Origin of the sequence: Streptohalobacillus salinus (assembly GCF_003201605.1) — a bacterium.
Classification (GTDB): domain Bacteria; phylum Bacillota; class Bacilli; order Bacillales; family Amphibacillaceae; genus Streptohalobacillus; species Streptohalobacillus salinus.
Genome location: NZ_QJJR01000003.1, coordinates 173,014 through 288,356, shown reverse-complemented (window position 1 = coordinate 288,356; position 115,343 = coordinate 173,014). Strand labels below are relative to the sequence as shown.

General features: G+C 40.9%; 96 protein-coding genes, 1 pseudogene and 2 riboswitches (1 of these 99 running past the window's edge). Of the genes and pseudogenes, 67 read left to right on the top strand and 30 right to left on the bottom strand.

Annotated elements, in window-relative coordinates; genetic code table 11:
- From DES38_RS11965 to DES38_RS04235, 6 genes are all read right to left on the bottom strand, one after another.
- On the bottom strand, positions 1-84 hold the 5' portion of the coding sequence (locus DES38_RS11965; RefSeq protein ID WP_170114327.1) for a hypothetical protein. Its footprint begins 81 nt before the window's first position; only the first 84 of its 165 coding nucleotides appear in the window; it begins with the start codon at positions 82-84; its stop codon lies beyond the left edge, outside the window.
- Between the two features lie 16 nt (positions 85-100).
- On the bottom strand, positions 101-403 hold the full coding sequence (locus tag DES38_RS04255) for an SHOCT domain-containing protein (RefSeq protein WP_110250851.1): 303 nt from the start codon (positions 401-403) through the stop codon (positions 101-103).
- Positions 404-449: 46 nt separating this feature from the next.
- The gene (locus DES38_RS04250) at positions 450-632 is read right to left on the bottom strand and encodes an SHOCT domain-containing protein (protein WP_110250850.1); all 183 of its coding nucleotides are present in this window, start codon (positions 630-632) and stop codon (positions 450-452) included.
- 99 nt (positions 633-731) lie between these two features.
- A complete protein-coding gene (locus tag DES38_RS04245; protein ID WP_110250849.1) occupies positions 732-1,043 on the bottom strand; it encodes a hypothetical protein in 312 nt (103 codons plus the stop codon).
- A gap of 143 nt (positions 1,044-1,186) precedes the next feature.
- Positions 1,187-2,143 carry a mannose-6-phosphate isomerase, class I gene (gene manA / locus DES38_RS04240; protein WP_110250848.1) on the bottom strand — a complete coding sequence of 319 codons (957 nt, stop codon included), beginning with the start codon at positions 2,141-2,143 and terminating at the stop codon, positions 1,187-1,189.
- Between the two features lies 1 nt (position 2,144).
- Positions 2,145-3,062 carry an ROK family protein gene (locus DES38_RS04235; RefSeq protein ID WP_110250847.1) on the bottom strand — a complete coding sequence of 306 codons (918 nt, stop codon included), beginning with the start codon at positions 3,060-3,062 and terminating at the stop codon, positions 2,145-2,147.
- Between the two features lie 413 nt (positions 3,063-3,475).
- On the opposite strand from DES38_RS04235, the gene DES38_RS04230 reads away from it, so the two are divergent.
- Complete coding sequence (locus DES38_RS04230) at positions 3,476-7,276, top strand: glycosyl hydrolase (protein ID WP_110250846.1); 3,801 nt, start codon at positions 3,476-3,478, stop codon at positions 7,274-7,276.
- 134 nt (positions 7,277-7,410) lie between these two features.
- Here the strand turns inward: DES38_RS04230 and DES38_RS04225 are convergent, their stop codons facing one another.
- The 5 genes from DES38_RS04225 to DES38_RS04205 all read right to left on the bottom strand — a co-directional run bounded on the left by DES38_RS04225 (position 7,411) and on the right by DES38_RS04205 (position 12,951).
- Positions 7,411-9,348, bottom strand: a complete 1,938-nt coding sequence (locus tag DES38_RS04225) for a BglG family transcription antiterminator (RefSeq protein WP_110250845.1) — start codon at positions 9,346-9,348, stop codon at positions 7,411-7,413.
- A gap of 164 nt (positions 9,349-9,512) precedes the next feature.
- On the bottom strand, positions 9,513-10,895 hold the full coding sequence (locus DES38_RS04220; RefSeq protein WP_110250844.1) for a glycoside hydrolase family 1 protein: 1,383 nt from the start codon (positions 10,893-10,895) through the stop codon (positions 9,513-9,515).
- 14 nt (positions 10,896-10,909) lie between these two features.
- Positions 10,910-11,221: a PTS sugar transporter subunit IIA gene (locus DES38_RS04215; RefSeq protein ID WP_110250843.1), complete on the bottom strand. Its 312-nt coding sequence runs from the start codon at positions 11,219-11,221 to the stop codon at positions 10,910-10,912.
- A 102-nt stretch (positions 11,222-11,323) separates the two neighbouring features.
- Positions 11,324-12,616: a PTS cellobiose transporter subunit IIC gene (celB, locus tag DES38_RS04210; RefSeq protein ID WP_110250842.1), complete on the bottom strand. Its 1,293-nt coding sequence runs from the start codon at positions 12,614-12,616 to the stop codon at positions 11,324-11,326.
- A 26-nt stretch (positions 12,617-12,642) separates the two neighbouring features.
- Positions 12,643-12,951, bottom strand: a complete 309-nt coding sequence (locus DES38_RS04205) for a PTS sugar transporter subunit IIB (protein WP_110250841.1) — start codon at positions 12,949-12,951, stop codon at positions 12,643-12,645.
- Between the two features lie 481 nt (positions 12,952-13,432).
- Between DES38_RS04205 and DES38_RS04200 the strand changes: the two genes are divergently transcribed.
- The 11 genes from DES38_RS04200 to DES38_RS04150 all read left to right on the top strand — a co-directional run bounded on the left by DES38_RS04200 (position 13,433) and on the right by DES38_RS04150 (position 25,196).
- Entirely contained in the window at positions 13,433-14,593 is a 1,161-nt protein-coding gene (locus DES38_RS04200; protein WP_110250840.1) for an AGE family epimerase/isomerase, read from the top strand.
- 1 nt (position 14,594) lies between these two features.
- Positions 14,595-15,770, top strand: coding sequence for a glycoside hydrolase family 130 protein (locus DES38_RS04195; RefSeq protein WP_110250839.1), 1,176 nt, complete (start codon positions 14,595-14,597; stop codon positions 15,768-15,770).
- A gap of 194 nt (positions 15,771-15,964) precedes the next feature.
- On the top strand, positions 15,965-16,981 hold the full coding sequence (locus DES38_RS04190; RefSeq protein ID WP_110250838.1) for a substrate-binding domain-containing protein: 1,017 nt from the start codon (positions 15,965-15,967) through the stop codon (positions 16,979-16,981).
- 47 nt (positions 16,982-17,028) lie between these two features.
- Positions 17,029-17,613 (top strand): DUF624 domain-containing protein, encoded by a 585-nt coding sequence (locus DES38_RS04185; protein ID WP_170114326.1) that lies wholly within the window; start codon positions 17,029-17,031, stop codon positions 17,611-17,613.
- A gap of 348 nt (positions 17,614-17,961) precedes the next feature.
- Positions 17,962-19,323: an ABC transporter substrate-binding protein gene (locus DES38_RS04180; protein WP_110250836.1), complete on the top strand. Its 1,362-nt coding sequence runs from the start codon at positions 17,962-17,964 to the stop codon at positions 19,321-19,323.
- A 131-nt stretch (positions 19,324-19,454) separates the two neighbouring features.
- Positions 19,455-20,342 carry a carbohydrate ABC transporter permease gene (locus tag DES38_RS04175; protein ID WP_110250879.1) on the top strand — a complete coding sequence of 296 codons (888 nt, stop codon included), beginning with the start codon at positions 19,455-19,457 and terminating at the stop codon, positions 20,340-20,342.
- Positions 20,343-20,344: 2 nt separating this feature from the next.
- Positions 20,345-21,175 (top strand): carbohydrate ABC transporter permease, encoded by an 831-nt coding sequence (locus tag DES38_RS04170; protein ID WP_110250835.1) that lies wholly within the window; start codon positions 20,345-20,347, stop codon positions 21,173-21,175.
- Positions 21,176-21,201: 26 nt separating this feature from the next.
- Complete coding sequence (locus tag DES38_RS04165; protein WP_110250834.1) at positions 21,202-22,224, top strand: glycoside hydrolase family 130 protein; 1,023 nt, start codon at positions 21,202-21,204, stop codon at positions 22,222-22,224.
- Between the two features lie 79 nt (positions 22,225-22,303).
- Positions 22,304-23,263 (top strand): glycoside hydrolase family 113, encoded by a 960-nt coding sequence (locus DES38_RS04160; RefSeq protein ID WP_110250833.1) that lies wholly within the window; start codon positions 22,304-22,306, stop codon positions 23,261-23,263.
- Positions 23,250-24,209 carry an aldo/keto reductase gene (locus tag DES38_RS04155; protein WP_110250832.1) on the top strand — a complete coding sequence of 320 codons (960 nt, stop codon included), beginning with the start codon at positions 23,250-23,252 and terminating at the stop codon, positions 24,207-24,209. The genes DES38_RS04160 and DES38_RS04155 overlap by 14 nt, the downstream gene beginning before the upstream one ends.
- 27 nt (positions 24,210-24,236) lie before the next feature.
- Positions 24,237-25,196, top strand: a complete 960-nt coding sequence (locus DES38_RS04150) for an alpha/beta fold hydrolase (protein ID WP_110250831.1) — start codon at positions 24,237-24,239, stop codon at positions 25,194-25,196.
- Between the two features lie 136 nt (positions 25,197-25,332).
- On the opposite strand, the gene DES38_RS04145 is transcribed toward DES38_RS04150, so the two are convergent.
- Complete coding sequence (locus DES38_RS04145) at positions 25,333-27,564, bottom strand: alpha-galactosidase (RefSeq protein ID WP_110250830.1); 2,232 nt, start codon at positions 27,562-27,564, stop codon at positions 25,333-25,335.
- Between the two features lie 245 nt (positions 27,565-27,809).
- Here DES38_RS04145 and DES38_RS04140 point away from each other — a divergent pair, with 245 nt between their 5' ends.
- The 3 genes from DES38_RS04140 (at position 27,810) to DES38_RS04130 (ending at position 32,399) form a co-directional block, all read left to right on the top strand.
- Positions 27,810-30,308: a beta-mannosidase gene (locus DES38_RS04140; protein ID WP_110250829.1), complete on the top strand. Its 2,499-nt coding sequence runs from the start codon at positions 27,810-27,812 to the stop codon at positions 30,306-30,308.
- A gap of 103 nt (positions 30,309-30,411) precedes the next feature.
- A complete protein-coding gene (locus DES38_RS04135; RefSeq protein ID WP_170114325.1) occupies positions 30,412-30,930 on the top strand; it encodes a GNAT family N-acetyltransferase in 519 nt (172 codons plus the stop codon).
- A gap of 65 nt (positions 30,931-30,995) precedes the next feature.
- On the top strand, positions 30,996-32,399 hold the full coding sequence (locus DES38_RS04130; RefSeq protein WP_110250827.1) for a sodium/glutamate symporter: 1,404 nt from the start codon (positions 30,996-30,998) through the stop codon (positions 32,397-32,399).
- Positions 32,400-32,507: 108 nt separating this feature from the next.
- Here DES38_RS04130 and DES38_RS04125 read toward each other — a convergent pair whose 3' ends face one another.
- Complete coding sequence (locus DES38_RS04125) at positions 32,508-33,230, bottom strand: HAD family hydrolase (RefSeq protein WP_110250826.1); 723 nt, start codon at positions 33,228-33,230, stop codon at positions 32,508-32,510.
- 280 nt (positions 33,231-33,510) lie between these two features.
- Between DES38_RS04125 and serC the strand changes: the two genes are divergently transcribed.
- Positions 33,511-34,602, top strand: a complete 1,092-nt coding sequence (gene serC / locus DES38_RS04120; protein WP_110250878.1) for a 3-phosphoserine/phosphohydroxythreonine transaminase — start codon at positions 33,511-33,513, stop codon at positions 34,600-34,602.
- A gap of 173 nt (positions 34,603-34,775) precedes the next feature.
- Positions 34,776-37,343: a lipocalin-like domain-containing protein gene (locus DES38_RS04115; RefSeq protein WP_110250825.1), complete on the top strand. Its 2,568-nt coding sequence runs from the start codon at positions 34,776-34,778 to the stop codon at positions 37,341-37,343.
- Between the two features lie 45 nt (positions 37,344-37,388).
- Here the strand turns inward: DES38_RS04115 and DES38_RS04110 are convergent, their stop codons facing one another.
- The gene (locus DES38_RS04110) at positions 37,389-38,420 is read right to left on the bottom strand and encodes a LacI family DNA-binding transcriptional regulator (RefSeq protein WP_110250824.1); all 1,032 of its coding nucleotides are present in this window, start codon (positions 38,418-38,420) and stop codon (positions 37,389-37,391) included.
- Positions 38,421-38,775: 355 nt separating this feature from the next.
- Between DES38_RS04110 and DES38_RS04105 the strand changes: the two genes are divergently transcribed.
- On the top strand, positions 38,776-40,500 hold the full coding sequence (locus DES38_RS04105) for a glycoside hydrolase family 13 protein (protein WP_245881955.1): 1,725 nt from the start codon (positions 38,776-38,778) through the stop codon (positions 40,498-40,500).
- Between the two features lie 331 nt (positions 40,501-40,831).
- Here the strand turns inward: DES38_RS04105 and gdhA are convergent, their stop codons facing one another.
- On the bottom strand, positions 40,832-42,187 hold the full coding sequence (gene gdhA, locus DES38_RS04100; RefSeq protein WP_110250823.1) for an NADP-specific glutamate dehydrogenase: 1,356 nt from the start codon (positions 42,185-42,187) through the stop codon (positions 40,832-40,834).
- Positions 42,188-42,587: 400 nt separating this feature from the next.
- On the opposite strand from gdhA, the gene DES38_RS04095 reads away from it, so the two are divergent.
- From DES38_RS04095 to treR, 12 genes are all read left to right on the top strand, one after another.
- A complete protein-coding gene (locus tag DES38_RS04095) occupies positions 42,588-45,242 on the top strand; it encodes an HAD-IC family P-type ATPase (RefSeq protein WP_110250822.1) in 2,655 nt (884 codons plus the stop codon).
- A 249-nt stretch (positions 45,243-45,491) separates the two neighbouring features.
- Positions 45,492-47,915: a sensor domain-containing protein gene (locus DES38_RS04090; RefSeq protein WP_110250821.1), complete on the top strand. Its 2,424-nt coding sequence runs from the start codon at positions 45,492-45,494 to the stop codon at positions 47,913-47,915.
- A gap of 119 nt (positions 47,916-48,034) precedes the next feature.
- The gene (locus DES38_RS04085) at positions 48,035-49,267 is read left to right on the top strand and encodes a TraB/GumN family protein (protein ID WP_110250820.1); all 1,233 of its coding nucleotides are present in this window, start codon (positions 48,035-48,037) and stop codon (positions 49,265-49,267) included.
- A gap of 447 nt (positions 49,268-49,714) precedes the next feature.
- Positions 49,715-50,731 (top strand): arsenic resistance protein, encoded by a 1,017-nt coding sequence (locus tag DES38_RS04080; RefSeq protein WP_342767348.1) that lies wholly within the window; start codon positions 49,715-49,717, stop codon positions 50,729-50,731.
- Between the two features lie 29 nt (positions 50,732-50,760).
- The gene (locus tag DES38_RS04075) at positions 50,761-51,198 is read left to right on the top strand and encodes an OsmC family protein (RefSeq protein WP_110250819.1); all 438 of its coding nucleotides are present in this window, start codon (positions 50,761-50,763) and stop codon (positions 51,196-51,198) included.
- A 136-nt stretch (positions 51,199-51,334) separates the two neighbouring features.
- The gene (locus DES38_RS04070; protein WP_110250818.1) at positions 51,335-52,759 is read left to right on the top strand and encodes an FAD-binding domain-containing protein; all 1,425 of its coding nucleotides are present in this window, start codon (positions 51,335-51,337) and stop codon (positions 52,757-52,759) included.
- 4 nt (positions 52,760-52,763) lie between these two features.
- On the top strand, positions 52,764-53,501 hold the full coding sequence (locus DES38_RS04065) for a TspO/MBR family protein (RefSeq protein ID WP_110250817.1): 738 nt from the start codon (positions 52,764-52,766) through the stop codon (positions 53,499-53,501).
- Between the two features lie 238 nt (positions 53,502-53,739).
- Entirely contained in the window at positions 53,740-54,330 is a 591-nt protein-coding gene (locus DES38_RS04060) for a YpjP family protein (RefSeq protein ID WP_110250816.1), read from the top strand.
- 206 nt (positions 54,331-54,536) lie between these two features.
- Complete coding sequence (locus tag DES38_RS04055) at positions 54,537-54,887, top strand: hypothetical protein (protein ID WP_110250815.1); 351 nt, start codon at positions 54,537-54,539, stop codon at positions 54,885-54,887.
- Between the two features lie 156 nt (positions 54,888-55,043).
- Complete coding sequence (gene treP, locus DES38_RS04050; RefSeq protein WP_110250814.1) at positions 55,044-56,480, top strand: PTS system trehalose-specific EIIBC component; 1,437 nt, start codon at positions 55,044-55,046, stop codon at positions 56,478-56,480.
- Between the two features lie 167 nt (positions 56,481-56,647).
- Complete coding sequence (treC, locus tag DES38_RS04045; RefSeq protein WP_110250813.1) at positions 56,648-58,327, top strand: alpha,alpha-phosphotrehalase; 1,680 nt, start codon at positions 56,648-56,650, stop codon at positions 58,325-58,327.
- A gap of 37 nt (positions 58,328-58,364) precedes the next feature.
- Complete coding sequence (gene treR, locus DES38_RS04040) at positions 58,365-59,081, top strand: trehalose operon repressor (protein ID WP_110250875.1); 717 nt, start codon at positions 58,365-58,367, stop codon at positions 59,079-59,081.
- Positions 59,082-59,164: 83 nt separating this feature from the next.
- On the opposite strand, the gene DES38_RS04035 is transcribed toward treR, so the two are convergent.
- Together DES38_RS04035 and trhA are read right to left on the bottom strand one after the other, a co-directional pair.
- The gene (locus tag DES38_RS04035) at positions 59,165-60,220 is read right to left on the bottom strand and encodes a mechanosensitive ion channel family protein (RefSeq protein WP_110250812.1); all 1,056 of its coding nucleotides are present in this window, start codon (positions 60,218-60,220) and stop codon (positions 59,165-59,167) included.
- A gap of 109 nt (positions 60,221-60,329) precedes the next feature.
- Positions 60,330-60,980 (bottom strand): PAQR family membrane homeostasis protein TrhA, encoded by a 651-nt coding sequence (gene trhA / locus DES38_RS04030; protein WP_110250811.1) that lies wholly within the window; start codon positions 60,978-60,980, stop codon positions 60,330-60,332.
- A 216-nt stretch (positions 60,981-61,196) separates the two neighbouring features.
- On the opposite strand from trhA, the gene DES38_RS04025 reads away from it, so the two are divergent.
- The 5 genes from DES38_RS04025 (at position 61,197) to DES38_RS04005 (ending at position 66,973) form a co-directional block, all read left to right on the top strand.
- A complete protein-coding gene (locus DES38_RS04025; RefSeq protein WP_110250810.1) occupies positions 61,197-61,769 on the top strand; it encodes a DUF1836 domain-containing protein in 573 nt (190 codons plus the stop codon).
- A gap of 160 nt (positions 61,770-61,929) precedes the next feature.
- A complete protein-coding gene (locus DES38_RS04020; RefSeq protein WP_110250809.1) occupies positions 61,930-62,427 on the top strand; it encodes an Lrp/AsnC family transcriptional regulator in 498 nt (165 codons plus the stop codon).
- Positions 62,424-63,593: an aminotransferase gene (locus tag DES38_RS04015; protein WP_110250808.1), complete on the top strand. Its 1,170-nt coding sequence runs from the start codon at positions 62,424-62,426 to the stop codon at positions 63,591-63,593. The genes DES38_RS04020 and DES38_RS04015 overlap by 4 nt, the downstream gene beginning before the upstream one ends.
- 182 nt (positions 63,594-63,775) lie before the next feature.
- Positions 63,776-65,446, top strand: a complete 1,671-nt coding sequence (locus DES38_RS04010; protein ID WP_110250807.1) for a formate--tetrahydrofolate ligase — start codon at positions 63,776-63,778, stop codon at positions 65,444-65,446.
- Positions 65,447-65,824: 378 nt separating this feature from the next.
- Complete coding sequence (locus tag DES38_RS04005; RefSeq protein WP_110250806.1) at positions 65,825-66,973, top strand: family 43 glycosylhydrolase; 1,149 nt, start codon at positions 65,825-65,827, stop codon at positions 66,971-66,973.
- Between the two features lie 201 nt (positions 66,974-67,174).
- On the opposite strand, the gene DES38_RS04000 is transcribed toward DES38_RS04005, so the two are convergent.
- Complete coding sequence (locus DES38_RS04000; RefSeq protein WP_110250805.1) at positions 67,175-67,462, bottom strand: HesB/YadR/YfhF family protein; 288 nt, start codon at positions 67,460-67,462, stop codon at positions 67,175-67,177.
- A gap of 242 nt (positions 67,463-67,704) precedes the next feature.
- Here DES38_RS04000 and DES38_RS03995 point away from each other — a divergent pair, with 242 nt between their 5' ends.
- Complete coding sequence (locus DES38_RS03995; RefSeq protein ID WP_110250804.1) at positions 67,705-68,325, top strand: helix-turn-helix transcriptional regulator; 621 nt, start codon at positions 67,705-67,707, stop codon at positions 68,323-68,325.
- A gap of 99 nt (positions 68,326-68,424) precedes the next feature.
- On the opposite strand, the gene DES38_RS03990 is transcribed toward DES38_RS03995, so the two are convergent.
- Positions 68,425-69,003 carry a thioredoxin domain-containing protein gene (locus DES38_RS03990; RefSeq protein WP_170114324.1) on the bottom strand — a complete coding sequence of 193 codons (579 nt, stop codon included), beginning with the start codon at positions 69,001-69,003 and terminating at the stop codon, positions 68,425-68,427.
- Positions 69,004-69,193: 190 nt separating this feature from the next.
- Here DES38_RS03990 and DES38_RS03985 point away from each other — a divergent pair, with 190 nt between their 5' ends.
- From DES38_RS03985 to DES38_RS03890, 20 genes are all read left to right on the top strand, one after another.
- Positions 69,194-70,342: an MFS transporter gene (locus DES38_RS03985; protein WP_110250802.1), complete on the top strand. Its 1,149-nt coding sequence runs from the start codon at positions 69,194-69,196 to the stop codon at positions 70,340-70,342.
- A gap of 24 nt (positions 70,343-70,366) precedes the next feature.
- On the top strand, positions 70,367-71,107 hold the full coding sequence (locus DES38_RS03980; protein ID WP_110250801.1) for a threonine/serine exporter family protein: 741 nt from the start codon (positions 70,367-70,369) through the stop codon (positions 71,105-71,107).
- Positions 71,108-71,124: 17 nt separating this feature from the next.
- Complete coding sequence (locus tag DES38_RS03975; RefSeq protein WP_110250800.1) at positions 71,125-71,601, top strand: threonine/serine exporter family protein; 477 nt, start codon at positions 71,125-71,127, stop codon at positions 71,599-71,601.
- Positions 71,602-71,652: 51 nt separating this feature from the next.
- A complete protein-coding gene (locus DES38_RS03970) occupies positions 71,653-72,009 on the top strand; it encodes an OsmC family protein (protein WP_110250799.1) in 357 nt (118 codons plus the stop codon).
- 32 nt (positions 72,010-72,041) lie between these two features.
- Positions 72,042-72,938 (top strand): fumarylacetoacetate hydrolase family protein, encoded by an 897-nt coding sequence (locus tag DES38_RS03965; protein ID WP_110250798.1) that lies wholly within the window; start codon positions 72,042-72,044, stop codon positions 72,936-72,938.
- Between the two features lie 342 nt (positions 72,939-73,280).
- Positions 73,281-74,318, top strand: coding sequence for an N-acetyl-gamma-glutamyl-phosphate reductase (gene argC, locus DES38_RS03960; protein ID WP_342767346.1), 1,038 nt, complete (start codon positions 73,281-73,283; stop codon positions 74,316-74,318).
- Positions 74,319-74,338: 20 nt separating this feature from the next.
- On the top strand, positions 74,339-75,577 hold the full coding sequence (gene argJ, locus DES38_RS03955) for a bifunctional ornithine acetyltransferase/N-acetylglutamate synthase (RefSeq protein WP_245881954.1): 1,239 nt from the start codon (positions 74,339-74,341) through the stop codon (positions 75,575-75,577).
- A 14-nt stretch (positions 75,578-75,591) separates the two neighbouring features.
- Positions 75,592-76,380, top strand: a complete 789-nt coding sequence (gene argB, locus DES38_RS03950; RefSeq protein WP_110250796.1) for an acetylglutamate kinase — start codon at positions 75,592-75,594, stop codon at positions 76,378-76,380.
- Positions 76,373-77,569: an aspartate aminotransferase family protein gene (locus DES38_RS03945; RefSeq protein ID WP_110250795.1), complete on the top strand. Its 1,197-nt coding sequence runs from the start codon at positions 76,373-76,375 to the stop codon at positions 77,567-77,569. The genes argB and DES38_RS03945 overlap by 8 nt, the downstream gene beginning before the upstream one ends.
- A gap of 136 nt (positions 77,570-77,705) precedes the next feature.
- Entirely contained in the window at positions 77,706-78,704 is a 999-nt protein-coding gene (locus tag DES38_RS03940) for an acrylyl-CoA reductase family protein (RefSeq protein WP_110250794.1), read from the top strand.
- A gap of 397 nt (positions 78,705-79,101) precedes the next feature.
- Positions 79,102-79,791: an L-ribulose-5-phosphate 4-epimerase gene (araD, locus tag DES38_RS03935; RefSeq protein ID WP_110250793.1), complete on the top strand. Its 690-nt coding sequence runs from the start codon at positions 79,102-79,104 to the stop codon at positions 79,789-79,791.
- 42 nt (positions 79,792-79,833) lie between these two features.
- Positions 79,834-81,321: an L-arabinose isomerase gene (araA, locus tag DES38_RS03930; RefSeq protein WP_110250792.1), complete on the top strand. Its 1,488-nt coding sequence runs from the start codon at positions 79,834-79,836 to the stop codon at positions 81,319-81,321.
- A gap of 209 nt (positions 81,322-81,530) precedes the next feature.
- Positions 81,531-82,652 carry a GntR family transcriptional regulator gene (locus tag DES38_RS03925; protein WP_110250791.1) on the top strand — a complete coding sequence of 374 codons (1,122 nt, stop codon included), beginning with the start codon at positions 81,531-81,533 and terminating at the stop codon, positions 82,650-82,652.
- 116 nt (positions 82,653-82,768) lie between these two features.
- Complete coding sequence (locus tag DES38_RS03920; protein WP_110250790.1) at positions 82,769-84,073, top strand: arabinan endo-1,5-alpha-L-arabinosidase; 1,305 nt, start codon at positions 82,769-82,771, stop codon at positions 84,071-84,073.
- 472 nt (positions 84,074-84,545) lie between these two features.
- The gene (locus tag DES38_RS03915; protein ID WP_110250789.1) at positions 84,546-85,880 is read left to right on the top strand and encodes an ABC transporter substrate-binding protein; all 1,335 of its coding nucleotides are present in this window, start codon (positions 84,546-84,548) and stop codon (positions 85,878-85,880) included.
- Positions 85,881-85,966: 86 nt separating this feature from the next.
- Entirely contained in the window at positions 85,967-86,899 is a 933-nt protein-coding gene (locus DES38_RS03910) for a carbohydrate ABC transporter permease (protein ID WP_110250788.1), read from the top strand.
- 2 nt (positions 86,900-86,901) lie between these two features.
- Complete coding sequence (locus DES38_RS03905; protein WP_110250787.1) at positions 86,902-87,741, top strand: carbohydrate ABC transporter permease; 840 nt, start codon at positions 86,902-86,904, stop codon at positions 87,739-87,741.
- Between the two features lie 25 nt (positions 87,742-87,766).
- The gene (locus tag DES38_RS03900) at positions 87,767-88,387 is read left to right on the top strand and encodes a YesL family protein (RefSeq protein ID WP_110250786.1); all 621 of its coding nucleotides are present in this window, start codon (positions 87,767-87,769) and stop codon (positions 88,385-88,387) included.
- 26 nt (positions 88,388-88,413) lie between these two features.
- Positions 88,414-89,922: an arabinosylfuranosidase ArfA gene (gene arfA / locus DES38_RS03895; protein WP_110250785.1), complete on the top strand. Its 1,509-nt coding sequence runs from the start codon at positions 88,414-88,416 to the stop codon at positions 89,920-89,922.
- A gap of 110 nt (positions 89,923-90,032) precedes the next feature.
- Positions 90,033-91,517, top strand: a complete 1,485-nt coding sequence (locus DES38_RS03890) for an alpha-N-arabinofuranosidase (protein ID WP_110250784.1) — start codon at positions 90,033-90,035, stop codon at positions 91,515-91,517.
- Positions 91,518-91,609: 92 nt separating this feature from the next.
- On the opposite strand, the gene DES38_RS03885 is transcribed toward DES38_RS03890, so the two are convergent.
- Entirely contained in the window at positions 91,610-92,017 is a 408-nt protein-coding gene (locus tag DES38_RS03885) for a secondary thiamine-phosphate synthase enzyme YjbQ (protein WP_110250783.1), read from the bottom strand.
- A 127-nt stretch (positions 92,018-92,144) separates the two neighbouring features.
- Between DES38_RS03885 and DES38_RS03880 the strand changes: the two genes are divergently transcribed.
- Positions 92,145-92,525 (top strand): RidA family protein, encoded by a 381-nt coding sequence (locus DES38_RS03880; protein ID WP_110250782.1) that lies wholly within the window; start codon positions 92,145-92,147, stop codon positions 92,523-92,525.
- An 87-nt stretch (positions 92,526-92,612) separates the two neighbouring features.
- Here DES38_RS03880 and DES38_RS03875 read toward each other — a convergent pair whose 3' ends face one another.
- A complete protein-coding gene (locus tag DES38_RS03875; RefSeq protein WP_211305831.1) occupies positions 92,613-93,815 on the bottom strand; it encodes an MFS transporter in 1,203 nt (400 codons plus the stop codon).
- A gap of 242 nt (positions 93,816-94,057) precedes the next feature.
- Here DES38_RS03875 and helD point away from each other — a divergent pair, with 242 nt between their 5' ends.
- A complete protein-coding gene (gene helD, locus DES38_RS03870) occupies positions 94,058-96,382 on the top strand; it encodes an RNA polymerase recycling motor HelD (protein WP_110250781.1) in 2,325 nt (774 codons plus the stop codon).
- Positions 96,383-96,470: 88 nt separating this feature from the next.
- Here helD and zupT read toward each other — a convergent pair whose 3' ends face one another.
- On the bottom strand, positions 96,471-97,283 hold the full coding sequence (zupT, locus tag DES38_RS03865; protein WP_110250780.1) for a zinc transporter ZupT: 813 nt from the start codon (positions 97,281-97,283) through the stop codon (positions 96,471-96,473).
- Positions 97,284-97,496: 213 nt separating this feature from the next.
- Here zupT and DES38_RS03860 point away from each other — a divergent pair, with 213 nt between their 5' ends.
- On the top strand, positions 97,497-98,336 hold the full coding sequence (locus DES38_RS03860; RefSeq protein WP_110250779.1) for an aldo/keto reductase: 840 nt from the start codon (positions 97,497-97,499) through the stop codon (positions 98,334-98,336).
- Positions 98,337-98,403: 67 nt separating this feature from the next.
- Here the strand turns inward: DES38_RS03860 and nagB are convergent, their stop codons facing one another.
- The 3 genes from nagB to DES38_RS03845 are packed head-to-tail and all read right to left on the bottom strand — an operon-like array spanning position 98,404 to position 101,169.
- Positions 98,404-99,159 (bottom strand): glucosamine-6-phosphate deaminase, encoded by a 756-nt coding sequence (gene nagB, locus DES38_RS03855; RefSeq protein ID WP_110250778.1) that lies wholly within the window; start codon positions 99,157-99,159, stop codon positions 98,404-98,406.
- Positions 99,156-100,310, bottom strand: coding sequence for an N-acetylglucosamine-6-phosphate deacetylase (nagA, locus tag DES38_RS03850; RefSeq protein ID WP_110250777.1), 1,155 nt, complete (start codon positions 100,308-100,310; stop codon positions 99,156-99,158). The genes nagB and nagA overlap by 4 nt, the downstream gene beginning before the upstream one ends.
- A 28-nt stretch (positions 100,311-100,338) precedes the next feature.
- Positions 100,339-101,169, bottom strand: coding sequence for a MurR/RpiR family transcriptional regulator (locus tag DES38_RS03845; protein WP_110250776.1), 831 nt, complete (start codon positions 101,167-101,169; stop codon positions 100,339-100,341).
- Between the two features lie 201 nt (positions 101,170-101,370).
- On the opposite strand from DES38_RS03845, the gene DES38_RS03840 reads away from it, so the two are divergent.
- Positions 101,371-102,732 (top strand): hemolysin family protein, encoded by a 1,362-nt coding sequence (locus DES38_RS03840; RefSeq protein ID WP_245881953.1) that lies wholly within the window; start codon positions 101,371-101,373, stop codon positions 102,730-102,732.
- A 49-nt stretch (positions 102,733-102,781) separates the two neighbouring features.
- Here DES38_RS03840 and thiW read toward each other — a convergent pair whose 3' ends face one another.
- Positions 102,782-103,267 (bottom strand): energy coupling factor transporter S component ThiW, encoded by a 486-nt coding sequence (gene thiW / locus DES38_RS03835; protein WP_110250775.1) that lies wholly within the window; start codon positions 103,265-103,267, stop codon positions 102,782-102,784.
- Between the two features lie 68 nt (positions 103,268-103,335).
- A riboswitch (TPP riboswitch) is annotated at positions 103,336-103,450 on the bottom strand.
- Positions 103,451-103,583: 133 nt separating this feature from the next.
- Between thiW and DES38_RS03830 the strand changes: the two genes are divergently transcribed.
- From DES38_RS03830 to DES38_RS03810, 6 genes and pseudogenes are all read left to right on the top strand, one after another.
- On the top strand, positions 103,584-104,450 hold the full coding sequence (locus DES38_RS03830; RefSeq protein WP_170114323.1) for an HAD family hydrolase: 867 nt from the start codon (positions 103,584-103,586) through the stop codon (positions 104,448-104,450).
- Positions 104,423-104,522, top strand: a riboswitch (purine riboswitch). (Overlaps the previous gene by 28 nt.)
- A gap of 188 nt (positions 104,523-104,710) precedes the next feature.
- Positions 104,711-106,495, top strand: coding sequence for an adenine deaminase (gene ade, locus DES38_RS03825; protein ID WP_110250774.1), 1,785 nt, complete (start codon positions 104,711-104,713; stop codon positions 106,493-106,495).
- A gap of 90 nt (positions 106,496-106,585) precedes the next feature.
- Positions 106,586-107,785 (top strand): ROK family transcriptional regulator, encoded by a 1,200-nt coding sequence (locus DES38_RS03820; protein WP_110250773.1) that lies wholly within the window; start codon positions 106,586-106,588, stop codon positions 107,783-107,785.
- Positions 107,778-108,407, top strand: coding sequence for a hypothetical protein (locus DES38_RS03815; protein ID WP_110250772.1), 630 nt, complete (start codon positions 107,778-107,780; stop codon positions 108,405-108,407). Before DES38_RS03820 ends, DES38_RS03815 begins: the two co-directional genes overlap by 8 nt.
- A 325-nt stretch (positions 108,408-108,732) precedes the next feature.
- Positions 108,733-108,966: pseudogene (locus tag DES38_RS12225) on the top strand (methyl-accepting chemotaxis protein); the annotation flags it as partial.
- Between the two features lie 18 nt (positions 108,967-108,984).
- Positions 108,985-109,737: a PDC sensor domain-containing protein gene (locus DES38_RS03810; RefSeq protein ID WP_425450528.1), complete on the top strand. Its 753-nt coding sequence runs from the start codon at positions 108,985-108,987 to the stop codon at positions 109,735-109,737.
- Positions 109,738-109,856: 119 nt separating this feature from the next.
- Here the strand turns inward: DES38_RS03810 and DES38_RS03805 are convergent, their stop codons facing one another.
- The 4 genes from DES38_RS03805 to DES38_RS03790 are packed head-to-tail and all read right to left on the bottom strand — an operon-like array spanning position 109,857 to position 114,587.
- Positions 109,857-110,900: an aldose epimerase family protein gene (locus tag DES38_RS03805; protein WP_110250770.1), complete on the bottom strand. Its 1,044-nt coding sequence runs from the start codon at positions 110,898-110,900 to the stop codon at positions 109,857-109,859.
- Positions 110,901-110,926: 26 nt separating this feature from the next.
- Positions 110,927-112,405, bottom strand: a complete 1,479-nt coding sequence (gene galT, locus DES38_RS03800) for a UDP-glucose--hexose-1-phosphate uridylyltransferase (protein ID WP_110250769.1) — start codon at positions 112,403-112,405, stop codon at positions 110,927-110,929.
- Positions 112,402-113,400, bottom strand: coding sequence for a UDP-glucose 4-epimerase GalE (gene galE, locus DES38_RS03795; protein WP_110250768.1), 999 nt, complete (start codon positions 113,398-113,400; stop codon positions 112,402-112,404). The genes galT and galE overlap by 4 nt, the downstream gene beginning before the upstream one ends.
- 2 nt (positions 113,401-113,402) lie before the next feature.
- Positions 113,403-114,587 carry a galactokinase gene (locus tag DES38_RS03790; protein WP_110250767.1) on the bottom strand — a complete coding sequence of 395 codons (1,185 nt, stop codon included), beginning with the start codon at positions 114,585-114,587 and terminating at the stop codon, positions 113,403-113,405.
- A gap of 189 nt (positions 114,588-114,776) precedes the next feature.
- Between DES38_RS03790 and DES38_RS03785 the strand changes: the two genes are divergently transcribed.
- Positions 114,777-115,334: a nitroreductase family protein gene (locus DES38_RS03785; protein ID WP_110250766.1), complete on the top strand. Its 558-nt coding sequence runs from the start codon at positions 114,777-114,779 to the stop codon at positions 115,332-115,334.
- Positions 115,335-115,343 lie beyond the last annotated feature (9 nt).

The window sequence follows — 115,343 nt, the reverse complement described above, 5'->3', positions numbered from 1 at the left end:
ATCTGTTTCCACATAGCTAGCCATTTTTGAGCGCCATAACGCTTGGGTCAGGACATTTTTTAAAGAGCTACTATACGTGCGCAAAAAATGACCTCCTTTATCATGATTTTAATGTTTCGATCAAGCGATGATATTCTTCTTCTGATATTTCACCTTTAGCATAACGTTCTTTTACAATATTAATGGCCGTTGTGTTGGTTTGTTCTGATGATCCTTGATGGTTTTGGTGCGAATCACGCTTCGATTTTGTTAGTTCTTTAAAAATAATGACGCCAATAAGAATAATGACCCCAATAACTAAAAGATTAAACAGAAGACCTAGCCACCCCATATTAAACATGCCAAAATCTGAACCAAAATTACCGTCGTTAAAATAGCCACTCATGTGTCCACGGTTGAACATTTAAAAAACCTCCTTTTATAAGTTGAATTATACAGATCGATCTGTTCTATTGAATGGTTTGTTTGATGGTTTCATATTCTTCGATAGATATGTCTCCACGAGCAAGTCGTTGGTCAAGCACGTCCTGTGGTCGGTCTTTCTTTTGATAGCTTGTCTTGTTGGGTTGTTCTAACTGTGTGTAATGTGTGTACAAAAAATAACCAAGGATTATGAGAATAATAATACCCATGTATTTAAAAGCCTCCTTCTCTATATTTAACCGATTGTTTCTAGGGTGAAACATTAACAACCACCATAAAGCGTTATGATGGTTGTTAATCGTTTTGTTTTACAGTCCGTTTCCCATGCCACGACCATAGCCATTACCTGATTCGGTTTGCGGAGTGTTATTATTTCCGAACCCTTGACCGCGATGCATGCTATTGCCGCGATAGCCTGAGCCATCTGTCGGGCATTCGGTTGACTGGTTTTCTAGCATGTCCTCATGCCAATCGTCGATATCACTGATATCGCGGCTACCCATGTGTGTTTCAAAATGTGGGTGATCACGAAGTGGAAACACGGTTTCTTCAGCCATGACCACAGAGGAGAAGGTTAAGAGCACTAAACCGATTACGAGTAAACTAATTATTTTTTTCATGATTCATGCCTCCTGAAATAGTTGATTTTAAGGATTGTGTACCGCCCTTATGTCTATATCATAGCGTAGAGAAGTGAAGAACTTATGAAGAAGAGGTGAAGAAGAAGTGAAGAAATAAAAAAAGCAGCCGAAGCTGCTTTTCATTAAGTGTGTGAAACGATGAAGGTTGCTTTACCTTCTAATTGGTAGTCCCCAATCTGGTAGGGCAAAATAAAGTGGGTTCCTTTTTCAATCGTATACATGGTGTCTTCAACAGTAAGGGTTGCCCGGCCATCAATGACACTAACTTGTAAGAAATCGTGATCTTGATGTAAGTTAGCAATGCCATCTAATGTCCACTCAGACACAGTGAAGTACTTTTCTTTAACGAGTTGTTTGATTAAGAGGTCGCCTATTTGTGTTTGTACCTCATTAAGTTTTGGGTTCTGATGAGGTGCGGTTGTTACATCAATGGATTTGTCTAAGTGCAACTCACGTGTGTTTCCGGCTGCGTCTTTTCGGTCATAGTCGTAGACACGGTAAGTAACATCAGAACTTTGTTGTGTTTCTAAAATAACAATGCCTGCACCGATCGCATGAATTGAACCACTTGGGACATAAATAAAATCCCCTTTTTTCACTGGGACGTAACGGAGGAGTTGATCCCACTTCCCATTTGTGGCAAGTTCACGAAACGCTTCTTGTGACGCTGCATGGTGGCCAAAGACGATTTCTGCACCTGGATCAGCTTCAAGGACGTACCAACATTCAGTCTTTCCGTACGGAACCCCTTCGACTTCGTTTGCGTAAGTATCATCAGGGTGAACTTGTACCGAAAGGTCTTTATTTGCATCCAAAATCTTCACGAGTAACGGATAAGACTTTTCGTGCGTATGTTCAGTATTGAAGTATTCGGGATGGTTCTCCCAAACCTCAGTTAACGTTTGGCCGGTTAAATCACCTGATTTCACTAGACTTGGTCCATTCTCGTGAGCTGAGATAACCCAAGCCTCACCTGTTTCATTTGATGGAATTGGATAATCAAACATTGTTTTTAACTTGTTACCGCCCCAAATGCGTTCTTGAAAGGCAGGGGTTAAGAATAACGGTTCTTTATGCATGTTATTGTTCCTCCTCGATTAAAATTAATCCAGCTGCACCAATCACACCAGCATTTTGATCAAGCTTAGCTAAAACGACCGGTGTGTCACTTGCATCAGGATTTAACGTGTATTTACTTACATAAGCTTTTACAGCATCAAATAAAGGTTTACCGACTTTTGTGACCCCGCCACCTAGTATAATGCGATCGGGATCGAATGTGTTGATCAAGGTAACCACCGCTGCACCTAACGTTTCAAGTACGCTAATCATATAAGGGGTAATTTCAGGGTCATTTGCTAAATAAAGATCAAAGACTTCTTGCGTCGTGAGTGTTTCACCTTTAATGCGGGAGCCTTCCCGACTAATGGCAGTACCGGAACAAATATGTTCTAAACAGCCGCGTTGTCCACAACTACATACACCAAATGATGGATCGATCACGGTGTGTCCGAAATCGCCAGCATTTCCTTTTGCGCCAGTTAGAAGTTGGTTATTCGCAATAATCCCTGCTCCAATCCCGGTAGAAATCGTTAAATAAACAAAATCAGTTGCACCAACCCCTGCACCGAGCCACTTCTCTGCAATCGCGGCAGCATTTGCATCATTTTCAAGTCGGATAGGAAGATCAAAGGATTGCTTAAACTGTTCAACAATTTTCACATGACGCCAGTTTTTTAAATTAGGTGGCGAAGTAATTTCACCTGTTTTTACGTTCAAGGGACCAGGCGCCCCAATCCCGATACCTTTTAAGTTTACCATATCTACCTGTGCTTGTTGAATTAAATCCTTTGCGGCATGGATGATCTTGTCAATCATCAATGCCGGTGCGAGCGTTGTGTCTGTAGGGATGCGAGTGTCGGCTAAAATTGTGCCATGCGCATCAACAACAGCAAGTGCTACTTTTGTTCCACCAATATCGATACCGAGTGCGTACATCGGGTCACCGTCCTTTTGTTTTTTCAAAACGTATCTGATTAAAGTGTACCAATAAATGAGCAACGATTCAAATGTTAAATCAATAAACACAAGATAATTTTTAAAATAAATTACCTTAACGATAACCCGTTAGTTTAGAGGTGGTTTGATAAACCTATAATTAAATTGAAAAAATCTTTTAAGTCACGTTTAATAGAGCTTAATAAAGATAAATCAGACAGACGCAAACGTTTTATTTCGGCTATTAAACGTTAAATCCACAAATCAATTACTTTTATTTTAGCTAATAAAAAACGAAATTTAAGTTTATTGTTGATTTTTTAACTTAATTATCTATAATAAATAATGATAGCGTTTACATATCTAGAAAGGAGAGTTTGTTAGCTGCATCAAATTATCTTAAGGAGGAAATTATGAAAAACATGATGAAATACCTAGCGAGTATAATGGTTGCGCTCATTATTTTAACTATGGTTCCGACGATGAACATTGCAGTATCAGCACAAGAAGAAACACTTTATATGTCTAATCCGAACGCATCCTTGTATACGAAAGAGTTGTTTGCGTATTTGAAAGGAGTGGGATCTGATCAAATCTTATTCGGTCAGCAACATGCGAGTGATGAAGGCTTAACCTTAACGGAAGCCGGTAACCGTGTTGGCTCAACGACCTCAGAGGTCGAAAATGCAGTTGGCTCACATCCGGCAGTGTTTGGTTGGGATACGAATAGTTTGGATGGGCGAGAGCGTCCAGGGAATGCGATAGATGATGTTAGTTTAACCCAATCAGAACGGATTGAAAATCTAGTGACCTCGATGAAGACAGCTCATGCGTTAGGTGGCATTATTACTTTAAGCATGCACCCGAATAATTTTGTTACGGGTGGGAGTTACGGTGACACTGAAGGAGATGTTGTGAAGGCTATTCTACCTGGCGGTCAAGCGCACACGGCCTTTAATGCATGGCTTGATCAGTTAGTTGCCCTCTCTCACCAAGTTGTTGATCAGAATGGAGAAGCGATACCGATAATTTTCCGGCCATTTCACGAACAAACCGGCTCTTGGTTTTGGTGGGGGGAAAGTTCAACAACCCCGGAAGCATATCAGGCAATTTTTCGTTACACGGTTGAATATCTCCATGCGCATGGTAATAATAATTTCTTAATTGGCTATTCACCAGGTGCAGGACCGAGCGGAGACAAAGCACGTTACTTTAAGACATACCCTGGGGATGACTATGTAGATATCCTAGGGATTGACAGTTACGATAATAAAGAAAATGCAGGCAGTAAAGCTTGGATAGATAGCGTTGCAGAAGATTTAGACATGTTAGCTAAAGGAGCTAAAGGACGAGGAAAGGTATCTGCTTTTACGGAGTTTGGTTACAGTGCAACAGGTATGAATCAATCAGGCAATAATTTGTCATGGTGGACGGATGTTTTAGATGGCATTATGAATCATGAAACCTTTACAGAAGCAAGCGAGACCTCATACATGTTGACGTGGGCAAACTTTGGTTTTCCTAACAATATGTATGTCCCTTATCGTGATATAAATGATGATTTAGGTGGTGACCATGAATTATTGGCAGACTTCCAAGCATTTCATGATGATCAGCGAACCGTTTTTGCTGCTTCGGCCGAAATATTTAATCAAGGCTTGAGTTACCAAACAATCGAGCATGAACCGCTGATGTATGTTGTTAGCCCAACTGAAGGACAAACAATCACTGAAGCGCCTGTTCGACTCCGTGCGCGAGTTGTTAATGGTTCAACGGAGCGAGTCACCTATCAAATTGAGGGTGGGGCTGAACAAGAAATGCTCGCAAAGGAAGGTTATTATCTGGCTGATTGGCAACCGGATGCTAACGACAACGGCGCTGGTGTTGATGTTACTTATCGCTATTATGAACAAGGGGATTTGGTGACAGAGCAAACCCATCGTTATTACCTTGCGCTCGATGAAGTCGCTGTTAAAATGTTTACGTTTGATGAGAATATTCAGGGCATTAAAAACAATGGCACTTATTCTGCACAAGAGACTGAGGTGACGTTAGATTTATCACATCATCCATTTAATGGTGGTGCGCTCGAACTAATCGTAGGTAATATGGATGAAAGTCAATGGTGGCAAGAACTAAAGCTAGAATTAACAGATTTAGAAGCGGCTGACTTAATGGCGGTGAATAGTGTTAGTTATGATGTTTATGTCCCCGTTTCAGCTGGTGAGAAACAATTAAGTAACATTGTTATGTTACCACCAGATTGGGAAACAAAGTATGAACAGACAATTGAATTGGCTGACCAGCCCGTCGTTACAATTGATGCGAAAGCATACTACCATGCTGAGGTTAAGGTGAACCTCCCAACAACAACAGTGCGGGAGGGGTTGGCGATTTCGCTCGTGGGAAAACAAATGCAAATGAATGAGCCTATCTACATTGATAATATTCGTTTATTAAACCAGATGGAAAAAGAAACTGTTGATCCTTGGGTCATTGACACATTTGAAAGCTATCTTGGCGAAGATGCTTTATTAGATCGTGCCTATAGTTCTAACGGAGACCCAATCCAACTAGCGTTAAGTGAATCTGAGAAGGTCGAAGGGAGTTATGGCCTAAAGTATGAGTATATGCTCGGTGCGCAGGGGTATGCGGGACGTCAAAAATCATTAGCTGGAGTAGACTGGACAGGAGCAAATGGCATTGAATTTTACTTGAAGCATCCCCCTCAGGTTGATCGTCACCTAACTGTGCAAATCCAAATTGGAGGCGTGAGCTTTGAGACAAATGTAGACCTTGATGAAACATTTGATGGGACGGTGTCGCTACCCTTTAGTGCCTTTAAACCAGCACATTGGGAGACGAATCAAGCAGCGATTATTGATCAGGACCGGATTCAACGTGTCACGCAATTTGCATTGTATATGGGTGGTGAGCAAGGGGAAGGCAAGCTGCATTTCGATGATTTTCGGGCGGCTGAATTAGAAGGTGAAGCCGATGTTCCGATGGTTGAAGCGCCAAGTGAAGGGCCGGTTAAGCCAATTGTTTATCGTTTTGATGAAAGCGATGAAGGATTTTCGGGAGCTGACTTCACTTTAAATGAGGGAGCATTAGTGGTCAATGTTGATCTAGCGGGAAAGACGGAAGTGAAACGTTCAGGTATGGATTTAACAAAGTACAATTATTTGGTTGGTCGAGTAAAGCTAGTGGCAGACACCACGCTACCACAGAACATTCTGCAGGGGAAATTGTTTGTTAAAACCGGTGATGACTGGACATGGCATGATAGTGGTGCAACGGCATTAGTTCAGGATGGTTACGTCGATGTGGTTTTTGACTTAACGTCAATCAACCAAAAGGATACTGTCAGAGAACTTGGTTTTGAATTCAGTGGCTCAGGTGAAGGTGTTGCTGAAGTCATGATTGATCAAGTAAGTATTGTTGAATCACTGGAGGATTTAGAAGAAGCTGAAGTACCAGAAGAAACCCCGGAACCTGATCAGAATGGTCAAGGCAATGAAAAGGAAGACAATGAGGAGTCGACTGAGGAAGGACCTGAATCAATTATACAGGTTGATGAATCTACAACGTTAATTAATAAAGAGGCTACCACACAAGTGCTAGCTGTTGAGGAGGTAGGTTCCGCTTTTGTTTTTACGGAAGCATTTTTAAATGCGCAGGACAAGGCTCATTGGATCGAAGTAACCGATGGTTCTATTGACGTTAGATTACCTGTGCGTTTACTTACCGGTCATGGTGAGGTGACCTTTATAATCGATGACATCACAGCGCGTGTTAAAGAAAAGTATGACAATTGGTTAAGTCGTTTTTATGATTTTCACTTAACAGATGGCGACGGAGCGGTCATTGATTTTGACGGTGAACGCGTAGGTCTTGTTTTTCGGGCAAATCAGGCTGAAGAAATCGACATTGATGATCTTGTGGTTGCATATTTAGATGATCATTTAGCGATTGCAGAAACCTTAACCGCATTGGACTATGACGAGACAAATGGTCATGTGTATGTTGAAGTTAATCATTTTAGCAGTTATGGGGTGCTCGGAGTTACGGGCGAAGTCGATGAAGAACGTGATCAAGTTACTGGCCAACAGCTCCCGGATACAGCTTCGATGACCTACCAATTGTTATGGGTGGGGATATCATTACTAACTGTAGGTGCGCTTCTTTTTATAATCAGAAAAAGGTTAGAATAATAAATGCCTAACTGATTGTAAGTGAGTGTTTAATCCTTAGGATAGGAAAATGCAAGAAGGTATCTCACTTCCGTAAGCGAGATACCTTCTTGCTGGTTTGATAAGGATGAAAGGGAAATGATAGCTTGCCTGCTTTATTTTGATTGGAATAAGTGATCAATAAATTGTTCGTAATCTGTCGCTTGGGCAACTTGTTGGACGTGGCGTCTATTTTCAACGAGCTTACCAATTAGCTTATAGAGTGCTTGTAAGTCTTCGTTAGATTCTTTTTTTACGTTAAGTAAAATAACAACTTGCACTTTTTCTCCCGCCCAATCGATGGGCTTTTTCAAAGTGACGATTCCGAGTTTAGTTGTTTTGGTTTCCGCGGTAATCGGATGCGGAATGGCGATTAAGTTGCCAAAAGCGGTCGGCGCAATCGCTTCGCGTTCATAGATTTTAGTTAAATAATCGTCAGGTAACGCCAGCTTTTCTTTTAAGGCATCAACTAAAAATGATAAGGTCTCTTCTTTTGAATCAAAACATTGGTTCAAAAAGACGGCATCTTGATCAATAAATTGTAGCAACTCATCATGATCGGTATCAATAAAAGTCTCCACTTTTTGGACATCCTGCTCAGTTAAGATGGTATTTACCTCTACGACCGGAACCGGCAAAGGAACCTTAATTGGAACAGAACTCACGATTAAATCAAGTTGACTAAAAGGGAGCTGATCGAGTTTGTAGTATTCACTTGTGCCAAGGATATTGATTTTAGAACCGAACATACCTTGGAGCTTATATTTAATGAGTTGTGCACTCCCTACACCAGAAGCGCAGACAATGTAACAGGTAATAGGGCGATGCGTCAACTTTTTCCGTTCAATCGCCGCGCCAATATGAAGCGCCAGATAGCCGACTTCGTTCTCATCGATAGCGACATCGAGTTCTTCTTCAAGGACGATACCAGCCAAAATGCCGGCCTCAAAAGCGAGGGGATAGTTTTGTTTAATCTCCTGCAACATCGGATTTCTTACGTTCATGCCATATTTGAATCGATTGATGGCAGGCTTCAAATGAAGACAAAGACCAAAGATTAATTCTTTATCATGCTGAATGCCAAGTGACAGCTTTCGCTCAATGGTTTCGAGGATTTCTTCGGTCACGATTAAGATATCATCAGGCATCCAGCGCTTAATGTCTTCCTCACTCTGATTTTTATCTTCGACCATCTTTGTGCCTAGCAAATGAATGGCGATATAAGCGATTTCTACATCGGGAAATGCAACATGAAGAATGTTCTCGGTTCGTCTGACAATCTCTAATGCAACGGTGTATTCGCGTTGATTGGTGATGTCGTTTAAGTCATGTTTAATTAGTGATACTTGATGTCCGTCTTTAATGCGTTTATAGGCAATCGCAATATGGATAAACAAGTTATTCATTGCGATATCAGAAAGACTGATCTGATGTTGTTGCGTCGCTTGAATCAGTAAGGTCCAAATTGACTGAAGTTGAGATTCGGTCATGTTGCTGATTGTAGCCAACTGTTTTTTCCAAATCATTGTTTCTTTCACTTCACGTTCATTAAATAGAAATTGTGATAAAGCAAACCTAACTTTAACTTCGGTTCCTTGCAATTTAAGACCGTAATTAGGCTTGTGATGCAGAATCAAGTCGTAGGGACGTAGCTGTTCTTTTACTTGGCGTAAATCACTTTGAATGGTCGACCGACTAATGTGCATTTCCTCAATCAAATCATCTAGCTTTAAATACTGTTCCGCTAGAAGGAAGCGGTGAATTAAATACCGCACGCGTTGATCGGGTTGAGTGAAATCATCTTCTTGTTCAGACTGAGTGAACCGTTGTAGGTAAAGTCTAAAGGCGTGTTCATCTTCAATAATTAACGTATAACCAAGACCACGCGTGGATTTTATATAAGCACCTTGATCAGCTAGAGCATAATCGAGTTGCTTGATGTCATCACGGATCGTTCGGGAACTAACATCTAACAGGGCGGCAAGTGCATCGCCAGTCATCGGTTCATCTTTAGCGATAAGTTCTTGTAGGATGGTATTTATCCGGTTTTGCATGATAGACCTCCTTTCTTATCAGTGTATTTATCTATTCATCTAGTTTAAGTATAACGCAAAAACAGCACGCTAAGTGTAAATCCATCTGTCTTTACAAATAAATTACACCTTTAACTGTAATAAGTACAAAGCGTAGTGTTTAATTCCACTACGCCTTGTTCAAATTAGCTATTTAATTCATTGGTTGTTGCTAAATCGTTAAACCAATATGCGCTTTTTTTCGCGGTGCGTTCACCTGTCGCAAGATCAACACTAAAGAAGCCATAACGATTTTTGTAAGCATTTGACCAAGACCAGTTATCCATGAACGTCCATAAGTGATAACCTCGTACGTCACACCCTTCATCAATGGCTTTGTGCAACCATTTCAAGTGACCAGCGATAAAGTCGATGCGGTAATCATCTTCAATTCGGCCATCCTTGAGAAAGCGTTCTTCGTTTTGGACACCCATTCCGTTTTCGGAAATAAATGACGGGATATTATCATAATTATCACGTAGGTTGATCATGATGTCATAGACACCCTTTTCGTAAATCTCCCAACCTCGATAGACATTCATCTTACGCCCAGGCATTTCGTAATTATCGAAGAACCAATCAGGTAAGAAAGGACCGTTCGGATTGGGTTGATGCGCTTTTGCTTTAACGCGGCGAGGTTGGTAATAATTTACCCCTAATAAATCGATAGGATTTCCTTTTATTAATTCAGCATCTTCCGCATGTGTGTCAGGGAGATGATTATGTTCATCTAACAGCTTAATCAAATCCTGAGGAAACGCACCCTTTACAACCGGATCTAAGAAACTGCGATTAAAGAATAAATCACAAATGTGGCTGGCTTCAAGGTCTGCTTTGTGCTGACTTCTTGGATAAGAAGGTGTTAAGTTTAAGACAATGCCAATTTGCCCGTCATAAGTTGCTTTATAGTGTTTTACTACTTTTTTATGAGCAACAATGGTATGGTATGCGACTTGAAATGCGCGACGCGCATCAACCACGTTGGGATAATGAAAATCATAAAGGTAGCCGCCTTCAACAGGGACAATCGGTTCATTGAAGGTAAACCACGTCTTCACTCGATCGGCGAAAAGAGAAAATGCAGTTTTAGCGAAAGCTAAGTAATCTTCAATAACATCGCGTGATTCAAAACCGCCTTTTTCTTGTTCATACATAGGCATATCAAAGTGGAATAAGTTAGCGAAAGGTTCAATATCATGATCGATTAAACAATCAATAACTTGGTTATAAAAGGCGACCGCCTCATCGTTGATTGAACCATCTTTGTTTATTAAGCGCGCCCATGAGATGGACATTCGGAAACTGTTATGCCCGAATGCTTTCATGTTTTTAATGTCTTCTTGGTAGCGGTTATAGAAGTCTGATGTTTTGCCGGGACCTACTTCATCGTAGAATCGATTAGGTTCTAGTTCATACCAATAATCCCAAATTGTTTGTTCTTTTTTGCCGTTCTGGTTACCTTCTGTTTGTTCGGCTGAAGCAGCTGAGCCCCAGTAGAAGTCTTTTGGAAATGTGTATGTCAAATCAATCGCGTCCTTTCTCGTTATTGTCTAGTACGGTAAATTTCAATAATTTCAATGGCTAAATCGCGCACAGTCATTGAAGTCATTAAATGATCTTGCGAGTGAATTAAAATAATATTAATATCTTTACTTTCACCGCTTGCTTCTTGTTGTAAGAGTTCCGTTTGGAAGCGATGTGCGCGACTTAGTTCTTCACTTGCCTCTTTGATTTTATTGTCAGCTTCTTCGAAATTTCCTTCTTTTGCTTCATGGATAGCTTCCATTGCACTCGATTTCCCGTTACCGGCAAACAAAATAATTTGAAAAGCGATTTCTGTCATGGACTGTGCCATATGATTTCCCCCTTTTTGGTGATAGAAAGGCTGTGCCGATATCAAGAAGATATCGACCCAGCCAGATTACTTGTATCTTTTCAAGTGTTGTTAATTGTTTAGTTATTCAGCTGATTGTGCAGCTTTTTGTTCGGACTCGTAATATTGCTTATCCATTACTTTTAGGAATGGTACCCAGATAACAAAGACGATTGCCATATTGATCAGCTGCATCACAGTACCCATAATATTATTCCCGGTAGCGAGATACCCACTTAAAAGTGCAGGTGTTGTCCAAGGAACAATGAGACCGGCAGGCCTTGGTGCAAATCCTGTGTACATGGCAAAGTAAGTCACTGCCGCTACGACAACGGGAGCAAATAACCATGGAATAATAACGAGTGGGTTCATAATGATTGGTAAACCAAAGATAACCGGCTCGTTCACGTTAAAGATCCCAGAAGGTCCCCCGAGTTTCCCGAGTTCACGTAGTTGACGACTTTTAGCGACAACGAAGATTGCGATAAGAACAGCTAACGTCATCCCTGAGCCACCAATACCTACGATGAAGGTATCAATAAATTGTTTCGTTACAATGTTTGGTAAAGCTTCTCCTGCTTGGAAAGCCGTTAAATTCTCTTCATTCAATGCATACCAGATTGGGTCAAAGATTGAGTTGATAATGATTTGACCGTGTAAACCAAAGAACCAGAAGACTTGAATTAACAACACAGCAATCAAGGTTGCTGGCAGGCCGCTACCTAAAGCGGTTAAAGGTTCTTGAATCAAGGTGTAAATAAAGTTTTGAACAGTATCATAAGGTGTGTAACTGAAAATAATCCGAATCCCTAAGAAAATAGTTAGGGTTAGTGAAATTGGTATCAATGCGCTAAACGAACGTGATACAGCGCTTGGGACACCTTGTGGCATTTTGATTGTTAATTTCTTGCTCACAAAGAGTTGGTACAACTCCGCTGCGATAAAGGCAGTGAAAATACCTAAGAACATCCCTTGTGCACCTAAAATATTTGTTGGAATGACGTTGCTCACACCGTCAAGTACTTGCGGTGTCAAAACTAAGAAGGCAGCAACAGCAACAGCGGCACCGTAGACAGCTTCACCGCCACGTTGCTCAACCATCTTATAACCAATCCCCATGATAACGAATAACCCCATAATGCTTAAGGTTGCCGCTGAGGCAGGTCCGAGTGTTGATTGATAGGTCGCGTAAGCTTCTTCACCGATTAATTTATCTAAGAATGGCAAGTTTGCGATAACAACAAAGATAGAACCGAAAATAATCAGTGGTAAGGCAACCATAAACCCGTTACGAAGTGCAGTTAAATAACGGTTGTTGTTTAATTTGTCTGCGATTGGCAGCAAAATATTCTCTAACATCGACATAAATTTATTCATTGTTTTTCCTCCCTTTTATCTAGCAATTAACCTTCGATTAATTTTAATGCGTGATCTAAAACAGCTTTTCCGTCAATCCGGCCGTAGCTCATGGCATCAATAACATCTAATGGAATGTTTTCTTGGTCTGCAATTTCTTGAAACTTGCGTTTCATAAAGCGCATTTGTGGTCCGATCAACAACACATCTGCTTCTTTCATTGCTTCAGGTGCTTTGTCTTGAGCCACTGCCCAAATTTTTGTGTCTAAACCGCGCGATGTTGCTTCCTCTTCCATTTTTGTCACGAGTAAACTTGTTGACATGCCGGCAGAACAAGCGAGTACAATACGTTTCATAGTAACAGCTCCTTTCGAATTAGTATGTGATGAGTACAGTTTCATTCTATTTTACAAGCGCTTTCATTACCACGTGTACTTTTTCCGTTTCGTTACGGAACTTTACTGGTTTGTGCATTTTGCGTGGTATATAACGGTAACCTTCATTAAATGCGGATTTTCCGAATGACTTAGGGAGGAAAAACAATGAATAAATTTGCCGTTAGTAAAAGCTGAACCAGCTTTTGCGCCTTTATCTAGTATATAGTGAAAAATCACGAAGGGAAAGGTGTGGCGGTAAAGTTCGAGAAACGCCTTTGTCGAATGAAAGTGTGTGAAAGTAAATAATGTGTTAAGGGGGACTTAGTGGAGCGTGGGGCAAAGAAGCTCTTGAGGAGGCTGGATTTAATCGTTAAGTATGCGCTTTCTATTGACAAGATTGTTTCAATTCATTACTATTAACTTATTAAGTTATCGATTAGCTAAAAAAGGAGGTAATTGGATGAATAAACAAACAATAACCGAAGAATTAACCGATTCGATTCTTCCGTTTTGGATCAAACTCAAAGACGAACAGTATGGTGGGCTTTATGGTACGGTAGCTTTTGATTTGGCGATTAATCGTGAAGGTGATAAAGGCGGCATTGCGACAGCGCGTCATCTATGGGCGTTCTCAAGTGCTTATCGTGTACTCGGAAACCCGGTGTATTTAACAATGGCTACGCATCTGTTTCGTTTCCTGAAGGAACAATGTATTGACAAGGCGCATCGCGGTCTGTACTGGATGCTTGACTATAAGGGTGTCTGTGTCGATGACCGCAAGCACATCTATGCACAAGCGTTTGCCATCTATGGTCTAAGTGAGTATTACCGCGTGACAAAGGATGAGGAAGCAATACAGCTGGCGCTCGATCTATATGATTTAATTGAAACAAAGGGTTTTGATGAAAAGAATCAAGCGTACAAAGAAGCGTTTAACCGTACTTGGGAAGAAGTGCCGAATGAGATGTTAAGTGAAAACGGTGTGACGGCAGATATTACGATGAATACGCATATTCATATTTTAGAAGCGTACACAAACTTATATAAAGCATATCCATTTGCTGAACTAAGAGCGCGTCTACTCCACGTGTTGTCGCTGCATCTGACGAAAATGTATCAAGAAGATCATTTTTTAGGTGTCTTTTTCAATAAAGATTGGGAGCGTCTGCTAGACTTACAATCATTTGGGCACGACATTGAAGCATCGTGGTTAATTGATGAGGCGTTAAAAGTACTTGATATCGAAGCAGATGAATATCATGCGATGGTGATTGCGATTGCTGAAAATATATTAGGTGTGGCTGTTGAAGCTGACGGATCCCTTGTCAATGAACGAGAAAACGGGCGTATCGACCGCACAAGAATTTGGTGGGTACAAGCAGAAGCTGTTGTTGGTTTTTATAATGCATATGAGAAAACTGGAAATGTTGCTTTTAAAGAAGCGGCTGAAGGTGCTTGGTCATACATTATTCATACGGTGAAAGATAAGCGAGAACGAGGGGAATGGTACTGGGCGATTGATCCAGACGGGGTGCCGGTGGAACGAGATCTAGTCGAACCATGGAAAGTATCGTATCACAATACGCGTTGTTGTTTAGAACTAATAGAGAGGATGTCATAATATGATCCATGATAAATATTACACATTAAAAGAAAAGCAAGAAGCGCTACTCGAACGAAAAAATGAGGTCAATACGGAATTTTATAACGGAATCTATGAGCGTTACATCTTTCCGGCGTTAACGCGGCATCATGTGCCGATCCATTGGCGGTTTGATTTAAACCAAAAAACGAATCCCAATTTCCAAGAAAGACTAGGAGTCAATGCTGCCTTTAATCCTGGCGCCCTCTATTTTGAAGGCAAGTATTATTTGGTTGTGCGTATGGAGGGGTTAGATCGAAAGTCGATTTTCGCTTTAGCTGTCAGTGATAACGGCATTGATACGTTTCGCTTTATAGATGCGCCGCTTGTTTGGGATGACAATGATGCAACTGAAACAAACATGTATGACATGCGTCTTGTTCACCATGAAGATGGTTTTATCTATGGCATTTACTGTTCAGAAAGTAAAGATAAAGATGCACCTGTGATGGATACCTCCAGTGCAACTGCTCAAGCGGGGTTAGTGCGAACAAAAGATTTAAAAACGTGGGAGCGACTTCCTAATGTTGAAACGCCGTCGCCGCAACAACGGAATGTGGTCTTACACCCGGAGTTTATTGATGGGAAGTATGCCTTCTATACCCGTCCGCAGGACGGTTTTATCTCCACAGGTACGGGTGGTGGGATTGCATTTGGCTTAACAGATACAATTGAACAACCGGTTATTCGTGAAGAAAAAGTGATTCATGAGCGCCGCTATCATACAATTTATGAAGTGAAGAACGGTCAAGGACCAGCGCCGATTAAGACGGATAAAGGATGGATTCATATTGCGCACGGTGTGCGTAATACCGCAGCTGGTCTTCGCTATGTGCTTTATACACTAGCGACCGATTTAGATGATCCAACGAAAGTAATCGCAACGCCGGGTGGACACTTTATTGCTCCTTATGATGGCGAACGTGTAGGAGATGTCTCAAATGTTATTTTCTGTAACGGTGCCGTCGTAAATGAGAAGAATGAGGTCTTTATTTACTACGCTTCAAGTGATACACGAATACATGTAGCGACCACAACAATTGATAAATTAGTCGATTACACGTTTAATACACCCGCTGATCCTTTCCGTTCCTTAGATAATGCAAAACAACGGAAAAACTTGATTGAAAGAAATGAAGCGTTACTTAATAAATAATCATCGATAAACAATCGCTGCGTCCTTTGATATTGCTTATTCAACTGAGATTTGATAGTATAAAAGTAGGGGTTAATTTAGTTAATCAATAAAGTAAATTTACTTAACCTAAACCAAACGTATGTACGTTATTGTCTGGTTAAGTGGATTGCTGTGCTGAATATACTGAGTAAGAGAAGATGGGACGTGGAGATATGAAATCGAACATAACAATGAAAGACATTGCAGAAAAACTTGGGGTAAGTAGTGTAACCATCTCTAAAGCGCTAAATGACAAAGATGGTGTCAGTGATGCCTTAAAAGAAAAGATTAAAAAGCTAGCAGATGAAATGGGCTATCGTTACAATACAACAGCAAAATCAATGAAAAATGGCTTAACGTATAACATTGGCGTAGTGATTCCCGAACGTTTTTCAGGTGGGATGAGTCAATCCTTTTACTTTAGAGCGTATCAAGAAGCTGCCAAACAATTTGAGCGCTATGGTTACTACGGGATTATGAACATTTTATCAAGTGAAGACGAAGAAGCATTGCGCCTGCCGCGCTTATACTATGAAAAAAAAGTCGATGGTTTTATTTTCTTAGGCCAATTAAGTCCTGAATTCATTTCGCTTGTCAAAGAGATGGACATGCCAAAAGTCTTCTTAGACTTTTATGATGAACATGATGAAATTGATTCGATTATTACCGACAACTTTTACGGGGCGTACGACATAACCAACTATTTAGTGGGCAAAGGTCATACTTCAATTGGTTATGTTGGTAATTTATATGCAACGAGTAGCATTCAAGATCGCTTTTTAGGTTACTATAAATCGTTACTCGAACACCGGATTGCTTTAAATGAAGACTGGATTATTCGCGACCGTGATGAACGGGGTAAATATATTACTTTTGATTTGCCTGAAGCATTGCCAACTGCGTTCGTCTGTAATTGTGACCAGGTGGCTCATTTATTGGTCAATCGCCTTAAGAAAGAGGGCTACCGTGTACCGGAAGATATTTCAGTGGTTGGGTTTGATAATGATATTTATGCCACGATTACAGAACCTAACTTAACGACAGTAGAAGTCGATATCAATGAAATGGTTACCCAAGCGGTAAAATTGATTACGAGAAAAGTACAAGGAAAAAATAAGAGTTACGGGCGTACGTCAGTTAAAGGGAAGATTGTCACACGTGACTCAGTATTGGACTTAAGACAAGGCTAACTGCCTTGTCTTTTCAATTCATCTCGAGAGAAAGGATGTGTTGCCTGGTGGGTGAAAAAGCGAGGGTATTTATTACTTTAATTTATTATTATGTTGTGTTAGCGCTATATTTTTGGCTAGGGATTTTAAAAGGTTTATTGCTTTACGGGGTCACGCCGAGTTTTGTCGCGTTGTTACATACGCATCAAGCGATGCGTCGTACGGAGGAACTGGATGAAACCTATATCAAAAAAACGTTTTGGTTGTTTTATAAACAATATGATCATGCAAAAGTACAGTCATTTATTTTAAGTGTTAGTTCGTTACTGTTACTTGCTATGTTTACTTATAGTCTGTTTCAAGGCTGGTCAATTGTCTTTGTATTGGTCATCATTTATTTCCTTCTGCTACTTTTCGGGGCAGCGAGTTATATGTTTTATTATTTAACGTCAAAACAAGCGATTGAAAAAAGTGCTTTTGCCATTGGGTTTGTGCAAATGGTTCGCGAAATAAAAATAACCTTACCCCTATTGGTTTCGATTGTTGTGTTATTAGGTATTGCGTATTACAATCTGTTTCTTTTTATTGTAGTTGCACCAACGATTTATGCGGCAGTAGTAAATGGATTAATGAGTAGACGGACAAAGGAATAGAAAGAGGCCACTGAAAACAGCGACCAAAAAGGTCGTTGTTTTTTTGGTTGGTTTAGTTATTCGGCAGTTCATCGGCAAAAAGTTCATTACTTAATTTTTAGTTAATAAGTTAAGTAATGAACTTTTTTGGAATCATGTAAACAGTAAAGAAAAGAGTTTTTTTGCAGGTTTAGAGGGGTTTATCCCATAGTAACAACGATAATAGATAGTGCGTGTACTTAAAAAAAGAAAAAAATCACTGAATTCTATTGACGAGTAAACGTTTTCAATATATGATATATGTATTAGCTTAACGTTAACTTTAATTAAGTTAATAATTGCATTTAAATAAAGAAAGGGTGTTTATTAATGGGTAAAAAATTATTAGTATTATTCGCAAGTATTTTGATGTTTGTCACACTTGTTGCATGTGGATCGGATGATGACAATGCATCAGACAATGATTCATCATCTGATGATAACGGTTCTTCTGAAGAATTGCCACCAAGCGAAGCTTGGAAAGAGATGGATGCAGAAGATATCGAAGGCGATTTAACTGTCATTACACACCGGACTGATATTGTCGACAGTGTGTATCAAGATTATAAAGCAGCGTTTGAAGAAAAGTATCCAAATGTAAATGTTATGTTTGAAGCCTTATCTGATTACGGTGGTGAAATCATGCCACGTATTAACACACAAGATTTTGGTGATGTCCAATACTTGCCCATTCAAGTACCGATTGGTGATATTCCAACATTCTTTGAACCAATGGGTTCATTAGAAGAGATGGAAGCGCAATACTTAGGTGTTGAGGAACGTCAAGTAAATGATACGGTTTACGGGATTCCGATTGCATTAACGTATACAGGTATCATTTACAACAAAGCGGTCTTTGAAGAAGCTGGTGTAGAATCAGTACCTGAAACACAAGAAGACTTTTTAGCGGCAATGCAAATGGTCAAGGACAATACAGACGCGATTCCACTCTATACAAACTATGGTGACGCATGGCCGTTATCACAGTGGGAAGGTGCTGTCACAACAACTGCTGGTACAGAAGATTACTACAATGTTGATATGTTAGAGGACCCACGCCCATTTGATCAAGGTGATCCACATTATGATCACTATAAATTAATGTACGATGTAGCAGAACAAGAATTAATTGAAGAAGACCCACTCACAACGGACTGGGAATCTTCAAAAGTAATGATGAATAACGGAGAAATCGCAACGATGGTATTAGGTTCGTGGGCACTTGAACAAATTCAAACAGCAGGACCAAATGCAGATGATATCGCGATTATGCCATTTCCAAATGACAAAGATCGGACACTTTTCTCTTTAGGTGCAGATATGAATATCTCTGTTAGTAAATTTAGTGAAAACAAACCAGCAGCCTTTGCTTGGGTAGATTGGTTTATCAATGAATCTGGTTATTCAGTGGAGCAAGCAGGGGGAATTAGTGCATCAAAAGATGCGCCGTTACCAGATGCTTTAGCTGATGCTGGAGACGCTGAATTCGTTATGCTTACACCATCTCCAGATGAATTAAAAGGTAAACTTGATGAGATTGATAAAGAATCTGAGGTAGGTCTATGGTTAGAAGACAATAAACAAATTCTTGTTGAAGCGGCGATTGGTAACCGCGATATGTCTTATGACGATATTATGGAAGATTGGAATAACAAGTGGGAAGCAGCTTATGAGCAAGTCATGAATGAATAAGTAAGCAAAGAGATGAAGGGAGAGGAAGTGCGTTCATCGCGCTTCCTCTTCTATCTATCAGATATAGCAAGCGATAAAGTCGGTATGGATTATACCCCAGGGAGGTGCAGATCGTGTCTAGTTTTAAACAAATGATCGGTAAAGTTAAATTTTCGAATGTATCTTATAAAGCGCAACGAAACATTATTATTATCATGTTTTTGGCAGTGCCACTTACTTTACTAGCAACATTTGCTTTTTTGCCGGTCGCAAATATGTTTTGGTATAGCTTCACGGATTGGAACGGTTATAGCGATAAAAACTTTATTGGACTTGAGAATTATCAAACCATTTTCACAAATCCAGAGTATTTCAGTGTATTTAGAGTAAGTCTGTATTACTTCTTTGCAACCTTTATTCAGTTAGGTATTGCGCTCTATTTCGCGACGGTTTTAAGTTTTGAAGTGAAGTTTAAAAACTTTTTTAAAGGCGTTTTATTCTTCCCTTATTTACTTAATGGTGTAGCGATAGGTTTTATGTTTTTGTTCTTCTTTAGAGCAGGAGGAACGTTAGACACAGTGTTAGGTATGTTTGGTCTTGGTGACTTCGTACAAAAGTGGTTAGGGAATCCAGACATTATTAACTATTCACTCGCAGGTGTGTCGGTCTGGCGTTATATGGGCTTTAACTTCATTATTTTCTTAGGGGCAATTTCATCTATTCCTAATGAAATCTATGAAGCATCAGAAATGGATGGTGCAAATCGTTGGCATCAATTCCTCTACATCATTTTGCCAAGCATTAAAATTATCGTATCACTTAACCTGATTTTAGCAGTCAGTGGTGCACTAAGTGCCTTTGAAATTCCGTTTATTATGACGGGTGGGGCAAATGGAAGTGCGACCTTCGTTATTCAAACAGTCAATACCGCCTTTAAATACGGCAAGATTGGCTTAGGATCTGCGATGGCAGTCATTCTATTGTTTATTGTGATCTTAGTAACGGGTATCCAAAGAAAATTCTTTAGTGAGGAGGGGTAAAAGTGAAAAATAAAAAAACGTTAGCGATTGTTTTAAAATACGCATCGCTTTTACTTGGTGCATTTGTTGCCATCGTCCCTATCTTGGCTATTTTCTTTGCATCGTTTAAAACCGGAACAGAGTATACGACGACAGGACCACTTGATTTACCCGCAAGTTTTACTTATTTTGAAAATTACACACGCGCTTTCAATGAAGGGAATATGTTAGTTGGTTTTAGAAACACGATTACCATTCTAATTATTTCGGTCATTGGGACCACCTTGATTGGATCTATGGTAGCGTTCGTGTTGAATAGATTTGAATTCAGAGGCAGCAAGTATATTTTGGGTGCGTTTCTACTAGCGACGTTGATCCCGGCTGTTACCACGCAAGTGGCCACTTTCCAAATTGTTCATGGCTTAGGATTATTTAATACGATTTGGGCCGCTATTGTGCTCTATCTAGGAACGGATATTATTGCTGTATATATTTTCTTGCAGTTTATGGACTCAATCTCTGTGTCGTTGGATGAATCGGCGATGTTAGATGGTGCATCGTATTTTACTATTTACCGTCGCATCATTTTACCGCTACTTAAACCAGCGATCGTTACGGTGTTTATTATTAAAGGTGTAAACGTTTATAACGACTTTTATACACCGTTTCTTTATATGCCAAAAACAGACTTACAAGTGATTTCAACGTCTCTGTTTAAGTTCCAAGGCCCCTTTGGGGCGGAGTGGCAAGTCATTACGGCAGGAGTTATGATTGCGATCATTCCGACCTTAATCGCTTTTATCTTCTTACAGAAATACATTTATAATGGCCTAACCAATGGCTCAGTTAAGTAACAACTACTACAAGGGAGTGTTGAAAGATGTCAAAAGTAAAAATCATTGCTGATGCAATCAAAAATATACCATGGGAAGATAAACCGAGCGGTTATCACGCACCGGTATGGCGTCATAGCCAAAATCCAATCATTGACCGTAATCCGGCGAAAGGTATTTCACGTATTTTTAATAGTGCCGTTGTGAGCTACGGCGAAACATTTATTGGTGTCTTTCGTGCCGAAACAATTGATGGCCGCCCTCATCTCCATTTAGGTTACAGTGATGATGCACTAAGTTGGTCAATTGAAGAAGTGGGAATTGACTTTGTTGATGAAACAGGCAAGGCATTCCAGCCGAACTATGCCTATGATCCGCGATTGTTAAAGATCGAGGATACTTACTACATTATTTGGTGCACAGACTTCTATGGCGCGTCGATTGGTGTGGCAAAAACGACAGACTTTAAGACGTTTGTTCGTTTAGAAAATCCGTTTTTACCGTTTAACCGTAACGGTGTGTTGTTCCCGCGTAAAATTAATGGCAATTATGTTATGCTCTCACGTCCGAGCGATAGTGGCCATACGCCATTTGGTGATATTTTCTTAAGTGAATCACCTGATTTGGTTTACTGGGGTAAACATCGTCATGTGATGAGTAAAGGTGGCTATGGTTGGTGGCAAAACGTTAAAATTGGTGGTGGACCGGCACCGATTGAAACGTCAGAAGGTTGGTTAATGTTTTATCATGGGGTTACCGGCACATGTAATGGGTTTGTTTACTCAATGGGTGCAGTTCTTCTTGATTTAGACAATCCATCAATTGTGAAGTACCGTTCCAAAAACTTTGTCCTCACACCAGAAGAGAGCTACGAAACCACTGGCTTTGTTGACAATGTTATTTTCCCGTGTGCAACACTGCATGATGGCGAGACCGGTAAAATTGCGATTTATTATGGCGCAGCGGATACACGCGTAGGTTTAGCGTATACAACGGTAGATGAAATCGTAAACTATGTTAAAGCGACATCAGAAACAGTCGCAGACGATGCGACGGTTGGTCGGATGTAAGAACAATAGATGAAAAAGCTAAGGTGGGGGCTAATCCTTAACCTTAGCTTTTTAAAATACATTTTAAAGGGGTAAAGCAATGGTTGATTACATTAAAGGATTCACGTTTGGCTGGGATGCTGAACGTGGTGATTTTCTGACAGAAAAAGCTAAATGGAGTTTGGTGCAAATGAAAGAGCGAACCGGGAGCGACACAGTGATTTTCGCTTTGAGTGCACAACAAAAAACGGCGCAAGCAACAGTTGTCGATTACACCGGCCTCCACATGGTAAGCGATGAGGAACTGATTATGATGATTCAGTTTGCGCAATCGTTAGGATTGCGTGTTATTTTAAAGCCGACGGTTAATTGTCAAGATGGTACGTGGCGCGCACATATTAACTTTTTTGATGTTGATGTTGTTTGTGAACCAAAATGGTCAGATTGGTTTCATAGCTACACCGCCTATCAAGTCCACTATGCTAAAATCGCAGAAGAAACACAGTGTGACATGCTTATTGTTGGTTGTGAGATGGTTCAGTCTGAGCGCCGCGCTGATGAATGGCGGGCGGTTATTGCAGCGGTGAAAGAGTATTATCAAGGGCTTGTGTCCTATAATACGGATAAATATCAAGAAGATCATACCCCGTTTTGGGATGCGGTCGACGTTATCTCCTCGAGTGGCTATTATCCAATTGGGGATTGGGAAAGACAATTGGATCGAATTGAAGCGGTTGTGAAGCGTTTTAATAAACCATTCTTTTTTGCAGAAGCGGGTTGTCCCTCGCGGGAGGGGTCTGGTCAGATTCCGAATGACTGGGGCCATATCGGTACGGTTGATTTGGCAGAGCAAAGTGCTTTTTATCAAGAGATGTTCAATGCAGTGAAGTCACGCCCTTTTGTTCGTGGCTTTGGGCTTTGGGATTGGGACGCTTGTTTATATGAAAAAGATTCTGCAGCAACTAATGATGGCTACGGGGTCTACAATAAACCGGCAGAAAAAATAATTCATAACTTTTATCAAACGATGACGTGCGTTGGACCCAATGAATCACTATAGATATTTCGGCCAGTCAGGATTAAAAACATCGCCCTTAACTTTAGGTTTATATCGAAACTTTGAAGCGCATGTTAGCGATGCATTTAAAACACGCATGTTAGAAATGGCTGTGAATCATGGAGTCACGCATTTTGATTTGGCTAATAATTACGGTGAACCGAATGGCAGCGCGGAACTCGCAGTAGGACGCGCGCTAAAACAAGTGTTGAGAGGAAAGCGCGATCAGCTATTAATTGCCACCAAAGCAGGTTACCCAATGGGGCCGGGCCCATATGGGAAAGGTGGGTCAAAGAAACATTTGACTGCAAGTCTCGATCAAAGCCTGAAGCGGCTAGGCACAGATTATGTTGATGTTTATTATCACCATACCCCAGATGCTGAGACGGCGGTTGAGGAAACGGCTCATGCTTTAGATGCCCTTGTCCAACAAGGGAAGACGCTATATATCGGCTTATCTAACTACAATGCATCAGAAGTGCAGACCATCATGCCTTATTTTAAGGCGTTAAAAACGCCGGTTGTTGCCCATCAACTGAACTACTCATTATTACTGAGAGACGCAGAAACGAACCTGTTTGATCAAATTGAAAAAGAGGGTCTAGGGGCGGTTGTTTATCAACCGTTGTACCAAGGGATTTTAACGGAAAAATATTTACATGGCATTCCTGCTGCCTCACGAATGAGTCAGCGGGTAGACTCATTAAAACATGATCAACTGACGGCTGAACGGCTAGATTTAGTAGAAAAGTTGCGAGTGATGGCTGTTGCGCGGTCACAATCTGTGGCTCAATTGGCCTTAGCCTTTGTATTGAGGCTTGACGTTGTCGCAACGGCGGTTATTGGTGTGTCGAGTGAAGCGCAACTGCTGGAAAACATAGCAACCTTAAACAATTTGACTTTTTCTGTAGAAGAGCTATGTGACTTAGAAGCAATATTTAAACCATAGAAAACCTTAGAAAGAGGATGATGACAAATGCATATTGATTTACCTATCGAGGCGTTAAAACAGTATAAAGGAAAAAATCCAAAGCCGGCAGATTTTGATATGTTTTGGGAAGACGCACTCGCGGCATTGGACGCAGTGTCACTCAGCTATCAATTAGAAGCGGTTGACCTTGGTTTAAGACAGGCTGAAGCTTACTATTTATCGTTTACTGGTGTCGGAGGTGCAAAAATCTATGTAAAGTGGGTAAAGCCTTTGAAAGAAACTGCAACCGGTCAAGCGGTCGTTATGTTTCATGGCTATAGTGTGGATAGTGGCGACTGGATCGATAAGCTTGCGTATGCAGCCGAGGGCATTCATGTATTTGCACTTGACTGTCGGGGGCAAGGAGGAAGAAGTGAAGACTTAACAGCAACAACGGGACCAACCTTACGCGGTCATATCATTCGTGGTCTGCACGAAGAAGATCCGCATAAGCTCTATTATCGCTCTGTTTTCTTGGATGCGGTGCAACTGATTCGAATTATTGGCCAAATGGAGGGGATTGATGAGCAACAAATCGGTACCTATGGTCAAAGTCAAGGGGGTGCGCTGGCGCTAGCGGCTGCTGCACTCGTGCCAGAAATTAATCAAACCTTTTGTGTCTATCCCTTTCTCAGTGATTACCAACGTGCTTGGGAAATGGATGTATCAAATTCTGCATACGAGGAGATTGCTTATTACTTTAGAAACTTTGATCCAATGCACAAGCGCGAAAGAGAAATTTTTACGAGATTAGGTTACATTGATCTGCAACATTTGGCACCGCGAATTAAAGCGGAAGTAATCATGTTGACCGGAATGAGAGATGTGATTTGTCCACCTTCTACTCAATATGCGGTCTATAATAAGTTAACCACAAGGAAGACGCACCACTTATATCATGAGTATGGCCATGAATTTCTTCCGCATCATGCCGACGATGCCCTGATGTTTTTCAAAGGGCGATAACATCTCTAACCATCTTTTAATAACTGCGCACAAACAAACAGGTCATGCCCGATTGGCATGACCTGTTTGTTTACACATGTTTTAAGGGGGTTGCCGGAGGAGTTAGACCGGCATATATAAACCAAATAAAAGGGGGTTAAGCATCTTCTGTTATGACAAAGAGTCGTGATTGATAATCGCCAGGCTGCTCGCGCCCCCAAAATTCATGAGCGCGACCGGTGAAGTCTTCTGCTAAAATGATACCGATTTGCATCAGTTCATCGCCGTAATAATGTTTATTAAGTGGGGCGATATGGTAACGCATATCAGGGTCAAGACCAGTCAACTTCAAACGTTTGTAACTATCGTTTGGACGTTGGAGCGTTTTATAATAGCCAACAATGGCTTGGTTCTTCTCTTTGTTTGTGACCATCCAGGCAGTCTCATTGCCTTCGAAAGGACTTAATAAACGATGAAACGTTCCGGTACGGATTAACGACCGATAGGTCTTGAAGAAGCTGGTTTGAGCTTTGATCGTCTGTTTATCTTCGTGATTGATTGTAGTCACATCAAGTTCATAACCGAACGTTCCAAAGTAGGCAACGTCTGCACGTGTATTGAGTGATGTATTTCGACCAACTTGATGGTTAGGGATGGCTGAAATATGGCTACCGATACTAGAGAGTGGGTAGCACATTGATGTGCCGTATTGAATCTTTAAGCGCTCGACAGCGTCTGTGTTATCGCTGGTCCATGTTTGCGGTGCGTAATACAACATGCCAGGGTCAAATCGAGCCCCACCACCAGCACAAGATTCAAATAGAATTTCCGGATATTTCGCGATTAATCGTTCATAGAGCGCATATACACCCAGGATATAGCGGTGATAGACTTCTCCTTGTTCATCGTGGGCAAGTTTTTGTGAAAAAGCTTCAGTAATGTAGCGGTTCATGTCCCATTTAATGTAACTTATTTGACTGTCTTTTAACACGTCGTCCATCAGCATGAATACATGCTCAACCACTTCGGGTTGGGAAAAATCAAGAACAAACTGATTTCTGCCATGTGAAGGTTCACGATCGGGTGTTGCGATAATCCAGTCGGGGTGTTCGTTAAATAGTTGCGTCTGTTTAGAAACCATTTCTGGTTCAAACCATAACCCGAACTGCAAGCCAAGGGCAGTGATTTTTTCTGAGAGACCTTTAATGCCGTTTGGTAATTTGTCCTTGTTTTCAAACCAATCACCGAGAGAACTACTATCGTCATGCCGTTCCCCAAACCAACCATCATCAAGAACAAAAAGTTCAATGCCAAGATCTTTTGCTTCTTCTGCAATTGAGAGGATTTTAGCTTCATTAAAATCAAAATAAGTCGCTTCCCAGTTATTAATCAGTATCGGCCGCGTTCTGTCACGCCAATAGCCCCGAGCTAAACGCTCACGGTATAAATCGTGATACGTTTGACTCATTTTAGATAACCCTTCATCCGTATAGACCATAACAACCTCAGGTGTCGTAAAAGATGCATCGGGTTTTAATTTCCAGCTAAATTGAAATGGATTGATCCCCATGGTGACGCGAGCGACATCGTAGGTATCGACCTCAACTTGGGCAAGGAAATTCCCACTATAAACGAGGCTAAACCCGAAAACCTCTCCACTTTGTTCGGTCGTGTGAGGACGCTTCAAAGCGATAAACGGGTTATGGACGTGGCTGCTCGCACCACGCGTACTTGAAATTGCCTGAATGCCTTTTCTTAAAGGGTTCATGTCAACATGCGCTTCTCGCGCCCAAGCACCATTTAATTGCAAGAGCTGGTAATCATCATCAGGTAAATCGATACTGGCGCTCAGCGCTGTATCAAGGTGAACTGGTGATGCGGAGCGATTTGTAAACGTCACATGACGCGTAATCACAGGACGATCGCGATAAATTGTATAGGATAACGCAAGCTCTATATCAATGGTGTCATCGTGAAGATAAATGACTAACGTTTCAGCTTCTGCCGCTGTTTCAGTGTAAGTATGTGGTAACCCGTCCAAAGCGGGCTTTCCTGGATTTACTTCATAGCCAATGTAACGAAAGTTGGTTACGTGGGAACCATTTGCTTGTTTAATCGAATAGGCAGGGTAACGAAAATCGGTGGTGCCGAAACTAGGATATTCTTGCTTAATGTGTTCAAAGCTTGAGGTGTGATCACCTTCGAAGCGGTTACAAGACGGACGGATTTCTCGTTCGATGAGATGGCTAACATCGTCTCTAGCGGTCACCTTTTTCCCGTAATATAAATGCTCGAGTTGAGCACTTTTCTCTAACACACGGAAGATATAGCTGACATAGTTATTGGATAAATGGAAAGAAAGACTTGCATCATTGATGTTGATTGTCATATAATCACCTCATAAAGTTAATTAAGTTATCGATAAGCTATTATTAATTGGATTTTATCATAGTTTGAATGAAAACGCTATAGATATAGCTGAAATGTTATTAAACGTCAGAAGTTGTCGTTATTTTACTAGAAAAGTGAGCGAATAAATCGCTTGTGAATCAGCATGATTAATCAGCGTGTGATACCAAATATTATCTTTGTTTAATTAACTAACTAAGAAAAATAGAAAAGGGGTTAACTGAAATGATACGAGAAATATTGCAAGATTGGTTGTTTAAGGATAAAGAATCAGAAACGTGGTTAGCAGCAGACGTACCTGGTTCTGTTCAGACGGACTTATATAAACAAGGAAAGATTAAAGATCCATTCTATGGTGACAACGAACGTGACTTACAGTGGATAGACAAGAAAGATTGGCAGTATGAAACGCAATTTCAATTAACTAATCAACAATTAAGGAGTCAGTGTCAATTGGTTTTCCATGGTCTTGATACTTACACGACTATCTATTTGAACAATCAGTTATTACTTGAAACTGACAATATGTTTAGAACGTATACCGTTGACATCAATGCTTTAGCAAAAACGGGGAATAATCATTTGTGTCTTGAATTTCGCTCACCAATTAAAGAAGATTTACCGAAACTAACTGCACTTGGCTATCAATTGCCAGCAGCGAATGACGATTCGGAGATGGGGGAAATCGGCGATAAAAAGCTAAGTGTATTTGCGCGGAAAGCCCCTTATCACTATGGATGGGACTGGGGACCGCGTTTTGTCACTTCTGGTATTTATCAACCGGTTGAGTTACTTATCTTTAATGATGCACGTCTTACCGATGTAGCTGTTGATCAGCGCAAGGTTGAGGCAAGTGAAGCTGTTGTATCAGCCCAGTTCGAAGCAGATATTCGTGTGGCTGGCCAGTACAAATTTACAGTTAAAACAGAAGGTATTGAAGCAACAAAAACCGTTTCTTTACCAGTGGGTAAGCACCGGGTGGCGCTAGCTGTCACAATCAATCAACCGAAGCGCTGGTATTCGCATGACTTAGGGGACCCGCATCGTTATGCCTTTGATTTTTACCTAGAAGAAAATGATCGCATGTTGGACCATGTCACGAAGAAAATTGGCCTGCGTAAGGTGAAACTTATACAAACACCGGATTCATTTGGGAAAAGCTTTTACATTGAGCTAAATGATTTACCTGTTTTTATTAAAGGTGCGAATCACATCCCTAACGATAGCTTTATCAACGAAGTGACAGATGATAAATACCGAAAGGAAATTAAGGATGCCTTGTTTGCAAATATGAATATGTTACGCGTGTGGGGTGGAGGTGTCTATGAAGCGGACATTTTTTACGATTTATGTGACGCGGCCGGTATCATGGTCTGGCAAGATTTTATGTTTGCTTGCAGCATGTACCCCGGCGATGATGCCTTTTTGAATAATGTTGCATCTGAAGCAGAAGATCAGTTAAAGAGGCTGCGGCACCACCCGTCGATTGTTTTATGGTGTGGGAATAATGAAATAGATAGTGCTTGGGCACATTATGATGAAAATGGAGGGTGGGGGTGGAAACAAGCCTTCACAGCGGGACAACGTGAACAAATATGGAACGACTACCTTACGATTTTTCATGGCATCCTAAAAGAAAAAACAGCTGAACTGGTCCCGCGCGAACCTTACTGGCCTTCCTCACCGATGCGTGAAGTGACGAATAATGAAGCACAACACGCTCTTAAAGCAACGGGGGCGGGAGATGTACATTACTGGGACGTGTGGCATGGCAAACAGCCTTTTGAAGCCTATCGTGACCATGTTGGTCGTTTTATGAGTGAGTATGGTTTTCAATCGTTTCCAGAAAAAGCGACGGTCGATCAATTCTTAACAGAAAAAGATTACCAAATTGACAGTGACTATATGCTGCACCATCAGAAAAATGGAGATGGCAACCATTTGATTGAAACCTATCTGTCGATGTATTTACCGAAACCAAAGGATTTTCCGAGTTTTTTATATTTAAGTCAAGTCCTTCAGGCTGATGCAATGAAAATGGCAATTGAAGCGCACCGTGAACGGATGCCGTATTGTATGGGAACCTTGTATTGGCAAATCAATGATTGTTGGCCTGTGGCCTCGTGGTCAAGTGTGGACTATTACGGACGTTATAAAGCACTTCATTATCAAGTGAAGCGGAGTTATCAAGAGCTTTTACTTACCGCGCATGAAGCGGACGGAACCATTGAGGTTCATGGCATCAATGATCGACAAAAAACCGTCCATGCGAATCTAACGTATCAACTTATGTCATTTTCAGGTGAAGTGGTCGTGGGAAAAAGTGAAGACGTCAACCTTTTGCCACAGTCAAGCACATCTTTAATAAAGCTAAAACGGGCGGATCTTTTAAGCAAGCTCGACCCCGAGCGACATGTATTAGCACTGACACTTAAAAGTAACACAGAGACCCTTGCTGAACAGCGCCATTTATTTACTCGAACAAAAGACCTCGCGATCAAACAAGGTGAGGTCACACTTAAACAATCGTCAGAGGGACACTTCTTTATTAAATCGAATGTTTATCAGCGTGCTTTGTACTTAATGACAGATGTCGCAGGGCACTTCTCGGACAACTTTTTTGATTTGCTACCCAATGAAGAGAAGATGATTACGTTCCATGCGGACGATCCTTCGTCAAACCCGACGATAACGATTAAACAAATGGCTGAGATGATCGAATAGTGCACTAAAACAAACATTTAGCCACGCAGGCTAGGTGTTTGTTTGTCGTGAAGAAAGGCGGGGATATGCTAAACTATAGAAAAACAACAAGGGGATGAATGAAATGCTTATTATTGAACGTTTTACGGAAGCGGATATCGATACACTACTTGCTTTTTTAAAAGAACAGTCACGCGAGCAATTGTTCAACTGGGCAGGGACAACATTTACACCGCCGGTAACGCGGCAACAAGTGCTTGCTTATCTTAACGAGGGGAAGTCCAAAAGGTTACCCGTAAATCATTACATCGTTAAAGCGGAGAAAACGGGAGAAGCAGTTGGTCATTTTCAATTGGCAGAAATAGATGCCGTCAATAAATCAGTATTTCTTAACCGTGTTTATATTCACGAGCCTGAGCAGGGAAAAGGCTACGGTGCGGCATTATTAGCAGAGGTGAAACGCTTAGTCTTGCGCGATTGGGGCTATCATCGTTTGGCTCTGTACGTTTTATCGACCAATACGCGTGCGCTGAGCCTCTACCGACAAGCTGGTTTTGTCGAAGAAGGCTGTCTTAGGGATGCGCGTCTATTCAATGGCGAGTATGTCAGTTTAGTACAGCTGAGTCTACTCGATAGTGATTGAGCTGTGTTTACCTAGGTAAGGTTCGTGGTATATTTTTTTAAAAGGTAAGAATAGAGGTGAGCGCTGTGTCGCCAGAAATGATTGGTTTTAGTTTCATTGTGTTAGGTTTCTTTTTAATCATTGGTCGCATTTTACGCCTGAAAATAAAGCGATTACGGGATTTATTTTTGCCTAGTTCGATTATTGCTGGCTTTATTGCGCTTTTAGTAGGTCCAGAAGGGTTAGGAAGAATGCTACGTCTGACGCTAGGAGAAGAAACATTCTTACGTGAGGGCGTACTTACATCTGAGATTGTTGAGGTATGGTCAACGCTCCCTGGCTTGTTTATCAATGTTATTTTTGCCAGTCTCTTTCTCGGTAAAGTTGTCCCGGGGTTAAAGAAAATTTGGCTTATCGCTGGTCCACAGGTGATGATGGGACAAACGGTTTCGTTTGGTCAGTACGTGTTAGGACTGTTATTAAGCATCTTTATTTTAACGCCATTGTTCGGGTTGAGTCCGTTAGCGGGAGGGTTAATCGAGATTAGTTTTGTCGGTGGGCATGGTACGGCAGCCGGTTTATCCGACACATTTGACGCACTTGGATTTAGCGAAGGGCGAGATTTGGCGTTAGGTCTTGCTACAATAGGAATTGTGTCCGGTGTATTGATTGGTATTGCGTTAATCAATTGGGGACAGCGAAAAGGGCATTTGAAGTTTATAGATGAAGCGATAGCTTTAACAGATGATGAAAAAGAGGCATTGTCAAATTTTGATACCCGTGAACAGAAGAAAGTGAGGCACTCTGATTCGCTCGAACCGCTCGCTTATCACTTTGCGATTGTCGGGGTTTCCATTTTGATAGGCTACTTCTTTCAACAACTGTTGATTCGCCTAGAGGCGAATACGTGGGGCGTCTGGTACGATATTCATTTGTTTGAATTTGTGCCGTTATTTCCGCTGGCGATGATGGGTGGAATGGTCGTTCAAGTAGTATTAACGAAGATGAATCGTGATGAATATATTGATCGGCGTTTGATCAATCGTATTTCGGGTTTTAGTTTAGATGTTTTAATCGTTGCAGCACTGGCAACGATTGAACTGACAGTTATCGGTGCCTATTTCTTACCCTTTCTCGCTTTAGCACTAACCGCAATTATTTGGAACGTTTTTGCCTTCTTAGTGATTGCTCCGCGCATGATTCCACATTTTTGGTTTGAACGGGGGATTGGTGATTTAGGCCAAGCGATGGGTATGACAGCGACGGGGCTCTTGTTGATTAAAATCGCAGATCCTAAACAGCAGTCACCAGCGATAGAGGGGTTCGGTTACAAACAATTACTCTTTGAACCGCTGGTCGGCGGGGGTTTATTTACTGCAGCGTCCTTGCCGTTGATTAACCAGTTTGGCGCGGTACCGATGTTGGTTGTGTCAATCCTTTTGTTCGCAGTCTTTCTTCTAACTGGCTTATTTTATTTTGGTAAGAAATAAAGAAAAAAGGTAACGAAGAAATTAAGCATGTCTTCGTTACCTTTAAGCGGTCATTCTTTGTTTAAATATAGACGAGAAAACGCTCACTTCAAACAGCTCGTAGGAGCGTTAAGTGGTGGTTTGTTCAAGGATGAGGGATTGAATGCTTTCGAGTAAGGCTTGTTTTGTATGGACAGTTTTTGTCGCAGCAACATCGATCCGTTCAGGCTCACGCATGCGATGATTGAACCAGATGACGTTCCAATGAGCGCGCGTCGCACCGACAACATCATTAATAAAAGCATCACCAACGTACCATGTTTCACTAGGGTTAAGCTTCATATCCTTTTCGATATAGTCAAAAATCGCTCGATCCGGTTTCTGCATGCCTAGTGCACCTGAAATATAGTGATGCTCTCTTGGGATGTAAGCATCAACACCCAGTTGGTTAATCTTCATTTCTTGATGTTGAGCGTTGCCATTCGTCAAGATAGCTAATGGGATGCCATGCTTAGTTAGTGTTTCCAAAGCGAGACGTACCTCATCAATTAATGTGATACGTTGTTGATAATTTAAATAGGCAGCTTGAAATTTAAGCGCTTGTTGGACTGACAAATCAATTTCAACTTTTTTACACGCCTCAGTAATGCGATAAATGTGCAAGGCTTCAGTTGTGATTTCTCCGGCTTGCTCCTGTTCGAAGACGTCATCACTAAACTTTCTACTCCATAAATAAAGCGTGTAGATCTCCTCATCTGTGAAGTTCGGGTTAATCACCTCGCATATGGCTTTATTAAATGGCTCTAATTGGTCATACAATGTATCGTCCACATCAAAAATAACGGTCAGCATAACTATCTATTCCTTCTTTCATCGTGTAATGTTTTTTGCATTTTTCTCTTATCTATCCTATCATAATAAAGGTATGTGCAAAAGCACACAAAGGTGCGAATAGTACAAATTTTGAGAAAACTCCCTTGATATACCCCGTCATGTTTGGTAAAATGAGTCGAGTAGACTCACAAAAAACTGAAACAGATGTTTTTTAACACAGGTTTAAAATAAGGGGTGCCTTATTTTATATAAAGTAAAGATGGCAGAAAAAAATAAAAAACAAGGTGTGGTTAAAATTATGAATCCAGTTTATAACTTTTCAGCAGGACCATCGACATTACCGAAAAGTGTACTAAAAAAAGCAGAAGCGGAGCTATCTAATTACAAAGGCTCTGGCATGTCAGTCATGGAATTGAGTCACCGAGGCAAATTATTTATGGATATTATTCAAGACGCAGAGAAAACATTACGCGAATTAATGAATATTCCGGATGATTATTCCGTGATGTTTTTACAAGGTGGGGCATCGACGCAATTCGCGATGGTACCTATGAACTTAATGGTGAACAATAAAAAAGCAGATTATGTGGTTACCGGCTCATGGGCTCAAAAAGCATATGAAGAAGCTAAAAAATTCGGTACACCGCGTGTGATTGCCAATTCGCATGGCGCAGATTTATCTCATATTCCTAAAGTTACACGGGACATGATTGACCCTGAAGCGGATTACGTGCATATTACAACAAATAATACAATCGAAGGTACGGCCTTCTATGACTTACCAGACACAGGTGACATTCCGATTGTAGCGGATATGTCTTCAAATATTTTATCTGAACAAATTGATGTAACGAATTATGGTTTGATTTACGCTGGGGCGCAAAAAAATATCGGACCAGCGGGAATGACAGTTGTTATTATTCGTAAAGATTTAATTGGACAAGCGGATAGCTCTGTACCGTCTATGTTAGATTATGCGGTACACCAGAAGGCGAAAGGGATTTACAACACGCCACCAACCTTCTCAATTTATATGGCGAAATTAGTGTTCGATTGGTTGAAAGAAGATATTGGTGGTTTAGAAAATATGGCGAAAATTAATGAAGATAAGGCAAATCTTCTATATGAAACCATTGATCATTCAATTTTGTTTGAAGCATCAATCAAGGACCGTGATCGTTCTTGGATGAACGTTCCTTTCTTATCTAAAACGGGCGACGAAGAACTTGAGAAGAAATTCTTAAAGGAAGCAGAAGCGCGCGGGCTAGTTACCTTAAAAGGTCACCGTTCTGTCGGCGGTATGCGTGCAAGTATTTATAACGCAATGCCAGTTGAAGGTGTACAAGCACTGGTTGACTTTATTAAAGAATTTGATCAAAAAAATAGCTAGTAATGCATTATTCATGGAACCACATGCGCGTTTTGCGCATGTGGTTTTTTTGATTTAGATCACGCTGCTTGGAATCATTCACTTAACTTGTTCGTTTAAGTGTTGACATTTATGAAAACGCTTTATAAAATGTAAGTACAAGTTAATGTGTGTAATGAAAAAGGAGTGGTGAGATGAAGAAGAAAAAACAAGGCATAATTGCGGGTGTTGTACTCGTTGGTATAATTATTGCGGCTGTACTAATTGGAATAAATCGTGATGAACCGGCAGAAAACAAGGAAGGTGATGCAACACGTGGAGCAAATGAAGAAACAGTCGTTTGGTCTTCAGAATTATCTGCCCCCCATTTTGATGAGGTGTCCGTACATGATCCGTCGATTATAAAAACAGATGATCAATTTTACGTTTTTGGCACGCATATTGAAGCGGCAAAATCAGATGATTTGATCAGTTGGGAACGCTTTACAAATGGCTATCAAACGCCTGACAACGTGTTATATGATGACTTATCGAATAACCTTGCGGAGTCTTTTCTGTGGGCAGGTGAAGACGATGCAGATTCCTCGGGTGGATTTTCTGTATGGGCGCCTGATATTTTTTGGAACCCGGATTACCAACATGAAGATGGCACAACCGGCGCATACATGATGCATTATAGTGTTTCTTCAACGTATATTCGTTCTGCAATTGGTTTCGCGGTTGCGAAAGACATTGAAGGCCCTTATCAGTATGTGGATACACTCGTCTATTCCGGCTTCACAGAAGATGAACAGTACGATGAAGCGAGTGATGTTAATAAACAGTGGCGTCAAACCCATATTGATGAGTTGATTGAAGAGGGAACGTTGACGGCAGTAAATGACGATTGGTTTAATGGGGATGGCTCCTATAATAACCGGGATTATCCGAACGCGATTGATGCCAATCTATTCTTTAGTGCGGACGGACGCTTGTATATGAGTTATGGTTCATGGTCAGGAGGAATTTTCCTCTTAGAACTTGATAAAACAACGGGTGCCGTGATCTATCCTAGTTCAGACGGTGAAACTGAAGATGGCCGGATGATTGATTCATATTTTGGGACAAAGCTATCTGGCGGTTACTATGAGTCAGGAGAAGGTCCTTATATTGAATATAACGCAGAGACAGCTTTCTATTATCTCTATGTCACATATGGTTGGCTCGAAGCAGACGGGGCATACCATATGCGTCAATTCCGCTCAGCGTCACCGGAGGGTCCTTATGTTGACGCAGCAGGTAAACCGGCAGTACTACCTGCTAATACATCGAACAGTCAATTTGGCAACAAATTAATGGGGAACTTTATGTTTAAACGCACGTTAGGTGAACCAGGTTTGGGACCAGGGCAAGGTTACATGTCGCCAGGTCATAACTCGGTGTACACTGACCCGGATACAGGTGCACAATTTTTAGCCTTTCATAGTCGTTTTCCCAATCAAGGTGAAGGCCATCAACTCAGGATCCATCAGATGTTTATGAACCAGGATGGCTGGCCGGTTGTTGCCCCGAAACGTTATGCAGGAGAAGCATTGATTGACGATTTTACAGTTGAGGAAATAGCCGGAAGTTATAAGTACATCAATCATGGGAAAGATAATGCCACGGCAATAAAGGAAAGCAAGCCACTAACCCTTCACAGTGATGGCACGCTCTCTGGTGCGGTTGAAGGGACTTGGAAACATGAGGGGGCTGATGCGACGTTAACGATTAATGATATTGACTATCAAGGTGTTTTTGTGGAAGTGTGGGATGAACAAAGTAAGCGAGGTGTTATGTCATTTACTGCGTTGTCAGACCAAGGGGTATCGATTTGGGGGGTGCAATCCCTTTCTTCTGACCTTGCTTCGCATGAGATAGTTGAGGAAATCGTTAAAGGCTTATCGATTGGAAACCCGAATCATGTTACTCGCGACTTAGACCTTGTAACGGAAGCGTTTGACGGTGCGACAATCGATTGGGTAACAAGTGATGAGACCATCATCGATCAAACGGGAAAGGTCGACCGTCCAAATGGAAAGGATGGCGTGGTCACATTAACGGCGACAATTACTCACGACCAAGAAACAATGACAAAACAATTCGAAGTGACTGTACGTGGTCAGGAATCAGCACAATTGGTTAGCTATTTGCCGTTTGATGGTGATTTAATTGATCAAGAGGATGATAGCCACACGGTAACGACCACAGGTGATAAAATTGATCATACCGGTGGAGAAATTACATTTGATCAAGGGCTTAAAAATCAAGCCGCTTATTTTGATGGAACATCTGGCTTAAGATTAAAAGATGGGATTATTGATCAAGCAGCCTATACGGTGTCAATGTTTATCAAACCTGAACAATTCACACAACATACTTCTGCATTTTTCGCTGCAACAACACCAGAACAATGGATCAGTGTGGTCCCTTATGGGCATACAGAACAGACAATGGTCTGGTCTGGAAGTGAAACCTGGTTTGATGCTTCGGCAATGCGCCGAATTAAAGAAAATGAATGGCATCACTTAGGTGTGGTTGTAGAAGGTGAGGGTTTAACCTTCTACATAAATGGTGAGGAGGTATTCCAAGGTGACGGTTTAGCTGTTGACTTATCAAGTGGTGCGAGTTACTTTGGTCTCGGTGTAAATCACTGGGATCCACCGTTTAATGGCTGGATTGATGAAGTGAGATTATATCAAGGCGCGCTTTCAGGGGAAGAGATTGCGCAGCTAGCCGAATGACAAGACAGAAAAAATGCGCAAGGCCCATCAAGGGCGTTGCGCATTTTAGTCATTTGAATGTAATCGTTTTGTTGATGAGCGATGTTTGATAGCGTAAGGTACAATCACGCGCTTGGCAGGTTCATCTTTTGATTGAAGCTGTTCAATTAAACATTTAGCGCCCTGGATGCCAAGTTTGTAGATTTGAATATCGACCGTTGTCAGTGGCGGTCGCGTAATCTCGGACAAGTAAAGGTTATTGAAACTGGTAATCGAAATATCATCGGGACATTCGAGACCAAACTCTTCTAACATATTGATAACCCCCAAGCTCATCATATCATCTGTGAGCACCATCGCTGTCGGTGGATGGTTTAATGTTAAGAGCTGTTCAACTGCTTTTTTACCACTGGAGCGGCTAAATTCATCATGAATGATATAGTCCTCGTTATAAGGGATACCAGCATCTTTTAATGCTTGTTCATACCCAAGCTCGCGGTCTTTAGTTACAACAAGATCGGTCGTTCCACCGATAAAGGCGATAGCGGTGTGGCCGAAGTCGATTAAATGGTTGGTAACGTCTTTAGATGCAGAGACATTATCGTTATCGACATAAGTGATGCTGCTTTCGTTTTCATAGGGCTTACCTACAACCACGAAAGGGAATTTTTCCTCAACGAGAAAGTCCATAATTGCATCGTTCATTCGTGAATAAAGCAGGATAATCCCATCCACCCGGTGGCCATACACCATCCGCTTTACTTCTTCGTATAACTGTTGATCATTGCCCCCGGTGGAGACGTATAACGAATACTCTGTTTCATGCGCCACTGTACCAACCCCGCGAAGAACTTCTGGAAAGAAGGGGTTTTGTAGGGCGGTTTCTGCGGAAGATGGCATAATGACGCCAATCGCTTTAGAGGAACGTACCGCTAAATTACGGGCGTTAACATTAGGATGATAACCAAGCTCTTTCATCGCTTTTCTTACGCGTTTTTTTGTATCCGTACTTATTCTCGGGCTATCAGCGATGACACGCGAGACCGTTGATGGTGCAACATTTGCTTTTTTGGCGACGTCTTTAATTGTAACGGCCATTATTATCGCATCCTTTTCTGTGATGATTGAAGCGCTCACATATTTCTTAACGCTAAATACATCGCTGTATTTTAGTCAATGCAGCGTAACGTGAAACGATTTAGCGGTAAAAAATAGGTTCATGCAACCGTTTGATAAAAAACATGAAAGCGCGTAACCATATTATAAAGCAAGACTAAGCATTTTTAAATACTTTTATAAAGATTTTACAAAAAGCGTGCAAACGCTTGACCATTAAAATGTAAGCGTTTATATTTAAAGATGAACATTTTTACTGTAAATGATTCGATAGGTCGGAAGTTGAGCAACGCAAAATGCAACCGGTTGCTTAAAAATACAAAAAGGATAGGTGAATATGATGCAAAAAGAAATGATTTTCCATCGCCCCATTAATGAATACGCTTATGGATATGATCGTGATACATTACATATCATGCTGCAAGTGAAACACGATGATGTCGAAGCGGTGGAATTAATTTTTGGTGATCCGTATAATTTCACAGAAAAAACGTGGAACTATGAAGTAAAGCCAATGATGAAAACAGGAGAAACAACGACGGTGGATTACTTTAAAGTAGCTGTCGAACCGCCAAATCACCGAATGCGGTACGGTTTCAGAGTGACAGGGGTAAACGGTGAGGTCATCTTTTATCTCGAACGCGGTATCTTCACTGAGCCATCGACAGAAATAGGTGATTACTTCTGCGTCCCTTATTTACATGCAGTTGATAATTTCAATGCACCGGACTGGGTGAAAGATACGGTTTGGTATCAGATCTTTCCCGAACGATTTAGAAATGGCGATGACACCATAACCCCTGCTCAGGCCAAGGATTGGGGTGAAGGTGTCATTACGCCAAGAAGTTTTTATGGTGGGGATTTGCAAGGTGTGCTAGATGGCTTAGATTACTTAGTAGATTTAGGAATTACTGGCCTATACTTCACGCCGATTTTTAAAGCGAAGAGCAATCATAAATATGACACAACCGACTACTTTGAAATCGATCCACACTTTGGTGATAAAGAAACGTTTAAAAAACTTGTTGATACGTGTCATGCCCGGGGGATTCGTGTCATGCTTGATGCGGTCTTTAATCATAGTGGTTATGAGTTTGCGCCGTTTCAAGATGTGCTCACGCATCAACAAGACTCTAAATACAAAGATTGGTTCCATATTCATGCGTTTCCAATTGTCGAAACGCCACGCCCAAATTATGAAACGTTTGGGTTTGTTAGTCGGATGCCAAAATTAAACACGACTAACAAAGAGGTCGAAGATTATTTACTACGTGTGAGTCGTTACTGGATTGAAGCATTTGATATCGATGGTTGGCGATTGGATGTCGCTAACGAAGTAGATCATCGTTTCTGGCGTCGATTTAGAGAAGAAGTTAAAGCGGTCAAACCTGATGTGTATATTTTAGGAGAAATTTGGCACGATTCGATGAAATGGTTACAAGGGGATCAGTTTGATGCGGTGATGAATTATCCACTTGTGGATAGTTTGTTAGATTTCTTAGTCACGCAGGAGATAGATAAACGAGGGTTTATTGACCGATTAACGCAATTGTTGCATATGTATCCACAAAATGTGACCGAACATCTTTTTAACATGTTAGCAAGTCATGATACAGCTCGATTGATTACACAAGCAGGTGATAACCGAGCGATTGCAAAACTGATGTACTTATTCCAATTCTCATATCCAGGGTCGCCATGTATTTATTACGGGGATGAAATTGGTATGGTCGGTGGTGAAGAGCCGGCTTCACGCGCATGTATGGTTTGGGAGGAAGAAGAACAAGACACAGCACTACGCAATTACTTAAAGACGCTTATTCAGCTCCGGAAAACGGAAGCGGGCTTTAGTAGTCAGTCAAACTTCTCGTTTGTTGAGAACGACTCGGCGCTCCTTATTTACCAAAAGGATGCCAGTCATGCAATCTACACCTTTATGATTAATCCGACAGCTCAATCTTTACCGTTAGAAGATACACCAGCAGGAGAAACGCTCCTATCAACGGCCTCAGGTGATGCGTTAGCTGGATTTGGCTATCATGTTGTTAAAACCACTAAGTAGTTAACTGGACATTTTCATGAAAATGAATAGAAAAAAACAAACAGTCTGCTCTTCGATAGAGGGGCTGTTTGTTTTTATAGAAAGAGACGATAAACGACATATAGAACGGCTAGAATGATGAGTAATAGGCAACTACGGATATCGATAATCGGGATTTGTTTCATATGAATCTCGCTCCTTTATGGGATTTATCATAGTATAACACATAATTCCGATTAATTTAATATGAATTAGATAAAAAAATAAAAAAATCACGTATGCCAGAAGCACACGTGATTTTTAATGTAACATTAACGATTCAGTTGCTTATTTAAGTGTGAGCAAGTCTTGCTTAAATGACCCCTTGTGCGACCATTGCATCAGCAACTTTTAAGAAACCGGCAATGTTAGCACCGACAACTAAGTTGCCTGGTTCGCCATATTTTTCAGCAGCTTCGATGCTGTTTTTATAAATGTCTTTCATAATCTCATGAAGTTTTCCGTCAACTTCTTCGAATGACCAAGCAATACGTGATGAGTTTTGAGCCATTTCAAGTGCTGAAACAGCTACACCACCAGCGTTTACTGCTTTAGCTGGTCCGAAGAGAACGTTATGTTGGTGGAACAATTCAATCGCTTCAAGGGTAGAAGGCATGTTAGCACCTTCTGCGACGGCTTGAACACCATTATCAATCAATGTTTTTGCGCTATGCTGATCTAACTCATTTTGAGTTGCGCAAGGCAAGGCGATATCACATTTTACGTTCCAAATGTTTTTGAAATCATCATGGTATTCTGCATTCGGATGTTCATTTACATATTCTTTAATACGTTTACGTTCAACTTCTTTAAGACGTTTTACCGTATCTAAGTTAATGCCATCTTTATCGTAGACATAGCCATTAGAGTCAGAACATGCAACGACTTTAGCTCCTAATTCATGCGCTTTTTCAATCGCATAAATCGATACGTTACCTGAACCTGAAACGACAACAGTTTTGCCTTTCAAGCTATCATCTTTACCTTTTAGCATTTCTTCCATGAAATAAACAGTACCGTAACCTGTTGCTTCCGTACGTGCTAAACTACCACCGAATCCAAGTTGCTTACCAGTTAGGACACCCGCTTCATAACCGCCACGCATTTTTTTGTATTGGCCGAATAAGAAACCAATTTCACGGGCACCGACGCCAATATCCCCTGCAGGTACGTCAGTATCTGGTCCGATATGTTTAGAAAGCTCACTCATGAAGCTTTGACAGAAGCGCATCACTTCGTTGTCTGATTTACCTTTTGGCTCAAAGTCAGATCCACCTTTACCGCCACCAATAGGTTGGCCAGTTAAAGAGTTTTTGAAGATTTGTTCAAAGCCTAGGAATTTAACAATGCTTGCGTTGACAGATGGGTGGAAACGAAGACCACCTTTATAAGGGCCAATCGCACTGTTAAATTGAACGCGGAAACCACGGTTAACTTGTACCTTACCTTCATCGTCTACCCATGGAACACGGAATGAAATAATACGTTCTGGCTCAATCATACGCTCTAAAATAGCGTGATCGATATATTTCGGTTCTTTCTCAAAGACCGGAACAAGTGAATCTAAGATTTCTTTTACCGCTTGTTGAAATTCTGCTTCACCTGGGTTACGTTTTTTTACTGTTTCAAATACGTCGTTCACATAATTTAATGCAACATCTTTTGACATGTAAATAATTCCTCCTATTATAAATTTAATAAATTGACTGATAATTTTGAACTTGGTCCACTTTTTATTCTAAAGCTTTTCTGAACACTAAACAATACGTATCTATCATCAGAACGATCTCTAATTGAGATAGGTGGTCAAAAAATATGTCTAATTTTGATGTGGATTTCAAATTATTAGTCACCGCTAATCTTTTTCCCGTATTCTGATCAATTTATGCGTGTTTTTTCATCTTTTTTAAAGATAAACGACAATGCAGCGATCAGGTTGAATAGAAGGCGTTTCCTTGTGGATAGGAGAAGTGAAGGGTTTAATTTGTGAAAAATTAAGGAATGATGAGGATAAGATGTGTATAAATATCGGGAAGTGAAATAAGGATGTAACATGGGGGTGCCTAGCGATGGCGGACTATTTATGGTTTACAAAAGATATTGAGGAAGTGCGTGAAGAATTAGACACAGATCTAAACAATGGGTTAAGTGAAGCGAAAGTAAATCAAAAGCTGACAAAGCATGGTGAAAATAAGTTGCCAGATGAAGCAAAAACATCGGCGTGGAAGAAGTTTCTTTTGCACTTTAATGATGTGTTGATTTATATTCTGTTAGCAGCAGCGATCATTACCTTAGTGCTCGGTCACTATATTGACACGATTGTCATTGTGCTTGTCGCTGTTATCAATGCATTAATCGGTTATATTCAAGAGTCGAAAGCAGAAAAAGCTTTAGATGGTATCCAAAAGATGTTGTCGTTGAAGGCGACGGTTATTAGAGATGGCGACCGACATGAAGTGAATGCGGAAGCACTCGTACCTGGTGACATTGTCATGCTTAAAGCGGGTGATAAAATCCCAGCGGATTTACGTTTAATAGAAGCAGATCGTTTTAAGGTAGAAGAATCTGCATTAACGGGTGAATCAACCGCTGTGAAAAAAGATACGGCGTCCTTGCCGGAAGACACTGCACTTGGTGATCGTTTAAACTTAACATTTTCAGGGACATCAGTCGCTTCAGGTTCTGCCAAAGGCATTGTGGTTGAAACAGGAGAGAGTACTGAACTCGGCAAGATTAATAGCTCGATGCAAACCGTCAAAGAAATTAAAACACCACTGTTAAAACAAACGGATCACTTCGGGAAAATGATTGCCATTGTTATTGTGGTGCTGGCGGTAGTCTTATTTGTTTTCGGTTTAGTTTTTCATAATTATCCGTGGGGCGAATTGTTGTTATCGGTGATTGGCTTGATGGTTGCAGCGATTCCGGAAGGACTGCCAGCAATCCTATCAATTATTTTAGCGATTGGTGTCCAAACCATGGCGGATGAAAAAGCAATTATGCGTACCTTACCATCGGTGGAAACGCTAGGCGCAGTATCAGTCATCTGTTCAGATAAAACAGGAACCTTAACGAAAAATGAGATGACAGTACAAGCGGTGGTAACGGATAATCAAACCATCGAAGTAACAGGAACGGGGTATCAACCAAAAGGTGATTTATGTGATCGCGGTGAGCCAGTCGAAGTAGAAAAAGGTAGTACGCTCCATCAGTTTTTAACAGCGGTGAAGACGGTAAATGCCTCAGACATTCGGTCAGATGATGGTCAATGGCAAGTCTTTGGTGAACCGACGGAAGGCTGTTTGATAACCCTTGCTGAAAAAGCGAAGACAACGATTGAACGTTTACAGATGATCGATAAAATTCCGTTTGACTCAGATTATAAGTACATGGCTGGTCTTGTTGAGGAGGACGGACAAAAGAAAATCTATCTTAAAGGTGCGCCAGATCGACTCTTTGATATGGCGGGACTTCAGGAGGGATCAGATGAGCGCTTGTATTGGGAAAACAAAATGCGCAAACGCACAAAGCACGGCGAACGCGTGATTGCAGCGGCAGTAAAAAACGTAGCGGCTAGCGCCTCGGCGATTGATCATCAGGATGTGAGTGAAGGGATAACATTACTTGGTTTGGCGGGTATTCTCGACCCACCACGTGAAGAGGCAATTGAAGCGGTCAAGTTATGTAAGCGAGCGGGTATTCGGGTTAAGATGATTACCGGTGATCATAAAGAAACAGCGTTAGCAATTGCTAGGGAAATGAAGATTACCGATCGAGAAGAAGTGATTGAAGGCCGTGCCCTCGATGACATGTCAGATGAGGAAAGACGGGAAGTTGTCGAACGTGTCGATGTCTTTGCCAGAACGAGCCCGATGAATAAATTGCAGCTTGTTGAAGCTTTACAAGCGAATGGTCACATTAGTGCCATGACTGGTGACGGGGTTAATGATGCGCCTGCACTGAAGCGTGCGGATATTGGGGTAGCAATGGGGATTAAAGGAACAGAAGTCGCAAAAGAAGCTTCTGAAATGGTTCTTGTTGATGATAACTTTTCAACCATTGTTAACGCTGTTCGAGAGGGGCGGCGTGTGTATGATAACTTAAAGAAAACCATTCTATTTATCCTTCCAACTAACGGTGCCGAAGCGTTTCTAGTATTGGCTGCCCTATTAATTGGCCTGCAAATGCCACTCACACCGGTGCAAATACTCTATGTTAATATGGTCACAGCTGTAACGGTTGCTTTGGCCCTTGCATTTGAGCCACTAGAAAAAGGAACCATGGAGAAACCACCACGAAAATCAAATGAACAATTGTTGAGTCCCTATTATATGTTCCGCATCTTATTTGTATCCATACTAATCGGTGGTTCAATTATGTTAATGAATCAGACCTTACTTGACAGCTATGCAGAGGCTCATGTGAATACCATCACTTTACATGCATTAGTGTTTGCTCAACTCTTTCATATGTTTAATGTGAGAAATGAGCGTCATTTTAGTTTAAATAAAGACTTCTTTAAAAATAAAGCAGCTTTTCTTGTTTCACTAATCTTATTGATCGTTCAGTTCTTAGTTACTTACCTTCCCTTTCTACAGACAGCGCTAGGGCTTTACCCGATTGAATTATCTCACTGGATTTTCCCAGTGGGAATTGGTCTAATGGTCTTTGTTGTGGTGGAAATTGAAAAGTTTATGACGCATCGACTATTTAAGCGAAAGTAAAGAGGTATTGATGTCAAGGTTCAAGGAGGAAAGCCCTCTCTGAAGGTACAGTAGATGCTGTTTAGTTTTCAAATTATGGCTTTTAATTGTCGGAAGGGATTGATTTGTTGAGATAGCAACAGGTATTGTTTCTCAGATTGGATATATTTCAGGTATTAGGTATAAAATGTCACGATATCGGGACAATTTATCAAAGATTAGGTATACTAGGATATAACTAACGTGGAAAAATAAAGGCAGGGGAAGTAAATGTCAGAATTATCGGGTCAACAAGGTAACACGTACAATGTTCAAGGGGAGGATTACGGTGCATTATATCATGTGTTATTCGAACACCATCATTTACCGGTGTTAATTATTGACCCGGCTGATGGAAGTATTGTTGATGCGAATTTAACAGCCATTCAATTTTATCAATACACTAAAGAAATGCTTAAATCAATGACGATATATGATATTAATACATTATCTCCTGAAGACGTGAGAAGCCAGATGAGTTTAGCTAAAAAACGCAATAAAAATAGTTTTCATTTTCGTCATCGACTGAAGGATGGACAGATCCGCGAGGTGAAAGTTGACAGCATTCCAGTGGTGTTTAATCATCAGTCGCTGCTGTTCTCGCTGATTACGGACGTTACCGATGTTTTGGAGAAGAATTCTTTCTTTCAGACATTATTTGATCAGTCGCCTAATGCTATTGTTATCATGGATAGTGAGTACCGGATGAATAGAGTTAATGAACATTTTGAGGCGTTATTTGGCTACACGGCTGCTGAGCTGACGAATTATACACCGCCTGAACGTATTTATCCTGATGGAAACGAAGAAGTGTTTGCTTCAAATAAGAATACGATGGAACAGGGGTTGGTCATTAATCAAGATACAATCCGGCGACATAAGGATGGTACCTGGATTGAAGTGCAACTCATTGCCATCCCGGTTTATGTGGGACAGATGCAAGTGGCGACGTGTGCCATATATATTGATAAACGAGAAGAAGCGGCTTTAAAATCAAGGAACCACATGCTAGCTTCTGTGTTGGAGAATACAACACAAGGTGTTGTCATTACAAATGCAGAGGCAGAAATTCAGTGGGTCAACCAAGCGTATACAACAATTACGGGTTATACAAGTGATGAAGTTATGGGGAAAAACCCTAGGCTTTTACAGTCCGGGGAACATAATAAAGCTTTTTATCAAACGATGTGGCAAGCTATTTTAGACCAAGGTGGCTGGTCAGGTGAGATATGGAATCGGCGTAAAAGTGGTGAAGTTTTTCCGGAGTATTTAAAGATCTTTTCTATCAGAGGTAACAATGGGGAAATTGAGCGCTTAGTAGGCATCATCAATGATATCAGTGAGTCAAAAGCGTATGAAAAGCATATTACTTCTTTGATGAATCATGATGAATTGACGAGCTTGTTTAATCGCTCATACATCATGCGTGCGATTAGGCGAGAAATAAAAGCTAATGCTGATCAATCTGATCAGGTGACAGTAATTTATGGAGATATTGATGCGTTTAAAAATATTAATGATAGCTTAGGTCACGCCGCGGGTGATAAGCTGTTAATTAAATTGGCAAGCCTCATTAACAATGTCTTTCATCAATCAATCGTTGGACGGATTAGTGGTGATGAATTTGTCATCATTCCTTATAAAATGACAAATCGACAAGTGGAAGATAAGTTGGATGTTTTGTTTAATATTTTAAGTCGCCCTTTTCGTATACATGGTCATGATTTATTTATTTCTTGTAGCTTTGGTATAGCGTCTTATCCAGAAGATGGAACAAATGCGAGTGAGTTGTTAATGAATGCTGATATTGCGATGTACCGTGCTAAAAGTCGAGAAGGAAATGCTTTTGAGTACTTTTCGAAGAAATTTGGCGAAGCAGTAAAGCGGGAGTTTCGTGTAAAAACAGCCCTTCAACAAGCAGATTATCATCAAGAATTTATCATGAATTATCAACCAATCATCAATGTCGAAACGAATCACGTCACGGGTGTTGAAGCATTAATTCGCTGGGAATCACCTACGCTCGGTGGCGTCTCGCCAGGAGAGTTTATTCCGATTGCAGAGAAATACGGCTACATTCACTCCATTGGTAACTGGGTGTTAAGGCAGGTCTGTACCGAAATGTTAGCGTTGACCCAAAAGCGCGAGGCGGCGTTTACCGTATCCATTAACGTATCGGTACAACAGCTTGAAAGTGACACGTGTGTTGAAAATATTAAAGCGATTCTTGCTGAAACAACGTTTCCAGCTGCGCATTTAATTCTTGAAGTAACAGAAGAAACATCAATTAGCAACTCGACCATCGTGCGACAGTCGATTAATGATTTAGTGAAGCTGGGGATTCGCGTTTCGATAGATGATTTTGGGACGGGTTATTCCTCTTTAGAGAAACTGCACCGCTTGAGCGTCCATGAATTAAAAATTGATCAATCCTTTGTGCAAGATATTGAAAACACAACCGGTATTGTTGAGGCGATTATTGCGATGGGTAAGAGCTTGAGTTTACAATTAGTTGCTGAGGGTGTGGAAACACAGGAACAGTTTGAGTTCTTAAAACAGACGAAATGTGATTACGTTCAAGGCTACTTTTTTAGTAAACCTTTGCCACTGGATGCCTTTGAAAAATACCTCAATCAGTCACAACAGTCTTCTTAAATTAGGAAGACTGTTTTTATTATTCACCATACGTGAGTGCCGAAAGCTTTTTTTCGCCATCTCGATTAATCTAGGTTATACTATAAGGCAGAGACTTTTTGAAAAGGTAGGCAGAGAAAATGACTGAAACGAATAAGCAAGCTGTACTAGAAGAATTATCCGAAACAGAACAAACCAATACCGTGGTAACAATTGAAAAAGAAGGAAAGACATACATATTGATTGGGACAGCACACGTATCAAAGACGAGTGCGGAAGAAGTGAAGGAAGTGATTGAACGCCTTCGTCCCGATGCGGTCTGTATTGAACTGGATGAACAACGCTATCAATCAATGATGGACGGCAACCGGTGGAAAAACATGGATATTTTCAAAGTGATCAAAGAAAAGAAAACAACCCTCTTGTTAATGAATTTGGCTGTGTCATCGTTCCAAAAACGCATTGCTAAACAATTTAATATTGAAGCGGGTCGTGAAATGATGCAAGGCATTGAGTCGGCAAAAGCAGTTGATGCAAAACTTGTCCTGGCTGACCGTAATATTCAAATTACCTTCGCTAGAATTTGGGGCAGTGTCGGAATGAAAGGGAAATTGATGCTGCTTACGCAGGTCATGGCAGGTATCTTCTCAAATGAGAGCATCACAGAAGAAGAGTTAGAAAAAATGAAAAATCAAGATTCAATACAAAGTATTCTTGATGAATTCACCGAGTATTTCCCGAGACTCAAAACACCATTAATTGACGAACGAGATCAGTACTTAGCTGAAAAAATCAGAACGGCACCGGGTGAGACGGTGGTCGCGGTCTTAGGTGCAGCCCATGTTCCTGGCATTCGTAAAGAGATCGATAAAAAGCATGATTTAAAAGCTTTAACACGGGTACCTAAAAAATCAAAATGGCCTAAACGGATCGGTTGGTCCATTCCGATTGCAATTATCGCACTTGTCATTTTAACTTTTATTTTTAATCCTGATGCAGGTGTTGAACAGATGTGGCGTTGGTTACTATGGAATGGCTCTTTTTCTGCGTTAGGCACCTTGATTGCTTTTGGTCACCCATTAGCAATCCTTACGGCGTTTGTCGCTGCGCCGATTACGTCGCTCAATCCGTTGATGGCAGCCGGCTGGTTTGCTGGTTTAACCCAAGCGTACATGAGAAAGCCAAATGTTAGTGATTTCGAACAGCTTAGTGATGATGTCTATACAGTGAAAGGCTTTTGGAAAAATAAAGTGACCAGAATTTTATTGATTGTGATGTTTGCTAACTTAGGCTCAACCATTGGTACCGTCATCGGGGGGACTGAAGTCATCCGTCTCTTCATTGATAGTGTCCTGACATTGGTTAATTTTTAAAGGATTATACCCTTTCATGTATCTTTGGTGGAAACACCTTGGCGATATGAAGGGGGTATTTTTTTAGGGTGAAGAAGCAGTTTGCAACACGAGCATCCCGCTTAAAAAATAGTAATTCGATCCCCGTGAGCCGAGGGTTAGTTGATGGATATGTGTCTAAAACGTGACAAAGTCATGGCGGTATGAGAAAAATCAGTACACACATGTTAAGAATAGGGGAGTTAGGGTATATAAAGATTGTGACACATTGTGCAATCGCCTGAGAAATTCATTGCTAAAACGCTGATTACAAGCGTTTTAGCTTTTTTTGTTCTTTTTGGGTGTGACAGTCACAATCATTCGTGACTTTGACTGGGAAGAGGGAAAGAAATATAAAGTGTTTGACAAAATTAAATATACCCCTTATAGTATTTTTATACCCACGTAGGTAAATAAGGAGGCGGTCAGATGTTGAACAATATTTATACTTTTCCACAGCGGTATTTGATGATTAGCGTGCCATTAACATTAGTAATTGCCTTTATAGTAGGAACAGTGTTTGATACACGTTTTCTACAACCGGTCGTGCTATTCGCCACAATCATTATGATCTATGTCACAATGATAGGTTTTAATTTTAAAGAATTAACCTCAGTTCAAGGAACGAAAGTCTTGCTCTTTTCCATGATGATTAATTTTTTGATTGTCCCGTTTATTGCCTATCTCTTAGGCGTAACCTTACTGAGAGAATATCCAGTAATGTTTGCAGGACTTGCGTTATCAGCATTACTGCCAACGAGTGGGATGACAATTTCATGGACCGCTATACACAAAGGGAATGTACCTGCGGCTGTAAAGTTAACGATTTTCGGCTTAATTTTAGGGTCATTACTCACGCCTTGGTATCTGCTGGCAATGGTTGGTCAAATCGTTAATGTCGATATTTTAGCAACCTTCCGTACGATCATAACCGTTGTGTTTGTTCCAATGATTTTAGGGCACGTCACCTTTAAACTGATGATGAAAAGGATGACCTTAGCAGAATTTAAGCACCGTGTAAAACCGGCACTGGCACCCCTTAGTATCTGGGCGATGTTATTTATCGTTTTTGTTAGTGTGAGTGCACGAGCAAGCATGATTGTGTCTAATTTAGAGTTAATCGCTATTGCGACAGTGGTGCTCATCTTATTTTATTTATTGAATTTTTTCACAAGTACCTTTTTCGCCGTGAAATTCTTCAACCGTGACGATGGGATAGCCTTAGTCAACGGTACTGTTTTGCGTAACTTATCGATTGCGATTGGTTTAGCGGTTGCATCATTTGGTGCAGAAGCTGCATTGATCGTGACCATTGCCTTTGTGGTGCAACAACAAGGCATCACTTTGTACGGGAAAGTAGCGATAAGTCGTTGGTTTAAACCGTGTACAGCCGAAGCAGATGAACAACCCATTAAGCAAACCGTGCGTAAGCCAATTAAGGCTTAACATATAAAAAGTAAAGGGGATAATTAATTATGAAAAAAATGACGTTCAATGTAAGTGCAGTAAATGAAGGTTTGGCTGTTAAAGCTAAAACCGGAAATCATGAAATTATTTTAGATGAAGGCACACATGTAGGTGGATTAGACTCAGGTCCCAATCCAATGCAAAATCTATTGGCATCGCTCGCTGCATGTGAGAATGTTGTCGCTCATATGGCCGCAAAAGAGATGACATTTGATTTGCAAGGCCTCACATTTAACGTGAGTGGATCATTTGATCCACGTGGTTTTATGGGAGACTTAAGTGTACGACCGTATTTCGAAGAGATAACAGTTGACGTTATCGTAAAAACAACCGAATCTGATGCGCGCATTAAAGAATTGCAAGACATAGTTGAGGCGCGTTGTCCTGTACACACGATGATGAAAGCGGCTGATGTAAAAATGATCGATAGCTGGGTTAAAGCCTAAGCGTTAACAAATTAAAAAGGATAGACCGATTTAAACGCGTACTGAATGATTTCTACAAGGGATAGTCCTAGCGATAGGGCTATCTTTTTTCGTTTCAATTAAGTATTTTAGGGAATAGATATATCAGGAAAGTGAGGTGCTGCAAGTGCGAATATTGGTCTGGTTAAGGGAGGATTTGCGGGTGATTGATCATCCGGCATTCACTCAGGCGTGTCATGATGGCCGAGTCATTTGTGGATACATAGATAAAGAAAATAAGACGAGTGCAAAAGATTTTTGGTTAAATCAACATGTCGGTGACTTGCAAACAACTCTAAAAGAAGAAGGGATTGAGTTAATTGCTAAAACGGGTAAAGCAGTTGAGGTGCTTAAAGCTTGGGTGAAAGCTTATGAAATTGACGCCGTCTACTTTAACCGCATGTATTTAAAAGATGAGCAGGAGAAGGAGTCAGCGGTTTTACATGCACTTGAACAATTAGGTGTGGGAGTGAAGGTCTTTCACGGCGATGTGTTAACCGAGCCGGGTGCCGTAACGACAAACAAAGGAGAACCTTATAAAGTATTTACTCCATATTATAAAGCGTGGCGTCAGGTTAATCCGTTCCCCCCATTTAAAAAGCCGAAACACTGTGAAGGGATCCCGATCCAGCGAGAAACAGATGCATTTAAACGAACGAAGACGCCAGATTGGTTTGCTAAGTTACTGGCTAGCTTCGAACCCGGGGAATCTGCTGCTCTGCAACGCTTAGAACAGTTTATTGATCAGTCACTCGATCATTACTCGATTGGCCGTGATCGTCCTGATTTAGAGGATACAACACGGCTGTCCGTTTACCTCGCTGTTGGTGCCATTTCACCACGAACCATTACCTCGCGTCTGGATGAGGCGCTTCAAAGTGGGAGGGTTGATCAAACAGAAACGGCAGAAGAAATTGAACAATTGAAGCGACAACTTTGTTGGCGAGACTTTAGTTATCAACAAGTGTACCAGCAGCCGCAGGCAGAAACACAAGCCCTACGCCGTGAATTTGATCAATTTCCTTGGCAAGATAAAGGAAAAGCATTCCAGCGCTGGAAAGAAGGGCGGACCGGTTATCCCTTTGTTGACGCAGGTATGCGTGAGCTTTATCAAACGGGCTATATGCATAACCGGGTACGGATGGTTGCTGCTTCATTTCTCGTTAAGCATTTAATGATTGATTGGCGAGACGGTCAAAAGTATTTTGAAACAACCTTACTTGACCATGACCGGGCGAACAATACCCTCGGTTGGCAATGGGTAATGGGCTCTGGCTTTGATGCCTCGCCGTTCTTTAGGATTTTTAACCCGACAACACAGGCGGAAAAATTTGACCCGGAGGGTGTATACATTAAACGCTACCTGCCAGAACTGGAACAATTAGATCCCCCTGAATTATTTAAACCATTTGAGACGAAAACATCCGTCTTAAAGCAAGCGTCAATTGTTTTAGACGAAGATTATCCGGGAGCGATCGTTGATCATAAAAAGGCAAGAGCGCGTGCCCTGTCAGCTTATCAAGACATCAAAGGAGGAGAATAATGTAATGAAAAGATGGATAAATGTTGTGACGTTAGTATTTAGTTTGGTGCTAAACACACTAGCGGTGACGCTACCGCTAAATGGAATTGATACGGGGAGTATTTCTGACCGCTTAGATGTGCCGTTTACACCAGCCGGTTATGTGTTTAGTATTTGGAGTTTAATTTATCTGACATTAATTATTTGGACATTACTTCAGTTTAAGAAAGATCGTCAAGATTCACCTGTTTACACAGAAACGCATTATCTTTTCTGGTTGATAAATATTTTAAATGGTGTGTGGCTTGTGACGTGGCACTACTTCTATTTTGGTATAGGCGTCATCATTATGGTCTTGTTGTTATTTACTTTAATTGCAATGTATAAAAAAGTACAGCATAGAAAAGCACACGGGTTTGACTTAGTGCCATTTTCACTGTATCTAGGATGGATTAGTGTGGCAACCATTGCGAATATTAGCTATTTTCTCACCGATATTGGCTGGAATGGTTTTGGAGTGAGTGCAGAAATATGGACAGTCGGCTTACTGATTCTCGCGCTTATATTAGCGACCTGGTTTAGATACAGTCAAGCAGATGTTATCTTTCCACTCGTCTTTGTTTGGGCGCTGATTGGGGTTGGCATTGAAAATCAAGCAGCTTCTTCGCTTGTTTCCTCGACCGCGTTTATTGTTGTTGGAATTATTCTTGTGATGATCTTTGTTGCTCGGAAAAAGAAAGAAACGTTAAGTTTCCGTTCCTAGGGTGTTGAAAAAGCGAATAAAAGCTTTTACGGATAGACAGCTTTGGTGTCCTTAAGGATGCTGGAGCTGTTTTTTAAACGTGGTCATGAAAACGAAAGAACAAAACATAAATGAAATAAGAAAAAACTGTGGAAAAGATATCTTTTCTGTGACGTCTTGAATAAAGTAGTGAAAATTGGAAATGGATGTGCTAAACTAAAGTGTATAAAACGGTTTCATAAAGAGGAGGGAGTTCTTTTTGCAAGTATGGGTAAAGAAATTATTTGTCGCTACAGTGGCGGTTATGACTTTAGGCATGTATGTGCCTTCCATTGATTTAGAAGTTCATGCAGACGTTGATAGCAAAGAATATCAATCAGCAAAACCGAAAGAGCTTCAGTCCAATCATTATGAAGCAGTTAATCTTAACGAAGAGCCCGAGGCTATAGTTACACCGAGCGAGCTACTGAAAGAACAAGCAACCGCACAGGTTATCGGGAAAATTGGGCCGAGAATTTTACAACCGATTGAACAAGAAATGAAAGAAGAGATTTTACCGAACGTAGAGACGGTCATTGATGCGTTAGTTGAACAGTACGATCCGCATCAACTTTTCAACCTAAGTCTTATTGAACAACAAACAGCGGGTTATGGTGAACGAATTTTTGACATTTACGATGAACAATCTGAACAATTGATTGCCAAGTTTCACGTGAGACGTGATAATCGACCGAAAGAAGGTTACTGGTTTAATTTTCATTATCACTTAATTGATGATAATTTTGAACACCACTATACGATTGGCGATGTCAGTTACGGAAAAAATACACCACCTAAATGGATGGGCTAAAAGAGGGTAGAGAAGCGTTTGCTTCTTCGCTCTTTTTTTGTCTTATTTTTTATGTTTTTTTGTCTATGTCCGTTTTAGCTTTAAGATGAGTGAGGGTTTTTTCTAACAAAATGCGTCAACCAACAGCATTAATCACAGGTATGATGTTTGAATTTATGAGGTTAGGGAAAAAATAAACAACTATAACTTAAAGGAGTGAATGACAAATGGCAAAAGATATTCAAGTATATGTACACAATGAAGATGAAGCAGAAGATTTAAAAACAATTCTTGCGAAATATAAAACGCAAGACGTTAAGGTGGACAAATTAGAGTCCGAAGGGAGTACGACATTAGTGATTCCGGTGCCACCAACTGGCTCAGGGGGAACGGGGACAGGCGCAATGGCTACAGCCAACAGTAATAATCGTATTGGTGCTTTCTTTGAAACGCGTGAAACGGAGGACGAGGAACGTAAAACAGTATTAACCTTTAAAGTAGATGAGACGGACTACGCAGCTGTGCTAGAAGATATCCGTAATGCCGGTGGTCTTGTCGATAAAGCGTTATTTGAATAAAGCCTAAATGTTTTTTTTAAAAAGTTTATCTTTTCTCTTGACGAACTTGTCTATACAAGATACAATGAAAGCGTAATCAGTTATCTTGTCTAGACAAGTTTTTACTTGCAATTATTTATTAATTAATTTCTCAAGGAAGAGGAAGGGGTAGAGAACATGGGGCAATATGAACAATCAGCAAAAGAACTGCTGGAACTCGTCGGAGGTAGTGAAAATATTTCAGCTGTTACACACTGTGCAACACGAATGCGCTTTGTCTTGAATGAAACAGACAAGGCCGATAAGAAAGCAATTGAAGCGATGGATATCGTTAAAGGTACGTTTACAAACGCAGGACAGTTTCAGATTATCATTGGTAATGAGGTTGCGAAATTCTACAATGAATTCACGGGTGTGGCAGGCGTAGAAGATACTTCTAAGGATGAAGCAAAAGTTGTTGCCAAGCAAAATTTGAATCCGCTTCAACGGTTAATTTCGAACTTAGCTGAAATCTTCACACCACTCATTCCAGCACTTGTTGTTGGGGGTTTAATTTTAGGTTTTAGAAATGTTATTGGTGATATTCCTGAGTTTGGTCCGGATAATGATCAAGCACTTATCGAGTTATCGCAGTTTTGGGCAGGGACGCACCATTTCTTATGGCTAATAGGTGAAGCGATTTTCCACTTCTTACCGGTAGGGATTGTTTGGTCAATTACCCGGAAGATGGGGACAACCCAGATTCTCGGTATTGTACTTGGTTTAACCCTTGTCTCACCTCAACTCTTAAATGCGTATGGTGTAGCTGGTGCAGATGAGATTCCAGTATGGGATTTTGGTTTTGCGACTGTCGACATGATTGGTTATCAAGCGCAAGTTATTCCAGCTATTTTAGCAGGTTTTCTCTTAGCCTACTTTGAAATTTGGCTACGTAAGATTATCCCGAATGTCATTTCAATGATATTTGTACCATTCTTTGCGCTTGTTCCAGCCGTGCTCGTCGCACATGTTGTGTTGGGCCCAATCGGTTGGGTAATCGGTGACTGGATTTCTACTGTCGTTTATAATGGCTTAACATCTGGCTTAGGTTGGTTATTCGCTTCATTATTCGGTTTCTTGTATGCACCCCTGGTTATTACCGGCTTGCATCACATGACCAATGCGATTGATTTACAGTTGATGAGTCAATTTGATGGGACGATGTTGTGGCCAATGATTGCTTTGTCAAATATTGCTCAAGGGTCAGCAGTTGTTGCGATTATCTTCTTACACAGAAAAGATGAAAAAGAACAACAAGTATCGATTCCATCAGCAATTTCATGTTACCTCGGCGTAACAGAACCTGCGATGTTTGGTATTAACTTAAAATATGGTTTCCCATTCTTAGCAGCAATGGTTGGTTCGGCGATTGCTGGTACTGTCTCTGTTGCAAGTGGCGTTATGGCTAACTCAATCGGTGTAGGTGGTATTCCAGGATTCTTATCCATTCAAGCAGAACATATGCTTATGTTCTTCTTATCAATGGCCATTGCCATCGTGGTACCAATTATCTTAACAACGATTTTAGCTAAATCACCAATGGGTAAAAATGCATATGAGCGTTTAGGTAAATAATAGATAGCCAAACAACCATTTTATAGTTCGTTTATAAAATGGTTGTTTGTCCTTTAATCAAAAAGGATGAAAAATACCCCCTATCAGTGGATAGGAATAGAGAAAAGAACGACGTCTTGAAAGTAACCAACCATACAAAAAAATGAAAGACTAAGGGGAGAAGACCGATGCAACAACCATGGTGGAAAACATCTGTCGTTTATCAAATTTATCCGAGAAGCTTTAACGATACGACAGGATCAGGAAAAGGCGATATACAAGGTGTGATCGAAAAACTTGATTATTTAAAAAAACTAGGTGTGGATGTGTTATGGCTCACACCGATTTATGACTCACCTCAAAACGATAATGGTTATGACATTAGCGATTACTATCAGATCTTTGAAGAATACGGCACAATGGCTGATGTGGATTGCTTACTAGAAGAAGCGCACGCACGTGACTTAAAAGTCATTTTTGATATTGTGGTTAATCATACCTCGACTGAACATCGTTGGTTTGTTGAATCAAAAAAAAGCACAGATAATCCTTATCGTGACTTCTATATTTGGAAAGATGGCGTGAACGGTGGACCGCCGACAAATTGGCAATCCAAATTCGGTGGAAGTGCTTGGCAATACGAGCAAACGACCGATCAATACTACTTGCATTTATTTGATGTGACCCAAGCTGATTTAAACTGGGAAAACAGTGAAGTGCGCGAGCATGTCTACAAGATGATGAATTTTTGGATCGATAAAGGGGTCGATGGCTTTAGATTAGATGTCATTAATTTAATCTCCAAAGACCAAGATTTTCCGAACGATGATGGCAGTGTTGCACCCGGAGACGGTCGTAAATTTTATACGGATGGACCAAACGTGCATCAGTACATGAATGAGATGCACAACCGGGTATTTAAAGATAAACATCTAATGACGGTCGGCGAAATGTCCTCCACCTCAATCGACGCGTGTATTAAGTATACAAATCCAGCACGTGATGAACTTGACATGACGTTTAGCTTCCATCATTTAAAAGTCGATTATCCGAACGGTGAAAAGTGGACACGTGCACCGTTTGACTTGGGGGCCTTAAAGGCAATTCTCAGCGAATGGCAAGTCGGTATGCAACGTGGAGGGGGTTGGAATGCATTGTTTTGGTGCAATCATGACCAACCTCGGGTTGTTTCACGCTTTGGTGATGATGAACGCTACCGTGAAACGTCAGCGAAGATGTTAGCGACGGCGATGCATATGATGCAAGGCACACCATATATCTATCAAGGCGAAGAGTTTGGTATGACCAATCCTAACTTTCACTCAATTGAGCAGTATCGTGATGTAGAATCATTGAATATATACCAGATCCTTCAAGAAAAAGGGGTTGCTGAAGATGAAATTTTAGCAATACTCCAACAGAAATCACGCGATAATTCACGCACCCCTGTTCAATGGAACAGTGAGAAGCATGCAGGTTTTACCACGGGTGAACCATGGATTCAAGTCGCCGATCATTACCAAACGATTAATGCTGAGGCGGCAGTGAACGATTCAGAGTCGATTTTTTACTACTATCAAAAGTTAATTCAACTACGGAAAACGGAACCGATCATTACCAGTGGGGATTATCGGTTGATTTTAGCTGATGATTCTGATATTTTTGCATATGTGAGAGAAACAGAAGCTGAGCAACTGGTAGTACTTAATAATTTCTATCCAAAAGAAGTGAGCTATGATTTAACAGATGAAAAGATTCAAACGGGTAAAGCCGTTTCGGTCTTAATCACAAACGATGCTGCAGATGAGAAGCATCTGCTTCAAGGGACTTTAAAACCGTATCAATCCGTGGTGTATCATCTGAAATAGTCATTTCGTCGAGGTAGAGTGAGAAGGTAGCGATATGGTGAAAAATAAGTATGAATTAATTTATCAGGATTTAGCAGAACAAATTGATGATGGCGTATATCTGGTCAATAGTTATTTGCCGTCAGAAAATGAATTGAAAGCTCGCTATGAAACGTCACGAGAAACGGTACGTAAAGCGTTACGTGAATTGTCGGAGCATGGTTACATTCAAAAAGTTCGGGGGAAAGGATCCGTTGTGATCCCGCGTAACAAGTTCGATTTTCCGGTTTCTGGCTTAGTTAGTTTTAAGGAGCTGGCAGAAAAGTTAAATCAATCGGTTGAAACAGACGTCAATCGATTGCAGACGGTGATCCCGAGTCGTCATATTAAAAAGCAACTGAATCTAGAAACAGATGCTGCTGTAGTCGAGGTGATCCGAACGCGTAAACTTGGCGGTGAACGTGTCATTTTAGACAAAGACTATTTGCTTGAAGAGAAAGTGACGGGGTTGACTGAAGCAATCTGTAAAGATTCGATTTATCACTACCTTGAAACGGCATTAGGTTTAGTTATTAGTTTTGCGAAAAAAGAAATTACAATTGAAGAGCCGACGGTTGAAGATCGAGAATGTTTAGATTTGGACGGGTTTCATAACGTCGTGGTGATTAAAAACTATGTGTATTTAGACGATGCCACACTGTTTCAATACACGGAGTCACGTCACCGCCCCGACCGGTTCCGCTTTGTTGATTTTGCGAGACGTCACACCCATTAACAGAGGAAGGTTAACGAGTGGCTTGTCGGATTGTTGACGGCAACGAAAAAAGGCGAGATCCCAGTAATGGCGATCTCGTCTTTTTAATCGTCGTGATTAAATTGAACATGTACGGATTTATCTACAGAACGTAAATGTAAATCGCGTTGCGGGAAAGGGATTTCGATGTGATGGTCTTTCAGTGATTTGAAAATCTTAAAGTTAATGTTTGTTTTGACACGAATGAGTTCTCTTGGGTCTGAGACCCAAACGAATAGCTCGAAATCAAGTGAAGAGTTACCAAATCCAACAAAATGAACAAAGGGTTCTGGTTTGAGCAAGACAAAGCTGTTTTCCTTAGCCTCAAGGTAAGCAACATCAAGTAAGCACTGTTTAACGAGCTCAGGATCGGTATCATACGACACACCAACCGGGGCCGTTAAGCGCATAACCGGTGTTTCATAGGAGCGATTGATGACGTGTTCTTCTAAAAAATAAGAGTTTGGCACAATAATATGTTCATTGTTAATGGAGCGAATAATTGTTGCGCGCATGTTGATCTTTTCAACATCACCAATAATCTCTTCGACAATGACGCGGTCGCCAATCTTAATCGGGCGTTCGAACAATAACACAATGCCTGAAATGAAGTTTGAGGTAATGTTCTGAAGACCAAACCCAATCCCGACACCTAGGACGCTGGCAAAGACCGTTAATGCGCTAAGGTCGAGACCAACAGCAGAAACCGCAAATAAAAAGGCAAGGATCATGACGATGTAATGAAAAATACGATTAAAGGTAAATCGAACCCCAATGTCTAGGTGATACCGGTCATAAACAGACGGCAGAAATTGCTTGGTGATGACCTTTGATAAATGATAGGCAAGTGAAAGAATAAGAAAACCAACAATAAGTAAGCGTAAGTTTATTGTAAAACTACCAAGTGACACGAGGGGTTGAGTGAGCCATGTAGCTTGTTGATAATAACTAAGGATGAAAACCATAAAAATATAGAGCGTTAGCCAATTACCGAATTGTGATAGGTGTAATTTTTTAGCGAGATAACGTTGAACAAAGGGTCTAAAGATAATAAGAATAAACGTTACGGCTAGCGGGAGGAGTAAATGCTCCCTGGCGAACTGTGTAAATGCGTCAATCATATGGACACGTCCTTTTCCTGTATTACTCCATATTCTAGAGGAGGATCGGTTATGTCGCAAGTAAAAACGCAACCGATGGCCTGGGGCCTAAAGGCTGCGTCATTGCTTGTTATAAGACATAGTTGTAAATTGCTAATACGTGAGCAAAGGATCCGGCTAAAATAAACAGATGAAAAATCTCGTGAAAGCCTAAGTATTTGCTTTCTAGGAAGGCTGGTTTTAGCGCATAGATAACGCCACCTAAGGTATAGATGATGCCGCCAGCGATTAACAGGATCACACCGGTTGTAGGCACGTAAGTTGTCAACGGGCCAAACGCAAAAACAATTAGCCAGCCCATCCCGATATAAAGTGCTGTCGAGATAAAACGTGGACACTTAAACCAAACCAGTTTGAAAAGAATGCCGCTGATAGCGATGGACCAGATGACAATCAGTAAGGGATAGCCGATTGAGTCTTTTAAGGCAATTAAACAAAATGGTGTATAGGTACCGGCGATAAGAACGAAAATCATCGCATGATCGACTTTTCTTAACCAAGCAATGGCTAGCGGTGAGGCAACGACGGCGTGATAAACGGTTGAAGCGCTATACAACAAGAGTAGACTGACCCCAAATATAATGATGGACGTTAAACCGGCAGCATCACGCCCTGTTGCTATAGCTTTATTGAACATGAGGATAAAAGCAACAGCACTTAAGATCATGCCGATAAAGTGAGTCAAGCTATTCATGGGTTCACGGATAGAATTTAGTTTCATAATGATAACTCCTTTATGTAGTTTTTAATACTACTTATAATAATACACGCATTTCATCACATGTCAATGTTTACGATGTGATTATTTTTTTGTATAATAAAGAGAAATAACGCGTTTAAATGGTTGAAAATGTGCGTGTGTATTTTGCGCTCGCGCTTTACAAATAGCGATCATGTCGCGATACGCTACGATAATCTTAAGAAGGAAGGTGAGTGAATGACACAACATTTAAAAGATTTACACGTGCATGGCATTGTTGAAAAGGATAAAATTCCGAGCTTGGATTTATATATGGATCAAGTTACGCAATTGTTTGACCAAACCTATCAAAAGGTTAAACGTGATGAGTCTGAAAAAATTTTGACGAAGACAATGATAAATAATTATGCAAAAGGAAAGCTGTTGTTTCCGATTGAAAATAAAAAATACAGCTCTGACCAAATCATGTTGATCCAAATGATTTACCAGTTAAAAGGAGCCCTCTCCATTCAAGACATTAAACAGACATTAGATCCGCTAAAAACAGCGGTTCATGAGGAAGCATTAGATTTTGATGCTGTCTATCAGGATTACACGCAATTATTGGAGATGCAATCACGTGATTTCACCGATGACTTAGACCGAATTGAAGCAAGTGTAGAAGCGCTAACAGAAGATCCGGTTTTGACTAATGTTTATACGCTAAGTGCACTGGTGCAGATGAGCCACATGTATCGCCGCGTAGCAGAGCGATTGGTTGATCATCTGAATCAACCAGGTCAGGATAAATCCGTACCGAAAGAAAAATAAGCATAAAGCTGCGTGAATGACAAAGACAGCGAAATTAGATTAAAGTGAGAGTTTTCAAAAAACTTTCGCTTTTTTCTTTGGTAAACTATTGTTTCACGCGCATGGATGTAGTAAGATTAAGATTATTTTAAATCCTAAGAGCAGAAAAGTGGGCGTTGTCATGAATGAAAAACAACTAGAATTATTGCGATTAATTGAAAAGAATGGTCGTATCGACCATCAGACGTTAGCGGATATGTTAGCACTTGAGGTAAATCAAGTAAAAGAGATGCTAACAGCGCTTGAACAGCAAGCTGTCATTTTAGGGTATTCGACGTTAATTGATTGGACGAAGGTGTTAAATACCGAGCTTGTGACAGCGATGATTGAAGTGAAAGTGACCCCGATTCGTGGCAAAGGCTTTGATCATGTGGCTGAGCGGATTTATCGATTCAAAGAAGTGAAGGCACTTTATTTAATGAGTGGTGCGTATGATCTATCGATTACTGTTGAAGCGAAGACAATGATGGAAGTTAGTCGGTTTGTTTCTGATAAATTATCGCCACTGGACTCGGTTGTCTCAACGGTGACGCATTTCATACTTAAAAAATATAAGCACGATGGGGTTATTTTTGATCCACCTGAAGATGACGATCGTCGCATGATGGTGTCCCCATGATAGATTCAACGAGATACATTGCCGATGAGATCCAAACATTGAAGCCGTCAGGCATTCGTCGTTTTTTTGATTTAGCGCAGACGATGGACCAAGTTATTTCACTTGGTGTAGGGGAGCCTGATTTTACTACACCGTGGGCTGTGATTGAAGCCAGTTATCATTCACTAGAAAAAGGCTATACGGCCTATACCGCAAATGCGGGGTTACTTGAATTACGCGAAGCGATTAGCCAGTTTTTGGATACTTATTTTAATGTTAAGTATGACCCGAAAGAGGAAGTGTTAGTAACCGTCGGTGCTTCACAAGCCATTGACGTGGCATTTCGTACATTATTGAACCCTGGTGATGAAGTAATAGTTGTTGAACCAAGCTTTGTCTCTTACGTTCCAACCATTAAGTTAGCGGGTGGCGTGCCAGTGATTGTCAGTACAGATGAAGCACATGCGTTTCGGTTACAAAAAGAAGATTTATTACGAGTGATTACCCCGAAAACAAAAGCAATTTTGTTATGTAGCCCGAATAATCCCACCGGTGCATTGCTTAATAAAGCAGATTTAGCTGATTTACGTGAAGTAATTATCGAACATGATTTATTTGTCGTTTCTGATGAAATATATGCAGACCTTGTTTATGATGAAAGTTATACAAGCATTGCTTCATTAGCTGATATGTATGAACGGACCCTGTTGATTTCTGGCTTCTCAAAAGCCTTTGCGATGACTGGCTGGCGCCTTGGCTACGTTTGTGGGCCAAAGGCAATCATTGAAGCGATGACAAAGATTCATCAGTACACCATTATGTCCGCCCCTACGATGGCTCAGTACGGTGCACTAGAGGCAATTCAACATGGACGCGCCGATGTATTAATGATGAAAGAAAGTTATCAGCAACGGAGAAATTATATCGTCAAGGCATTAAATGAAATGGGATTAAAATGTCACCTGCCTGGTGGTGCTTTTTATGTCTTCCCTTCGATTCAATCGACAGGACTTTCGTCCGAAGCGTTTGCTGAACAGTTATTGCTGAGTGAACGGGTGGCGGTGGTGCCAGGGCACGTGTTTGGTGATAGCGGCGAAGGTTACATTCGTTGTTCGTATGCCGCTTCAATGAAGCAGTTGCAGGAAGCGATGGCGCGGATCGAACGTTTTCTGGAGACGCTCAAATGACAAACAAAGGATGCGAGTCCTTTGTTTTTTGTTTATATTTGTTCAATCATTCACAATACATGAAAAATGATCAAAAAGACAATAAAATATGAAAAAAGCCTTATTTTAATCAGGAAACATGATATAATACGAATAATTATAGAGATAAAGATAAAAACGTACGATTTTAAGGAGGATGCATCATGCTTTCAGATTTAGAAATCGCTAAAAATTGTAACCTAGAGTCAATCGAAACCATAGCCGAAAAATTAGGAATTGAATCGTCTGACTTAATTCCTTACGGAAAGGATAAAGCGAAAGTATCATTGGACGTCTTAACGAAAAATAATGCGACGAAACCAGCTGATTTAGTCTTGGTAACCTCGATTAACCCAACACCGGCAGGTGAAGGGAAATCAACCGTAACGGTGGGGCTGGCACAAGCGTTGCAACAATTAGGCAAGTCAGTTAGCTGCGCCTTGCGAGAACCTTCACTCGGACCGGTAATGGGGATTAAGGGGGGTGCTACTGGTGGGGGCTACAGTCAAGTGGTACCGATGGAGTCAATCAATCTCCACTTTACTGGGGACATTCATGCGATTACTGCCGCAAACAATGCGCTGAGCGCTTTAATTGATAATCATATTTTTCAAGGGAATGCCTTAAATATTGACATCAGACGCATCACCTGGAAGCGCGTCGTTGATTTGAATGATCGTGCTTTGAGAGAAGTCATTATCGGTTTAGGTGGTGTCAAGCAAGGCATACCGCGGGAGGATGGTTTTACAATTACGGTTGCATCTGAAATTATGGCGGTGCTATGTTTGGCAGACTCATATGACGATTTAAAACTAAGATTAGGGCGCATGATTATTGGCTATACTGTGGATGATGAGCCCGTGACCGTAAAAGATTTAGCGGTTGAAGGTGCACTGACACTGCTACTTAAAGAGGCCTTTCAACCTAACCTCGTGCAAACATTAGAGGGTGTACCGGCCTTTATTCATGGTGGTCCATTTGCGAATATTGCTCATGGCTGCAACAGTGTGATTGCGACGAAAATGGCGAGTAAAGTCTCAGATATTGTCGTGACTGAAGCAGGTTTCGGGGCGGATTTAGGGGCGGAGAAGTTCTTGAATATTAAGTCGCGAATGGCTGAACTGAACCCGAAGGCAGTCGTTGTTGTCGCGACCATTCGCGCATTAAAAATGCATGGTGGCGTTCCGGTTGCGGATTTAGACAAGGAAAATGTCGAAGCTTTACTAGATGGTTTATCAAATTTGAAAAAACATACCGAAACGATTGAAGCGTTTGAACTGCCCTATGTGGTGGCGATTAATCAATTTACAAGTGATACTAAAAAAGAAGTTGAAGCATTAACAAGCTGGTGTCAGACCGAAGGGATAGCCGTTGCTGAGACGAACGTGTGGAAAGACGGCGGACGTGGCGGCCTTGCCTTAGGTAAAGAGGTGTTAAAACTGCTCGAAGAAAAACAAACTCGCTTCAAGCCGCTCTATCCCCTGGATGCTTCACTAAAAGAGAAAATTGAAAAAGTAGCAACAACGGTATACGGTGCAGCGGGGGTCGATTACAATAAAGATGCAGAAGAGATGATTCATAGATTGACACAGTTAGGGTTTGATAATCTCCCTATTTGTATGGCGAAAACACAGTATTCGCTTTCAGATGATCCGACCTTGTTGGGTCGGCCGAAAGACTTCAGATTGATGATTCGCGAGATTCGACCGTCTATTGGAGCTGGCTTTATCGTTTGTTTGACCGGTGATGTCTTAACGATGCCTGGCTTACCTAAGCAACCTGCTGCTTTACAAATGGATATCGGGGCAGACTTAGAAGCAATCGGCTTGTTTTAACGGACGTCCGAAAGAAGGTCCGCGCTTCAAGTGACTGATAAACGTGGTAAGCGGCCATCACTACTGTTGCTTAAAGCGTTCAGCTTTGTGAAACCAATAAACAGCGATTAAGAAAGAACACGTCTTTACATAAGATGTGTTCTTTCTTTTTGTGCGCGAAAATAACCAGCGGAACAGATGGAAGTATTCTTGCTAATAAGTAGTGGACAAGTACAGGTGAATCTAGTAAAATAATTTATACGTATAAGTTAATTATAAGAATAGTATTTAATAAACTTATATGCACCTATAACCTTGTCTGAATAGCTGTATATTGGTTATCTCAATCAATCTAGTCACAAAAATGCGGATACTCTAGCTCTAGAAAGGAAGTTAATGATGCAAATTAAATCAATCGAAACCATTGAAGTTAATGTTAAACGAGGTGACGTACCAACGTTACCCACTGAGGTCAATTGTACATTAGAGAACGGAATTGTCGCACCGTTTCCCGTCGAGTGGGAAAATGTAACCGCTGTCGATGCAACGGGTGAGGTTACGGGTAAGTTGCGTGTAACAACGTTCCCTAAACCGTTTATTGAGCAACGCGCCGATCCTTACCTTTATAAACATACCGATGGTTATTATTATTTTACCGGTTCGTATCCTTTGTATGACCGGATTGTCTTGCGACGTGCCAAACATTTAAAGGACTTACCAAATGCTGAGGAAGTTGTGGTATGGGAAGCTCATGAACGTGGGATTATGTCTGAACATATCTGGGCGCCGGAACTTCATTATATTGATGGCACATGGTATATCCATTTTGCGGCTGGAGAGAAAGAAGATGTGTGGGCGATTCGCCCATATGTGTTAGCGTGTGATGATGCAAACCCTTTAACCGGTAACTGGGAAGAAAAAGGGCAAGTCAACACAGCCTTTCAAAGTTTTTCACTTGATGCGACAACGTTTGAAAACAAAGGTAAACGGTACCTTGTCTGGGCGCAAAAGGTTGACGATGACACCGTATCAAATTTATATATCGGTGAAATGGAAAATCCTTGGACGATTAAAAATCAAGTGTTATTATCAACACCTGAGTATCCCTGGGAAAACAGTGTCTTCTATGTCAATGAAGGTGCAGCCGTCATTAAGCGGCATGGAAAAGTCTTCATCGCATTCTCTGGCAATGCAACCGACCACACCTATGCGGTAGGTTATTTAATGGCTGATGAAGAGGCGGATTTATTGGATCCAAAGGTATGGGTTAAAACCCCTGAACCTGTGTTTGTGACAAGTGAAGCAACAGAAGAATATGGGCCGGGTCACAATAGTTTTAGTGTGGATGAAGACGGTTATGACCTACTCGTTTATCATGCCCGTCCCTATAAAGAAATTGAAGGGAATTCGTTATATGATCACAACCGTCATGCGAGAATTCAACGGTTGTACTGGCAAGCTGATGGAACGCCTTACTTTGGCATCCCGGGTGATCAGGTTGAACCGACGGATAAGCCGGTGATCGCAAAAGTAACAATAGAAGCGTAACCAAATTTCACTCCATTCATGATAAGTAAAGCCTCGACTAGATCAATGATCTGGCCGAGGCTTTATTTATAAAAAGGTAATACTTAACATTTAAGGGTCTTTATGTAATGGGTTCGACGTAAACACTTTTACCCTGTTGCGGCACTTTTACATCCAGTAGAATGATAAGGGATAAACCTATTGATGATTAAAGTGCATCATTTAAGTTAAGACAAAGACAATTTCGTCAGCTTTTCGGGTGTATTTCACCTTTAAATCGTGGCCATCAAAATACCAAGCGTCTTTCTTTTCGATAAAGAAGGTAATTCCTTTAAAGGTTATTTCGGTGATGGCATCAAAGGGTTCATCATTCATCGTCATTCCAAGTGAAAACCCAGATGAGGTATGTCTGCCACTATAACGAACATAAAAACGAATATAGCGACCTTCAACTAAATCAAGTTCTTTAATCAACCAGCTTAAGGCAGGTTGTGTGACTGTAATATTCATTGTTTTTACCCTCCTCTAGTTATACTATACCAAAAACGAGGACAAATAACGATTGATTTAGCCGTTCTGATTAGGTAAAAATACGTAATTTTCTTATTATCATCGATAATCAGTTGACGACTAGTCAGAAAAAAAGTAACATTAATGTTGTTCAGAATGAAAACGGTCTTGCGTGTTGTCTATACATATGTAAAGTATTTTTTTAGGATCAAAAATTTAAAAAAGAAGTGGTTGGTTAACGTATGAAGTGTCTATTTATAAAGAAACCATCGTTACTTAGGGATGGAATTGCCGAATTGTTGAAACGACGTTTTAGCGATAGTCAAATTACTTGCCGTGAAGACTTCTCATTTCAGGAGGCGAAAGAGGCCTCGCTTATCATAATCGAAACAAGTGAAGCGCTTACGTGCAAAGAACAACTTGAAACCATTCAATCAGAAGGTGTTAAAATTGTGTTGTGGGTGGAAGACCTAGATAAGAAACAGGCAGCACCACTGTTTAAACTCGGCCTCTACGGTTATTTGTATTATAATATTGATGAAGAAACACTTATTCAAGCCCTAAGGTTTGTTTTGGACGGCAAACGCTATGTTTCACCAATCTTGGGGGGCATGTTGATCGAGGTGTATTGTGATCAAGATAAAAAACAAATGCGACCACCGCTCGAGCTATTGTCAAGACGAGAATGGGAAGTTTTGCAGTTGTTGGTTAAAGGTTACAGCAATATTAAAATTGCCGATGCGCTCTTTCTCTCAGATAAGACGGTTAAAAACTATGTCAGTTCGATTCTTCATAAGTTAAATGTTCCGGACCGAACAAATGCGGTACTTAAAGCGTTAAAAAAACAATGGCTCTATTTGTGAGTAACAAAGAATTAGTGGGTGATAAACGAAAAGGGTTTATCACACGCACGACCTCTTTGTTGCTTTTTTTGTCGTCAGCTAAAAACTTGAGTGATGTTGTCACTCTTTCGCTTGAGTTAATTGCTCAGTCACACGGTCAACACCAACAACTAATGCCTTCGGTTCGCCTTGTTCTACTGTCAGTAAAGCAGGGGTGGCGGGAATATTAATTTCAGCGATTGTTGTAGGGTTTTTGTCATACAAAGCAGTTTGGTGAACAGCTTTGACTTCATCGCCGATCGTTTCAATCTCCCATTGAATATCAGGATCCTCAAGATAGATGTTGGGATCTTCGAAATATTCAATGCTGCCATCGACAACTTCGCCAATGACTTGATCCTTCTCGCGGTGGTGCTGCTCCCAGTCATACCAAGCACTTAAATTTTCTTCTGCCTGCATATCGATGACATAAAGAGGACGCGCGCCTTCTTCTTGATAATCAGTAATCACAGGCTCAATTTCCTCACAGTAATGACAACCTTCTTGCCAAAAATAAACAAGGTAATTTTCTTCTGTTTGATTAAGGCTTTCGTCAATGGTGATAAACATTGCGGAATCGTCTTCCGCGGTTAACAGGGCAATGGCGATCACAATTCCAGCTAATACACTCATAAACAACCACGGTTTAAACCTTTTCAAGCGGTACATCATCGTGCTCCTTTCCATTGCTGAGATAAATAGGCCATCTTTATTGCTAGTCTCTCTTAAGTGTTAGTATACAAAAGAAAGTGCGAAAGAGAAAATGATAACTCAATCACCTTTCAATTAAAGTAGGAAACCGATATAATAAGGACTATTAGATAGAGGGAAGGTACAAGGAGGCGTTTTTTTGAGTAAAGGTCAATCTTTAATGCCCTTGAAAATGATGTTGTTTAGTTTTCACGGAGCCAATACAATGGTGATTAGTTTTTTGCCATTATTATTAACCTATCGCGGTTTAAGTGGTCAAGAAATCGGCTGGGTCCTAGCGATTGGGCCCACCGTATCGATATTTTCACAGCCGTTCTTCGGTTTTATGAGCGACAAGTTTCAAACGGTGCAGAAGATTCTGTTGGTCACCATTTTCGGTTTAATTATTAGTAGTTTCTTTTTCTTCCAGATGGAAGTACTTGGGCTGATTATGGTTTTTGCTGTATTGTTTTATTTCTTTTCTTCAGCGATTGGACCGTTAGGCGATTCGTTAGCTCAAAGGCGAGCCACGGCACTCGGAGTGCCGTTTGGATCAATTAGAACGTGGGGGTCAATCGGGTTTGCGATTAGTTCACTCGTTATAGGTCAGTACGTTGATTGGGTAGGTATCCAATATTTATTTATCCCATATATGGCGATGACAATTATTTTATTTATTGTGACAACACAATTGGTCGATGTAAAAGTTACCACAAAACCTGTCCAGTTACGTGATGTCACGGTCCTGTTGAAAAACAAGCCATTATTGTTGTTTTTATTAGTGATGTTTTTAGTGACCATTACGCACCGTGCCAATGATAGTTTTATCGGTCTTTATATCGGTGAAGTTGGAGGGCGTGATAGTTTAGTCGGTTTGGCATGGTTTATGGGGGTCTTTAGTGAGGCGATGGTCTTTATGTTTGCTGGAAAGTGGTTCCGTAAATTTCATCCACTTGTCTTTATGATTCTGGCTGCGTGGATATATGCGTTCCGCTGGTTTGCCTATGCATTTATTGCTGATCCATACGTCATTGTTGTCTTACAAGTTTTTCATGGCTTGTCCTTCGGAATATTTTATGTTACCTCTTTTCAGTTTGTTTCTCGCTTAATTCCTGAGCATTTACAAGCGACCGGTCACTTAATGTTCATGACCGTGTACTTTGGCTTCTCAGGGATTATTGGTTCACTTGGTGGCGGTTATATTCTAGACAATCTTGGTGGTCATGTTTTATATTATGCAATGGGTGGGATGGCCTTAGTAGGGTCCCTACTTATTGGTGTGTATCATTGGTTTTATCGAAATCTTTAAATAGAGACAAAGCGAGGTGGGCCAATGGAACGGTATACGGTCACAGAAGTAAGTTTATTAGCAGGCAAGATCATGTTGCAAAGTGGAGCAGAAACTTATCGCGTTGAAGATACGATGGTGCGAATTGCGCAATCTTTTGGCATGACCAATGCCCAAGCCCATGCCACACCTACCGCAATTATGTTTGCGACAGATACGACTGAACCGACAAATTTCGTTCGTATTCTACAACGTGAAACAGATTTGCATAAAGTCACTCAAGTTAATGGCATATCACGTGCCATTTCTGGGGGGCACCTTGACGTGACTGAAGCCGCGAAAGCTTTGGAAGCGATTGGTAACCAAAAAGATACCTATCCAAATTATATTCAGCTATTAGCAGCAGCCTTTGCCAGTAGTTGTTTTACCATTATGTTTAATGGAAGTTGGCTCGATTTTTTACCCGCTTTCGTTGTCGGTGCGACCGGTTATGCACTCATGAGTTATTTTCATGATATGTTGAAGATTCGATTCTTTGCAGAATTTTTAGCATCGGGTTCCATTGGTATCTTCGCCTTTTTCTTAATTCAGTTTGGGTTAGGGCATGAAATTGATAAAATTATTATTGGTTCGATCATGCCGCTAGTACCGGGGCTATTAATTACGAATGCTGTCCGTGATTTGATGGCAGGACATTTGGTCTCAGGGATTACCAAAGCAGCAGAGGCCTTTTTAACAGCAGCAGCAATTGGAGCTGGTATTGCAGTGGTGTTCTTTATTCTTTAGGGAAGAGGTGAGGCGAGATGGAAATTATTGAACAAGCCTTCGCAAGTTTCATCGCAGCAGCAGGATTTGCGATTATTTTTAATGTACCACGACAAGTTCTTTTTCAATGTGGCTTTGTCGGAATGGCAGGTTGGGTTATCTACACCGTCCTCTCCTTACAAGCTGTTGATACGGTGGTTGCCACCTTGGCAGCATCAGTTGTAGTGGCTGTCATTAGTCAAATCTTTGCTAAATGGTTTAGAACACCCATCATCATCTTTAATGTGGCGGGAATCATTCCGCTGGTTCCAGGTGGGGCAGCTTATGATGCGATGCGTCACTTCGTTGAAAACAATTATGAAATGGCGATTCCGCTAGCTGCACGTGTGGTAATGTTATCGGGTGCAATTGCGCTCGGGTTAGTTTTTAGTGAGATCATTAATCAGATGATTCGGAATGCAACATGGAAAAAGTATCATAATAAATATGATCGTAAAGGATTGGAACGTTCTTAATCAACCGGCTGGTAGTGAGAACTATTTAGTTGATGACGGGAGGAATTAGTGATGCTAACTTTAAAAAAAGAAATGCGTCAGGCTCATCAAATTAAAACAGTGAGCGGGGAAGCTGTTCATTCACCAACGGATCATTTGATGAGTGCAGTAGCGATGTGTATGGCTCTGACGATGGATGCGGTTATTGCTCGTGATGGCCTTATGGTAACGTATTATCAACTGGACGTAGCAATAGAGAAGGACCCCTCTTCACATCCACGTCGCTTTGCTGGTATGGATGTCTCGATTGTTATTGGTGGAGAACTAACAGATCAACAACGCAAAAAATTAAAAATAATGGCTAAGCGTGGTTGTGTTATTGGACATACCTTAGAACACGGGATGCCAGTTAGACTTAAGGATGAGTAAAAACGGCCATTGTAGCTAAAGGAGCTGAACAGATGAAATTTGTTACCTATCGATTAAAAACTGAGAAAGAACCTTATCAAATGGGTGTACTCAACCATGCAACTGTTTATGATTTGGCGAGTTTAATTAACCAGTCCGAAGATCCGGTGCTTCAAGACTTGAATAGTAATCCCGATCACTTTTATACGACGCTGCCGGAGGATTTCACCATAATTGAAGCGGCGCTTTTGGCGCTGGATTACCGCGCAGGCTTTTCGTTAAATGAGGTAAAGTTAGGCCCGGTTGTGACGGCCCCGCAAAAAATTATTTGCATTGGCACGAACTATAAAGATCACGTGCTTGAAATGGGTCATCAAATGCCTGAATATCCTGTACTTTTCTCTAAGTTTAGTAATGCTTTAATCGGTACTGAAGACGTTATCGAAGGCCGAGGAAAAACAGACGCGCTCGACTACGAAGTGGAACTTGCAGTTGTAATAGGTAAACGAGCGACCGAAGTAAGTGAGCGCAATGCCTTTGACTATGTGTTAGGGTATACCATTGCTAATGACACATCAGCACGTGATCTACAGAAACGTACACCGCAGTGGTTGCAAGGAAAGTCACTGGATCACTCAACCCCGATTGGACCTTACCTTGTTACAAAAGAAGAAGTTCCTGACCCTGAAAACCTTAAGATTCAATCGTTTGTGAATGGCGAGTTACGTCAAACATCTAACACAAATCAATTGATTTTTTCTATTGCACACTTGATTGCTTTCATATCTGATTTAATGACCTTAGAACCTGGCGATATTATTTTAACAGGTACACCTGCTGGTGTTGGTTTTGCTCGTGACCCTCAAGCCTTGTTAAGTGATGGTGATACTGTGTCCATGACGATTGAAAAGTTAGGAACATTAAACAATGAAGTGAAGGTATCACGGTAACCGAATGGTCCACAGATGCTTTTTTACATACAGCTACCGATTTTCTTAGTTAAAGGAAATCGGTGGCTGTTTTTTGTTTACCCACAAACGTATCCCCTTTTTGTGGATAAGCTTTGATTTAAACACTTTAAACGTTGTCTTCTTATGAGGGAGAAGGAGCGGCATGCTAGTGATGACCTCCAAACACCTCAACGAAGTACTTGCGAAAAATATACATTTTTAATGAATAAATATTCAATAAAACTAATAATATCGAGAAATTATTGCCTAAGGGTTGTATAAAAATACATTTTAAAGTATAATAATATATCACAAAGACGAACGGAACAGGGGTGTAATGGCATGATAAAAATTGGGATTGTTGGTGGCACGGGATACGGTGCTGTTGAACTATTACGGATCCTCACACAGCATCCACATGTGGATGAAATTAATATTTATTCAAATTCTAAAGCGGGCGACAAAATTAGTGATAGTTACCCACACTTAGATGCGATTGCAAACATAGAGATGAAGACGCTGAGTGTGGCGGAAGCGAAAACGAATGATGTGCTCTTTTTTGCGACGCCTCCCGGTGTTAGTCATCAGTGGATTCCTAAGCTTTACGGTACGGGAGTAAAGCTGATTGATTTATCAGGAGATTTTAGACTTTTAGACCGAGAGGTTTATGCGTCGTGGTACAAACAAGCAACAACTGAAAAAGAGTGGTTAGAAAAAGCGGTTTATGGTTTGTCAGAAGTATACACAGAGGCAATTAGCGAAGCGGAGATTGTCGCTAATCCGGGCTGTTACCCAACTGCAACACTACTCGGTTTGTTGCCAGCGATTGAAGGGAAAATTATCGATCCATCATCAATCATTGTCGATGGAAAGACGGGTGTATCAGGTGCAGGGCGTAGCGTCTCGCTAAACACACATTATGCTGAAATGAATGAGAACTTCAAAGTATATCAAGTGGGTACGCATAAGCATACGCCAGAAATTGAGCGATTTTTATCAGACAAAGCAGAAGCGGATGTGGTGATCAGTTTTACCCCTCATATCGTACCAATGACGCGTGGGATTATGACGACATCGTATACGCAGATAATGACCAATCATACGGAACAAGAAATTGAAGACTTCTACCGGGCCTATTATGAACACCAACCATTTGTTCGAATTAGGACAAACGGGAATTTACCACAAACGAAAGAGGTTTACGGAAGTAATTATTGTGACATTTCAATAACAGTAGATCAGCGAACGGGTCGACTCATTATTATTGCAGTTATTGATAATTTAATGAAAGGTGCAGCCGGACAAGCTGTACAAAATATGAACATTATAAACGGTTGGGATCAAACGACGGGTTTATCATTTATTCCAACTTATCCATAACGTTAAGGGGGCATATGAAGATGCAGACAGTGAAAGATAAACAAGCAGCTAGCGATGCGTTAATCATCTTACCAGAAGGTGATATTGCTTCGCCGAAAGGCTTTACAGCAGGTGGCGTTCATTGTGGGATAAGAAAATCAAAACTTGACTTAGGTTGGCTTTATTCAGAAGTCCCGGCAGTTGCCGCAGGGGTCTACACCTTGAATTTATTTCAAGCAGCACCATTAAAGGTTACCCAAGCAAGCATCGCAAACGATCAATTGATTCAAGCGCTTGTTGTGAACTCGGGAGTGGCAAATGCGTGCACTGGGGAACAAGGTTTAAAAGATGCGTATCAAATGCGTGATCAACTAGCGAGTAAATTAACAGTAAAACCAGAGCATGTCGCGGTAGCATCTACAGGTGTGATTGGTGAACTGTTGCCAATGACGAATGTGTCGAAAGGAATTGATATGATCAATCCATCGGCACAAACAAGTGATCAATTTGAAACGGCGATTCTGACGACGGATACGAGAGAAAAAGGAATTGCTGTTCAAATAACGATTGATCATAAAACAATTACGATCGGCGGTGCAGCTAAGGGCTCAGGGATGATTAAGCCTAATATGGCAACGATGCTTGGTTTTGTAACAACAGATGCAGCGGTGGAGGCTACAGCGCTGACAGATAGCTTAAAATCGATTACAAACGATTCCTTTAATATGATTACTGTTGATGGTGATACGTCAACGAATGATATGGTGCTTGTTCTTGCGAACGGGATGCAAGAAAATAACGCTTTATCTAAAGAGCATCCAGAATGGGAAACCTTTGAAACGGCCTTGCACTATGTTTGTGAATATCTAGCGAAAGAAATTGCGCGTGATGGTGAAGGGGCGACTAAATTAATTGAAGTGGAAGTCACGGGCGCAGATACTAAACAAACAGCAAGACAGATTGGTAAGTCTGTGATTTCTTCAAATCTAGTCAAGACAGCGATTCATGGTGCCGATGCCAATTGGGGACGGATTATCACGGCTGTTGGTTATGCGGGTGAAGCCTTAGACCCGGATCAAGTATCGGTGAAGCTTGGGGATATCTTAGTTGTCGAAAACGGTGTGCCCGTCACCTTTAGTGAACCAGAAGCTAAACAGTATTTGGAACAATCAACCGTCTTAATTCAAGTGAATGTTGGTAAAGGACCAGAACAAGCAACCGGTTATGGTTGTGACTTATCGTATGACTATGTCAGAATTAATGCATCATATCGAACATAAGAGGGGTGAATATTATGCAGTATGTCGTGATTAAATGCGGTGGAAGTATTGTTGATGAACTACCAGATAGTTTTTTTGAAGATTTAGCAACACTAGCAAATAGAGAAGATGTTGCGCCAATTATTGTTCACGGTGGTGGACCGATGATTTCTTCACAACTGAAACAACTCAATGTGACAACGACCTTTGAAAAAGGGTTACGGGTGACGACGGAAGAGGTCTTGGATGTGGTTGAAATGGTGCTTAGTGGAGCGGTCAATAAGCAAATCGTCAGAAAGTTATCGGCAAACGGTGCGAAAGCCATTGGTCTCAGTGGTATTGACGGGGGATTGATTGAAGCAGAAGCGGTAGACGAAGCAAAACAGATTGGTTTTGTGGGGCAAGTAACGGCTGTTAATATCGACGTGATTCAATCCTTGACAAATATGCAGCACATTCCGGTGATCTCTCCGATTGGCATGGGCAAAGATCAGCAACGCTACAACATCAATGCCGACACAGCAGCAGGCGCAATTGCTGAATATTTAGGCGCATCACTGCTTTATATTAGTGATATTCCTGGCGTATTAAAAAATGATCAATTATTACACCAACTGAGTAAAGCTGAAGTTGAACAACTCATTGAAGAAGCTGTTATCTACGGAGGAATGATTCCAAAAGTAACAGCGGCTTTGGCGGCGTTAGAAAAGGGCGTACCTGAGGTTGCGATTGTCAGTGGGTTAGAAAAGGGTGCCTTGATTGATTTTGTCGACAAGAAACCCGTGGGTACGAATTTTTCGTTAAGTGAGGTGTCCTATGTCTAAAGATGCATTAACAATCGATGCGGTTATGGGAACGTATAATCGTTTTCCGATCACCTTAACGCGTGGTGAAGGCAGCTATGTCACCGATTCAAACGGGTGCCGATATTTAGATTACACATCAGGAATTGCGACCTGTAATTTAGGGCATCGACCAGCACAAGTGCAAGCGGCGCTTAGTGCACAACTTGATGCACTCTGGCACGTATCAAACTTGTATCATATTGAACCGCAACAAGCACTTGCCGAAGCACTCGTCAGTCAGACGTGTTTTGATCAAGTATTCTTTGGTAATAGTGGTGCTGAGGCGAATGAAGGTGCCATTAAATTAGCGCGTCGCTATCAGCAAATCGTTAAAGGGAACAAACGCTTTGAAGTGGTAACCTTTAATCAATCGTTTCATGGACGGACGTTAGCAACCCTAAGTGCGACGGGACAAACAAAAATCCAAGAAGGCTTTGAACCGAAAATGCCAGGCTTTCGTTATGTTGCTTATAATGACCAAGCCGCTTTAAATGACTTGATTCATGATGATACAGCTGCAGTCATGCTTGAACTTGTTCAAGGTGAAGGTGGTGTGATCCCAGCTGATCAAGCGTGGGTAAGTGACGTGGTCAAGCGCTGTCAGGATGCAGGTGTTTTAGTTATTGTCGATGAAATTCAAACCGGCGTGGGCCGAACGGGCACTTTATATTGTTACCAACAGTACGGTTTTGAACCTGATATTTTAACGAGCGCGAAAGGGTTAGGGTCAGGCTTACCTATAGGTGCAGTATTAGCAAAACATGCCGTTGCAACGGCGTTTAGCCCAGGTACGCATGGGTCGACTTTTGGCGGTAATCCATTGGTTACAACTGCAGGATTGGCAACGCTAAAGGTGATAACAGCAACGGGATTCTTGACTGAGGTGCAGCAAAAGGCGGCGAGATTCAATCAAGGTCTCCAATCTTTACAGAAAAAGTATGCGGCGATACAATCGGTTCGTGGCAAAGGTTTTCTAATTGGATTAGAATTGTCGACGCAAGCGATTGATTATGTCAATCGTGCAAGAGAAAAATATCAGCTACTACTAGTGGTTGCTGGCCCTCAGGTATTAAGGATTTTACCACCATTAAATACAACCGAAGAAGAAATGGCAAGCGCTCTGCAGGCAATAGATGATTTATTCGCCGAAATGCAAATGCAGCAATAACCGCAATGATTCATGCGGGTGTCACTAGAATCTTAAACTAAATGTTTAAGGTTCTTTTTGCATCGCGGTGAACTCTCTGATAAAGTTAAGATAAGTATAAATTTGACTGATTTTATAAAGAAAAGAGGAGTCGTCTATGGAAGATACGTTTAAAGCTTACCGCTTGGAAAAGCAAGGTGAGAAAGTTGTTGGCACAGTGAAAGAGCTGACGGTAAATGACTTACCCGAAGGTGAAGTACTGATTCGTGTGCATTATTCAGGTGTCAATTATAAAGATGCAATGGCGAATATGACAGGGAGTCCGATTGTGAAGAGCTATCCATTTACCCCGGGCATTGATTTAGCGGGTGTAGTGGTCGAATCAGCTGACGACCGGTTTACAGAAGGTGACGAAGTGATTGTAACGAGTTATGAGCTCGGTGTGAGTCATGACGGTGGCTACAGCGAATACCAACGCGTTAATGCAGCCTGGGTCGTACGTAAACCAAAAGCATTGTCTCTAAAACATGCCATGTTACTCGGGACGGCAGGTCTAACAGCTGCTCTATCTGTCGACCAACTCGAACGTAGTGCGTTAAATAAAAGGCGCCCAGTCCTTGTAACGGGAGCAAGTGGCGGTGTTGCTTCAATTTCAATTGCGATTCTCTCTAAACTTGGCTATACCGTTGAGGCAAGTACCGGGAAAACACAGCTAACCGATCAACTTAAACAGCTCGGAGCAAACACGGTTATTACCCGCGAAGACGTGTTAGGAGATAAGCCTCGAGCCATTGACCGTCCTACTTATGCCGGTGCGGTTGATGTTGTTGGTGGTGATACACTTGCACAGGTACTAGCAAAACTCGATTATAATGGCGCAGTAGCACTTTCTGGTTTAACAGGTGGTGTTAAAATTCCAACGACAGTCTACCCGTTTATTCTACGCGGTGCAAAACTGCTGGGCATTGATTCGGTTTATACCCCGATGGATAAACGAAAAGATATGTGGCATCAGTTAGCTAACGCTTATCGCCTGACTGATGAGCAATTTGATTTAATTGAATATAAAACAATTCGCTTAGAAGATCTAGCAACGGCATTGCCAGAAATATTAGCCGGAAAAGCACAAGGTCGTTACCTTGTCGAATTAATCTAAGAATATAAGTGAATCATTATAAACACCTTAATCATGAACGTTTGTGATTACGGTGTTTTTTCTTATGGAAAAAATACTGGATAAAAAATAAATAAACTTTGTTAAACCGACGAACGAAGTTAATGAAAAATTGAAAAAAGTAACGATTTATTAAAAAAATATTTAAAAAGTTGTATGATAAGTTTAAAAAATGAAATTTTATCTTTAGTTTCTTAAATAGGAAGAGACGTGTTTAAATAAAAATAATGCCTGTTTAAAAGGGTTTTTTAATAAAAAGTTATAATTTTAAAGTTTTTTTCAACTTATATATTGATTGTACGTACGAATTATATTAGTATATGTGTAAGGTATAAAATATCCGGACAAGGAAAATGAATGGAAAGGTGATGAGTCATACATGTTAGAACGTTTAAAAGAAGATGTGTTACAAGCGAATCTAGCTTTACCATCCTATGGATTAATCACATTTACATGGGGGAATGTAAGCGGTTACGACAAAGACTCTGGTTTGGTAGTTATTAAACCTAGCGGGGTGCCTTACAGTGAGATGACGATTGATGATTTAGTGGTTGTTGATTTAGAAGGAAACGTTGTAGAAGGAAATAAAAAGCCGTCTTCAGATACACCGACGCATTTAGTGCTCTATAAAAACTTCGACGGCATTGGTGGTGTTGTACATACCCATTCGCCGTGGGCGACAAGTTGGGCACAAGCTGGTCGGTCATTGCCGGCGCTTGGAACGACACACGGGGATTATTTTTATGGGTCGATTCCTTGTACGCGTCAAATGACAGATGCGGAAATAAATGGCGCTTATGAACATGAAACGGGTGAAGTGATCGTAGAAACGTTTAAAACGATTGATCCGTTAAGTGTGCCAAGTGTGCTTGTTCACTCACATGCACCTTTTAATTGGGGGAAAGACCCAGAAGAAGCGGTCCATAATGCTGTTGTCCTTGAGGAAGTTGCGAAGATGGCGTTGCGTACCTATCAAATAAATCCTGATACGGAAGTGATGCAACAAACCATCCTTGATAAACATTACTTACGTAAGCATGGGAAAGATGCTTATTATGGTCAGAATTAAAGCAAAATCAGCTAATAAGAAAATTAATTGGAGGAATGATGTATGTTGAAAACAAAACCGTACACTTTTTGGTTTGTGACAGGATCGCAACCGCTCTATGGTGAGGAAACATTAATTGAAGTAGGGAATAACTCGAAAAAAGTTGTCGAGGGCTTGAATAATTCGAGTCATCTGCCGTTCCCGGTAGAATTCAAAGAAGTTGTGACGACGTCTGATAACATTTTAAAAATCGCGTTGGAAGCGAATCGGGACGAAACATGTGCAGGTGTGATTACTTGGATGCATACGTTCTCACCTGCAAAATCATGGATTGCCGGACTAAAAGCACTACAAACGCCATTGCTTCATTTCCATACACAATATAACCGTGACATTCCGTGGGATACGATTGACATGGACTTTATGAATACCAATCAAGCAGCCCACGGAGATCGTGAGTATGGCTTTATTGGTACGCGTCTAGGTTTAGGGCGTAAAGTTGTGGTTGGATACTGGAAAGATGAGAAAACCTTAAAGCAAGTAGGCGCATGGATGAAGACGGCCATTGGTGTGAAAGAAGGAACGAACATTCGAGTGGCGCGCTTTGGCGACAACATGCGTAACGTTGCGGTTACAGATGGCGATAAGATTGAAGCGCAAATTAAATTAGGGTGGACAGTCGATTATTATGGGATTGGTGACCTTGTTGAAGAAATTAACCAAGTGAAAGATGAAGACCTTCATGCGTTATATAAAACCTATCAAGAATTATACACACTGCCCGATGAAGCAAGTGAACCGGGTGAGGTGCGTGATTCGATTTTATATCAAGCGAAAATTGAATTGGCCTTAAAATCATTTTTAGCAAAAGGTAACTACAACGCCTTTACGACAAACTTTGAAGATTTGCACGGCATGAAACAACTGCCTGGACTTGCGGCACAGCGCTTAATGGCTGCTGGTTACGGCTTTGCCGGGGAGGGTGATTGGCGCACAGCTGCTATGACACGTTTAATGAAGATTATGTCTGATAATAAAGATACGTCATTTATGGAAGATTATACGTATCACCTCGAACCGGGGAATGAAAAAATCTTAGGTTCGCATATGCTTGAAATTTGTCCAACAGTTGCAGCAACAAAACCAAAGATAGTCGTAAACCCACTTGGCATAGGTGGAAAAGACGATCCTGCTCGCTTGGTTTTTGATGGAAAAGCTGGCGATGCGGTCAATGCTTCACTTGTTGAAATGGGCGGACGTTTCCGTTTAGTGATAAGTGAAGTGAAAGCAGAACAGCCAGAAGAAGCAACGCCGCACCTACCCGTTGCTAAAGTGTTGTGGAAGCCAGAACCGAATTTAAGTGATGCAACAGCAGCTTGGATTTACGCCGGTGGTGCGCACCACACTGTCTTCTCATTTGCGGTCTCAACCGAACAACTTGTTGATTTTGCCGAGATGGTAGATATTGAATGTGTTGTCATTGATAAAGATTTAAACTTACGTCAATTTAAAAATGAGTTGAAATGGAACGAAGCGATTTTTAGAAAATAGTCGGATGATGATTTGACTTTTTAGTTAAATGATTCCTTTGTTTGTATTGTTTTAAAGGAAGTGTCTCCTGAGACACTTCCTTAATAAATGATGCAAAAACGGATAGAAAATTCTAGATTTAAAAAACAATAAGTTTGCAAAATTCGCTAAAATTGACTAAACCTATGTTAAACTATAAATAACTGAAAACAAATAATGAGGTGTAACTTATGCAGACAAAATACAGTATTGTTAAACAAGCGATAAAATCAAAAATATTAGATGGTACGTTTCAACCGCACCAAAAAATAAGTTCTGAGAGTGAACTGATGAAACAGTTCAGTGTAAGCCGTCACACCGTACGGTTAGCAATTGGAGAATTGGTTAACCAAGGATGGTTGTATCGTGAGCAAGGTGCAGGCACGTTTTGTGCGGATCGTTCAAATGAGGACCAAACGAAAATTGTTAAAGACCAAAAAAACATTGCGATTATTACGACGTACATCTCTGATTATATCTTTCCGTCGATTATTCGTGGAGCAGAGTCGTACTTGAGTCAAAACGGCTACCACGTTAGTCTGTTCTCAACAAACAATGATCACGATAATGAACGTCGTTTTTTAGAGAAAATCTTGACGCAACACTTTGACGGAGTGATTGTTGAACCGACGAAAAGTGCGATTAGTAATCCGAACATTAATTATTATTTAAACTTGGAACGGCAAAACATTCCGTATATTATGATTAATGCCTATTATGATGAACTGGAACCCCTTAGTATTACGCTTAACGATGAACAAGGTGGGTATTTACAGACGGAACACTTGATTGATCTTGGTCATACAAACATTGTCGGCTTTTTCAAAAATGATGACGGTCAAGGTTCAAAGCGGATGAAAGGTTACTTAAAGGCGCATCGAAAACACGGCTTAAGCATTAACCCAAATAATATTGTTTTGTATAAAACAGAAGAAAAATATCAAAAACCACAAGATGAACTAGAAAAAATCTTAAACCTACCCGAACAAGAACGTCCAACAGGCCTTGTCTGTTATAACGACGAACTTGCGATTGCTTTACTGGATGTGATTCGAAATAAAGGTGTTGCTGTGCCGGAAGAGTTGTCGATGATTGGCTTTGATGATTCGTTCCTTGCGGAAGTCTCTGAGGTGAAACTGACCTCGGTTAAACACCCGCAAAGTGAGATGGGTGAAGCAGCGGCGCAAATGATTTTAAATATGGTTAAAGACAATAATGGCGTATCTAAAAAATCAAAAGAGCCGATAGAATCGATTGTATTTGAGCCGGAATTGGTGCTGAGAAATTCAACGGCTGCGCCAAAGCGCAAATAAACGTCTAGCTGTCTTTATTAATACGTGAGAAACAAGCCGTAATTTTAATCGATTACGGCTTGTTTTATAAATAAAATGATAGCGTTTTAAAAAAGCAATTTATAAGGAGTGCGAACATGTTAAAAAAAGATCGATTACCCAAAGATGTTAGTTTTAATCAAACTGAAATGAAGGATGAACACAGGTGGGGCAGTTACGGTGCGCATGATCCAGCGATCATAAAAGATGATGACTATTATTATGTCTTTTCTACTGATACTGGCGGAAAAGATAGCTTTAAACCGGGCTTGCAAATTCGAAAATCACGCGATTTAATTAATTGGGAGTTTGTAGGTCGCGCCTTAAAAGGTGGCGTTCCGAAAGGAGCGCAAGCGTGGACGGGTGCGAAAGGTTTGTGGGCACCAGAAGTTGTGAAAATGAACAATCGGTATTATTTATACTACGCGGCAAGCCAGTTCGGAAAAACGCAATCCTATATCGGCGTAGCAACAAGTGATCAGATTGAAGGGCCATATCAAGATGAAGGGTTAGTCTATAAATCGGTTGAAGGGGAACCTGGCCCCAATGCAATTGACCCGAACATTACTTTTACGCCTGATGGACGTGTCTTCTTAGTATTTGGTTCTTTCTTTGATGGTTTATACGTCAGTGAAGTGAATCGTGAAACAGGTAAATTTATCGAAGCTGGACCAGGTACTTTGATTGCCCGGCGTGGTAAAGCGGCCGATCGTGCCATTGAAGGTCCTTATATTGTGTATCACCCTATCTTTGAGTACTATTATTTATTTGTTTCATATGATTCTTTGTTTAGCAATTATAATATTCGGGTGGCACGTTCGAAATCGATCACGGGCCCTTACCTTGACTATAATGGTCTTGAAATGACCGATATTAATACCGATCACTTTCAGGTTGGTATGAAGTTGTTAGGGGGTTACCGATTTGAACAGAGTGACGGTTGGGTGGCTCCGGGGCATAATTCGATTTTAAAAGACGATCAAGAGTATTATATCTGTCATCATATTCGAGAAGCTGAAAACAAACACCACCATTACCTTCATATCAGAAAAGTGTTATGGTCTGATGAAGGATGGCCACTGATTTCACCGGAACGTTTCGCAGGAGAAGATAACGCAACGGTTCGAGCAAAAGAGTTATTGGGTGAGTGGGAACTAATAGATATTGATCCGAATAATAATGAGCAAGATTTATCTTATCGGATTCATGCGACAGAACCTAAGGATCGATCATATTTTATTGACAAGAAAACAAACAACACGTGTAAATTTAAAGTGAATGATCAGGTGTTGGATGGAGTGGTAAGTGTGGGTTGGGACTGGGAGAATTGGAAGGAGACAATTGTATTTGCTGGCTATAACCATGAAGGGCATGTGACAATTGGTAAGAAGCTTTCAACTTAATACTAGTTTGTAAAAATAATAATTCCAATTAGAAGCATACAGAGTCTCTTTGAGAAAGCTTGTTTTGTTTGAGAAAAACTATTTCAGAAATAAGTAAAAAACAGAGGAACAGGATCAATCAACTTTATATATTTGATTTAAGATATAAAGAAAAAAGCTTTATACTTAAAAGATGTATTTATACAGTTCACTTGATTTGTGTAGTTTGATTAAAAAACGCTCAATAAATTGAAAAAAATAACTTTAAATAAGTTTTCCTGAAAAAAATATAGATATCTTACAGTCTGAAATCCGACGTAAATCCACTTATATCAAGGCCCTGTTGATAATTTTAAATAAAATAATGATTTTATTCTAAAAGCCATTGAAAACGCGTACATTATAATATATAATAAAAATACAACTTATACGAACGAATTACATTGCGTTTTGTCGTGTAACTTGTGTGAACTAATTCTAAGGAGGAGTTATAATGAAAAGGTTAATGTTACTATTGGTATTGTTTTTTACAGCGATAACGCTCATTGCTTGTGGTGGTGATGATACATCAGGTGAGGCAGATCAAGTGGAAACGGTTGGAGACGACATTGAAAATGCAACGGAACTAACACTATGGACTTTCGTAGGTCAGCATAATGACTTGTATTCAGATGCTGCATTAAAGTGGAACGAAGAAAATCCAGATCGTCCGATTAAACTAGTTGCTGAAACATATCCGTTTGAGCAAATGCATAATAATTTGTTATTAGCAGCTCAATCTGGTGAAGGTGGTCCTGACATTGCTGATATCGAAGTAGGTCAGTTCAATAATTTCTTAAGAGGTGATATTCCGCTGTTACCTTTAAATGAACATGTGGAGCCAGTATTGGAAAATGCGGTTTCTTCTAGATTTGAGATTTATGCTAAAGATGGGAATTACTATGGTGCTCCAACTCACGTGGGGGCAACAGTAATGTACTACAATACAGAAATCATGGATGAAGCTGGTGTCGATATTGATGCGATTCACACATGGGATGATTTTGTTGAAGCTGGTAAACAGGTTGTGGAAAATACGGATTCTGTTATGTGGAATGTTGGAACTGAAGACTGGTTAATGGATATGTGGCCGATGATTTCACAACAAGGGTCAGATGCATTTGATGATAATGGCGAGTTAATTCTTGATAATCAAACGAATGTTGATACACTACAATTTTTACATGATGTTGTATATGTAGATGAAATTGCAGAAATTACACCAGGCGGGATGAACCAATCGGAAGAATTTTATGGTTACTTTAATGATAATGGTGCAGCTTCACTATTAGCGCCTCTATGGTACATGGGTCGTTTCTTAGATTCGATGCCAGATTTAGAAGGTAAGATTGCAATTAGACCATTACCTGCTTGGGAAGAAGGCGGTAATCGCTCAGCAGGTATGGGAGGTACAGGTACAGTTGTTTTAAAACAAACAGAAGAAGCAGAACTTGCTAAAGACTTCTTGGCTTACGCTAAATTATCTGAAGAAGGCAATATCAACTTATGGACTGTGTTAGGTTTTGATCCACCGCGTTGGGATACTTGGGAAACTGAAGCGATTCAAGAACCTAATAAGTATTATGACTTCTTTGGAGAAGGAATATTTGAGATGTTACTTGAGGTTAGAGATGAAATCAACCCTCTAAACTTCACTGAGTACACATCAGATGTTATTGCAGAATATCACACAAATGTTACACAGAATGTTTTAAGAACTCAAAGTCAGACGCCTGAGGAAGCTTTGGAAGAAGCGGCGGCAGCAGTAAGTATTGAAATGGACAACTAAATTAATAAATGATAGTGGTAACGTGTTACCACTATCATTTATTTCTACATATTTAGTTACTAACTTAAAACCAAGGGGGTATCTTCATGAGTGCAACACAGTCATTAAGCTCAAAAAATCAAAATAAAAACAAGTTCTTTAGTTTTTTGAATTCTAAAAAAGTTGTTCCTTACATTTTTGTTTCACCATTTATTCTTTCTTTCTTAGTACTTACTTTGTACCCTGCGACTCAAGGGATCATAATGAGTTTTCAAGAAATATTGCCAGGTCAAGTTAAGTTTGTTGGAATGGATAACTACTCAAGAGTATTTAACCCGAACTTCTTTACTGCTTTAAAAAACACCAGTATATATGTGTTGTTAACGGTTCTTATATTAACAATACTACCAATGTTGTTTGCTATTTTATTGGATTCTAAATATGTAAAATATAAGACTTTATTTAGAGCATCACTTTTCATACCTGCATTAACATCAACAATTGTGGGTGGTATGATTTTTCGGTTGATGTTCAGTGAAGCTGACTCGTCAGTAGCAAACCAGATTGTTAATTTTTTAGGTGTTGAGTCAGTAGACTGGAGATATAATGCTTGGTCAGCAATGTTCTTAATGGTGTTATTAGCATCATGGCGCTGGATTGGAGTGAATTTACTGTATTATCTAGCCGCATTACAGAATATTTCGAACGAACTATATGAAGCTGCAGAAATTGATGGAGCAAATAGTTTCCAGAAGTTGCGATTCATAACGATTCCACATTTAAAACCAATTACGGTTTTTGTAAGTTCAATAACTATTATTAACGGGTTTAGAATGTTTGAAGAAAGTTTTGTGTTCTGGGAAACGAGTTCTCCAGGTAATATTGGTTTAACTATAGTAGGTTACATCTACCAGCAAGGTATTGGACAAAACAACATGGGCTTTGGTGCGGCTATAGGGGTTGTCCTCATGTTGATTATATTTGTGATAAGTATGGTCTACTTAGCATTAACAGGCACCTTTAGTAAGGAGGGGAAATAAATATGAAAAACGAAAATAATGCAGCAGCAAAATGGACAGCAAATATTCTCATGTTGTTAATATCATTGGTAGTGATTTTTCCTATTGTTGCATTGCTAATTTCATCCTTTCAACCATCCGCGAATTTAATGAGACAAGGAATATCATTTAATGTTAATTGGTCAGAAATGAGTTTTAATAACTATAACTATATCTTCACAAGTGCTCCTCAGTACTGGACATGGTACACGAATAGTGTAATCATTTCAGGATTGACAATTGTTTTATCTTTATTTTTCTCATCAATGGTTGGGTATGCGTTGGCTGTTTATGAGTTTAAAGGGAAAAATCTCTTTTTTGTTTTTGTATTATTAATTTTGATGATTCCTTTTGAAATTCTTATGCTTCCCCTGTATCAAATGATGGTTAGTTGGGGGATAACGGATAGCTATATAGCAGTAGTTTTACCTTTAATTGTAGCTCCGGTTGCTGTGTTCTTCTTTAGACAATATGCAGGGGGATTACCGCTTGAACTAATGGATGCAGCAAGAATTGATGGCAGTACTGAATATGGGATCTTCTTTAAGATCATGTTACCTTTAATGGGACCTTCGCTTGCAGCGATGGCGATTTTACAAGGATTAGCATCATGGAATAACTTCCTATGGCCGTTGCTTGTAATTCGTTCCAATAACATGTTCACATTACCAATTGGTCTCGCAACACTATTGACACCTTATGGAAACAATTATGATGTACTAATTGCAGGGTCGGTACTAACTTTTGTACCTATTGTTATCTTGTTTATTTTCTTCCAGAAGTACTTTGTAGAAGGCTTAACATCTGGTGGAGTAAAAGGTTAAGAATGAATGATAAGGAGAGGGTCTCATGAAGTCATCAAATGTAATGACAACGTTAGAAAAAGTTTTAAACTATATAGCATTGTTTGCTATGCTGAATATTTTGTGGTTGTCACTGACTCTATTGGGTGTAGTAATATTTGGATTTTTTCCGGCGACTGTGGCCCTCTTATATGTCATGCGAAAACATATTGAAACTCCCTCTCTAAATTATCTAATTAAAGTGAAGCTGTTTTGGAAAAGTTTTAAAAAAGAATTTATAAAAGCGAATTTAACAGGTTGGATCCTTGTGATAATTGGAACTTCATTTTATGTTAATTATCAATTACTTCTATCTTTAGGTAGTGAGGTAGTGATTGCAGTACCTATCATATTTATAGTGTTACTGTCGTTATTCGCTATCACAATTGTTTGGGTATTCCCACTCATGATTTATACAAACGGTACGATTATTCAAAACTTTAGAAATGCAATTATTCTTGCAATTAGCAAAATCCACATTTCTGCAATCGTGTTATTTGTTGTATTTGCAAGTTTATATATATCTTTAGATTTTCCTGCGCTATTCTTATTTTTCACCTTTAGCATCATTAGTCTGATATGGACATATTTTTGTTTGAGTAATTTCAAAAAAATTAAATTTCAATAATTGAAAACAGAAATGGAGAAAAGCAGATGACAAAATTAAAAGCAACGATGACCATTGATAAGCATTTCAAAATCGCTGAAGTTGATAAACGCATTTATGGTTCATTTATTGAACATTTAGGACGTGCCGTCTATGGTGGAATATATGAACCCGATCACGATTTAGCTGATGATCAAGGTTTTCGCACCGACGTGATTGATCTCGTTAAAGAATTAAATGTTCCGATTGTCAGGTACCCGGGTGGCAACATGGTTTCTGCTTATAACTGGGAAGACGGTGTAGGTCCTAAAGAAGAACGACCACGCCGGTTAGAACTTGCATGGCGGACGGTGGAAACAAATGAAGTAGGGACCAACGAGTTCGTTGATTGGGCAAAAAAAGTCGGTTCAGACGTGATGATGGCTGTTAACTTAGGGACAAGAGGGATTAATGCTGCGCGGAACCTCATTGAGTATACGAATCACCCCTCGGGCACTTATTATAGTGATCTACGCCGCAAGCACGGTTATCACGACCCACATGGGATAAAAACATGGTGCCTCGGCAATGAAATGGATGGACCATGGCAAGTTGGCCATAAAACGGCTTATGAATATGGACGCTTGGCGAATGAAACAGGTAAAGCGATGAAGTTAGTTGATCCGGATATTGAATTAGTCGCTTGTGGAAGTTCAAACACGAATATGCCAACCTTTCCGGAATATGAAGCAACCACCTTGGATTTAGCTTATGATACGGTTGATTACATTTCTTTACATCAGTATTATGGTAACCGCTCGAACGACACAGCGAATTACTTAGCGAAGAACTTAGACATGGATCACTTTATAAAAACTGTAACTGCAACGTGTGATTATATAAAAGCGAAACATCGTAGTAAAAAAACAATCAATCTTAGTTTTGATGAATGGAATGTTTGGTATCATTCAAATGAACAAGATAGAAAAATCGAGCCGTGGGGTGTCGCGCCACCACAGTTAGAAGATCATTATAATTTTGAGGATGCTTTATTGGTGGGCAGTATGTTAATCACCTTCTTGCAACATGCTGACCGTGTAAAAATGGCTGCTATGGCACAACTTGTGAATGTGATTGCGCCCATTATGACTGAAAATGGCGGTGGGAGTTTTAAACAAACCATCTTTTATCCATACATGCATGCATCAATCTTTGGCCGCGGCGTCTCATTAAAACCAATCATTAATGTACCGAGCTATGATTCGAAAGATTTCACCGATGTGCCGTATTTAGATGCAGCCTCTGTGTATCATGAAGAAGATGAAACAGTTACGCTCTTTATTGTGAACAAGCATTTAACAGAAGCAATGCCTTTATCTGTTGACTTACGTAGTTTTGAAGGATACCAACTGGTTGAACATATCGAGCTTTATCATGATGATGTCAAAGCCGTCAACACAATGGCGACTCAAGCAGTGAAGCCAAAGCTAAACAAGCAGACAACCTTCACATTAGGTACGCTTACCGCACAACTGAAACGGACCTCTTGGAACGTGATTCGCCTTAAAAAAGCATAGAAGTTATTTAAAAATCTAAATCAGACCGTCAATCGTACCGTAAAAGCGGATGGTGGGCTGGTATAATGAATCAATGAATAGGTTTACACTACAGAGGAGTTGAATAAATAATGACACAAAAAGTTGTATTGAACGCAGACGTAAAAAGAGGCATCATCGATAAAAATATTTATGGACAATTTGCTGAACATTTAGGACGCTGTATTTATGAAGGGCTATGGGTCGGCGAAGAATCAGCCATCCCAAATACATTTGGTATACGTAATGATGTTCTTGGTGCGTTAAAAGATTTAAATATTCCTGTTTTACGCTGGCCAGGGGGCTGTTTTGCTGATGAATATCACTGGAAAGATGGCATCGGTCCAAAAGAAGAGCGGAAACGCATGGTTAACACGCATTGGGGAGGTCTTGTTGAGAATAATCATTTCGGTACCCACGAATTCATGAAATTATGTGAACTGCTTGAAACAGAACCATACATTAATGGAAACGTAGGTTCAGGTACTGTGCAAGAAATGTCTGAATGGGTTGAATACATGACCTTCGATGGCGAGTCACCGATGGCAAACTTACGTAAGAAAAACGGTCAAGAAAAACCGTGGAAAGTTAAATATTTTGGTGTAGGAAATGAGAACTGGGGCTGTGGTGGGAACATGCGCCCTGAGTATTACGCTGATTTGTATCGTCGTTTCCAAACCTATGTCCGTAATTATGGCGATAATAAAATATTCAAAATTGCTGGTGGTGCGAATGTTGACGACTTTAATTGGACAGAGGTCATGATGCGTGAAGCAACACCAATGATGGATGGTTTAAGCGTTCACTATTATGTTCATCCAGGTGGATTCTGGAATAAAGGTGATGCCGTTCGATTTGATGATTACGAATGGGATATCTCGATGCAAAAAGCTTATTATATTGAAGAACTTATAGATAGACATGCGACGATTATGGACAAGTACGATCCAGATAAACGGATTGCGATGATTGTCGATGAATGGGGTGCATGGTATGATGTTGAACCAGGAACGAATCCAGGTTTCTTATACCAACAAAATACGGTACGTGATGCTGTAATTGCTGGGGTTTCACTAAATATCTTTAATAACCATAATGATCGGATTAAGATGGCTAACATTGCGCAAATGGTTAATGTTATTCAAGCGATGGTCCTAACAGAAGGTGATAAGATGTTACTGACACCAACCTATCATGTCTTTAGAATGTATAGTGCCCATCAAGATCAAGAACGAGTAGCGTTAGATATTGAGACAGATTATTTAGTTGTTGATGATAAACGTTATCCGCAAGTGACTGGATCAGCCTCTAAGACGGAAGCGGGTGTTGTGACAATCACTTTAACAAACGCAAGCCGTGAAAATACCGCAACACTTGATTTAGCTGTGCGTGGGATGGCGTTCGGTAAGGTGACCGGAGAAGTAATTACCTCAACGGATATGCGTGACCACAACACCTTTGAAGACTTGGAGAAAGTGGCACCCGCTGCGTTCACAACCTTTGAAGAATCAGGGGAAACATTGGTGGTAACGCTACCTAAAATGTCAGTGGTGAAGCTAGAAATTCAACCGGTATAGGCTACGTTGAAATGTGTATATAGAAGCAACAATGAAGCGCGCCCATCACACACATGATGGGCGCGCTTTACTATCTTTGTTATGCAGATCAATCAGTCTTCATCTAACATGAATTTTAAGTGAATGGTCCGGTCACGCGGCCCATCAAATTCACAAAAGTACAAGCCTTGCCATCTACCGAGTAATAAGTTGCCATCTTTAATGACGAGCGTCTGGGCATGGCCAACTAAACTTGTTTTTAAATGGGCGGCAGTATTGCCTTCGATATGACGATCTTGCGGATCTTCCCAAGGAAAGACGTGTTCTAATCGGTTTAAAAAGTCGATTTTCACATCGGGGTCTGCATTTTCATTGACCGTTAGACCAGCAGTGGTATGGAGACTAGAAACAAGCACGGTACCGTTTTTGACGCCAAGTTTTTCGATGCAGTTTTGAACCTGATGGGTAACCTCAATCATTTCAGCGTGCTTTGTTGTTGCAATATTCAATTGGGTGAACATAAGCGACACATCCTTTACGAGTATAGTAAAAACGAAACGAGATATTGATGGTACATCTCCATTGTACCAAATTCTCAGAATTATGTTAAAATTTATACAAGCTATTTATTAGGAAGGATGAATCGAAATGAAAAAAGAAATCCAAACGAAAAACGCACCGCAAGCCATTGGACCTTATTCACAAGCAATTGACGTAGGTGAGCTCCTCTTTATTTCTGGTCAAATACCGTTTGATCCCGTTTCAATGACGGTCGTCGGGGATGATATCGAAAGACAAACGAAACAGGTCATGGAGAACTTACAAGCCGTTTGTGAAGAAGCAGGCCGAACACTAGACGATGTTGTTAAATTCACCATTTATCTGACTGATTTAAATGATTTCAATGCATTGAATGAAACGTATGCAAGCTTTTTAACGGCCCCGTACCCAGCACGAGCAACGGTAGAAGTAGCTAAATTACCGAAAGGCGTCAAAGTGGAAATTGATGCGATTGTAGGTAGAAAATAGTAGGCTGACAGAAAAAAACAAAACCGACAAAAAAACAACCTTCTTGTAGGAGACAGAAGGTTGTTTTTTGTTGGGTATCTTTAAGAACTAATGGCCGTTTCCAGCATAATTCGGGTATTTCTTCATGGCGAAGATCATTAATAATGCACTGATTAATAATAAACCACTTGTCGATAAGAAAACCGCCGAAAAGCCGAAGCTCGCACTAATGGTTGCCCCGAGTAGGGGGCCAATCATGTTGCCGAAAAAGCGTAAGCTCGTATTGTAACCGAGGACTTCCCCTTGCATCTCAATGGGGGCTGCTTGTCTGATGTAGGCAATCCGAAGTGGAATGACACCGCCGATAAATATCCCCATTAAGAAACGTAAGATAATCAGTTGCCAAAGTGCTGTCACAAAACCACCTGGAAAGTAGACCAATGCTGCTAAAACCAACATGAGTGTTAGAAGTTTTACGTAGCCGTACCGGTCTCCTAACCGGCCGATGCGTCTCGACATTAACAGGTTACCGAGTCCAGCGGCAGAGAAAGCTAACCCTGAGAAGAAAGCAATGTTAGCGGGACCGTGCAATTCACCAACAAAGAGAGGCAAAATTGGCTGGATACTAAAGTTAGCGATTTGAACAATCATCGACATCAACATAATCACCAATAAAACCGGGTGGCGTAAAATGTGGAGAAGCACTTGACGCGAACTGTAGTATTTTCCGGTAGGTGCCCCTTCCTCTTCGGTATACGTAAATTCTTTAATGCCGAAGAGAACAAGGAAGCTGGCGGCAAATAAGACGAGACTGAGCCATTTGAAAGTGGCCTGATATCCAAATAAATCAGCAAGCACACCGCCAAGCAGCGGTCCCATTAATGTCCCGGTTATGCTGCCTGTTTGTAAAGTGCCGAGCACTTTACCCGCCACTCTTTTAGACGCTTGGGTTGAAATTAAAGCTTGTGAGAGCGAAATAAACCCTGTAAAAATCCCCATGAATAAGCGGAGAAAGAAGAGCTGAATGACACTTGTGACAAATCCCATGAGAAAGAGTGATAACCCGAGGCCGAACGCAAAGACGACCAAAATTGGCTTACGGCCAATCCGGTCACCGACTCTGCCCCAAATAGGTGAAAAGAGAAAAGCGGCCACAAAAGTCACACTAAAGATAAAGCCTGAGGCTGTTTGGACATAATCGCTACTAAAATCCCCTAGGGAATCGATATACAATGATAAGAATGGTTGAACCATTGTAATTGAACCAGCGATAAAGAAATTAGCAAACCACATAATGCTGACATTTTTCATTAATTGTTGTTCGTTTTGAATGAGTCTTCCCTTCCTTCTTGATCTTTATATCGGTTCAAACATTTACTTAGACGCACTAAACAACAAGGATACGCTATTTCTAATATTTTTTAAAGTTATTTGCAATGTCTGTGCCAGAAGGCTAGTAAATATATCTAGTCATTCCATGCTTAATCAACTACAATGGAGGGTACATATACAACGAGTGTATCATGATTGAGAGGAAAATGGAGGGGTTAAACATGAGTGAGAAAGAAGCATTCTATCAAGAAAAATCACGTGTGTCACACGTGGTTCACTATATAGAACAACAGCTAAAAGAATTGAATCAATACATCAAACGCTTAAAGGGTGATGTGATTGATTTAAGAAAAGATTTTTTTGATGACGTTACCGTCAACTTAACAGAAGCAGATGATGCGATTGAGACGCAAGCAAGTCTGAAGCAACAGGCTGAATTTTTGTCGGAACGTGAGCGCAACCATTATCGGGTCTACAATCGGCGTGATCAGTTAAATCGCTTAAAAGACAAGCCGTATTTTGGTCGGATTGATTTTATCGAAGGCGGCGAGACAGAGACGGAGGTTATATACATTGGTACCTCCAGTTTATTAAAAGAGAATGAAGAAGATTTTTATGTCTATGATTGGCGCGCGCCAATCTCCAGTATGTATTATGATTTTGCACCTGGTGCGGCTCACTATCAAGCCCTTGAGGAAACGGTTCAAGGTGAGATGACTTTAAAACGTCAGTATGTGATTAAACAAGGGGAATTAGAAGGTATGTTTGATACCGGACTAACCATTGGTGACGGATTATTGCAAAAGGTACTCGGGGAAACCGCCGATACGCGTATGAAAAATATTGTTGCGACGATTCAACGGGAACAAAATCAAATCATTCGTCATGAGAAAAGAAAACCATTAATTGTCCGCGGGGTAGCTGGCAGTGGGAAAACGTCTGCAGCGCTCCAGCGGATTGCTTATTTACTTTATCGTCACCGTGGTGAGATGACTTCAGATCAGATGATTCTCTTTTCACCGAACCCACTCTTTAATAGTTATGTTGCACGCGTCCTTCCCGAACTTGGTGAAAATCAAGTGCAACAAATGACTTTCTATCACCATATCGAAAGAGAATTAGGTAATCGCTTTGTCATTGAAAGTCCGTTTGATCAAATGGAAATTGCTTTAAGCGAGACGGTTGAACCGGTCCGTTTACAGAATATGCAAGTGAAAGCGACCACAGCTTATAAAGACTTAATTGATGATTTTTTACACACATTAAAAGGGTCAGGGATGGTGTTTCGTAACATTCGCTTTCGAGATGTCGTGATTTTATCGAAGGTTGAATTGAAGAAATATTTTTATCAATTTGATGATGAAGTACCTATTCAAGAACGTTTAGAACAGATGCGTCGTTATATTTTACGAATTATTAAAGCGGAACAAAAACGCTACCTTGACGCGGAGTGGTTGGAATCAGAAATTGAGTTGCTTGATTTATCAGATTTCCAAGAAGCCTATAAAAAGCTAGAAGCAGAACATGATCAATTGGATTGGTTTAATGACGATGAGCGCGAGCGTGAATTATTGAAAACACGTTTGTTAAAACGTTTATTTAAACCGTTGATTCAAAAAGTGAAGCGACTAACATTTGTTGATACTAAGAAGACATATGTGCGATTTCTAGATCAATGGGCAGTGACGGATCAAACATATCAGGAGATCGCGACATACAGCAAAGAACAGATACGTGATAACTTCTTAAGTTATGAAGATGCAACACCGTTTCTATACTTTGAACGGGTCTGCTTAGGTTTTGATGAGCAACGTTCAATTAAACACGTTATTTTAGATGAAGCACAAGATTATTCACCATTTCAAATTGCTTACTTAGAACGCATGTATCCTGCGAGTCAATTAACCTTACTTGGCGATATTAATCAGTCTATTTATTTGCATAGCTTGAATAAAGAGCAAACGTTAAAACCAGAAGATAGTCAAGCTGATGTGATGGAATTATTGAAGAGCTACCGTTCGACTGAGGAAATTGTGAATTTCACCAAACAGTTCCTAGGTGCAGAAGGGGAGAAAATTAAGCCGTTTAACCGGAAGGGGCCGTTACCTGAAGTATTTGAGGTTGAACACCAGGCGATGATGAATTATGCAATTTTTGATCAGCTTACCCGTTATGAAAAGGAAGGTTATCAACAAATTGCTGTCATCACTAAAACGATGCAAGAGGCGACGCGTGTGTATGACTGGCTTAAGCAACATAAGCGCGAAGTTTCCTTGGTAACAAGTGAAACACATGACTTTGAACCAGGAATTAAGGTAATTCCTGTCTATCTAGCAAAAGGCATTGAGTTTGATGCCGTGGTTGTTTATGATGCATCCGCTGACCGATATCAAACGGCACTCGGGCGTCACTTACTGTATACCGCAGCAACCCGTGCCATGCATGAATTAACGTTAATTTCAGTTGGTGAACTGCCGCGTTTCATTACAGCGATTGACACAACTTATTTTCACTACCGGAAAGTGATTGAAATCCAGAAGTCTTAACCGGTAGTAAACACAGCAGAAGTAAATGCAAAACCCGCCACGAGGATAACCTTCCTTGGGGCGGGTTTTACTCTGTTGAGGGATGGGTTTACATCATCAGCAATAAACTGAAGGCCATGACAATCATGCCGCCGACAAGGCCATAGATAGACTTATGCGTTTCGTCGTACTTCTGAGCAGCCGGTATTAATTCATCAAAAGAAATGAAGACCATAATACCCGCAACCCCGGCAAAAATCGTGCCGAAGACAGCGTCAGTAATAAATTGCATTAAAAAGAAATAGGCAATGAGCGCACCAATCGGCTCGGCAAGTCCTGATAAGAACGACCATCTAAAGGCTTTTCGCTTACTTTTTGTCGCAAAGTAAATCGGCACAGAGATGGCAATCCCTTCCGGAATATTATGAATTGCGACGGCGATGGCAATGGGAATACCGAGATTTGGGTCATGGAGTGTGGCCATAAATGTCGCAATCCCTTCCGGGAAATTGTGAATCGCAATAGCAAGTGCTGTAAATGACCCCATTTTCATTAATTGCTGATCTTTTGCGATTTTTTGTTCATCAAGCGTCATATCTTCCACGCGTTTGACTTCGTGAGGGTTGCCCTGTTTAGGAATGAGCCGGTCAATGAGAGCAATTAAAACCATCCCGCCAAAGAAACCAATCACCGTCATCCATGCCCCTCTTGTGGGGCCAAGTTCAGCTGTGAGTGATGCTTGTGCTTTGGGGAAAATCTCAATCATTGAAACATAAATCATTACCCCAGCTGAAAAGCCTAGTGATAAGGAGAGGAATTTAGTGTTTGTTGTCGATGTGAAAAAAGCTAAAAGACTTCCGATTCCTGTCGCTAACCCAGCAAATAAGGTAAGTCCGAATGCTAGTAATAAATGTTCTTCCATTATCTCGCCTCGCTTTCTTTAGTTAAGTGTTTTTTGTCGTTCAAGACAAAATGTTTCCTTCAGGCAACTTTTTGTTGTTTTCATTATACCTAGTTAACCTTTTCTTTGCAATCCTTTTACGATTTTCTTTTTAAAATGCATAAAACCGGGTATACGTAGGGTAAGGTGTTTTTATAATGAATAAAGCAGGATAAAATAGGAGGATGATGACTAATGTTAAAAGATTTATCGTCAAAAACAACCTTACACAACGGGGTGGAAATGCCTTGGCTTGGTCTCGGGGTCTATAAGATGGACGATGGAGATGAAGTCAAAGAAGCGGTAAAAGCAGCGATTAATAGCGGGTATCGTAGTATCGATACTGCCGCATTTTATGGGAATGAAGAAGGCGTTGGTGCAGCGATTAAAGAAGTCGATGTTCCTCGCGAAGAATTATTTATTACGTCAAAACTGTGGAATACAGATCATGGTTATGATGAAACCCTAGCGGCCTTTGAGAAAACGCTTGAACGCTTAGATTTAGCCTATTTAGATTTATATCTTATTCACTGGCCGCTCCCGAAGGTTGATAAATATAAAGCAACGTGGCGGGCTTTTGAAAAGCTCTATCAAGAAAAGAAAATTCGAGCCATTGGTGTTAGTAACTTTAAAGAAGAACACTTAAAAGAACTCATTCGCGGCTCGCAGGTAACGCCGATGGTTAATCAGGTAGAGTTTCACCCGCATTTATCACAAGAACCGTTACGAAGTTTCTGTCGAGACCACAACATCCAAGTCGAAGCATGGTCACCTTTAAAGCAAGGGGATCTCTTTGATGATGACACGCTTAAGGAAATCGCAGAACGCCATAACAAAACAGTAGCTCAAGTCATTATTCGCTGGGACTTGCAGAGTGGCGTTGTTACCATTCCAAAATCATCAAAAGCAGCACGCATTAAGGAAAATAGTGATGTGTTTGATTTCGAACTTTCAAATGAAGAGATGCGCATGATCAATCATTTGAATAAAGATGAACGGGTAGGACCAGATCCGTCACTGTTTAATAAACAGTAAACCAAAACCAAGCACCCTTGAAGGCGAATGCCTTCCTGGATGCTTGGTTTTTTGTTTAGCAAGACACTTAGTCTAACTTCTTATATATGGCTGCATCATCAAGTAAGCTTGCGGCAGCTTCATCGAGTAACATGGTGACCCGAGGGTGTGTTTTTAAAGCGGAAGCAGGAAAGTCAGGGGAGCGCTTCCCATCAACAAGTTCTTTAACGGCTTGTTTTTTATCAGCGCCACGCGCAATCAATAAGATGGCCTTACTTTCCATGATTGTTTCAATTCCCATCGTAATGGCGTGTGTCGGTACGTCGTCGAGTGAAGCAAAGAATCGAGCATTTGCTTCACGTGTTGAAGGTTCAAGCTCAATGACGTGGGTACGGCTCTCGAATGAGGTACCCGGTTCATTGAAGCCGATATGACCGTTTGTGCCAATCCCTAACACTTGTAAGTCAAGGTGATCGTGTTGATCAATTTCTTGTTCGTAATCAAGGCAGGCCTGTTGATGATCGGTTGTGTTCCCGTTTGGAACAAAGGTGTGATCAAGCTGGATGTCGATATGGTTGAAGAGCTGATCATTCATGAAATAACGATAGCTATTTGGGTCGTCTGAAGCTAAGTTAACATATTCATCTAAATTAAAGGTGGTCACATCTTTAAATGAGACCTCGCCTTGCCGATAAGCTTGAATCAATGCTTGGTACATACCGACGGGTGTGGATCCCGTTGCCAGCCCTAATACAGGTTGGTCATTAGTTTTGATGACGTCAATGATGCAATTTTTAGCATAGTGGTTCATGCTATTTTCTGATTTTCCTACAATAATTTTCATGATAAGTCCTCCTTAATGATGCGCTGTCCGCGAACGATGGTTGCTTTAATTGTGAGTGTATCATCAACAAGTAAGAGATCGGCATCTTTGCCAGATTCAATCGAACCTTTACGTTGATAAACACCTGCACTTTTGGCTGGATTAACAGATGCCATCATGATGACATCGCGAAGCGATACGTTTTCGAGTGCCAATAATTGTTTGGCTCCGTCAATCATGCTTAAAACACTACCGGCTAAGGTGCCGTCTTTCAAAGTGGCTTGCCCATCTTTCACGTAAACCGTTTGGCCACCAAGGTCATACGCACCGGCTGACAAACCTTTTGCTCGCATCGCATCGGTAATGAGTGTCAAGCGTTTTGGGGTGAGATTATTAACGATCAACTGCATCATCTCAGGCGATACGTGAATCCCATCAGCAATCAACTCCGCATTGAGTGCGTCAAGTTGAAAGCTTGCACCGACTAGGCCGATATCACGATGATGAATCCCGTTCATTTGATTGCACAAATGCGTCAGTCGATTTACGCCTTCTGCTGTGGCTGCTTCTGCGCCGGAGAAGGTTAAGTTCGTATGGCCAGCAGAGCGGTTAATACCTAGGGAAACAAGGTGTTTTGTGAAGCGGTAGTCGGCGTCGTTTTCTGGCGCGTAGGTGACTGTTTTGATTTTATTACCGCTAAGTGCGAGCCAGCGATTAAATAAGTTGATATCGGGCTGTTGAATATGTGCTTCCGGTTGTGCGCCTGCTTTACTTATTTCAACAAATGGACCTTCTAAATGCACCCCAAGCAGTTCAGCTTCCGTCTCGTTTGCCTCAAAGTGGTTGATGCGGGAAAGGGCAGCTTCAATGACTTCGTTCGCTTGGGTCATTGTTGTAGCAAGAAAGGCGGTTGTTCCTTCTGTCGCAAGCCCCTGTGCTAAAGTAGACAGCGCGTCTGGCGTATCATCCATGACGTCAACGCCATATCCGCCGTGGATATGGGTATCAATGAAGCCAGGAATGAGCGAAAGTCCTGTCGCGTCAATCACATCTTCTCCAGTTACGGCAGCATGACTAGGGGTAATGATTGCGGCAATGGTTGTGCCTTCGATCACGACGTCACCAACAATCGTTTCTTCTGGTAAATAGAGGGTTGCTCCTTTAATATACATCTGTCTTCGCTCCTTTACGTTCAATCGATTAATATATTTTATTGGTCGTATTTTCAGTGATTTCATGTTTAATTCGTTCTGCCTGCTTCTGGTTTTTTATCGTGATGCCGGTGCAAATTAAATCAATCAAGTACAATTGAGCGACTTTGGCCGTTAAAGAACCGCGATCAAGCGGGCTTTCTTTCGCATTAGATAATAATACGTAATCGCTATGCTTGGTTAGCGGGGATTTTAGATAACTTGTTAGGGCAATGATGGTCGCCCCTTTCGCTTTTGCGATTTGTGTGGTTTCAATAATTTCTTTTGTACTCCCACTAATGCTGATGGCGATGACCACCGTTGCGTTCGTTGCACTCGTCGCGCGCATGATTTGGGTGTGACTGTCTGTGATGACGGTAATGTTTTTACCGATGCGCATTAAGCGGTTTTGCAGGTCAAGCGCTGCAATCGCCGATGCACCAATCGCAAACACAGTCACGTCCGTTTTGGCATCGATGACATCAATCACTTCTTCCAGTGTGTTTCGGTCGACGAGATGGAGTGATTTCTGAATCACATCAATCATGTTATCGTGCACATGCCTTACATAGTCGTCACTCGCGTGTGTTTCTGTCGTCTGTTCCTTTGCCAGAGCTAACTTGAAGGCTTGAAACCCTTGATAACCAATTTTTTTAAAAAAGCGCAAGGTCGTTGCTTCAGCTACACCGGTCTGTTCGCTTAGTTCCGTAAGTGATTGATAAATCACTTGCTCGAGATGAGTAATCAAGTATTGATATATTTTTGTTTCTGACTTCGTGTAGCGTTGTTTGAATTGTTCTAATTGTTGTGTAGGTAAGTAAGAGGGTGCCAAGGTCATCATCCTTTCTTGTACACCTCTAGCATAGCTAAATGATTGTTAACTGTCAAATATAATATTTAAAATGACAGTTAACAATCAAAAATAACCTGAATGGCTACAGCTGAAGCTTAGAAAAATAATTATCTGTCCGAAATATTTGATGAATGACAAGTGCAACACCATTCGGTATACTTAATATAATTGTAAAATGAAAAAGGAGACGTGAAGAACATCGAAATTATCTTTTTGATTGTCTTAATTTTAATAAATGCATTTTTTGCTGCCTCAGAGATTGCCTTGGTATCACTGAATGATAATCGTGTGAATCGTGATGCAGAACGTGGTGACAAAAAAGCAATCGCATTAAAGAAACTGTTGGACGAACCGGGTCGGTTTTTAGCAACGATTCAAATTGGTATTACCTTAGCTGGGTTTTTAGCGAGTGCGTTCGCTGCTGATAGCTTTAGTGAGCCGGTGGCTATCCTTCTTAATCAGTGGGGAATACCGCTTTCTTTATCTGCGCTAGAAACCATTAGTATGATCCTGATCACGATATTGTTATCGTATTTTACGTTAGTGATTGGTGAACTGGTACCTAAGCAGTTAGCCTTACAGAAAAAAGAACAAATCGCAAATTTATCAGTAAAACCACTAACCTTTCTTTTTAAGATAAGTTTACCGGTCGTTAAATTATTAAATGTTTCGACCAATACGATTGTCCGTTTATTTGGGGTAGACCCGGATGCTGAAAATGAAGAAGTAACAGAAGAAGAAATTCGCATGATGGTGGATATCGGCGGCGAAAAAGGAACGATTGAGTCAAGCGAAAAACAATTGATTCACAATATTTTTGAGTTCAATGATAAAGACGTTTCCGATATCATGACCCATCGGACGGAAATTGAAGCAATCCCAATCGAAGCTACTTACCGTGATGTGATTGATTTAATTAAGGAGCATCGCTATACGCGGTTCCCTGTCTACGAAGAAGATATAGATCACATCATTGGCGTTTTGCATACCAAAGACTTAATTGTTAATTTGAATCAATCCGATGAATCTTTTGATTTGAAACAATTAATGCGTGACCCTTATTTTGTGATGGAACATCAACGCATTGACTATGTGTTAACAGAAATGCAGAAGAATAACATTCATACGGCAATTGTTGTTGATGAGTATGGGGGAACGGATGGCTTGATTACCTTGGAAGATTTAATCGAGGAAATTATCGGTGAAATTTCAAGTGAACATGGGATCATTGGCCAAGATGCCGAAGACGTCATCATCCACAGTGCCCACGAGGCGACCGTAAAGGGAACAATTCACTTAACTGATTTAAACCATCTCTTAGGCATTGATTTACCTGTTGATGAGTATGAAACCTTAAATGGATTTTTAGTCGACCAGATTGGCTTTATTCCGACAGATACGTACCATGAACCGATAAACTATGAGAATCTTATTTTTGTGGTTAAACAGGTAACCGATAAGCGTATTGAAGTTGTCGATGTTGTGGTAGAGGTCAAACATAAACAAGATCATTCAAAGCGAAATAAAGGCGAAAGCAAAACAGAAGCATAAACACACATGCGAAGACATTTGATGTCTTCGCATGTGTCATCTTATGGGATTACTGGGTATAGGTGTGTGGTTTATCAATCTTATAAAGAATGAGACCTGCCACGGCGGTCCCTACGGCACTCGAAATGAAAAAGCCCGGAATAAAAGCAAAGACAAAGACGGCTTCACCCGTTAATAACTGACTGATGGGTACGGATAGTAGTCCACCAATGACCGTCGTACCAAACAGTTCACCAACCATTGCTAGTGATTTCTTCCCTGTATAACGGTACATCAGTCCAGCAAGAAGGGCGCCGCTCATTCCGCCAGGAAAAGCAAAGATTGTACCCAGCCCCATTAAGTTACGTAATAAACCGGTCGTAAACGCAATTGAAACAGATGCTTTTGTGCCAAACCAAACGCTAATGATAATGTTTAGCGCGTGTTGGACAAACAAAGCCCGGTAAGGACCAATCGGTATGCTCAAGAAGCTGGAACCAATCACGCCAATGGCAATAAAGACGGCATAGGTGGTAAGTTTACTTGTTTTAGACATATAAAAAAGCCTCCTCTCATCATTGATAACTGGATGTATCATCATCCATCAAGATAAAAGACAAGACCTACGTGTCGCTACTACTTGCCTACGCTAGTACGAACTAGATCAGGTCTTTAAGGGTTAAAAAACAGCGTGTTTTTCTCTCAGCCTGTCGATACACAGGCACCCCTAGTAGTCTTTTAAAATGAAATTAGTCATAGTATAACATAACAAGCCCAGCAGTGTCGCAACGGACTAATAATTTTGATGGATGACCCAAAAAAATGTCGTTCCGTGCTATACTAGTTGGTAAAAATACAAGGGATGTGTCACGATGCAGCTACCTAAAGCAATCTTTTTAGATATGGATGGGACGTTACTAAACAGCGAAAATAATTTACCAGTAAAGAACATGGAAGTGATTGATCGTTTACGAGAAAAAGGTGTCAAAGTTTTTGTTGCAACTGGACGTGGTCAGAAAGAAATTTTCCCGCGCGCACCAAAAGGATTTGCGCTTGACGGTGTGATTAGTTCGAATGGTATGACGGGTTACATGGGCGAGGCAAAGTTGTTTGAACATACATTGCCACATACCCTTGTTGAACAAGTGATTAACCTCGCGCGTCAGCATCAAGTTTACTATGAACTTTTCCCGACGTCGGGGGAAGCCTATGTTGAAGCATGTGACCGTGACATGCTCGCCAGTGAAATTGTTGGTGATAAGCCAGCAGGTGTGCAAATTTCTGAGTGGAGTGAGCGGTTAGAATCACTGGCAAGTGGCATTACTTGGGTGAATCAACTCGATGACTTAGGGTATTCGAAATTTTATACCTTTAGTAAAGACACAGCAAAGATTAGCCAGTGGCAAGCTGTATTAGCAGAGCTACAAAAAACAGAGCCGTTTTCAACCTCACAGTCGTCACCGTATAACGTTGAAATTATGGTGGATCAGAAAAATAAAGCGACGGGTATTAAAGATGTCCTCGAACGTTTAGCAATTGCTCCAGCTGATATTTTGGTGATGGGTGATTCGTTTAATGACAAACCAATGTTTGAATATGCGGGGTTTAGTGTGGCGATGAAAAATGCGCCTGAGGAGATGAAGGCACTCGCTGACGATGTGACCGCATACAGCAATGATGAAGAGGGTGTCTACCACTACTTAACAGATAAATTTTTAACTGAAACAAAAGATGTATAAGCTTATGAATCGGCATAAGTGTTTCTACCGGGTGACCGTAATCACTGGACTACATCGCTAAATTGGCGACGTCTATCTCATACGGGATAGGCGTTTTTTACAACAGAAAAGGGCGGTGAACACATCAGCATTGAAGGCGTCCGTTGCTTTAGCTGTAGGCATCTCAAAACCGAGTGTTAGACGCGCCCAAGTCACCTGAAACAGGACCGTGCAAGAAAAAATGTCAGATACAATAAAAAAATGCGAAGGGAAGGCTTAATATGATTAAACCACTACATGAAGTGAACCAGTTACTAATGGAGGTTTTACGCGGGGAAAAAGCGGCAGATACTGTGTTAAAGAACGCAACGATTGTCAATGTATTAACGGGGAAGTTAGATGAAGGAAAGGACGTGGCCATCAAAGATGAACGGATTTGTTTTGTCGGCGATTGTAAGGAACTAATTGGTGCAGAAACAACCGTGATGGATTGCACCGGTAAATTTATTGCACCTGGATTTATCGACGGACATATGCATGTTGAATCCACGATGTTGTCTGTCACATCATTTGCGCAGGCGGCTGTGATAAAAGGAACCACGGCTGTCTTTATGGACCCACACGAAATGGCAAATGTATTTGGATTGGCTGGTGTTGAGTTGATGCATAACGAAGGGAAACATGCACCCATTCATGTCTTTACAACAGTGCCGTCTTGTGTACCTGCAGCGGTTGAGCTTGAAGATGCCGGCAGTCGTTTAACTCCAGCTGAAGTTGATAGCGCGCTTGATTGGGACGGTGTATACGGTCTAGGCGAGATGATGAATTACCCTGGAGTCATCGCTGGTGATGCAAAGATGTTAGCGGAGATTAACGCGACGACACGCCGCCAGTTAAAGGCAACCGGTCACTTTCCGGAAGGAACAACGCGTGCACTGCAAACCTATTTGCTTAGTGGGGTTGATTCGTGTCATGAAACAGTCACTAAAGCACAAGCATTGGAAAAGTTAGCGTTAGGGATGCATGTGATGATTCGTGAAGGCTCAGCCTGGCAAGATGTAAAAGAAGTAATTAAAGTACTCACAGAAGACGATGTGAACGATGACCTCTTGATGTTAGTGACTGACGACATCTATCCGGAAACATTAAAAGAAAAAGGGCAGATCAACCATGTTATTCGCCGCGCGATTGAAGAAGGGGTTCATCCCGTTCAAGCGATTAAATTAGCAACGCTTAATACGGCTCGTTACTTTGGTGTTGATCATGATTACGGCAGTGTATCCCCAAACAAGAGTGCGGATTTAGTCATACTCGATGACTTAACAACCCTTGAGCCTACCGATGTATTTGTCGGCGGTCGCCATATTAGCAAAAACGGTCAGCTGAATGTCACCGTCCCGGCCTTTAGTTATCCAGCTGCTTATTATCAGTCGGTCCACGTAAAAGCACTTACCGAAACAGATTTCTTGAAACAGACAAGTTTGACTGGTGTGGTTGAAGCACGGGTCATTGAAGTCATTGAAAACAGTGCCCGTACCAAAGCAACACGCGTCAAGCTGAAGGTAGAAGACGGTATCGTCTATCCTGATCTAAAAGAAGATGTTATTTCTTTGGTTTGTTTTGATCGCCATCATCAAGCGCAGCAACAATCTGTTCAATTTGTGAAGGGGTTTGGCATCAAGCGCGGCGCTGTCGCATCGACCGTTGCACATGACAGTCATAATCTAATTGTGATGGGTGTCAGTCCAAACGATATGAAGCGTGCAGCCGAACACTTAGCTGAGATCGGTGGCGGAATGGTTGTGGTTTTAGATGGTGAAGTCATTGCTTCGGTCCCCTTACCGATTGCCGGGTTGATGAGTGCTGAACCGATTGAAACACTCTTGCCGAAAGTGCGCCAATTAGCACAAGGGTGGCAAACCTTAGGCTGTTCGCTCCATGCGCCGTTTATGACGTTTTCATTAATTGCCTTGCCAGTGATACCTGATATACGAATTACCAATCGTGGTTTGGTGGATGTGACAACCTTTACCTTAATTGATACCTTAACAGCACTCGATCAGTAACCATTTAGCGATTAAAATGCTTGCTTTCAAACCCTGTCAACTCATGGTAAAATAAAACTTTAGAGGATAACGGGATAATGGAGTGATGGCATGAAACGTGGAAGTTTTAAAGCGATGAAAAACTTAAATAAATCATTAATTTTAACGAAGATTTTAAATGATGGACCAATCTCACGAGCTGAGATTGCTAAAGAAATAAAATTAACCCCGCCAACCGTTGGAACCATTGTGAAAGAATTGATTGAACAGGGGATTGTCAAAGAAAGTGCCCAAGGTGAATCAAAAGGTGGACGCAAGCCGACGCTTTTGGTCATCGATTATGATGCCTTTTATATGATTGGCATTGATGCAGGGCCGAGCGAGGTTGCCGTTATTTTGACTAACCTTGCCGGTGAAGAGATTGATACTGAAATGACCGCATTACCAGCAACCATTGCTGAACAACAGTTTGTTCGGTTGTTGATTGAACAAGTAACAGCTGTGCTTAGCCGGAATCAATCTTATGCGAATAGAGTGATTGGAATTGGGGTTGCGATGCATGGGGTTGTTGATGCTGAACAAGGGATTGCGCTTTACGCACCGAACTTAAATCTTCGTGACATGCCGATTGTTGAACGGCTCAGTGATCATTTTCAATTGCCAGTCCGGATTGAAAATGATGCCCGGGCGTTAGCTTTAAGTGAGACGTGGTTTGGTCAAGGAAAAGCCAGCGATAAATTACTTGCGGTGAATATTGGTAGTGGGGTAGGGGCTGGCGTCGTGTTACATGGAGAATTGTACCGTGGTGATAGTCATATTGCTGGTGAGATTGGTCATATGACGATTGATTTGAACGGGGATATTTGTAGCTGTGGCAATAAGGGCTGTTTGCAGACAGTGATCTCAGGTCCGGCAATTCAAGCACGGGCTACTCGCCTTTTAGCAAGTGGCGTTGCGACGTCATTAAATGGAACAACACCAACTGCTAAAACGATTTTTGCTCATGCAGAAGAAGGCGATCGTTTTTCTCGAGAAGTTCTTCATGATACGGCTGTTTATATTGGCATTGGTTTAACGAATGTGATTCATACCCTTAATCCAGATCGGATTATTCTTCATGGTGGTGTCATGAAAGCAAGCAAGTACTTGTTACCGGTTATAAAGGATACGATAGAAGACCGTGCCCTCACACAAACAGCAAAAGAAACAGAAGTCCTCGTGTCGGATTTAGGTGACTATGCGACAGCGCTAGGTGCAGTTGCGCTTATTCTTGTCGAACTGTTCAAACGAAACGGTGAGATCCATGTTTAAAAAGCGGAACTTGCTTAAGCGGTTGATGCGTTTATGTTTACTATCCGGTCTGCTCTTGCTTGTGGCATGTCAGAGTAACAGTGACAGTGAAGTTGGAGATACTACACATGCGGCATATCAAGCGGAAATTGAGGAGTTAGAGCGTGATAATGCTGCATTAAAAGCATCAATCACACAACTCCAAAAGCCTCAGGCTTTTTCATACTTAGAACAATTACCAGAGGACAAACGGGGCCTTTATCAACAGTTTCTTGAGACAGAAGCACTGACTCATTTGACGAACTTTTCTCCAGAAGAGATGTTGCTGGTGTTCTTGCACAGTGTTGCAACAGGCGCTGACCGAGCGGTTTATTTAATCAGCTATGATGATGGTTCCTTACCCAATGAAGCAGAATTTCAAGAACTGTATCATCAAGATTTTTATAAAGAGCACTTAGATGTTGCGCTCGATTTCCGTTATTATCATGCCCTAGCGGTTGAAGAGCGGCAATCGACCAAAACTATGAAGCTTGTCGAAATGGATGTTAGTTTTGAACTGTTCAGCGCCTCGATATTTTATGGTTTTAAAGCACAAGATCAGTTGTGGAAGATTGATTTATTTAATGCCAATGTCGTGGATTAACGCTAACGTTGGTCTGTTAAAGTGAGTGACCTTATTAACTGAGGCACTCGCTTTTTTGTTTTAAAACGAAAAAGCGAGTCGGAGTGAGGCAGGGTGTTTACCCGGCTGCCTTTAAAAGCTGCTAGTGTTAACAGTAACTAAAGGTAAAGGATGAACGAAAAGTTTGTGAAATAAGTTAAACAATTTAGGGGTATGAAGCAATAAAAACCCGAACAATCTAATCGTACGATTGAACTGATACATCTTTTTACAACTTGTTGGCAAAGGCTATCTTTAGGTAGAAAGTACGTGCTAAACTGTTGAAAAGACTAAAAAAAGGGTGTAGATGATGGAGCAAACATTGGCAAATGAATCGAATATGTCACGACTTATGCATCAGTTAAAGGAAGATAGTGAAGAAATTAAAAGTGTTATGCAGGATTTGAATCAAATTTCAAAACAATCGAACATTCTTGCATTAAATGCAGGGATTGAAGCGGCAAGAGCTGATAAAGCGGGTCGAGGCTTTGCGGTGGTCGCTAAAGAGATTAAAAACTTTTCGCATCATGCCTTATCGTTAAGTGATGAAAGCACGGCCATTATTAATCGTGTCCAGGACAAAGCGAATCAAATCATTGCCTTACGCACAACTGATTTAGCTTTTGATACGATTGATAAGATTGATCGAAATTTATTTGAACGGCATTGCGATGTTCAAGCGTGGGCAACGTTTGAAGCGGTTAAACGGGTACTGACGACCGAGACAAGCGAAACGAAACAAAGTGCGGCTGCTTTACTTAAAAATATTCATGATATATATGAGGTGTATCATGATTTAATGATCGTTGACTTATCAGGCAGGTGTGTGTCACGGGTTCATCATCAAGAAAATGAACAGGAAAATGTTAAAGAAAAAAGCTGGTTTAAATCGGTTGTGAAAACAAAGGCGGTTTATGTTAGTGACATGTATTATTCAGCAAGCATCAATGACTATACCATGACCTTTGCAGCGCCAATCATTGATGAAGGTGAACTAATCGGTGTTTTTACAACCCGCTTTAATTGGCATTTTATTTTTGATATTCTTGAAAAAGTCACCTTAAGTGAAAAAACGGAATTATATGTGGTTAATCAGAAAGCTGAAGTTATTGCATCGCTTGATAAGAGCGATATGTTGACGAAAGATGTTTCGGAATTTGAAGCAACAAGACGCGTGTTAAATCAAGGTGAAAAAAAGGGGTACCTGATTCATCAAGACGTTCTATATAGTTATTGTTTAACGCGGGGATATAATCAGTATCCGGGAAAAGGGTGGTTTGTCTTGATTCAGGAACCGTTATCGCAAGCTTAACTGAAGTAAATGCGCACCGATTAACCTTGAATCTCTGAAGCAAGCTGGACGTGTTAAAGCGTGCGACATAAATGAAAAAGCCAGCGCTCCTAAAGCGGAGCGCTGGCTTCTTTAACGGGTCATGACTCAAATGAAAATGTTGTTTTTTTACGATAGACTTCGTGCGCCGCTAAGTGAATGGACGGAAACCCATCATGCGTGACAGATGCTGGAGAACTCTGTGTTTCTAGACAAACCCCTAAATATTTTTTTGAGCGGGCTTCGTTGAGTTGTAAACTGTCATCGAGATTGTTCGACGTATACATAACGACACCAGGTTGATCCGTTGTTACTGTTAATTGTCGACCACTAGAGGCATCTTTTAATGTAATTTGATCGTCATCTTTTGTTTGATCGAAAATAAAGAAGTGATCATAACCATCAAGTGCTAATTGGTTTTGCGGATCGCCACTTAAGGTTCCGTCCAAAATTTTACGACCGTTACGGAAGTCAAAGACTGTATCGGTTACCGGTAAAATGTTGCCGGTTGGAATAAGTGCGTGATCAAGTTCGACAAATTGACTAGCGTTCATTGTTACTTCGTGATTTAAAATGGTATCTTTTAAGTCACCTGAAAGATTGAAGTAACTATGATTGGTCAAAGTTAGCACGGTATCTTGGTCACTAATTGCTTCGTAACTAATTTCAAAATCATTCGCATTGGTTAAGGTATAGGAAACCTTATATTTCACCGTTCCAGGATAACCTTGGTCTCCATCTAAACTGGTGTGATATAAGACAGCTCCCACAGAAGTTGGGGTTTCGATGGTTTCCACTTCCCAAGTGCGCGCATGAAGACCACCAGGTCCGCCGTGGAGACTGTTGTCCCCATCGTTTGCAGGTAATGTGTACGTCTTTTCACCTAAGCTAAACTGTGCACCTTCAATGCGACCAGCAACACGTCCGATTAACGCACCAAAGTAGTTTTTGTTGTTTAAGTAATTGTCATAGTCACGGAAACCAATCACGACGTTTTCGAATTGATTGTTTTTGTCAGGAACCATCATTTTGGTGATAATTCCACCAAAATTCAAAAAGCTGACAGACATACCTGAATCATTGGTTAATGTGTACTCGAGCCAAGTTTTTTCTTCAATTTTTATCGGCAACGATGTAATATTCATGTCTTTATTTCCTCCTAAAGATCGAATTAGAGTGCATTTAAGAAACGCTTAAACGCATCTCTCCCTGTACTATTCGACTTGTAGACCCCAGAATCCTCCAAAACACGGACGAATTTTTTTGCTAAGGCGTCTTCAACAACGTTATCAACGTTAGCTGTCGTAATCGTCTGGCTTGTTTTTAAGTGGTCCGCCCAAGCCCTATGGTAATCAGCCACGTCAGTAGATTGGTCTAATAAATAAGTTTTCATCTCATCAAGTTCTTGTTTAAGACGTGGGGGCAGTACGGCTAAGCCCATCACTTCAATTAAACCGATGTTTTCTTTTTTAATATGATGAACATCTTGATGCGGATGGAATAACCCGTCGGGATGTTCGTCCGTTGTCCGATTATTTCTTAGCACAAGATCGAGTTCATACAAGCCATCTCGGAATCGAGCAATCGGTGTGATCGTGTTGTGCGGGGTACCATCGGTTTCAGCGAGAATGTCCGCTGAAGGATCACTGTAACGGCGCCAGTTTGATAAAATAACCTCACCTGCATCAATGAGTGTATCTTTATCGGTATCTTTGAGACGAATCACCGACATCGGCCAGTGAAGAACACTGGCATCAATCGTGTCAAAACCATTGAGATTAAAGGTGAATGCTGTCTTTGCTTCTGTCATACCGAAAGTATAGCGACCGGCTTGGTAGTGGTCGTGAGAAAGAATACTACCTCCGACAATTGGTAAATCAGCATTGGAACCAATAAAATAATGGGGGAATTGTTCAACAAAATCTAAAAGTCGACTAAAACTATCGCGTTTAATCTCCATTGGCCGATGCTCGCTACAGAAGACAATGCTATGTTCGTTGTAATAGACATAGGGTGAATATTGGAAAAACCAGCGTTCCTTATCAAGTTCTACATCAATGACACGGTGATTTGAGCGTGCGGGATGCCCGGTTCTGCCGGCATAACCTTCGTTTTCTTTACACAGTAAACATTTCGGATAGTTAACGTCTTGTTTCATCGCGCGCTCGCGTTTGATTTGGGCCGGATCTTTTTCTGGTTTAGATAAGTTAATGGTAATATCAACTTTACCGTAATCGGTCATTGCATCGTATTGAATGTTTTTAGCGATTCGTTCGGTTTGGATATAATGGCTATCTTGGCTTAATTGATAGAAATAATCCGTTGCTTTTTTGGGATCTTCTTGATAATACAAAGAAAATTGTGCGTTTATTTCTGTTGGTTTCGAGAGAAAAACATTCATGATTTGACTATCAAGTTGCTCACGCAAATCCAGTTGATCTTCAATCACACCACGTGCGACGGCGTCATCAGTTAAAGCGTTGAGTAAGACGGGAATCGCTGACTCCGTTAGAGATGTTTCTGGTTCCTGATACGTTTCGTATTTTAGTAAACTGAGTATCTGATTTCGTGTATAAATCCGGTCTCTTTCAGTAATCATTGCTTGTTCAATGGCTCGGTCAATAAGGCGTTCAAGTGTTTGTTCAATCATGAAGGGTCCTCCTCATAGCCGTGTGGCCGTTTGCTGTGCCAGCGCCACGCATCGGTAAGGATGCGGTTAATTTCGGTCCGTCTTGGTGACCAACCGAGCGTGTGACGTGCTTTATCACTGAGAGCGATCAGTGTACTCGGATCGCCTGCACGACGTGGACCAACAATGGCTTTGATCGGGTCACCTGTCACTGCTCTAGCAGCATCAACAATTTGTTTGACGCTAAATCCTTGTGAACTTCCTAAGTTAAAGACATTACTTTCGCCGCCCTCAACAAGGTAGTTGACAGCCAAAATGTGGGCATCAATTAAGTCTTCGACGTGAATATAATCACGGATACAGGTTCCGTCTTCGGTTGGATAGTCATCACCATAAATCGTGATTGCTTCGCGTTGACCGAGGGCAACTTGCAAGACAATTGGAATCAAATGCGTTTCAGGGTCATGGTCTTCACCAATCGCCGCATCTTCTCTTGCGCCGGCAACATTAAAGTAACGTAAGGAGACATATTTCAAACCGAAAGCTTTTTCACACCAGTGCATCATCTTCTCCATCGTCAGTTTTGTTTCACCATAGGTGTTCGTAGGTACCGTGGGCATTTCTTCAGTGATCGGAATTTGTGTCGGTTCACCGTAAGTGGCTGCCGTTGATGAGAAGACAATTTTCTTCACATCAAATTCTTGCATCGCCTGTAGGAGCACTTGAGTGCCGTACACATTGTTATCAAAGTATTTAAGTGGGTCTTCCATTGATTCACCTACAAGTGAATTGGCAGCAAAGTGAACGACGGCATCGATCGATTCATTGCTGAAAACATCACGTAAGAAATCTAAATCACGAATGTCACCGGGATAAAAGCGGGCATCGGGATGGATGGCATCTCGGTGTCCTGTTTGCAAGTTATCAATCACAATGACCTCATGGTTCTGTTCAATTAATTGGTATACAGCGTGTGAGCCGATATAACCGGCGCCTCCGAGTACTAATATGTTCATCGTTAACGTCCTCCTTCATGTGTCAGTGCTTTTGCACCATCACCAATCGTTGCTTCATAGAATGTTGGGGCATAACCAATTTTTTCAGTATACGTTTTATCAATATTTGTTTTGACTTGATCAACTTTTGCTTTTTCAACTAAGGCAATTGCGCAACCACCAAAACCAGCACCGGTCATTCGTGCGCCTAATACGCCATCTTGTTGCCAAGCCGTTTCAGCTAGGGTGTCGAGTTCAATCCCGGTCACTTCATAATCATATTGCAATGATTTATGGGATTGGTTAAGTAGTGCCCCCACTGCTTCTAAATCATTTTCGTGTAAGCGATCAAAAGCATCTTTTGTCCGTTGGTTTTCGTAGACGGCATGTTTGGCCCGTTTCTGTTCCACCTCAGAGCTGATTAAATGTTTGTTAGCTTCGAATTCGGCAATGGACAATTCCCCTAAACTAGCGATGGCTAGCTCTGTTTGTAAGTCTTTTAGGGCCGACTCACATTGGCTACGCCGCTCGTTATATTTTGAATCGGCAAGTTCACGTCGTTTATTTGTGTTCATTATCATAATAACATATTCACCCAGATCAATTGGGGCGTATTTGTAGTCAAGGGTATTACAATCTAATAATATCGCATGATTTTCTTTCCCCATGCCGATCGCAAATTGATCCATGATTCCACTGTTGACGCCAATGTACTGGTTCTCAACTTTCTGGCCCAGTTTCACCATCTCAACACGGTCAATGGTTAAATCAAACAATGTTTCTAACATAACGCCCGTTGCCAGTTCAATTGAAGCGGAGGATGAAAGCCCGGCACCGTTAGGAATGTTTCCAAAAAAGAGAATATCATAACCGTTTTCGATTGAAAAACCATTGTCGATAAATAACTTTGTCATACCTTTCGGGTAGTTCGCCCAATTGTCACTTTTTTGATAGGCAAGTCCGTCAAGTGATGATTCAATCACACCAAGATTGTCAAAATTCATTGAATAAAATTGGAGTTTACGGTCACTTCGTTTTCTTGCGACGGCATAAGTGCCAAACGAGATCGAAGCCGGGAAGACATAGCCGCCATTATAATCGGTATGTTCCCCGATTAAATTAATCCGTCCAGGTGCAAAGAACAGGGCAGGTTCGCCTCCTTTGCCAAAAACTTCAGTAAAACGCGTCATTAATGTTTGTGTTTCCATGTTCATCACATTCCTTTCAAAAGGTTTTATTGGTATATCAGTACTTAATTAAATTAATTTACTAACTATTTATAGAATAGCATGTTCCGATGGCTTTTGCAATAAGAAGCTGTAAGCGAATTTGCTGAGTTTTGTCAGAAAATTTGCTATAATACCTCTAACAGTTAAGAGAAAAAGGAGAGAATCGCTATGAACATTGAACAACTCATTAAAGAACGACGCTCAATCTCGTTGTTTGAAGATAAACCGGTCGCTGTTGAGGAGATTAAAGCGATGCTAAAGACAGCTGCTTTTGTACCGAACCATAAAATGACGCAACCGTGGCGCTTTACAATCATTACAGGTGAGACCAAATCACAGCTTGCTGAATTGGCGGGTACATTTATGGCTAAAGGGAAAACCGGTGAAGATAAAACACGAGCGTACCAAAAAGCGTACGAAACCTTTGATCAAGTTCCCGTTTATCTGATGGTCTTTATGGGTGAGAGTCATCTCTTGAAGCGTCGCGAAGAAGATTATGCTTCAACGAGTCTGATTATTCATAACTTAAGCTTAATCGGCTGGGAACGCGGGCTTGGCTTGATTTGGAAAACAGGTCCATTAACCGAGACCGAACCGTTCCGTGACTTAATCGGTATTAAACCGGGCGAGAAATTTGTTGGGATGCTTCAAATGGGTTACCCGAAAAAAGTACCGAAAACATTACCGAGAATTGATTTAGAAGCACGGATTGATCATCTAAATTAAGTGAACTTA

Coding starts and splice junctions, on each gene's coding strand:
- DES38_RS03880 (WP_110250782.1), top strand. CDS start 92,145: ATGAAAAAAGAAATCCAAACGAAAAACGCACCGCAAGCCATTGGACCT.
- DES38_RS04095 (WP_110250822.1), top strand. CDS start 42,588: ATGGCGGACTATTTATGGTTTACAAAAGATATTGAGGAAGTGCGTGAA.
- DES38_RS03875 (WP_211305831.1), bottom strand. CDS start 93,815: ATGAAAAATGTCAGCATTATGTGGTTTGCTAATTTCTTTATCGCTGGT.
- treC (WP_110250813.1), top strand. CDS start 56,648: ATGCAACAACCATGGTGGAAAACATCTGTCGTTTATCAAATTTATCCG.
- DES38_RS04255 (WP_110250851.1), bottom strand. CDS start 403: ATGTTCAACCGTGGACACATGAGTGGCTATTTTAACGACGGTAATTTT.
- DES38_RS04075 (WP_110250819.1), top strand. CDS start 50,761: ATGAAAAAAATGACGTTCAATGTAAGTGCAGTAAATGAAGGTTTGGCT.
- DES38_RS04055 (WP_110250815.1), top strand. CDS start 54,537: ATGGCAAAAGATATTCAAGTATATGTACACAATGAAGATGAAGCAGAA.
- DES38_RS03845 (WP_110250776.1), bottom strand. CDS start 101,169: ATGATGACCTTGGCACCCTCTTACTTACCTACACAACAATTAGAACAA.
- DES38_RS03920 (WP_110250790.1), top strand. CDS start 82,769: ATGTTAAAAAAAGATCGATTACCCAAAGATGTTAGTTTTAATCAAACT.
- trhA (WP_110250811.1), bottom strand. CDS start 60,980: ATGAAACTAAATTCTATCCGTGAACCCATGAATAGCTTGACTCACTTT.
- DES38_RS03905 (WP_110250787.1), top strand. CDS start 86,902: ATGAAAAACGAAAATAATGCAGCAGCAAAATGGACAGCAAATATTCTC.
- DES38_RS04090 (WP_110250821.1), top strand. CDS start 45,492: ATGTCAGAATTATCGGGTCAACAAGGTAACACGTACAATGTTCAAGGG.
- DES38_RS03915 (WP_110250789.1), top strand. CDS start 84,546: ATGAAAAGGTTAATGTTACTATTGGTATTGTTTTTTACAGCGATAACG.
- DES38_RS04245 (WP_110250849.1), bottom strand. CDS start 1,043: ATGAAAAAAATAATTAGTTTACTCGTAATCGGTTTAGTGCTCTTAACC.
- DES38_RS04180 (WP_110250836.1), top strand. CDS start 17,962: ATGGGTAAAAAATTATTAGTATTATTCGCAAGTATTTTGATGTTTGTC.
- DES38_RS04145 (WP_110250830.1), bottom strand. CDS start 27,564: ATGACAATCAACATCAATGATGCAAGTCTTTCTTTCCATTTATCCAAT.
- DES38_RS04195 (WP_110250839.1), top strand. CDS start 14,595: ATGATCCATGATAAATATTACACATTAAAAGAAAAGCAAGAAGCGCTA.
- DES38_RS03830 (WP_170114323.1), top strand. CDS start 103,584: ATGCAGCTACCTAAAGCAATCTTTTTAGATATGGATGGGACGTTACTA.
- DES38_RS04000 (WP_110250805.1), bottom strand. CDS start 67,462: ATGAATATTACAGTCACACAACCTGCCTTAAGCTGGTTGATTAAAGAA.
- DES38_RS04085 (WP_110250820.1), top strand. CDS start 48,035: ATGACTGAAACGAATAAGCAAGCTGTACTAGAAGAATTATCCGAAACA.
- zupT (WP_110250780.1), bottom strand. CDS start 97,283: ATGGAAGAACATTTATTACTAGCATTCGGACTTACCTTATTTGCTGGG.
- nagA (WP_110250777.1), bottom strand. CDS start 100,310: ATGTATATTAAAGGAGCAACCCTCTATTTACCAGAAGAAACGATTGTT.
- manA (WP_110250848.1), bottom strand. CDS start 2,143: ATGCATAAAGAACCGTTATTCTTAACCCCTGCCTTTCAAGAACGCATT.
- DES38_RS03885 (WP_110250783.1), bottom strand. CDS start 92,017: ATGTTCACCCAATTGAATATTGCAACAACAAAGCACGCTGAAATGATT.
- DES38_RS04225 (WP_110250845.1), bottom strand. CDS start 9,348: ATGCAAAACCGGATAAATACCATCCTACAAGAACTTATCGCTAAAGAT.
- DES38_RS04135 (WP_170114325.1), top strand. CDS start 30,412: ATGCTTATTATTGAACGTTTTACGGAAGCGGATATCGATACACTACTT.
- DES38_RS03945 (WP_110250795.1), top strand. CDS start 76,373: ATGTCTAAAGATGCATTAACAATCGATGCGGTTATGGGAACGTATAAT.
- DES38_RS04115 (WP_110250825.1), top strand. CDS start 34,776: ATGAAGAAGAAAAAACAAGGCATAATTGCGGGTGTTGTACTCGTTGGT.
- araA (WP_110250792.1), top strand. CDS start 79,834: ATGTTGAAAACAAAACCGTACACTTTTTGGTTTGTGACAGGATCGCAA.
- DES38_RS04175 (WP_110250879.1), top strand. CDS start 19,455: ATGATCGGTAAAGTTAAATTTTCGAATGTATCTTATAAAGCGCAACGA.
- thiW (WP_110250775.1), bottom strand. CDS start 103,267: ATGTCTAAAACAAGTAAACTTACCACCTATGCCGTCTTTATTGCCATT.
- DES38_RS03995 (WP_110250804.1), top strand. CDS start 67,705: ATGAAGTGTCTATTTATAAAGAAACCATCGTTACTTAGGGATGGAATT.
- DES38_RS04080 (WP_342767348.1), top strand. CDS start 49,715: ATGTTGAACAATATTTATACTTTTCCACAGCGGTATTTGATGATTAGC.
- DES38_RS03820 (WP_110250773.1), top strand. CDS start 106,586: ATGAAACGTGGAAGTTTTAAAGCGATGAAAAACTTAAATAAATCATTA.
- argJ (WP_245881954.1), top strand. CDS start 74,339: ATGCAGACAGTGAAAGATAAACAAGCAGCTAGCGATGCGTTAATCATC.
- DES38_RS03925 (WP_110250791.1), top strand. CDS start 81,531: ATGCAGACAAAATACAGTATTGTTAAACAAGCGATAAAATCAAAAATA.
- DES38_RS04035 (WP_110250812.1), bottom strand. CDS start 60,220: ATGATTGACGCATTTACACAGTTCGCCAGGGAGCATTTACTCCTCCCG.
- serC (WP_110250878.1), top strand. CDS start 33,511: ATGAATCCAGTTTATAACTTTTCAGCAGGACCATCGACATTACCGAAA.
- DES38_RS03900 (WP_110250786.1), top strand. CDS start 87,767: ATGAAGTCATCAAATGTAATGACAACGTTAGAAAAAGTTTTAAACTAT.
- DES38_RS04160 (WP_110250833.1), top strand. CDS start 22,304: ATGGTTGATTACATTAAAGGATTCACGTTTGGCTGGGATGCTGAACGT.
- treP (WP_110250814.1), top strand. CDS start 55,044: ATGGGGCAATATGAACAATCAGCAAAAGAACTGCTGGAACTCGTCGGA.
- DES38_RS03815 (WP_110250772.1), top strand. CDS start 107,778: ATGTTTAAAAAGCGGAACTTGCTTAAGCGGTTGATGCGTTTATGTTTA.
- DES38_RS04165 (WP_110250834.1), top strand. CDS start 21,202: ATGTCAAAAGTAAAAATCATTGCTGATGCAATCAAAAATATACCATGG.
- DES38_RS04200 (WP_110250840.1), top strand. CDS start 13,433: ATGAATAAACAAACAATAACCGAAGAATTAACCGATTCGATTCTTCCG.
- DES38_RS03970 (WP_110250799.1), top strand. CDS start 71,653: ATGCTAACTTTAAAAAAAGAAATGCGTCAGGCTCATCAAATTAAAACA.
- DES38_RS03910 (WP_110250788.1), top strand. CDS start 85,967: ATGAGTGCAACACAGTCATTAAGCTCAAAAAATCAAAATAAAAACAAG.
- DES38_RS04230 (WP_110250846.1), top strand. CDS start 3,476: ATGAAAAACATGATGAAATACCTAGCGAGTATAATGGTTGCGCTCATT.
- DES38_RS04010 (WP_110250807.1), top strand. CDS start 63,776: ATGCTTTCAGATTTAGAAATCGCTAAAAATTGTAACCTAGAGTCAATC.
- nagB (WP_110250778.1), bottom strand. CDS start 99,159: ATGAAAATTATTGTAGGAAAATCAGAAAATAGCATGAACCACTATGCT.
- DES38_RS04250 (WP_110250850.1), bottom strand. CDS start 632: ATGGGTATTATTATTCTCATAATCCTTGGTTATTTTTTGTACACACAT.
- DES38_RS04125 (WP_110250826.1), bottom strand. CDS start 33,230: ATGCTGACCGTTATTTTTGATGTGGACGATACATTGTATGACCAATTA.
- DES38_RS04205 (WP_110250841.1), bottom strand. CDS start 12,951: ATGAAACGTATTGTACTCGCTTGTTCTGCCGGCATGTCAACAAGTTTA.
- celB (WP_110250842.1), bottom strand. CDS start 12,616: ATGAATAAATTTATGTCGATGTTAGAGAATATTTTGCTGCCAATCGCA.
- DES38_RS04110 (WP_110250824.1), bottom strand. CDS start 38,420: ATGGCCGTTACAATTAAAGACGTCGCCAAAAAAGCAAATGTTGCACCA.
- DES38_RS04140 (WP_110250829.1), top strand. CDS start 27,810: ATGATACGAGAAATATTGCAAGATTGGTTGTTTAAGGATAAAGAATCA.
- DES38_RS03965 (WP_110250798.1), top strand. CDS start 72,042: ATGAAATTTGTTACCTATCGATTAAAAACTGAGAAAGAACCTTATCAA.
- DES38_RS03940 (WP_110250794.1), top strand. CDS start 77,706: ATGGAAGATACGTTTAAAGCTTACCGCTTGGAAAAGCAAGGTGAGAAA.
- DES38_RS04190 (WP_110250838.1), top strand. CDS start 15,965: ATGAAATCGAACATAACAATGAAAGACATTGCAGAAAAACTTGGGGTA.
- DES38_RS03785 (WP_110250766.1), top strand. CDS start 114,777: ATGAACATTGAACAACTCATTAAAGAACGACGCTCAATCTCGTTGTTT.
- ade (WP_110250774.1), top strand. CDS start 104,711: ATGATTAAACCACTACATGAAGTGAACCAGTTACTAATGGAGGTTTTA.
- argC (WP_342767346.1), top strand. CDS start 73,281: ATGATAAAAATTGGGATTGTTGGTGGCACGGGATACGGTGCTGTTGAA.
- DES38_RS03805 (WP_110250770.1), bottom strand. CDS start 110,900: ATGAATATTACATCGTTGCCGATAAAAATTGAAGAAAAAACTTGGCTC.
- gdhA (WP_110250823.1), bottom strand. CDS start 42,187: ATGTCAAAAGATGTTGCATTAAATTATGTGAACGACGTATTTGAAACA.
- DES38_RS04025 (WP_110250810.1), top strand. CDS start 61,197: ATGACACAACATTTAAAAGATTTACACGTGCATGGCATTGTTGAAAAG.
- galT (WP_110250769.1), bottom strand. CDS start 112,405: ATGATTGAACAAACACTTGAACGCCTTATTGACCGAGCCATTGAACAA.
- helD (WP_110250781.1), top strand. CDS start 94,058: ATGAGTGAGAAAGAAGCATTCTATCAAGAAAAATCACGTGTGTCACAC.
- DES38_RS03890 (WP_110250784.1), top strand. CDS start 90,033: ATGACACAAAAAGTTGTATTGAACGCAGACGTAAAAAGAGGCATCATC.
- argB (WP_110250796.1), top strand. CDS start 75,592: ATGCAGTATGTCGTGATTAAATGCGGTGGAAGTATTGTTGATGAACTA.
- DES38_RS04065 (WP_110250817.1), top strand. CDS start 52,764: ATGAAAAGATGGATAAATGTTGTGACGTTAGTATTTAGTTTGGTGCTA.
- DES38_RS04215 (WP_110250843.1), bottom strand. CDS start 11,221: ATGGCACAGTCCATGACAGAAATCGCTTTTCAAATTATTTTGTTTGCC.
- DES38_RS04015 (WP_110250808.1), top strand. CDS start 62,424: ATGATAGATTCAACGAGATACATTGCCGATGAGATCCAAACATTGAAG.
- arfA (WP_110250785.1), top strand. CDS start 88,414: ATGACAAAATTAAAAGCAACGATGACCATTGATAAGCATTTCAAAATC.
- DES38_RS03980 (WP_110250801.1), top strand. CDS start 70,367: ATGGAACGGTATACGGTCACAGAAGTAAGTTTATTAGCAGGCAAGATC.
- DES38_RS04005 (WP_110250806.1), top strand. CDS start 65,825: ATGCAAATTAAATCAATCGAAACCATTGAAGTTAATGTTAAACGAGGT.
- araD (WP_110250793.1), top strand. CDS start 79,102: ATGTTAGAACGTTTAAAAGAAGATGTGTTACAAGCGAATCTAGCTTTA.
- DES38_RS04150 (WP_110250831.1), top strand. CDS start 24,237: ATGCATATTGATTTACCTATCGAGGCGTTAAAACAGTATAAAGGAAAA.
- DES38_RS04155 (WP_110250832.1), top strand. CDS start 23,250: ATGAATCACTATAGATATTTCGGCCAGTCAGGATTAAAAACATCGCCC.
- DES38_RS03860 (WP_110250779.1), top strand. CDS start 97,497: ATGTTAAAAGATTTATCGTCAAAAACAACCTTACACAACGGGGTGGAA.
- DES38_RS04235 (WP_110250847.1), bottom strand. CDS start 3,062: ATGTACGCACTCGGTATCGATATTGGTGGAACAAAAGTAGCACTTGCT.
- DES38_RS04105 (WP_245881955.1), top strand. CDS start 38,776: ATGATGCAAAAAGAAATGATTTTCCATCGCCCCATTAATGAATACGCT.
- DES38_RS04020 (WP_110250809.1), top strand. CDS start 61,930: ATGAATGAAAAACAACTAGAATTATTGCGATTAATTGAAAAGAATGGT.
- DES38_RS03790 (WP_110250767.1), bottom strand. CDS start 114,587: ATGGAAACACAAACATTAATGACGCGTTTTACTGAAGTTTTTGGCAAA.
- DES38_RS03975 (WP_110250800.1), top strand. CDS start 71,125: ATGGAAATTATTGAACAAGCCTTCGCAAGTTTCATCGCAGCAGCAGGA.
- galE (WP_110250768.1), bottom strand. CDS start 113,400: ATGAACATATTAGTACTCGGAGGCGCCGGTTATATCGGCTCACACGCT.